Here is a 115,343-nt window from a genome sequence, read left to right on the forward strand (position 1 = left end):
GGTGGGCCGCCGGATCGACGAGTCCAGCCCCATGGTGGACGCGCGGCTGCCGGACGGCAGCCGGGTCAACGCGGTGGTGCCGCCGGTGGCGCTGGACGGCGCGCTGCTGACGATCCGCAAGTTCGCCGCCGACCCGTTCACCGTGCACGACCTGGTGGGCTTCGGCACGTTCACCCCGCAGGTGGCCGACCTGCTGGCGGCCTGCGTGCGGGGCAGGCTGAACATCCTGATCAGCGGGGGCACCGGCTCGGGCAAGACCACCACCCTCAACGTGCTCAGCTCGTTCATCCCGCCGGACGAGCGCATCGTCACCATCGAGGACTCCGCCGAGTTGCAGCTGCGCCAGGAGCACGTGCTGCGGATGGAGTCGCGTCCGGCCAACATCGAGGGCCGGGGCGAGGTCACCATCCGCGACCTGGTGCGCAACGCGCTGCGGATGCGCCCGGACCGCATCGTGGTGGGCGAGGTGCGCGACGGGGCGGCGCTGGACATGCTCCAGGCGATGAACACCGGCCACGACGGCTCGCTGACCACCGTGCACGCCAACGCGCCCCGGGAGGCCATGTCCCGGCTGGAGACGATGGTGCTGATGTCGGGGATGGACCTGCCGATCAGGGCGATTCGCGAGCAGGTGGCCTCGGCCGTCGACCTGGTGATCCACCAGTCCCGGCTCAAGGACGGCACCCGGCGGGTTACCCATGTCACCGAGGTGTCCGGGCTGGAGGGCGAGGTCATCACGCTCCAGGACGTGTTCCTGTTCGACATGCGGGCCGGGGTGGACGCCGACGGCCGCGCGATGGGCAGCCTACGGCCGACCGGGCTGCGGCCGCGCTTCCTGGAACGGCTGCTGGACATGGGCATCGCCGTGCCCAACGAGATCTTCGACGACGGCCGGGCCGGGCGGATGGGCCGGCCGCCGTGGTGACCGCCCGGCGGCTCGCGGCCGTGGCCGTGTGCTGCCTACTGCTCGCCCTGTCCGGGGGAACGGCGGGTGCCGCCGCGCCCGGCGGCCGGATCAGCGCCGTGGAGGTGTCGGCGGACCGGGTCCAGTTCCTGTTCACCGCCCAGGGACTGCCGTCCGGGACGCCGCTCGACCCGCGGTCGGTCAAGGTGACGGCCGGTGGCCGCTCCCTCCCCGCCAGGGCCGAACCGCCGGGGGCGCCCCGTCCGGGCGGCTCGCCCACCGGCGGCGGGAACGCCCGGGCGGTGATGCTGGTGCTGGACACCAGCGGATCGATGAGCGCCGCCGACCTGCGGGCCGCGCGGACGGGGGCGCTGTCCTTCCTCGGCCTGTTGCCCGCCGACGTGCCGGCGGGTTTCACCACGACCGGCACGCCGAAACGGCCGCTGGTCGCCCCCACCACCGACCGGGCGGCGCTGGAGAAGGCGATCGGCCGGATCCGCCCGGGCGGGGAGACCGCCCTGTACGACGCGGTGTCCGTGGCCCTGGACCGGCTCGCGGCGGCGGGCGCCGAGGAGGGGCGGATCGTCGTGCTGTCGGACGGCCGGGACTCCGCCAGCCGCGCCACGCTCTCCCAGGTGCTCACGCGGCTGAGGGCGACCCGCACGCCCGCCGACGTGGTGGCGTTCCGGACGGCGGCGACGTCCGCCGGGACACTGCGGCGGCTGGCCGGCGACTCCGGCGGCCGCCTGCTGTCCTCACCCGACGCCCGGCGGCTGAACGCGGCGTTCGCCGACGCGGCGGCCGCCTACCGCCAGTCGATGTGGATCTCGGTCACGCTGCCGGAGACGCTGGAGGGGACCTCGTTCCGGCTGGAGGTCCTGGTACGGGCCGGGAGCGCGGCGATCAGGGCCGCGGCCTCCACCGCGGCGGCCGGCGGCCCGACCGCCGCGCCGGGCGGTGACGTCCCCGGTGCCGTTCCACGCGAGGAGACGGCCTCGACCGGCCTGCTCGGCCCCACGGCCGGCGTACCGCTGGCCGCGGTGCTCGGCGTCTGCTTCGTGGCGATCATGGTGCTCGTCCTGCTGGCGGGCGGCGGGCGCCGATCCGGTCCCGAGTGGGCCGCGCGGATCGAACGCTACCGGCTGCGCGCCCGGCCCTCCCCGGAGCAGGCCGCGTCCCGGGCCCGCAATCCTCTCCTGCGCTGGGCGCTGGACCTCAGCGAACGGTCCGTCGGATCGGGCGAGCTGGAGCAGCGCCTGGCACGGGACCTGGATCGGGCGGGCATACTGCTGCGTCCGCACGAATGGACCCTGCTGCGCGCCGCCGTCGCGCTCGGCTCGGCCGTGGTGTTGTCCCTGGTACTGGGCAACCCGCTGCTCGGCTTGCTCGTGGGGTCCCTGCTCGCCTGGGCGGCGACGCGGATCTATCTGCGCGGCAGGGGCGACCGGCGGCTGACCGCGTTCGCCGACCAGCTGCCCGACGCGCTGCAACTGGTCGCGGGATCGCTGCGGTCCGGTTTCTCCGTCGCCCAGTCGATCGAACGCCTGGCCGGGCTGCAACTCCAGCCGCTGGGCTCGGAGATGGCCCGCGCCGTGGCGCAGACCAGGCTGGGGGTCTCCACCGAGGACGCGCTGCGCTCGGTGGCCGACCGGATGAACTGCCGCGACCTGCACTGGGTGGTGCTCGCCATCCAGGTGCAGCGGGAAGTCGGCGGCAACCTCGCCGAGGTCATCGAGACCACGGTGGAGACGATGCGCGAGCGGACCCGGCTGCGGCGCCAGATCCGGGCGCTGTCGGCAGAGGGCCGGTTCTCGGCCTACATCCTCATCGCCCTGCCCATCGCCACCAGCGCCCTGCTGATGGTGCTGCGGCCGAGCTACATGCGGCCGCTGTACACCACCACGCCGGGACTGGCGATGTCGCTGGTCGCGACGCTGCTCATCGTGGCCGGCTGGCTGTGGATGCGACAGACCGTCAAGGTGGAGGCCTGAGATGACCGGTGTACTCACCCTCCTCGCCGGGATGGCCGCCATCGCGGGGGGTCTGATCCTGCTACTGGCCCCGCCACGGCGGGCCGACCGGCCCACCGGCGTCGCCGGCGCCCTGCACTCGATCGAAACCGAGTACGCCGGCCGGGCGGGTGGAGGCACCACCCCGGCCTCCCGGGACGAGCGCCTGGCGGAGCCGCTGATGCGGCGGCTGCGGATGCTGGCCAAGTCCCTCAGCCCGGGGACCGGTCCCGAACGGCTGCAGCACCGCCTGGACATCGCCGGCAACCCGGGTACCTGGACGCCGGAGCGCATTCTGGCCTACAAGGGGCTCGGACTGTTCCTGCTGGGCGCGACGGGTGCGCTGATCGCAAGCGGGAGCGTGGTCGGGCTGCTGCTGGGGGCCGCCGTGGGGGCCGCGGCCGGTTTCTTCCTGCCTGACATCCTGCTCTACAACGCCGGGCTGCGCCGTCAGGCGGAGCTCCACCGCGCCCTGCCCGACATCCTGGACCTGCTCGTCGTCAGCGTGGAGGCCGGTCTGGGGTTCGACGCCGCGCTCACCCGGGTGGCGCAGAACACCGACGGGCCGCTGGCCGACGAACTGGCCCGCGTGCTGCAGGAGATCAGGATCGGCAAGTCCCGGCAAGACGCACTGCGGGCGATGGGCGAGCGGGTATCGGTGGAGGAGGTGCGGGCGTTCATCGCCGCTCTGGTGCAGGCGGGCGAGCTGGGGATGCCGATCGGCCAGGTGCTGCGCGAGCAGGCCCGGGAGGCCCGGATCAAAAGGCGTCAGCAGGCCGAGGAGGCGGCGCAGAAGGTACCGGTGAAAATCATCTTCCCGGTGGTGATGTGCATTCTTCCCGCGCTGCTCATCGTCGTCGTCGGCCCGGGGATCCTGAGCATCATGGAAAGCCCGCTGTTCCGATGAGGCCGATACGGTACGTACCCTCCGGGCACCCATTTCCCGCCTTGCGGGAAATCGTCCGCATATCACCATGACCGGCTTATGCTGCTGGCCATGGAGTGGTTCGAGAGAGTGGCCCGGATGCGCCGCTGGACCCGCGGCGGCGAACGCGACCCCAATCGCGTGCTGCTCCTGCTCCTTGCACTGGGCGAACTGCACCGCCGCGGGTACGCCCCGCTGCGCTACCGCGACGTCGAGGAGCCGCTGGGCGAGCTGTTGGCGGAGTTCGGCCCGGCCAAGCCGGCCAGTCCCGGCTACGCCTTCCACCAACTGGCCGCCGACGGCCTGTGGGAGGTGCTCACCCACCAGGGCGTCGGAAGCCCGGGACCCGACGCGTCCACGCTGCGCGCCTACGACGCCGCGGGACGGCTGGCACCCCGGTTCGCCAAGGAGCTGATGGCCGACGCGGCGGTGTTCACGCAGATCGTCCGGCTGCTGTTGCAGCTGAACTTCGAGCCGGGCCTGCACGACGACCTGCGCACCGCTGTCGGGCTGCCGCCCGAGCCTGCGGTGCCGGCCTCGGTGGCCGCCCACGTCGAGGGCCTGCTGCCGCGGGCCCGGCCGGACGTGCTGCTGCGGCAGAAGGTGCTGGTGGCCTACGACTGCCGTTGCGCGTTCTGCGGTTTCGAGGGCTGGATGGGCAACAGCGTGGTGGGGCTGGACGCCGCCCGGCTGCGCTGGGGGGCGTTCGACGGCTATGACGACCTGTCCAACGCGCTGTGCCTGTGCACGCTGCACCACCGGCTGCTGGACCGGGGGGTGCTCAGCCTGACCCGCAGCGGCGCCATCCTGGTCAGCCGGCACTTCGTGGGCACCACCGAGTCCGCGCGGACGCTGGTGGACTCCCTGGTCGGCCGCAGGGTCGCAGCGCCCAGGGCCGGCTTCCCGGGGCCGCACCGCACCAACGTCGACTGGCATGCCCGCCAGGTGTTCCGGGGGCCCGCCCGTACCTCCTGAGGACACGGACGCGGTGTTCGCGCGGACACGGGCCGTCGCTGTCCATTAACGGCCACGATCTCGGGTTTGCGGGACCGCACCGGTCCACATTCTTCACAAAGAACACGAAACGTCTTAGGTCGGCCGATATCGCACACCCGGTCGCGCTGGCCTTCCGTTTCCCCATGGGCGAACCTCGTACTGGCGATCGTGCTTCCGGGAGGGGTTCCATGGGTTTGCGCGGCAAGGCCGGGCTGGTCACGCTGGTGGGCCTGGCGACGGCGAACGGGGTGGTGCTGGTGGGCGGAGGCGTCGCGGTCGCGACCGCCGCCGCGGCCCCGGCGACCATCAAGGCATGCGTCGGCAAGTCCAACGGGGCGACGCGGATCGTGTCGGAGAAGACCAAGTGCCGCTCGAACGAGCGGGTGGTGCGCTGGAACCAGACCGGCCCGCGCGGACCGGTCGGCCCCAAGGGCGCCACCGGCCCCAAGGGCGCCATCGGCCCGAAGGGGGCCACCGGCCCGCAAGGCGCCACCGGCGCCCGGGGACCCGCCGGCCCCACGGGCTCTGCGGGAGCGCGAGGCCCCGCCGGAGCTACCGGACCCGCAGGCCCCGCCGGACCCGCAGGTCCTGCCGGCGCCGTGGGTCCCGCCGGACCGAAGGGCGAGACCGGCCCGCAGGGACCGCCCGGACCGCTGCCGGACGCCTACCGCAAGCACCAGGCGTTCCACATCGACGTGACCGCGGCCTTCACCAAGGTGGCCTGGATCGACCTGGCCCCGGGGACCTACTCCATCCAGGCGGGCCTGCACATCGACGAGGGCAACGCCCGCTGCGGGATCTCGGCGGACGGCGCCGCACCCGACTACCAGCAGCTCGTGACCTTCGACGGGGTGCCCGGCGGCCGGTGGCGGCCGCTCACCGAGATCGTCACGCTGCCCGCCACCGGTCAGGCCACCCTGCTGTGCTCCCCCGTCCCCCAGGGCGGCGAGCCCACCGCGGGGGCCGACCTCACCGCGATCAAGGTGAGCCCCCGCTCCGACGAGTGACCGGCCCCTGACCGCCCCGTCAGCGCGGCCGACCGCCGGCGCGTCCGGCGTCGGCGCGTCCGGCGTCGGCGTGCCGGGCGGTCAGAGTCACCCGTCCGGCGGGGCGCCGCTTGAGCCTGGGGCCGGTGGCGACCAGCAGGCGGCCCGACCGGCCCGCCACCTCGACCGGGCCGGTGACGTGCGGGACGGCTCCGGGGGCGGAGGCGGCCACGTAGTACCAGTGTTTCCTGGGCGAGCGCCACCACAGGCCGCTCACCGGGCGTCGCGGGTCGCAGGCCCCGGTCTCGTGGGCCCGGCCACCGGGCTCGATCAGGGTGGCGCGTGCGGACGTGCCACCGTCGGCGTAGGTGTAGCGGGTGCACACCCACCGGGCGGCCCTGGCCTGGTCGGGCAGCTTGCCGGACCAGAACTCCCAGGCGGCGGCGTCGGCCACCGGACGGGTGGAGGCGGGTCGCGCGCAGGCCAGCCGGTCCCACAGGCGCCGCCCCGACGAGCCCGGTGCCACGGCCTTGGCGGCGGTGCCCTTGGCCGAGCGGTAGTGGACGGCGGCAGGGGCCGGGCCACCGAGGTCGGCCAGCATGACCGGGCCCTGGCGGTCGTTGAACCACAGCAGCGGACCCCGGTGGCACGGCGTGCGGGCGGTCAGCGGGCCCGTGGCCCCGTCGTCGACGGCGATCCGCCCGCCGTCGGGAGCCTGCGCCCCGGTCGCCCACGGTGGCAGCAGGTAGTGGCCGCCGCCGAGGTCCAGCAGCCCGGAGGGGCCGCGGCCGGTCGCGGGAACGTCCTCCAGGGTCCGGCGGGGTTCGGTGTAGCGGGCGATGCGGGCGCCGTGCCGCAGCATCGCGGTGGGCGTGTCGCCGACGCGGCCCGCGTACAGCAGTTGGGGGTCGCCGCGGCCGGCGCGGCGGGCCCAGGCGGTGAGCGCCCGGCCGGTGAACGCCCGGTCCCCGACCAGCCCGCCGCGGGCCGGCCACACGTCCAGGGTGCGGGGCGTCTTGCCCCAGTCGCGCGGCGGGAGCATGACCAGCCGCGCCTGCCGGGCCGCGGCGGGGCTGGTGGACGGGCTGGTCTCCAGCACGAACACCGTGCCGACCAGGGCTATGGTCAGCGCCGTGGCCACCGCGATCGGCAGCCGTGACCGCCGCCGGATCGCCCGCTCGTGGGCCCGCCGCACCGACACGTCCACCACCACGTCGGCGGCGCGGCCGCAGGCCTCCGGCATCCCGTCGGCCGCCTCGGCCGCCTCCAGCACCGCCGGCACGTCCGGCACCCCCAGCTCGACGAGCAGGTCGCGCACCGCGTACCGGGGCATCCGCTCCACCTCGCGCAGCACGTACGCCACCCGCACCGCCGGGTCCAGCTCGGCGAGGGCCATGGTCAGCGCCGGATCGGGCAGCCGGACGGGCAGCCCGCGCAGCCACGGGCCCAGCCCGACGCGCAGCCGCCAGGACGGCCGCATCGCCCGGCGCAGCACCCGGGTGCGCATCCGGGCGTAGCCGTACCGGCCGGTGCTGGGGCGTACCGCGCGCCCGGCGATCAGCGGGAACTCGCCGTCGACGATCCGCTGGGCGAGCGCCAGCCGGTAGATCCGCTTGGTGTTTCCGGGAAGGACCAGATACGCCAGCCGGACGAGATCGCGGTAACGCCGCTCCAGCACGGCGCCGGGCGGGGCTTTCTGCGGCATGGACGGGCTCCTTGGATTTCCATGAAATTACTGCGAACCGAGGTTAGGGATCCCCTCGCGGCACCGTCCGGGAATTGAACCAACGATTAAACTGGCGGGGTATATTTACGGCTATTTCCGCCGTACGGGCGGGCGGCCCGGCCGGCCGGGCGGGCGGCGGGCGCGGCGGGCGGCGGCCCCGGCCCGCCGGACACCGCCCGTTTAGGGCGCGTATTACCCTGGGAGGCCCCGGAACCGTACCGGCCGGCAACGGATCAGACCATGATGCCCACTCCTGACGAAAAGGACTTCATGACCGAGGACGTACCCGGCTACCGCGTCCTGGAGAAAACGGGCGAGAGCGGGGCGGGCGTGGTCTACCGGGCCCACCACGAGCGGCTGGGCCGCCAGGTCGCGCTGAAGGTGCTGTCGGCCGGCCCGATGGGCGAGGCGGCCATGGCGCGGTTCCGGCGCGAATGCGGGGTCGCCGGTCCGCCGGGCGGGCATCCCAACGTGGCGACGGTGCTGGAGGCCGGCACGGCGCCGTCCGGCCGCCCGTACGTCGCCATGGAGTACTTCGAGCACGGCGCCCTGGCCGACCGGATCGGGCGGGAGGGGCCGCTGCCGGTGCCGGAGGTGCTGCGGATCGGGGTGAAGACGGCCGGGGCGCTGGCCGCCGCCCACGAGGCCGGCGTGCTGCACCTGGACGTCACGCCGCAGAGCATCCTGATGTCGCGGCACGGGGAGCCGGCACTGGCCGGCTTCGGCGTCGCCCGGCTGGTCGGCTCGTCCGGCATGTGGCATCCGCAGGTGCCCAGTCCCCACCACACGGCGCCCGAGGTGCTGGAGGGCGGGCAGCCGAGCGTCGCCTCCGACGTCTACTCGCTGGGTTCCACGCTGTACCAGCTACTGGCCGGAACGCCCGCCTTCCAGGGGCCGCCCGGGGAGGGCGTCGACGGACTCATGTCACGCGTCCTGCACGAGCCGCTTCCCGTGATCCGGCGCGCCGACGTGCCCGCGCCGGTGTTCGAGGCGATCGGCACGGCGATGGCCAAGGTGCCCGAGCAGCGCTTCGCGTCCGCGACGGCGTTCGCCCGGCGGCTGCGGCAGTTGCAGAGCGAGCTCGGGCTGCCGGTCACCGACCCGGTGGAAGGCCCGGTGCACGACCCGGCGGAGCCGCCGCAGGCCATCCCGTCCACCGGCGGCGGCGCGCCCTCACCACCGTCCGCCTGGGGTGCCCCCGCCGAGCGGAACGACGACGCCGAGCCCCAGCCCCCGGAGACCGCCGCTGCCGGCGGCCCGCACTCGCGGACGGTCGCCGCCGTGACGGTGGTCCTGGTCGGCGGCCTGGTCGGCGGCATCGTCGTGGCCGGGGCCTTCGGCGGCGACGGCGGCGGGACCTTCCCCCAGGCCAGGGCGTCCACCGCCCGTAAGAACGGCACACCCTCCGCCTCGCCCAGCGCGCGGACGCTTCCGCCGATCCCGCGGGCACAGATCCTGGCCGCCGCCCCGCGCCTGGTGCGGCTGGCCTCTGACCAGCGGACCTCGGTGGTCCTGCGCTGGTGGCTGCCGGCCGCCTCCCGGAAGCTGCCGATCCTGGTACGGCCGGCGCCGTGGGCCGGCCGTCCGGCGATCACCGCGGGGAACGGGGCGACCGGCGCGGCGGTGCGGGGGCTGCGGCCGGGCGCCGGCTACTGCTTCCGGGTCGGGGCCGTGCTGCGCGGCGCCGCCACCGGCCGCAAGCCGGTCATCGCCTGGTCGAAGCCGCTGTGCATCCGCGGCGCCCGCCCCCGCTGACGGGTACGGCGGAACGTCCCTGCTCCCTCGGATTCCCCACCGCCCCTTTCGACCGCGTATTACCCTGGTTGACCGCCCGGAGCAGATCCGGCCGGCGCCGGGGGCGGACCCTGGCACCGACCCCCGATGAAAAGGACTTCATGACCGAGGACGTACCCGGTTACCACGTCCTGGAGAAGGTGGGCGAGGGCGGGTTCAGCGTGGTCTACCGGGCGTACCAGGAGCGGCTGGACCGCCAGGTCGCGCTGAAGGTGCTGTCGGTCAACGCGGTGGACTCCGCCGCCATGAAGCGGTTCCAGCGGGAATGCAAAATCACCGGTCGGCTGAGCGGGCACCCCAACGTCGTCACGGTGCTGGACACCGGCTCGACCCGTTCCGGCCGCCCCTACATCGCCATGGAGTACTTCGAGCGCGGTGCGCTGACCGACCGGATCGCCCGGGAGGGACCGCTGCCGGTGCCGGAGGTGCTGCGGATCGGGGTGAAGACGGCCGGGGCGCTGGCCGCCACCCACGAGACCGGCGTGCTGCACCGCGACATCAAGCCGCAGAACATCCTGGTGTCGCGCTACGGGGAGCCGGCGCTGGCCGACTTCGGCATCGCCCGGCTGGTCGACTCGTTCGACGCCACGCACACTCAGGCGTTCACGCCCCAGCACGCGGCACCGGAGATCCTGGAGGGAAGGCCGCCGGGCGTACCCTCCGACATCTACTCGCTGGGCTCCACGCTGTACCAGCTACTGGCCGGAACGCCCGCGTTCCAAGGGCATCCCGGGGAGGGCATCGCCCCGTTCGTGCTACGCATCCTGCACGAGCCTCCCCCCGCGATCCGGCGGGACGACATCCCCCCGCAGGTGTTCGAGACGATCTGCACGGCGATGGCCAAGGCGCCCGAGCAGCGCTTCCCGTCCGCGGTGGCGTTCGCCCAACGGCTGCAACGGTTGCAGGGCGAGCTGGGACTGCCGGTCACCGAGCTGGCGCACGGCTCGGTGGAGGTGTCGGAGATCGGCTCGTTCACGACCGATGAGGCGCCCTCCCTGCCGCCCGCCCCCTATCCCCCGCCGGGGATACCGAACGGCCCCGCGTTCCCGGGGACACCGGAAGGATCGGCCTCCTGGCAGGGCGTCGGGGGCGGCCCTCCGCCGCCGCACTGGACCTCCGCGGACGGCGCACCCGCCCATCCCGTCCACGCCGGGCAGGCCCTGCCCGCGCCCGCCCCACACCGGATGCCGGCGCCCTTGGCCGTTCACGCGCACGCCCAGCAGGGTGTCGTCACCGCGCCCCTGCCACCGGAACCGGCCCCTCCCCGAGGTCTGCCCCGGGGACTGGTGATCGCAGGGGCGGTGGCCCTGGTCGGTGGCATCGCCGGTGGCATCGCCGCGTTCGGGGCCTTCGGAGGGGATGGCGGTGCCTCGCCCCAGACCGGCACGTCCTCCACCGCCTCCACCGCCGCCGCGACCTCCCCACCGCCTCAGGACCAGGAAGCCCCGCCGATCCCGCAGGCGCAGATCCGGCGGGCCGCCCCGCTGCACGTGCGGCTGGTCTCCGACCAGCGGACCTCGGTGAACCTGCGCTGGCGGCTGCCGGCCGTCTCACGGCGGCTGCCGATCCTGGTGCAGCGGGCGCCGGCGGACGGCCGTCCGCTGATCTCCGCCGGGAACGGGGCGACCGCCGCCGCGGTGGACGGGTTGCGGCCCGGCACCGGCTACTGCTTCCGCGTCGGGGCCATGCTGCGCAGCGCCACTGCCGCCGATCCGCAGCCCGTCATCGCCTGGTCCAAGCCGCTGTGCATCCGCGGCGCCCGCACCCGCACCGGCTGAGGCAACGCGAACGCGGTCGGCACGCATCAGAGGAGGAGCCTGCCCACCGCTCAGGCGGGCCGGCCCCTCCCCTCCGGTCGTGAGGTCCCTCAGGCCGCTGCTAGGCGCACTCCCACAGCGACGGCCCGGCGTACTCCTGCCAGGGCTCCTTCGGCGTGGAGACCAGATAGCCGATCATGTACCCGCGCTTGCCCTCGTACTCGACCAGGTCGTACAGGTCTCCGGCGAAATAGGGCTTTCCGTTGTCGTTCGCGTAGTACGCCCCCTTCTTCTGGCAGTGGACGACAAGGGTGTGCCCGTTGTCGAACACCTGGTGGACCATCGTGCTCGTCGAGTCGGGGGCGGCCCGCATGTTGGCGTACGACTTGCCGTTGTGGCGGATGGCGTACGACTGGGCGGGGCCGGTCAGCGTGCCGGACCAGCTCGCCTCACGGCCTCCGGCGGCGTTGCGGGCGGTGACCTTGATCGTGTACGAGCCGTTCTTCCAGACGTCGCTCAGCACCGCGGAGGTGCCGGTGACGTCGAGGCTCCCGCTCTTGGTCCCCGACCAGCTCACCGTGTAGCCGTCGGGAGCGGCTCCGGCCGGCGCCTGCCATGTCACCTTGGCGCCCTGCGAGGTGGCCGTCCCCACGACCCCGCCGGGAGCCCCCGGCGGCGTGCAGGGCCGCACCTGGTCGCTGGGCTCGGAGGCGCGCTGGGCGCTGCGGCCTGCGACCTCGTACCGGACCGCGACGGTGAAGCGGTAGGACCGGTCGCAGTCGCCCCCGGTGACCCGGAAGACGTAGGGCCCGCCCGGCGGCACCCTGCTCGGGCTGGCCACCAGCCCGGCGGGCAGCCCGGCCAGCACGTAACCGGTCGGACGGCCGCCGACGGACGGCCGGAACCTGATCGTCATTTCCCCGTTGCCGGGCGACACCACGACGCCTTCCGGCGCCGAGGGCTCGTTGGGCGACCGTCGTGGATCGTTGGGACGCCGCGGATCGGTGGGGTGCGGCTCCGGCCGGTCCGGTCCGTCGTGGGTCGGAGAGGGGACCGGGAGGGGACTGCGGCTCCTGCCGTCAGGGGCTTCCTCCTCGTACTTGCGGACCTCCTTGGCCGCTCCCCTGTCGTCGAGGACGACCGCGCGCGCACCGTCCGGGTCGTTGGCCCACAGCAGCCCGTCCTTGACGAACACCTCCAGCCGGGACGGCCGCCCGGACACCGGGATGCGCTGCTCGAAGCCGTTGGTCTCGGCGTTGTAGACCAGCAGCGCCCCGACGGTCTCGTCGGGCAGGTACACCTTGCTGCCGAGCATGTGGGGCGCGCCGAACCGATGACCGCCGACACGCTTGAGCCGGACGGCGGTGGGCGCGCCCGTACCGGTGTGCAGCATCACCAGCGACCCGGACTCGGCGGCCAGCAGCGGCACCACGGCCCCCTCGGTGAGCGGCGGTGCCAGCACCCCGGCCCGGCCGGACTCCCTCACCCCGGACGGCAGCGCGACCTGCAGGTGGTCGCCCGACGCCTTGATGACGGTGGCGTTGGCGGCGGTGGAGTTGACCACGACGGGGGCTCCGGCCGCGATGGTGAGGGACAGCCGGTCGCCGGGCCTGCCGACGGGGACGGGCGGCGCCTGCCCGCCGTCCCGGAAGGGCACCACCTGCCCGTTCTGCGGGGCGGGCACCCAGAGCGTGCCGGTGGCGTCCATCCCGGCCGCGCCGAGCGGCGGCGGCAGCGTGACGGGCGACCCGATCGCGGCCAGCGTCATCGGGTCGATCCGCTGGACGGCGCCGCCGACGGGATCGACCGTGTAGGCGCCGCCCCGTCCGATCACCACCTGGAGCCCCGCCGCGCCGAAACCGCGGCTCTGCTCCACCTTCAGCTGGGACGGGTCGAGCCGGCTGACCACTCCGGTCTGCAGGTCCACGATGAGGACGGTGCCGCCGTCCTGGACGACCCGGACGTCGTGCCCGCGCATCGACGCCGCCAGGCCCGCCTTTCCGTCGATCCGGCCGACCAGCCCGTTGGCGTGCACGAGGGTGCCCTTCCTCTTGGCGGTCAGCCACGCCCCGATGTCGGACAGCTCATAGGTGGCGCCGGCCACTCCGACGCCGAAGACCGTCGCGCCCACCACCAGCGCTCCGAACAGTCCGATCGCCACCTGGACGGTCAGCCGGTCACGGATCGGTCCTCCGCGTGGAAATCCTCGCAAGCCGTTTCGGCTCACCTGCTTCGCCTCCTTGTTCCGCCGCGAGCGGCCACCCTAGTGCCACGAAGAGCGCTTTTCCCCCATAGCGCAAGAAATGGCCGATCACGGACTAGGGGACTCGGTGCCATGGAAACGCTCCGCGCGGCGGAGCGTGCGGGGATGCATGCGGCGCAGCAACCGACGGGGCCGCCCGGCCTTGGCGGTGACGAGGCGTCCCAGTCCGTCGCTGTGCCGCCACGCGAGGTCCGCGGCCTGCGGATCGGGCGGCGTCGCGGCGAAGCGGCCGCGGTCGGCCAGTTCCGCCAAGGGATGCAGATGCCGCAGCGCGGGCTCGCCGACCGCGTGGGCGCCGAAGCGGGTGATCTCCTGGGCGGTCAGCGTTCGCGCGTTGGTCAGGCCGACGTCGACCAGGTGCTCCAGGGCCTGCTGCCAGGCCCCGGCGATCCGGACGGCGGGCGTACCCGACCGCCTTCTCCTGCGCCGCCGGGCCGGAACGGCGAACACGGTGAGGACGTACGCCACGGTCAGCAGCCCGAGCAGCGCGACGCCGTACACCCATGGCGAGGTCTGCCCGCCCTCGGCCGCCCCCGGCGTCGTCTCCGGCGCCGGCCGGTCGCCCGCGCCGGACTCCCGCGCGGCGGAGGCCGCCTCCTCCTGCGCCTGCTCCAGCGTCTGCTGGGCCGAGTTCCCCGCGACGTCGCCGGTGCCGCGGCCCCGGCCCTCCTGCCGGGGCGTGGGGTCGAACGGCACCCAGCCGAGCCCCTCGAACTTGACCTCCGGCCACACCATCACGTCCCCGGCGCGTACCTCGTACGCCGCTCCGGCCGCGCGACCGCCGCGGAACCCGACCATCACCCGGGTCGGCAGGCCCAGCGTGCGGGCCAGTACCGCGTACGCGGTCGCGTAGTGCTCGGGAGTGCCGCGCCGGGTCTCGCCGAGGAAGTAGTCGAGCTGGCGGTAGCCGTGACCGGGCGGCGCGGTGACGTCGAACCGCCCGTGCCCTTGCAGGAACCTCGCCAGCCGTGCCGCCTGCTGGAACGGCGTGGCCGCCCCCTCGGTCGCGCGCCGGGCGAACGCCCCGAACTCGGTGAGCTGCACCGGCGGCCTGCGCGCACCCGGCCCCCACGGCAGTTCGCGAGCGGCCCGCGCCTCGGCGTCGCCGGCGAGGACCGCTGTGTTCAGCTCCCGCCCACTCCACTGCGGAACCGCCGAGGTCACCCGGTAGGTCTGCCCGGCGCGCAACGGCTGCCCGGCCGCCATCACCCCGCTGGCGGGGTCCACCGCCACGGCGAGGCCGGTGATCGCCGCAGGACGATCGGCGGCGGGCAGCCAGACACCCGGCAGGTCGCGGATCGCGACATCCTGGACCAGTTCGCGACGCCCCACCCGGCCCGACGTCCGCGGCACCCGGCTGCCGGTCGGCACGAAATCCGCAGTGGAGGACCAGGTGACACCGTCGAACCGGTCGAGGACCGCCAGCCGCCACACCTCCGGCCGGGACGCCCGCACCGTGAACAGCACCTGGTCGGGGACCAGCAGCCAGCCGGCCACCCGGTCGAGCGGGCTGACGCCGTCGCGTTGCTGCGGAGGCGGCGCCCGCACCTGCTCGCGCGGGTTGTACGGCTCCGCGCCGACCGGTACGAACGGCCCCGCCACCAGCGCGAGCGCCCCCAGCACCGCGGCGGCGGGAACGCCCGGGACCAGCGCCCGCAGGCCCGCCCCGTCCGTCCGCACCAGGACCAGCGCGACGGTCAGGCCCGCGAACACGGCCGCCGCCGGCAGGTTGGAGCCGGGTCCGTCCACGCCGAGCAGCAGCGCGAGCACGAAGCCGCCCAGCGCGGGCAGGCACGCGACGGCCCGCCACGAGGTGCGCAGCGCGGTCTCGGCCCCGGCGAACGCCGCCAGCCAGACCACCGCGTGCACTCCGACCAGCAGCTCCGGCCGGTCGGGCACGGGCAGCAGCGTGGTCAGGATGGACTTCCACGAGTCGAGCAACCCGGTGCGCAGGGCAGCCGGAAACGTCCCGTCCGACAGCGCCGGCCGCAGCACCGTCACCGCGACCGTGCCGACCCAGCCGCAGACCGTCAGCACCAGCGAGATCCACAACGGCCAGGGTCGCCCGCTCCCGCGGGGACCCGACAGCAGTGCCGCCAGTACCGTCGGCACGACCGCCGCCACCGGCACCATCGGCAGCAGCGGCCCGTACCCGAACACCCGGTGGAAGGCCAGCCCGGCGGTGATCGTGAGTCCCGCCGTCACCGGCAGGGACAGATAGCTCCGCATCACCGCGGGACCCGCTCCAGGACTTCCACCGGCTCCTGAGCCCCCGCTCACCCGCCCATCACCCCGATCATGCCGTGCCGTGATCGTCCGTTCCGCCCTCCCAAGACGCCCGGACTCCCCAAAACGTTGTCTCGCGTCACGCTTCGCCTCGATCCCGATCCCCCGTCGCGGAGACGCCCACGGCCCGAACCGCCGTCACACCGGGCGCGCGCCGCCCGTCCCCTGCCGGGGCCGCCCGATCTCCCGGCGCCAGGCAGCGGTCAGATCGTCCAGATCACCGAAGTCCACGACGGTCACGCCGGGGGGGACGGCGGCGGCCCCCCGGGGCCGCACGCGCAGCACCCAGACGCGGTCGAACCGGGCGCGCACGGCGGCGATCCCGCCGAGATCCGGCTCCCCCGGGGTGATGACGACCAACGAGCCTCCGGGCCGCACCCGCCGCGCGACATCGGGCGCCGACCAGGCGCCCGCGGCGGGCGCCGCCCCGGTCAGCCGGTCCAGCACCACCTCGGCGTCCCCGGGGCCGCCCCGGGTCTCGGCGACCGTCGCCGTCCCGGCGAGGATCCGCACCGGGAAGCCGGCACGGCACGCGCCGACCGCCACGGACGCGGCGGCGTCGACGGCCAGTTCGAAGTCGTCGGGATCCGGCCAGGAATCCGGACGGGACTCCACGACGACGGTGGTCACCGGCAGGCCGGCGTCCACGAACCGGCGGACCATCAGCGTCCCCGTGCGGGCGGTGGACTTCCAGTGGACATGGCGCATCTCATCACCGCGCACGTACTCGCGCAGTGAATGGAAGGTGGCGGTACCCGCCGGAGCCCTGTCGCTGGCCGGCCCCTCCAGATGGTGTGCGCGCCCGGACGGCAACGGGGCAAGCGCCACCGTCCTCGGCCGCACCAGCAGAGTTCCCTGCGTCCCGTACTCGCGGACCCGGCGCGCCAGTCGCAGCGGGTCCGACCGCACCAGTCTGAGCGGCCCCACCGGCATCTCACCGCGCCGCCCGGTCGGCAGCCGGTAGGTGACGGTGCGCGTGGCGCCGGGCCGCAGCCGGGGGATGTCCACCGTCACGGTGGCCGCCCCGGCGGTGTCATGGGCCACCAGGCCGCCCCGGCCGCTCCTGCCCTCGCCGGTGATATGCAGCACCCCGATCGCGGCCTCGCCGCGCTCCACCTTGGTCGGTGCGATCTCCCGCCCAACCTTCAGCCCGGGCCGCGGCGACGTCCAGATCACCGCCAGCAGCACCGCGACCAGCCCGGTGAGTCCCAGGGCGGCCGGCTCGGGATAGCCCAGCCACCATCCCGCCGCGTAGAGCAGGACGGAGCCCACGGCCGTCCCCCATCCCAGAGGCGTCAGCGCCGGTCCCCGCCCACCCACCGGGTCACACCCCGGCGGTCTGCGGAACGGATACCGCCGACAGGACCTCGGTGACGACCTCGGCTCCGTCGCGTCCCCGCAGCTCGGCCTCCGGGGTCACGATGATGCGGTGCGCGAGCACCGGCACGGCCAGCGCCTTGACATCGTCGGGCACGACGAAGGAGCGGCCCGCCGCCGCCGCGCGCACCCGGGCGGCGCGCAGCAGCGCCAGGCTCGCCCTGGGGCTGGCGCCCAGCCGCACGTCCTGATGGGTGCGGGTGGCCGCCACCACCCGCACCAGGTAGTCGTAGAGGGAGGGCGCGACGTGCAGCCGCCCGGCGAAGTCGATCATTCCGGCGACGTCGTCGCGGCCGGCCACCGCCGGCAGCGTGTCCAGCACCGCTCCGCTGGGCGCCCCGGCCAGCACCTCGATCTCCGACCGATGGTCGGGATAGCCCATCGAGATGCGCATCAGGAACCGGTCCAGCTGGGCCTCCGGCAGCGGGTACGTACCGTCCATGTCGACCGGGTTCTGCGTGGCGATCACCATGAACGGGCGGGGCACCTGATGGGGGACGCCCTCCACGGTGACCCGGCGCTCCTCCATGACCTCCAGCAGCGCCGACTGGGTCTTGGGCGAGCCCCGGTTGATCTCGTCGGCGACGACCAGGTTGGCGAAGATCGGACCGGGGTGGAACTCGAAGGCGCCCGTGCCCTGGTTGAAGATCGACACCCCGGTGATGTCGCCGGGCAGCAGGTCGGGGGTGAACTGGACGCGAGTCCAGCTCGCCTCCACCGAGGCCGACAGCGCCCGGGCCAGGGTCGTCTTACCCACCCCCGGCACGTCCTCCACCAGCAGGTGGCCCTCGCTGAGCAGGCACACCAGCGCCAGTTCCACCTTGTCGCGCTTGCCCCGGACGACCCGCTCGACACTGTCGGCCAGCGCACCGAACATCCGGGCGAACCGTGCGACCAGCGCCTGTGCGTCCGCCCTGGCCCGGCTCTCCGCCATCGGCTCTCCCCCTGGTCCGGTCGCCGGCGACATCACGCCGGCGCCTGTGCGTCCACCTTCCGCGGGCGGTCCGGCCACGTCCCCGCCGACCGGACGGGGGCCGTGGCGGGCGCCACAGCGCGTTGCGAAGCACTCAAAATAACGGCCAGGACACGACGGCGCCCGGGAAATACCCCGACCGGCCGGACATAACGGGCGGCCCTGCCGGCGGGCCGGCCGGTCGGGGGCTGATGCCGCCGTCCCCTCCCCGCCGCCGCTTCCGAACACGAAGGCCGTCCGCAACGTCCTACTCTGGGGCAACGGCGACGGAGATCCCTAGAGGTGGACGTGGACGCAGCAGGCATCGGCGAATTGTGGGACCGCTTGACCGGCACGCAGCCGGACCCGCCGTGGTGGCTGGTCGTCCTCGTCGGGCTGGTCGCGCTCGGCGCCGTCGTGCACGGCCCGACCTGGCGGGTGGCCCGCAACGTGGTCACCATCGCGCACGAGGGCGGCCACGCGCTGACGGCGCTGCTGACCGGCCGCCGGCTGGACGGCATCAAGCTGCACTCCGACACCTCGGGGGTGACGGTCTCGCGCGGCAAGCCGCACGGCCCCGGGATGGTGTTCACCGCCCTGGCCGGCTACCTGACCCCTCCGATGCTCGGCCTGGTGTTCGCCGCGCTGCTGAGCTGGGGACGGATCACCCTGATGCTGTGGGCCTCGCTGGCGCTGCTGGCCGGGATGCTGGTGATGATCCGCAACGCCTACGGGGTGCTGTCGGTGATGGTCACCGGCGCGGTGATCCTGGGGGTGTCCTGGCTGGGCAACGCCCAGGTGCAGGCCGGGTTCGCCTATCTGGCCGCGCTGTTCCTGCTGTTTGCCGGGACCCGACCGGTGATCGAGCTGCAGCGGATGCGCGCACGGCAGATGGCACCGTCCTCCGACGCCGACCAGCTGGCGCACCTGACCGGGGTGCCGGGCCTGGCCTGGGTCGGCCTGTTCGCCTTCGTGGCGCTGATGGCGCTGATGGCCGGGGGCAAGCTGCTGGCCCCCGACAGTTCCTCCTTCCTGCCCGCCTTCCTGAGCGGCTGACCCCGCCCCGGAGGGTGCGCTGTACGCGCCGCCGGGCGGTCCGGAAGCCGGATGCGGCCAAGGGGCTGTCCGGAGGCGGCCGGGTGAACGCAAGATGGCCCATGGCTGAAAAGAAGCTCGACCGCAGCGCGTACACCCGCCGGATCAGGGCCAGGCTCCGCCGCAACCGCCGCCGTCACCGTCCCACCCGCGGCAAGGCCAGGGCCCGCTGACGGCCCTCCGGGAACGCCCGGATTTGTCGTAGGGCCTCGATAGTTTCGAGGTCGTGAACGATCGTTGGGGCCGGGAGCAGATTCTCGGGCTGGCACCGGACGCGTCGTCGGCCAAGGCGGCCGGCGGGGTCGCCAAACCGGCCAAGTGGCGCGGCGCGGGCTGCGACTCCCACAGCGTCTGGGGCGAGTGCCAGGGCAGCGGCAAGAGCACCTACCAGGCGTGCGTCGACCTGTCGGAGCCGGCGTTTCGGTGCTCGTGCCCGAGCCGCAAGTTCCCGTGCAAGCACGCGCTCGGCCTCCTGCTGCTGTGGAGCGAGGGCGCCGTCGATGCGGCGGCCCGCCCGCAGTGGGTGGCCGAGTGGCTCGACCAGCGGCGGCAACGTGCCGCCAAGGCCGAGGAGCGCAGGACCGCCACCGCCGCCCGCGCCCCCGATCCCAGGACCGCCGAGCGCCGTGCGCAGCGGGTCGACGACGGCGTCGCCGAGCTGGCCCGGTGGTTGCGCGACCAGGTCGGCCAGGGCCTGGCCCGGGCCGAGCAGGCCCCCTACCGGGTGTGGGACGATGCCGCCCGCCGTCTGGTCGACGCCCAAGCCCCCGGCCTGGCCGCGCAGGTCAAGTCCCTGTCGGCACTGCGGCACGGTGACGGCTGGCCCGAGCGGCTGCTGGAGGAGTACGCCCTGCTGGCCCTGCTCGCCCGTGCCTACCGGCGCCGCGCCGACCTGCCGGAGCCGCTGCGCGCGACGGTCCGCTCGCGGATCGGCTTCACCGTCCCGCAGGAGGAGGTGTTGCGCGGCGAGCGGGTTCGTGACGAGTGGTACGTCGCGGGGTCGCGCGACCTCGCGCAGGACCAGATCACCACCCGCCGGGCCTGGCTGCGCGGCATCCGCACCGGGCGGTCCGCCCTGGTGCTGTCGTTCGCCGCGCCAGGCCGCCCGCTAGACGCCTCCCTGGTGGTGGGCACGGCGTTCGACGCCGAGTTGGCCTTCTACCCGGGCGCCCAGCCGCTGCGCGCCCTGGTGGCCGAACGCCACGGCCCGGTCTCCGCCGCCCCGCGCGGCACCACCGTCGGCGGCCTCCTGCAGGAGTACGCCGACGCGCTGGCCCGCGACCCCTGGCTGGACCGCTGGCCGGCCGTCCTGGAGGGTGTCCGGCTCGCGACCCCCCGGCAGACTCCGGTGCGCGCCGATACCCTGCACGCCGTCGACGAGCACGGTGACGCCCTGCCGTTGCACTTCTCGCCCTCCAACGAGTCCCGTCACGATCCGTGGCGCCTGCTGGCGGTGTCGGGGGGCGGCAGTTTCACCCTCTGCGGCGAGTGGTCCCCCCGCGGCCTGCGGCCCCTGTCCGCCTGGCACGAGCAGGAGGGCGTGGTGGTCCTGTGACGCCCCTCCTCGGAACCGCCCGGCCCATGACCGACCGCGACCCGCGAAAGGCGACCAGCCCCGACATGACCTCTCCCGTCGTCCTCCCGGAGCAGGGGACTTCCGTCCCGGATGCCCGATGAGCACGTGGACCGAGCACGTCAGCGCCGCCCTCCTGGGCACCCGGCGCCGCTCCGTCCCGGCTCTTCCCCCGCTCACCGTCCCCCCGCTGGAGGGCGTGCCGGACGCCGGTACGTCAGGGCCGGGCATGGCGGAATCCCGTACGGACGCGGACGGCCTGCGAGCGGGCGACGGGCCCGGCGGTGCGGCCGGGTCCGGCCGGGCCGGGGTCGTGGGGGCGGGTGAGGCCGCGCCGGAGGCGGATCCCGCCTGGGTGCTGCTGGAGCAGGCCGCCGTGCTGGCGGTGCGGCGGCGGGCCGGAAGGCGGGCGGGTACGGCGGGCGGGTACGCCGTCATCGCTCCCGCTCCCGGTGAGACGACACCGATGGTGCCGCCGGCGGCGGCCCGGCGGCTGGCGCGGATCCTGTCGGGCGACCAGTTGCGGCTACTGCCGGAATGGCTGGACGCCGCCGCCGGACGCGGCCTCCGGGTGCCCCCTGGGCTGCTGCCCGACCTGCTCGAACGCGGCCGGGCCGACCGGTCCCTGCGCCCGTCGATCGTGCGGGCGGCCGGGCGGCGCGGGGTGTGGCTGGCGCTGCGCAACACCGACTGGGCGTACCTGGTGAGCGAGGGTTCCGATCCGGGCGACGACGACCCGGAGGTCTGGCAGACCGGCACCCGCAACCAGCGGGTCGCGTACCTAACCCGGCTGCGCGGCCACGACCCGGCGGCAGCACGGCGGACGCTGCGCGAGACCTGGGCGGGCGAGCCGGCCCCGGACCGGGCCGCGTTCCTGGCCACGCTGGAGCACGGGCTGTCCCCCGCCGACGAGCCGTTCCTGGAGGAGGCGCTGGGCGACCGCGCCAAGGATGTGCGGCGGCTGGCGGCCGACCTGCTGGCCCGGCTGCCCGGTTCCGCCTACGCCCACCGGATGGCCGAACGGGCCCGGACCTGCCTGTGGCCGCAGGAGCGCACGGTGCGTGGGCGGCGGCAGACCTGGATCGTCGTCGAGCCGCCGCACGCGCACGACGAGGAGATGGCCCGCGACGGCATCCCGTTCCATCCGGCGGGCTCGTTCGCGCCGGGCGGCCGGTCGGGCTCCCCGGTCGGCACCAGGGCCGGGTGGCTGCGCGAGATCCTGGCGCGCACCCCGCTGGAGACCTGGACCGACCTGCTGGGCAGACCTCCGATGGAGGTGGTGTGCCTGCCGGTGACCAATGCCGACCGGGAGCCGCCCGGCCGGACGGCGGCGATCGGGCGCCGCGAGGATCGCCCGGCCGGCGCTCCGGGAGCCGGAGGATCGTCCTCCGTGTGGGCGGATGCCGGCGACGAGCAAAGTGCCCGGGACGTCCATGTCGGCTGGATCCGGGCGGCGGTCCGGCAGCGTGACGCGCAATGGGCGCGGGCGCTGCTCAGGGGCGGGGTGGTGCCGGCCGACGAGGCCGAGGCGCTGGCCGATCTGCTGGAGGTGCTGCCCCCGGCCGAGCGCGACTCGGCGGCCGCCGACCTCGTTCGGTGGCTGGACGGCTCGCCCGAGCTGCTGCGGCTGCTGGACCGGATGCCCGGGCCGTGGGCCGGCAGGCTCGCCGACGCCGTGATCGAGCTGCTGGCGGCCGCGGCGCTCGATGAGGGCGGCGGCCGCGGCGGACGGCACGGCCGGATGCTGGCCCCGCTGTGCCGGCTGGCCGACGCCCGGCTGGCCCCGGACACCGCGCCCCGCCTCGACGAGGTGGCCCGTCGGCACGGCGACCTGTGGCCGCTGCGGGAGCTGACCGACACCCTGCGCTTCCGCCACGAGATGCTCCAGGAGCTCACATGACGCCTGCGCCACGACCGCCGCGGCACCCGGCCGCGGCGGTCGTGGCACGCATCGCCACCGGCCGCCCTGGCCGAGGCGACATGACCCAAGCGACATCGACCCAACCGACATGACCGAACCGACCCATGACGAAAGGACCGCCGTTCATGGCTGAAGCCGGGGGCCTGCGCTCCAGCGACCGGGCGGGCGCCGCGCCGTCCGAGGACACGGTGCTGCGGCCGCACGCCGAACAGCAGTTCGCCGACGAGCTGGCGCTGCTGGCCGAGCACGACGACCGGCCCCGGCCGTCCGGCTGGCGGCTGTCGCCCTGGGCGGTCACCACCTACCTGCTCGGCGGGACGCTGCCGGACGGCGGCGTGATCACTCCCAAGTACGTGGGGCCGCGCCGGCTGATGGAGGTGGCGGTGGCGACGCTGGCCACCGACCGGGCGCTGCTGCTGCTCGGTGTGCCCGGCACCGCCAAGACCTGGGTGTCGGAGCATCTGGCGGCGGCGGTGTGCGGCGACTCGACCCTGCTGGTGCAGGGCACCGCGGGCACCGCCGAGGAGGCCGTCCGCTACGGGTGGAACTACGCCCGGCTGCTCGCCGAGGGCCCCTCCGAGCAGGCCCTGGTGCCCAGCCCACTGATGCGGGCGATGCGGGAGGGCATGGTGGCCCGCGTCGAGGAGCTCACCCGGATGCCCAGTGACGTGCAGGACACGCTGATCACCATCCTGTCGGAGAAGACCCTGCCGGTGCCGGAGCTGGGCGCCGAGGTGCAGGCCCGCCGCGGCTTCACGGTGATCGCCACCGCCAACGACCGGGACCGGGGGGTCAACGAGCTGTCGTCGGCGCTGCGCCGGCGGTTCAACACGGTGGTGCTGCCGCTGCCGGCCAGTACCGACGAGGAGGTCGACATCGTGGCCCGGCGGGTCGAGCAGCTCGGCCGGTCGCTGGAGCTGCCGCAGGCCCCGGCCGGGCTGGAGGAGATCCGCCGGGTGGTGACGGTGTTCCGGGAGCTGCGCTCGGGGCTGACCGCCGACGGCCGTACCAAGCTCAAGTCGCCGTCGGGCACGCTGAGCACCGCCGAGGCCATCTCCGTGGTCACCAACGGGCTGGCGCTGGCCGCGCACTTCGGCGACGGGGTGCTGCGCGCCGCCGACGTGGCGGGCGGCATCGTCGGGGCGGTCGTCCAGGACCCGGCGTCGGACCGGGTGGTCTGGCAGGAGTACCTGGAGACCGTGGTCCGCGAGCGCGGTGAGTGGCGCGACTTCTACCGGGCCTGCCGCGAGGTCTCCTAGTGCCGCGGACGGAGATCTACGGAGTCCGGCACCACGGGCCCGGCTCGGCGCGCTCGCTGCGTCGGGCCCTGGAGGAGTTCAAGCCCGACGTCGTGCTGATCGAGGGACCGCCCGAGGCCGACGTGATCGTGGAGCTGGCCGCCGATCCGGGCATGGTCCCCCCGGTGGCACTGCTGGCCTACCCGGCGGACACCGCCGCCAGGACCGCGCCCGGCGGCGAGCCGGACGCACCCGGCCGGCGCGCCGCGTTCTGGCCGTTCGCCGAGTTCAGCCCCGAGTGGCAGGCGATCCGCCACGCCGTGGAGACGGGCGTGCCCGTCCGCTTCTGCGACCTGCCCGCCGCCCACCAGCTCGCCGACCCCGCGGAGCCCGCGGCCGCAGCCGCGCCCGAACCGACCGAGCCGGACGGCGATGAGACCGAGCGGATTCGGCTGGATCCGCTCGGGTGGCTGGCCCAAGTGGCGGGTTACGACGACGCCGAACGCTGGTGGGAGGACGTCGTCGAGCACCGAGGGGAGGGCCCCTCGCCGTTCCCGGCGATCGCCGAGGCGATGACCACGCTGCGCGAGGACCTGGAGGCGCGGCCGCTCCAGGGCGGTCACGCCGTCCCGGAGGCGTACGCCAGGCGCGAGCGGCAGCGCGAGGCGTACATGCGGCGGACGCTGCGGCGCACCCTCAAGGAGGGGTACGAGCGGGTCGCGGTGGTCTGCGGAGCCTGGCACGTCCCCGCGCTGCGGGCGGCCGTCCCGGTGGGCCAGGACGACCGGACGCTGCGCGGCCTGCCCAAGGAGAAGGTGGCGCTGACCTGGGTGCCGTGGACGCATGGCCGGCTGGCGCACTGGTCGGGCTATGGGGCGGGGGTGCGTTCCCCCGGCTGGTACCACCATCTGTTCACCTCGCCGGACCGGCCGATCGAGCGGTGGCTGACCGCGGCGGCCCGGCTGCTGCGGGAGGAGGACCTGCATGTGTCCTCGGCGCATGTCATCGAGGCCGTCCGGCTGGCCGAGGCCCTGGCCGCGCTGCGCGACCGGCCGCTGGCCGGGCTGGAGGAGGTCACCGAGGCCACCCGTGCCGTGCTGTGCGAGGGCGCCGAGGCGCCGCTGGCACTGATCCGGCACCGGATGGCGGTGGGCGAGCGACTGGGGACCGTTCCCGACAGCACGCCCATGGTGCCGCTGCAGCGCGACCTGCAGGCCGAGCAGCGCCGGGTGCGGCTCAAGCCGTCGGCGCTGGCCAAGGAGCACGATCTCGACCTGCGCAAGCCCCTGGACCTGGAACGCAGCCGCCTGCTGCACCGGCTGCGGCTGCTGGACGTGGCCTGGGGCGAGCCCGGGCCGGGCGGCGGCCGGTCCAAGGGCACGTTCCGGGAGACCTGGACGCTGACGTGGCGGCCGGAGTTCGACGTCGAGTTGATCGAGGCCGGGGTGTGGGGCACCACGGTGCTCGGCGCGGCCGACGCGCGGGCGCGGGCGCTGGCAGCCGAGACCGCCACGCTGGCGGACCTCACCTCGCTCGCCGAGCGCTGCCTGCTGGCCGATCTCGGCGACGCGCTGCCGGCGGTGATGCGCTCGCTGGCCGACCTGGCCGCCACCGACGTGGACGTACTCCATCTGATGGCGGCGCTGCCGGCGCTGGTGCGAGCACTGCGGTACGGGGACGTGCGGGGCACCCCGACCGGCCCACTGCGGACGGTGGTGGACGGGCTGGTCGTGCGGATCTGCGTGGGCCTGCCACCGGCCGCGTCCGGCCTCGACGACGACGCCGCCCGCGACCTGCTGCGGCACATCGACGCCGTGCACGAGTCCCTGACCCTGCTGGCCTCCGCCCCGGCACCGGCAGCCGCCCCACTCGGCCGGGACGCACCGGCTGAGAGCCGCCCGGTGGCGCGTCCCGGCCAGGAGGAGGCCGCCTCCGACCATGTGAACCGCTGGCAGAACACCCTCGCCGGGCTGCTGGACCGGCCCGGACTGCACGGACTGGTGGAAGGACGACTGACCCGCCTGCTGCACGACACCGGGCGGCTGGACGATGTCGCCGACCGGATGGCACGGGCAGTGTCGATCGGCCACGTCGGGCACGAACCCGCCCGCGCCGCCGCGTGGATCGAGGGCTTCCTGTCCGGCGGCGGGCTCGTCCTCGTCCACGACGAGGCACTGCTGCGCCTGGTGGACGGCTGGATCACCGGGCTGTCCGCCGACTCGTTCACCGACGTGCTGCCGTTGCTGCGCCGCACGTTCGGCCAGTACGCGGCACCGGAACGACGCGCCATCGGCGAGCAGGCCCGCAGGCTGGGCACCACCGCCCCCTCCCGCCCGGCCGACGACGAGGACCTCGACCTCGCGCGGGCCCTCCCGGCCACCCGGACGGTCGCGCAGATCCTCGGGCGGCCCGTATGAACACCGCCCGGCGGCTCCCACAGCGGTGGACAGTGCTCGGGGACGGTGACGGGACCGGTGGTTGGTCAGACGCGGATGGCCTCGTGGGTTTCCGGGCGGTCCACCGCATGACGTATTGCCCGGACGACATCTCAAGATTCAGGACGGCGCGGGAGGCGAGGATCGCGTGAACGACGACGAGCGGCTCAGGCGCTGGCGGATGGTGCTCGGGGACGGCGACGGCACCGGGGTGCGGCTGGAGGGGAACGACGTCCGGATGGACGCGGCCCTGGAGGCGCTCTACGGCCAAGGGTCCGGGGACGACCGGGGATCCAGGGGCGGCCGGGGGCGGCGGGGCGGGCTGGGCGAGTCCGCGCCGAACGTGGCGCGGTGGCTCGGGGACATCCGCTCCTACTTCCCCTCCACGGTCGTCCAGGTGATGCAGAAGGACGCGATCGAACGGCTCGACCTGACCCGGCTGCTGCTGGAGCCGGAGATGCTGAAGGCCGTGGAACCCGACGTGCACCTGGTCGGCACGCTGCTGTCGCTGAACCAGGTCATGCCCGAGCGAGTCAAGGACTCGGCGCGGGCCGTGGTCCGCAAGGTCGTCCGCGAACTGGAGAGCCGGCTGACCCAGCGCACCAAGTCGGCGGTGGCCGGCGCGCTGGACCGGTCGGCGCGCGTCCAGCGGCCCCGGCGCCCGTCCGACGTGGACTGGCACCGGACGATCCGCGCCAACCTACGGCACTATCTGCCCGACCGGCGCACCGTCGTCCCGGAACGGCTGGTCGGGTACGGGCGCAGACAGCAGGCCGTCCGGCGGGACGTGGTGCTGTGCATCGACCAGAGCGGCTCGATGGCCGCCTCGGTGGTGTACGCGAGCGTATTCGGGGCGGTGCTGGCGTCGATGCGGGCGCTGCGGACCTCGCTGGTGGTCTTCGACACCGCCGTGGTGGACCTCACCGACCGGTCGCACGATCCGGTGGAGGTACTGTTCGGCACCCGGCTCGGCGGCGGCACCGACATCAACCGGGCCGTCGCCTACTGCCAGGGCCTCATCACCCGCCCCGCCGACTCGATCCTCATCCTGATCAGCGACCTGTACGAGGGCGGGCTCCGCGACGAGATGCTGCGGCGGGTGGCGGCGCTGACCACGGCGGGCGTGCAGGTGGTCGTGCTGCTGGCGCTGTCGGACGAGGGCGCCCCGGCCTACGACCACGACAACGCCGCCGCCCTCGCCGCGCTGGGCGTCCCGGCGTTCGCGTGCACCCCGGACGCCTTCCCCGACCTGATGGCCGCCGCGATCGAACGCCGCGACCTCGGGGACTGGGCCGGACGGCGGACCTGAGCCCGCCGTCCGCCGTGCGCCGTCAGCGCAGGGGGGCGCGGCGCAGCGCGTGCGCCAGGAGGGCGACCATCGCCAGCGTGACGGCGACGTGGAACAGGTACGCCTGCGTCTGGGAGTCGCGGCCGAGTTCGGCCTGGAGTTCGACCGCGCCCCAGACCGCCCACAGCGCCTCCCGGGCCACCCGCAGGCCGATCACCGTCCGTACGGCGGCCCGGCCGCCGCGCCAGGCCACCGCGGCGGCCACGATCGTGACCATCGACAGCAGCGTGAAGATCCCGGCGGCGGCGACGAACACCGGCCGTCCCCCGCTCAGCGACGGGGCCGCGACCAGGATCCCCAGCGCGGCGATGTCCAGCACCGACAGCAGCACCGCCAGGACCAGCCCCGCCACCAGCGACGGCGTCCGCCGCAGCACCCGCCGTCCCCCGGCCGTCCGGCCGGCGGCCTGCCCGGGATACCGGTCCGCCGCCGCGTCCCGGCGCCCCTGACCGGAGCCGCCGGACGCCCCCGGGCCGAACGCCCCGTACGGACCGTGATCGGCCGACCGGTCGAACCCGGCCGTCGCGTCGAGCCCACTCCGCCCATCGGGCTGGTACGGCCCGGCGGGACCGGCCCTCCCGCCCGATGAGAGCACACCGGCACCCTCGGCCCGCCCGGCCGATGAGGACACACCAGCATCCCCGGCCCGCCCGGCCGATGAGGGCATACCGGCGCCCCCGGCCCTCCCGGCCGCATCGAAATGCGCCGGCCCTCGCACGGAAGAACCCGGGCCACGCCTCGCCCCGGCCCAGGTCTCCGTCCCCTGGTCCTGGGCCGGCGGAGCGGCCGGCGGAGCGGCCGGCGGGGTCGCCGGGCCGGCCGGGAGCGGCGCGGGCTCGCCGTCGCCGAGGAGGCGGAGCAGGGCCTGTTCGGCGGTCGGGCGGTTCTGCGGGTCCTTGGCCAGGCAGTCGGAGACGACCGGGGCGATCTGCGGGGGCAGCCCGGACAGGTCCGGGTCCTCGTGCAGAATCCGGTACATCACGGTGGGCAGCGGGCCGCCGCCGAAGGGGTCGCGGCCAGTGGCGGCGAAGACCATGGTGACGCCCCAGGCGAACAGGTCGGCCGCCGGGCCGATCACGCCGCCGGCGAACTGCTCGGGCGCCATGTAGGCGGGGCTGCCGAGGACCTGGCTGGTCTGGGTGGCGCCGGTGTCCAGCGCCCGAGCGATCCCGAAGTCGATCACGCGGGGGCCGTCCGGCCCGATCAGCACGTTGTGCGGCTTGAAGTCGCGGTGCACCACGCCCGCCCGGTGGATGGCGGCCAGCGCGGTGACCGACCCGATGGCCAGCCGGTCCAGGTCGGCCCCGGTGCGCGGCCCGTGCCGGGCGACCAGGTCCCGCAGCGACGGTCCGGGCACGTACTCGCTGACGATGTAGGGGTGGTCGCCGGCCATGTCGGCCTCCAGCATCTGCGCGGTGCAAAAGCCCGCGACCCGCCGCAGGACCGACAGTTCCCGGACGAAACGGGCGCGTGCCCGGACATCGGCCAGCAGCCGTGCGTGCAGCAGTTTGATCGCCACCTGGGGACCGGCCGGACGGCGGCCGAGATAGACGGTCCCCTGCCCGCCGGCGCCCAGCCGCCCGATCAGTTCGTAACCGCCCAACCGCCGCGGATCGCCCGGCTCGAGGGGGAGGTGGATCACCAGCGCTCCTTCCAGCCGGGAAACCGATGGCAAATCGACACCCGTTTCCCAGCACAAATCGCTGTGCCCAGGCATCAAAGACTATAGGAAGTGCGCGACCAGGGCTGGAGGAGCCGATGTCAGAGACCAATTCCGGATCATCCGGAATCGCCGGGCATATCGTCCGGCGCGCCCGGCCGCCGCGGCGCGGCACGGCGATCGTGGCCGCCGTGGCGGCCGCGGCCGGAGGCCTGGCCGGCTGTGGCGGCGCCGCGGCGGCCACGATCACCCGACTGGCCGTCGGCGCGCCCGGCCCGGACGCGTACACGCTGGTCGCCAACACCGACAGCGCGGGGACCACCCCCCGGCGGCGGGCCGGCGGGCAGGCCGAGGGCGACACCCCGGGGCTGTACGGGGGCACCCGTAACGTGGCCACCTGCGACCCGGCCAAACTGCTGGCATTCCTGCGCTCGCATCCGGCCAAGGCGAAGGCGTGGGCCGCGGTGCACCGGATCAAGGTCGCCGATCTTCCCCGTTACGTCGGCCGGCTCACTCCGGTGATCTTGCGCGTGGATACGCTGGTCACCAATCACGGATATCGGGCCGGCCGGGCGACGAGCCTTCCCGCCGTTCTGCAGGCCGGGGTGGCCGTACTGGTAGACGAATACGGCAAACCGGTGGTCAAATGCAATTGCGGAAATCCGCTCACCGGCCCGGACCGGGAAATCGATCCCCGCGACGCGAAGTACACCGGATCTTCGTGGCGGGGGTTCAGCGACCGCAAGGTGACGACCATCAGGCCGCGCGCCCGGGGCAAGGGCGCGCTGTCGTCCATCACGCTGGTCAACCCTGGCGCCACGATGTCGTTCAACCGGCCGCTGGGCACCACGGGCGAGCAGGACGGGCCGCCGGCCGCGCTGCCGCCGGGCGAGAGCGCGAGCCCCACGGGCGGGCCGACGCAGGAGCCGTCGCCGACCGGCGTCCCGACCGACGCCCCCTACAGCCCGGGGCCGGGGGACGGCGGGCCCACCCCGGAGCCGGGGATCACGGAGCCGGGCACCGGGCCGGGCGAGCCGGGCACCGGTGACGGCCGGCCGGAGGCGCCCGCGGAGCCGACGCCCAACGGGTACGCCTCCAGCCCGCCGCCCGAGGCCGCGGACGGGCCTGGCGGCGTCTCCCCGTGATCGGCGGCGGACCCGGCCCACGGGCGTCGGGGCCACGCCACCCCACGGAGGACCAGCCCCGCCGCCAGTCCGGGACGGCGGCACGTTCATCGCCGAGCGTGCCGCCTTTCCGGTTCCGGGACCCGCGGGGAAGGCGGCGCGGGAATCCGGCGCCGGAGTGCGCAGCATGCTGATCGGGAGGCGGGGATTGGGCGCAGGGCACGGTCACGGACACGGGCACGGGCACGTCGTCTCGGCGGCGACTGACCGGCGGCGGCTGGCCGGCGCGCTGGCGCTGATCGTCGCTCTCCTGGCGGTCGAGGTGGCCGTCGGGCTGGCCGCCCGGTCGCTGGCGCTGCTGTCCGACGCCGCGCATCTGCTCACCGACGTGCTCGCCCTCGTACTGGCGCTGATCGCCATGCGGATCGCGGCACGCCCGCCGCAGGGCGGCTACACCTACGGACTGCGCCGGGCGGAGATCCTGTCGGCGCAGCTGAACGGGCTGACGCTGATCCTGCTGGCGGTCTGCCTCGGGCACGAGAGCGTCCACCGGCTGCTCGATCCCCCGGTGGTGGACGGCATGCTGGTGTTCTGGACCTCCCTCGGCGGGATCGGCGTCAACCTGGCCGCCGCCTGGCTGCTGAGCCGGGCCGACCGCGGCAGCCTGAACGTCGAGGGCGCCTTCCAGCACGTCCTCAACGACCTGTACGCGTTCGTCTCCACCGCCGTCGCCGGCCTGGTGGTGTGGACGACCGGCTTCGCCCGCGCCGACGTGGTCGCCTCGCTGGTGGTGGCCGGGCTGATGGCCATGGCCGGGTACGGGCTGCTGCGCGACGCCGGGCGAGTGCTGATGGAGGCCGCTCCGGCCGGGATCGACCCCGCCGAGGTCGGCGCACGGATGGTCGGCCGGACCTGCGTGCAGGAGGTCCATGACCTGCACGTGTGGGAGGTGACCTCCGGTTACCCGGCGCTGTCGGCGCATGTGCTGGTCGAGCCCGGCGGGGACTGCCACGCCGTCCGCCGCGACCTGCGGCGGATGCTCGCGGACTCGTACGGGATCACGCACGCCACGCTGGAGGTGGACCACGTGGACGGCACCGGGCCGCCGTGGGACGGGCGGGACCACTGCGCGGGCGCCCACGGTCCCCGCCATGTCCCCACGGCCGTCCCCCGGCCCCGCCCCCGTCCGGACGGCACCTCCTGCGGGCACTGAGGCTCAGCTGATCTCGGCCAGCAGCAGGGGCAGCGCCGCACGCAGTTCACGTTCCCAGCGGTCCCAGGAGCGGGGGCCCTCGTACAGGTGGACGGTGGCGGGGATGCCCAGCCTCCTGAGCCTGCCCGCCAGTCGGCCGGTGCCCTTGCGGGCCAGCGCCTCGACCGGGTCGCCGTCCCCCGCGCTGAGGTACAGCCGCACACCGGCCAGCCGGACGGCCAGGTCGTAGGGATTGTGCCGCCGCCAGACCGCCCGCTGCCCGACCGGGTCGCCCCAGATCCGCCGCCAGTCGACACCGGGGCAGCCGGTCTCGGCGACGAGCCGGACGAGGTCGGCGCCGTCCAGCCCGGCGGGGTCGGCGCGCAGCAGGTCCAGCGGCCCGCTGAACGAGGCGGCGGCGCGGAACAGGCCGTGGTGGCGGGCCGCGTAGGCCAGCGCTCCCCTGCCGCCGGTCGAGACCCCGGCGACGGCGCGCTCGGGCCCCGCCCGGTACCCGCGGTCCAGGATCTGCCGCAGTTCGGACAGGTGGAAGGTCTCCCAGCGCGGGGCGCCGCCGTGGCCGTGGTTCCACCAGTCGGTGTGGTCGCCGCACCGGCCGCCGTCCGGCATCACGACCAGCACGTCGAGATCGCGGGTCAGGTGCTCGATCCGCGTGCCGGACGTCCAGGCGGTGTGGCCGGACGTGCCTCCGGCGGTGGCCGGGCCGCCGTGCAGCAGCCACAGGGTGGGCCACGTGCGGCGGGCCGTCGGCGACCAGCCCCGCGGGAGCAGCAGCCTGGCCCGCCCCACCTCGTTGAGGACGGGTGAGCGGATCGCCAGGTCCAGGGTGCGCGGGGCGCGGAACCACGTCCCGACGATGACGGCCCCGTCGTCGGCCCGGATCCCGTAGCCGTCGTCCGGCTCGCGCTCCGGGTCCGGTGCGGACATCATCGGATCCCCGCCTGCCCCCTCGGGGCCTGTCGCTCCTTCGGGGCCCTCAGGGCCTTCGGGGCCTGCCGGTCCCCGGGGGCCGCCGGGCGCGATGACCCACGCGGTGGAACGTGCCAAGCCCATCGCCGCCAAAGCGCCCGCCATGGCGAGCGTGCCGGTGCAGGCCAGCGCACGGCCGGCCACTGCCGTCGCGCCCGCCGCGGCTCTCCCGCCAGGCCGTTTCCGCCGCCGCATTCTCCCTGGTCACTCCCTCATGCTCACTACGGAGTGTGCCCTGGGTCATCGGGAAGCCAACGGGGAGATATGCACTTATAAAATGCAAAAGTCCGATCGCGACCGGAGCCGGGAGGCCCCGGCCGGGACGCCCGTGGCACCAGGCGGGCCGCCTGGGCGCGGGGGACACCATGGCACAGGCACCGGCGGCGGTGGGACGGGAGCGGATCCGGCGGCATGCGGAGCAAACAGGACCTGGAGGCCGCGATCCGCGGCCAGGGCCGGGCGGCACTGGTGGTCAACGCCCGTTCGCGGCGCGGCCGCAGGCTGTTCGTCAAGGCCCGGCGGCTGCTGACGGAGGCGGGCCTGACCTTCGCGGAGGTGCATCCGGTCACCGATCCGGCCCGGCTGCCGGACGTGCTGGGCGAGGTGCTCGACCGCAGGCCCGAGCTGGTCGTGGTGGGCGGCGGGGACGGCACGATCGCCGAGGCGGTCAGCCATCTGGCCCAGCGCGACGTGGCGCTGGGGGTGCTGCCGCTGGGCACCACCAACAACTTCGCCCGCAGCCTGGAGCTGCCGGTGAACCTGGCCGGGGCGGTCCGGGTGCTGCGCGAGGGCAAGGTCGCCGACGTGGACGTCGGTTTCGTGGCCGGCAAGGTGTTCGCCAACATGGTCAGCATCGGCCTGTCGGTGGCGGTGGCCGAGCAGGTGCCGCACGAGCTCAAGCGCCGGATCGGCCGGGCCGCCTACGGGGTGACCGCCGCCCGGCTGATGCTGCGGCACCGCCCGTTCAAGGCCACTGTCGAGGTGAACGGCAAGACCTACGAGATGGTCACCCACCAGCTCAACATTGCCAACGGCAGCCACCACAGCGGGCGGCTCTTCGCCGCGGACGCCAGCCCCGACGACCGGCTGCTGAACGTCTACCGGTTCGGCGACCGCTCCCGGCTGCGGCTGGCCGCCGACACCGTGGCGCACATGCTGGCCGGGCCGCGGCGGCGGCTGGCCGACGACATGTTCCTCAACACCAGCCGGGAGGTACGGGTCTCCACCGATCCGCCGCTGGACATCGACGTGGACGGGGAGATCCGCGGGCGCACCCCGGTCACCGTCGGCCTGCTGCCCAACGCCCTGCGCGTCATGGTTCCCCAGACCTTCGAGGACACCTGAGCCGGCCCCCAGACCTTCGAGGACACCTGAGTCCCCGTCCGGGAGCGGCGGGCGGCCGTTGACAGGACCGCCGGTAAGTGACCTACTAGTCAGCTAGGGACACGACGGCGGGCCCACCCGGGCGGCGGGCCGCGCGGGACGAGCGGACGGCCGATGAAATCTTCGTACGAGGTCGCGATCATCGGGAGTGGGTTCGGCGGGCTGGGCATGGCGATCCGGCTCAAGCAGGCCGGCGTGCACGACCTGACCGTGCTGGAGAAGGCCGGCGACCTCGGCGGGACCTGGCGCGACAACACCTATCCCGGCGCCGCCTGCGACATCCCCTCGCACCTGTACTCGTTCTCCTTCGAGCCCAAGACCGACTGGGCCCGCCGCTACGCGACGCAGCCGGAGATCCTGGACTACCTGCGGCACTGCGCACGCAAGTACGGGGTGCTGCCGCACATCCGGTTCGGCACCGAGGTCACCGAGGCGCGCTTCGACTCCGACGCGGGGATCTGGCGGATCTCCACCACCGGCGGAGAGCTGACCGCCAGGGTCCTGATCTCCGCGTGCGGCCAGCTCAACCGCCCGTCGCTGCCGGACATCCCCGGACGGGACGCCTTCGCGGGAATCTCCTTCCACTCCGCGCGCTGGGACCACTCCGCCGAGCTCGACGGCAAGCGCGTCGCGGTCGTCGGCACCGGGGCCAGCGCGATCCAGTTCGTGCCCGAGCTGGCCGGACGGGTCGAGCGGCTGTACCTGTTCCAGCGCTCGGCCCCGTACGTCATCGACAAGACCGACCGGGCCTACACCCGCCTGGGGCGGGGGCTGCTGAAGGCCGTCCCCGGCTGGTATCCGCTGAACAGGGCCACGCTCTACGCGCTGTTTGAGGCGCGGGCGCTCGGGTTCGTCAAGTACCCGGCGCTGATGGCCCCGGTCGTGCGGCGGTTCCAGAAGAACCTGCACGCCCACGTCCTCGATCCGGCGCTCCGCGAGGCGCTCACCCCCGACTACCCCATGGGGTGCAAGCGCATCCTCATCTCCGACGACTACTATCCGGCGCTGACCAGGCCGCACGTCGAGCTGGTCACCGAACCGATCGAGCGCGTCACCGCGCAGGGCGTGCGCACCCGGGACGGCACCGAGCGGCGGGTCGACACGATCGTCTACGGCACCGGCTTCCGCACCGGCGACTTCCTGGCCCCCATGAAGGTCGTCGGCCCGGACGGCCGGGAGCTGAACGAGACCTGGCGGGACGGCGCGTCCGCCCATCTGGGCATCACCGTCAGCGGCTTCCCCAACCTGTTCCTGCTGTACGGCCCGTACACCAACCTGGGGCACAACTCGATCATCTACATGCTGGAGTCGCAGATCCGCTACGTGCTGGGCTGCCTGCAGGCGATGCGGCGGACCGGGCTGCGCTGGATCGACGTGCGCCCGGAGGTCCAGGAGGCGTTCGAGGCGCGGATGCGCCGGCGGATGCGCGAGACCGTCTGGGAGCAGGGCTGCCACAGCTGGTACATGACCGAGGACGGCAAGGTCGTCAACAACTGGCCGGGGTTCACCTTCACCTACCGCAACGCGACACGCCGCCCCGATCCCCGGCATTTCCGCGCGCGGCGTTAGGTTGGGGACATGCCGACCGCTCTGATCACCGGCGCCACCGCGGGGCTCGGCGCGGGCTTCGCCCGCCGCCTGGCCTCCGACGGCTTCGACCTGGTGCTGATCGCCCGCGACATCGAACGCCTGGACCGCACGGCCGCCGACCTGCGCGGCCGGTACGGGGTCGCCGTGGAGACGCTGCCGGCCGACCTGGCCACCGACGAGGGGCTGGCGGCCGCCGAGGACCGCGCGGGCAAGGGCGTCGACCTGCTGGTCAACAACGCCGGGTTCGGGCAGCGGGGCGTCTACCTGAACGTGCCGGTCGCCGACGAGGTGAGGATGCTGCGGGTGCACTGCGAGGCGGTGCTGCGGCTGACCTCGGCCGCCCTGCCGGGCATGCTGGAGCGCGGCCGGGGCGGCGTCATCAACGTGGCGTCGGTGGCGGCGTTCTTCTCCCGGGGCACCTACGGCGCCTCCAAGGCGTGGGTGGTGTCGTTCAGCCAGGCCGTGATGCGCGATCTCGGCGGCCGGGGCGTGTACGTCATGGCGCTGTGCCCGGGGTTCGTGCGCACCGAGTTCCACGAGCGGGCGGGCATGAACGTCTCCGGCATCCCCGGCTTCATGTGGCTCGACCAGGACCTGGTGATCGACACGGCGCTGCGGGACCTGCGGCGCGGGGTCCAGGTGAGCGTGCCGGGGGCGCGGTACAAGGCCATCGTCGGGCTGGGCGGGCTGGTGCCGCGGGCGCTGGCCGACCGGCTGTCCTCGCGCGCCGGCCGCCGCTTCGACTGACCTCCACTGACCGCCTCCGCCCGCAGCGATCTCTGGGGCGGCGGGCGGGTCCGGGCGCGACCTTTACTGCTCATGGCCGATGCTCGACTAAGCTCAGAGCGTGTCCGAGCCGAAGTTCGAAGTCCAGATGCTGCACGACCGTGTGATGATCAAGGTCGAGCAGGAGTCCGGAGAGCGTCGCAGCAGCGGGGGCATCGTCATCCCGGCCACGGTGCAGCAGTCCAACCGCCTCGCCTGGGGCGAGGTGTGCGGTGTCGGGCATCACGTGCGGACCGTCAAGGTCGGCGACCGGGTGCTGTTCCACCCCGACGACCAGTACGAGGTGGAGATCCAGGGGCAGGAGTACCTGGTGATGCGCGAACGGGACCTGCACGCGATCGCCAGCGAGCGTCCCGAGCACGGCACCGGCCTGTACCTGTAGGTACTTGTAGGCCCCCGCCCCCGGATCCCGGCGACGCTCAGCCGCGTACGTCCAGCCAGACCAGGCGGTGGTCGGAGCCGGGGAACGGGAAGACGCCGGTGAGCCGGGACAGCGGGTCGGCCGCCACCGGCCAGAAGACCCCGCCGCGCACCGGCCGCAGCCGCCGAGACGGCAGCACGTAGTCCACCCGCAGGTTGCCCGGCGCCCCGTCGGCGAAGTCGGCCGTGTCGTGCGCCGGGTCGCCCCGGTGGGCGGCGTTGGCGCCGCCCTGCAGGGCGGCGGCCTCGGGCGCGCCGGCGCTGGTGGGTATCACGGAGGCGTCCACCCGAGGGTGTTCCAGCAACCGGTTCACGGCGCCGTTCACGCTGTCGCCGTCCAGCGGGTCGGCGTTCTGGTCCCCGGCGATCACGAACGCGGCGCCCGGGGCGAGCCCGCCGCGCCGCCCGCGGTCGTCGTAGATGTAACGGGCCGCCTTCCCGCCGCGCACGTAGTCGGCCCACAGCCGGATCTCGTCGTGGTTGCGGCGGCCGTTGCGGTCCTCGGGCCCGTCGAAGGTGGGCGGGGTGGGGTGGCTGACCAGGAAGTGCACGGTACGGCCGCCGACCTTGACCGGCACGTCCCAGTGGCTCTTGGACGACAGCCGGACGGCGTCCAGTTCGGCGGGCGAGTACCAGTCGGCCGGGGCGGAGGTCGCCGGGTCGTCGGGCAGCAGCGCGCCCGGCATGTCCTTCCACCGGAACTTCTGGAACGTGCGGATCCGGCGTTCGTCGATCGGATACCGCGAGTAGACGGCCATGCCGTACTGGCCGGGGAAGGCCCCGAAGCCGTAGGCGTCGTCGCCGTAGCCGGCCTCGCCCGGCCGGGTGACCACCTTCCCGTCGTTGTTGAGGTCGAGGCCGGAGGCGATGCCGGTGTTGCTGGGCGCGGTATAGCGGTACCGGTAGCCGATGGGCGCGGCCCCGTTCTGACCGACCGACAGGTAGTTGTCCTGGAACAGCCGGGCTGCCCGGCCCTCGGCGTCGAAGTCGAACTCGTTGATGAGGAGCACGTCCGGCCGGGTGCGCTGGACGGTCTCGGCGATGGTACGCGCCTGGGCGTTGCCCGGGGTGGACAGGTCCGCCACCAGCGCGCCCTCGGCGTTGCGGTTGAGCGAGGCGTTGAACGTCGCGAACCGCACCTGCCGGTGGCCGCCGTCGGCCAGGGCCGGGACGGCGGTGACGGCGGCGAGCGCGAGCCCGGCGCCGGCGACCGAGACGGCGCGAAGTCCGGTGTGTCTCATGGATGACTCCTCATCGAGCGGTGCCGCGATGATCGTGACACGTTCCCCGTGTCGGGCGAACGCCCTGGGGGCAACGGTGCGGCAACGGGTCGGTGAGCAGTCCGGTCCGGCGGGGATGTAGCCGTTCACAGTCCCGCCTCCCGCCCGTGGCGAGCGCGGAGGACTGTCCTTGTGTTATGAGATGGTTCTCATGTAACGCTTGTGACGGGTGTCACTACCCCGCACACTTTCCCCATCGGCCGGGCGGCCCTGGCCGATGGCCACCCCGGGTGCTTGGAGAAGGTCATGCCGCGCGCGTCCCGCCTCGTTTCCGCCGTCGCCGTGCTCGCCCTGGGCCTGTCGGCCTGCGGCGGCTCGTCCGGCGGCCCGGCGACCGCCGCGCCCGGCGCCCCGGGGGTGACCAAGGAGCCCTGCCCCGAGGCGATCGACAAGAGCAAGGGGTGCATCTACCTGGGGGCCATCTCCGACCTGACCTCGGGACCGTTCCACGAGCTGGGGGCGCCGCTGACCAGGGCGCAGCAGGCGTTCTGGCGGCGGGTCAACCTGCAGGGCGGCATCGGCGGCTACGAGGTCGACCTGACCAGGCACGTGGTGGACAGCAGGTACGACCCCGCCACCCACCAGCGCCTGTACCGGCAGATGAAAGACAAGGTGCTGGCGCTGGCGCAGACCCTCGGCTCGCCCACGACCGCCCGGATCCTGCCGGAGCTGCGGGCCGACAAGATGGTGGCGGCGCCGGCCTCATGGGTCTCCGCCTGGGAGTTCGAGGACGTGATCTTGGAGTCGGGCACCAACTACTGCTTCGAGTCGATGAACGCGGTGGACTACGCCGTCGACACCTGGAAGTCCAAGAGCATGCTGGTCGTGCACTACGACAACGACTACGGGGCCGACTCGCTCGGCGGGGCCCGGATCGCCGCCGAGCGCAACGAGATCGCGTTCAAGACCGTCGCCACCGCCCCCGGGGCCGAGCGGCAGTCGGCCGCCGTCGCCGCGATCCTGGCGGACAAGCCCGACCTGGTGCTGCTGACGGTCGGACCCGCCGACGTCGGCGCCATCCTCGCCCAGACCTCCCGCGCGGGCTACCAGGGCCGTTTCATCGGCAACACCCCCGCCTGGAGCAAGGCCCTCCTGGAGGGCGAGGACACCGAGCGCATCGCGGCCGTCAAGAAGCAGTTCGTCTACGTCTCGCCCTGGAAGGCGTTCGCCACCGACTCCCCCGGCCACACCGCCATGCGCCGGGCGCTGGGGGCGGTGCGGCCCAACGACAACTACACCTCCGGCTGGGTGTGGTCGTATCCGCTCAAGGCGGTGATCCAGCGGGCCGCCGCCAACGGCGACCTCACCCGCGACGGGATGCTGAAGGCCGTCCGGCAGGTCACCCGCATCGACTACGAGGGCATGCTGCCCGCCCAGGCCGGCGACTTCTCCGGCGACCCCGACAGCGCGGCCTTCCGGGGCACGGTGTTCAACGTCCCCGACCCCGGGGAGCTGACCGGCGTGCGGGTGGCCCGGGACTTCTTCACCGGCCCGTCCGCGCGCGGCCACAAGCTCACCGTCCCCTGCTCGCAGGCGTCCTGAGCGGCCCGGCCCGGTCTTCCGTTCAGACGGTGACGGTGGCGGTCGAGCCGGTGCGTTCCTTGCGGACGCGCAGCTGCGCGGGGATGCGGGCGCGCAGTTCGACGACGTGGCTGACGATGCCCACGGCCCGGCCGCCGTCGCGCAGCCCGTCCAGGACCCCCATCACCTCGTCCAGGGTCTCCTCGTCCAGGGTGCCGAAGCCCTCGTCGACGAACAGCGTGCCGATCTCGGTGCCGGCCGCGCTCTCGGCGGTGACCACGTCGGCCAGCCCCAGCGCCAGGGCCAGCGAGGTGATGAACGACTCGCCGCCCGACAGGGTGACCGGGTCGCGCGACTGCCCGGTCCAGGCGTCGGCGACGCGCAGGCCGAGCCCGCCGGTGCCGCCCCGGCGGCCGTCGGCGGCGGCCTTGTCGGTGGTGTGCTCCAGCGCGTACCGCCCGGCCGACATCCGGGCCAGCCGCTCGTTGGCGGCGGCGACCACCTGCTCCAGCCGGGCCGCCAGCACGTAGGCCGACAACCGCATCCGCCGGTGGTTGTCGGGGTGCTGCCCGGAGGCGAGCCCGGCCAGGCGGAACGCGACGGCGTGCCGCTCGGCGACCGGGCGCCACGCGGCGACGGCCGCCGCCAGCCGGCCGCCCAGCTCGGCGAGCCGGTCGCACCGGTCCTGTGCCTTCCGCAGCGCGTTGAACGCCTCGTTGTGCTCGTGCTGGGCCGCCTCGAACGCGGCCCGCAGGGCGTCCAGGTCCGGGGTGGGCAGCGCAGCAGCGGCCACCAGTTCGGGGTCGGCCAGCGCCGCCCGCACCGCCGCCTCCTCGGTGTCGAACGCGCGGATCCGCTGCTGGAGCCCGTCACGGGCGGCCTCCGTCAGCGCGGCGGCCCGCGCCTGCTCGACCCCGTCGAAGCCGGCGTCCTCAGCGGCCCGCCCGGCGGCCGCGCGGGCATCGGCCAGCGCCTCGGCCGCGCCCGCCTCGTCCCGGGCCGCCTCGACGGCGGCGCGCAGCGCCTCGGCCTCGCCGGAGAGCCGGTCGATGCGGGCCTCCAGGGTGGGGTCGTCGCCGCGCGCCTCGTCGAGGCGTTCGCGCAGCCGTGCCGCCTCCGTGGTGAGCTCCTCATACCGGGTGCGGGTCCCGGCGAGCCGCTGCAGGACGGTCTCGCGCTCTTGTCTGGCCTGCGACAGCTCCCGCTCGGCCCGGACGAGCCGCTGTTGCAGGCCGTCGGCCTCGGCCGCCTCGGCGTCCAGGGCCTTCAGCGCCGCCTGGGCCTCCTCCAGGGCGGCGACCAGCGCGTCCAGGGGCTCCTGGGTGATCTCCAGCAGGCCGTCGCGTTCGGCGCGCAGCTCGGCCACCCGGGCGCCGCCCTGCTCGCGGGCCGCCTGCGCCCGGTCGTAGGACCGCTGGGCGGCCTCCTCGTCCTCGCGGGTCGGGGCGTCCGCGTGCGCGGTGGCCGGGGCGGGGTGCTCCCGCGACCCGCACACCAGGCACGGCTCGCCCGCGGCCAGCTCGGCGGCCAGTTCCGCGGCCATCCCGTCCAGCCGGGTCTGCCGGATCGCCTGGAGCCGGTCGCGCAGCTCCTGCGCCCGGTCGACCGCGGCGCGCTGCTCCTCCTCGGCACGGGCCAGCGCGGCGGTGACGGTCTCGCGGCGCCGCGCCTTGTCGACGCGCTCCATCGCGTCGTGCACGGCCTGCCGCGCGGCGGGACGTCCGGCCACCCGGAGGCGCACCGCCTCCAGCGCGGCGCGGTGCTCCTCGACTCGGGCGGGCAGCTCCTCCAGCTGGGTCCTCAGCTCCTCCTCGCCGGCCTGCAGGCGTTCGGCGTCGCGGGCGAGCCCGGCAGCCTCGGCGGTCAGCCGGCGCTCCCGGGCGGCCTCCTCGCGCAGTCCTTCCAGCCCGGCGGCCTCGTCGCGGCGGTCCCGCTCGGCCTTGCCGAGCACGTCCTCGGGGGCCGCGCCGGGCGCCAGCGCACCGACCGCGGCCCTGGCCTCGGTGGCGCGGCGGCGGGCCCGTTCGGCGCGCCGCTCCCGGTCGGCGGCCGCGTCGATCAGCGGCATCACCCGGTCGGCGCGGACGGCCGCCTCCAGCCGGGCGGCCAGTGCGGCGCGTTCGGCGGAGCGCCCGGCCAGCGCGTCGTGGCGGCGCTGCGCGTCGGCGTGGCGACGCTGCCGGTCGGCCAGCGCCCGGCCCTGCTCGTCGGCCTCGCGGGCCTGCACCAGCGCGGCCGAGTACTCGGCCGACAGGTCCCGCGCCACCGACCGCACCGCCGCGAGCTGTCCCGCCAGCTCCGCCGCCCACGGCACCAGCTCCTCGACCGGCTCCGGCGGCTGCTCGCCGGGCTCGGCGCGCCGCGGCGAGGGCACCGGGCCGGCGCCGGGCCGCTGCGCACCGGCGACCTCGGCGATCCGGTCGGCCTCGGACTCGGCGGCGGCCCGCAGCCGCGCCGCCTGCCGGCCGGTCTCCACCCGGCTGTCGACCAGCCATTTCTCAACTCGGGCGTACACCTCGGCGGCGAACAGCCGTTCCAGCACCTTGCGGCGCTCCTCGGCGCCCGCCCGCAGGAACGCCGCGAACTCCCCCTGCGGCAGCAGCACCACCTGGCAGAACTGGACGGCGTTCATGCCCAGCAGGCGTTCGACGAGGTCCCCGGCCTCGTCCAGCCTGCTCGACAGTCCCGACCAGCGGCCGCTCGCCAGCTCCTCGACCAGGACCCGGGCGTTCTCCCGGACGGTCCCCGACCCGCGCAGCTTGGGCCGCTCCCAGGCCGGCCACCGGGTGAACCGGAACCTACGACCCCGGATCGTGGTCTCCAGCACCACCTGCGGCGCCACGCCCGGCGCGGCGTGGTCGCTGCGCAGCCCGTCGGCCTTGCCGCGCACGCCGGGGACCTTCCCGTACAGCGCGAAGCAGACGGCATCGAGCACGCTGGTCTTGCCCGCCCCGGTCTGGCCGTGGATCAGGAACAGCCCGGCGTCCGACAGGGCCGCGAAGTCGATCGTCTCGGTGCCCGAGAACGGCCCGAACGCGGTGATCTCCAGCCGGTGCAGCCTCATCGCAGGGCCTCCCTGCGGCGGCAGTCCTCGAACGCCTCCCCGAGCAGGGCGAGTTCGGCCTCCGCGGGGTCGGCGCCGGTGACCTCGGCGAGAAAGTCGCGGGCGATGTCGGTTTCGGAACGGCCCCTGACCCGTTCGGTCCAGGTCCGCCGGTCGGCGGCGGCGCCGCCCTCGGGTGCGAAGGTCAGCACGAGGGTGTGGGGGAAGCGGGCCCGCAGCCGTTCCATGGCGCCCTGCGGGCGCTTGCCGTCGGTGAGGGTGACGTGCAGCCAGCGGTCTTCGAGCGGCTCGTGGGCGGGGTCGGCCAGCAGTTCCTCCAACCGGCCCGCCAGCCGGCCCAGGCGGCGCGGGACGGGGGCGGCCACGAACTCGGCGTGGATCTCGCCATCGTTCAGGTCCACCAGCCAGGAGCCCTTCTCGTGGTGTTCCTCAGAGAAGGAGTAGGCCAGCGGCGAGCCCGAGTAACGCACTCGGTCGGTGACCGGCCATCGGCCGTGCAGGTGGCCGAGCGCCACGTAGTCGACGCCCTCGAAGACGGCGGCGGGCACGTCGGCGATCCCGCCCACCGAGATGTCGCGTTCGCTGTCGCTCGGCTCTCCCCCGGTGACGAAGGCGTGCGCGAGCACCACGGAGGGGGCGCCCCGTTCGGCCTGGTCGGCGCGGATCCGGCGCATCGCCTCGGTCAGCGCCGCCGTGTGGCCCCGCCGGGTCAGCTCCCAGGGCGCCCGCACCAGCTCGGGCTCCAGGTAGGGGATGCCGTAGACGGCCACGTCCTCGATCATGACGGGCCTGCCGACGGTGGCGAAGCCGGTGCGCACGTGCACCCCGGCGGTGTCCATCAGGTCGGCGCCGAAGCCCAGCCGGTGGGCGGAGTCGTGGTTGCCCGCGATCAGCACCACCCGGGCCTGTTCGGCCAGCCTGCGCAGCGCCTCGTCGCACAGCCGCACGGCGTCGACGGGGGGCAGCGCGCGGTCGTAGACGTCCCCGGACACCAGCACGCAGTCGACCCGCTCCGCGCGCACGGTCTCCACCAGGTGGTCGACGAAGGCGGCCTGGGCCGTCAGCAGGTCCTCCCGGTGGAAGGAGCGGCCCAGATGCCAGTCGGAGGTGTGCAGGAATCGCATGTCCCGGCCACCCTAGGTCACCGCTGTCCCAGCCGTCGCAGAAACGCCGGTAAACCACAATCGACCACCCCCGCACCGCCGGAGGATGATCGTGACGGCGCTATCGTCGGAACGTGAGTGACCGCCCTTATGTGCTGCTGAGCTGCGCGATGTCCGTTGACGGCTATATCGACGACACCACGCCGGAACGGTTGCGGCTGTCGAGCCCCGCCGACTTCGACCGCGTGGACGGGGTGCGCGCCACCTGCGACGCCATCCTGGTGGGCGCCAACACCATCCGGCGGGACGACCCCAAGCTGCTGATCAGGTCCCCGGCCCGGCAGGAGCGGCGGGCCGCCCGGGGCCTGCCACGCCAGCTCGTCAAGGTCACCGTGACCGCCGGTGGCGACCTGGACCCCGGCGCCCGCTTCTTCACCACCGGGGAGACCCCCAAGCTGGTCTACGCCGGCTCACGGGCGGCCGCCGGGCTGGCCGAGCGGCTGGCGGGCGCGGCGGAGGTCATCGACGGCGGCGACCCGGTCGACCTGCGGGGCATGCTGGCGGATCTGGCCAGGCGGGGCGTGCGGCGCCTGATGGTCGAGGGCGGCGGCGGCATGCACACCCGGTTCCTGACCGAGGGCCTGGCCGACGAGCTGCAACTGGTGGTGGCCCCCTTCTTCGTCGGCGACCCGTCGGCGCCCCGGTTCGTGCACCCGGGCGTCTTCCCGCAGGACCCCGCCCATCCGATGCGCCTGGCGGAGGTCACCCGCATCGGCGACCTGGCCCTGATGCGCTACCTGATCAAGCACCCCCGCACCTGAGCCGCCCGGATCCGGGAGGGACGATGGAGACGGTGGGCCTGACGAGGGGGCTGCGATGAGCGGCGAGCAGGCCGAACGGGATCGGCACTGGCTGGAACTGGCGTGCGACCTGGCACGGCTGTGCCCGCCCTCGCGGACGGCGTTCTCCGTCGGGGCGGTGATCGTGGGAGCCGACGGGACCGAGCTGTCCCGGGGCTTCTCCCGGGAGAGCGACCCGAAGGCGCACGCGGAGGAGGCCGCCCTGGCCAAGCCGATGGAGCCGGCGGACCTGGGCGGGGCGACGATCTACAGCTCGCTGGAGCCCTGTGGGCGGCGGCTGTCGCGGCCCCGGCCGTGCGCGCGGCTGATCGTGGACGCGGGGATCGGCCGGGTGGTGTACGCCTGGCGGGAGCCCTCGCTGTTCGTGGAGGGCGACGGCGAGGAGGTGCTGCGCGCTGCCGGGATCGAGGTGGTGTGGATCGGCGACCTGGCCGAGCGGGCCCGGGAGCCGAACGCGCACCTGCTGTGATGAGACGCGCGTCCAGACGAAGGTCCAACTCGGTGGGACCCAGTGTGGACAACGTTCGGCCGGTGCGTAAGGCTTGACCAAGCAAGCACTCGGTAAGCCTGGTTTGGAGGCGGCATGCGCGAGCACGACCGGCTGTTCATCGGCGGCCAGTGGACGGCCCCGGCGGGCACGGGCGTCATCGAGGTGATCTCCCCGCACACCGAGGAGGTCATCGGCCGGGTCCCCGAGGGCACCGAGGCCGACATCGACCATGCCGTCGCCGCCGCCCGGCGGGCCTTCGACACCGGGCCCTGGCCGCGGATGACCCCCGCCGAGCGGGCCGAGGTGGTGGGCCGGCTGGCGGCCATCTACGCCGAGCGGCAGCAGGAGATGGCCGACCTGGTCACCGCCGAGATGGGGTCGCCGATCATGTTCTCGGTGTTCGGGCAGTCCGCGATCCCGCAGATGGTGCTGCAGTACTACACCGACCTGGCCGCCTCCTACACCTGGGAGGAGGAGCGGCCGGGGATGCTGGGCCCGGTGACCGTCACCCGCGAGCCGGTGGGCGTGGTGGCCGCGATCGTGCCGTGGAACGTCCCGCAGTTCACCCTGATGCTCAAGCTGGCCCCGGCGCTGATCGCCGGGTGCACGGTGGTGGCCAAGCCGTCCCCGGAGACCCCGCTGGACACCTACCTGCTGGCCGAGTGGATCACCGAGGCCGGCATCCCGGAGGGCGTGGTCAACATCGTCCCGGCCGGACGCGAGGTCGGCGCGTACCTGGTGGCGCACCCGGACGTGGACAAGGTGTCGTTCACCGGGTCGACGGCGGCCGGCCGGCAGATCGCCGCCGTCTGCGGCGAGCAGCTCAAGCGGGTCACCCTGGAGCTGGGCGGCAAGTCGGCGGCGATCGTGCTGGAGGACGCCGACCTGGCCGCCACCGTCGAGGGCTTCAAGCTGGCCTCGCTGATGAACAACGGGGAGGCGTGCGCCGCCCAGACCCGCATCCTGGCCCCGCGCAGCCGCTACGACGAGGTGGCCGACGCGCTGGCCGCCATGGTCGGCTCCCTGACCGTCGGTGACCCGGCCGACTACTCCACCGAGATCGGCCCCCTGGTGGCCCGCCGCCAGCAGGAACGGGTGGAGGGCTACATCCGCCTCGGCCAGGAGGAGGGCGCCAAACTCCTCACCGGCGGGCTGAACCGGCCCCACGACCGGGGCTGGTACGTCGCCCCGACCGTGTTCGCCGATGTCGACAACTCCATGCGGATCGCCCAGGAGGAGATCTTCGGTCCCGTCCTGGCGCTGATCCCCTATGAGGACGAGGCGGACGCGATCCGGATCGCCAACGACAGCGCCTACGGGCTGGGCGGCTCGGTGTGGACGGCCGACGTCGAGCACGGCGTGGAGGTGGCCCGGCAGATCCGCACCGGCAGCTGCGGCGTCAACATGTACGTCCTGGACCCCAACACCCCGTTCGGCGGCTACAAGAACAGCGGCCTGGGCCGCGAGCTGGGCCCCGAGGGCCTGGTCGCCTACCTGGAGCACAAGTCCATCCCCCGCCCGGCATGAGCCGGGACGAGGCCGCTCACCGCACGCCCACGACCGTCCGCCCATAACGGCGGCGGGCACCGGCCGCCGCAGGACACAAGCCGGTCACTGCACGTCCACGACCGTCCAGCCGTGGCGACGGCAGGTGTCGGCGGCCTGCGGCGAAGGACGGCCGATCACCGCCACCCGCAGGCCGGCCGGCGGCCGGCAGGTGGGGCAGGCGGCCAGGGCCCGCAGGGTGTCGGGGATCGTCACGGCGACGGTGGCGCGGTGGCGTCCGGCGGTGGTCAGCAACGACGGTCCGCCCGGGCCGGGTACCGCCACGAAGGTGGCGCCGTGGGCCAGCGCCAGGTGGATCAGCCCGAGCCAGGTCTCGGCTGCACGGGCGAACTCGGCCGCGGCCGCCACCAGGACGTCGGTGCCGTCGATCTGGAGTGTCGCGGCCCGCCGGGAGATGTGCGACAGCAGGTCGGCGTGGCTGAGCCGGCCCCGCGGGGTCCACAGCGCCGGATCGTGCGGCGGGCCGGCGACCGGCCGGTCCGCCTCCCCCGGCGGGGCCGGCACGGGCAGCTCCGCGACCGGTGTCGCCCCCGCCACCTCGCCGAACGCGAACACCTGCCGGACGTAGGAACGCTCGGTGGCCGCCAGCGCGGGCCCGGATAGCGCGGCGGAGGTGAACAGGAAGCGGGCCTGGCTGTCGACCAGCAGCCCGGCCAGCTCGGCCACGTCCGCGCCGGGCGGCAGCAGCAGCGGCACCGCCCCGGCGGCGGCGACCGCGTGCACGGCCAGCGTGAGGTCGCAGGCGCAGTCCAGGTGCACCCCGCCGAGGTCGCCGGGCCGGACGCCGCGCCGCGCCAGCCCCCTGGCCGTGGCCGGGACGAGGGTCGCCAGTTCGCGGTAGCCGAGTGAGCGCGTGCCGTCGATGAGCGCGGCCTTGCCGGGGGTGCGGGCGGCCTGGCGGATGACCGCGTCCAGTACGGCGGCCGGGATCGTCCGTGCGGAGGCCGCAGGCCCGTGAGCGTCCGCCGGGTGCCGTCCGAAGAGAGCGCCGGGCCCGCCGTCAACCATGCGCCGACAGTATGGGGGCGGGCGCCGCCGTCACATCCACAGAAGCGTGTAGGCGGATGTGTAGGCGTGCGCCCGCGCCCTCACCCCACCGGGGATGCGTCGCGCGCTCCGGTACGGCTGTCGCCTCCCCTCCTCGACGGCCACAGACGTACGGAGCTCGGGAGCGCGCGACGCATGACCCGGCCACTCGGTGGACGCGGTCCCGCGTCCACCGGATGGATCGGAAGGATCCGCCGGCAGGACGGCACCTGGCCATTCGTGCCGGAGACCGTGGCGGTCACCGTCGTGCCGGGGACCGCCACCCCGGTGGACGGCGCGCTGGCATTCACTCGTTCGACGTTACGTTCCGAACTTTTGCTGCACATGCATCGAACTGCGCATGTGCATGCGTAGCGCCTCTTGCACTGCAAGGGTCTGACGGGCCGGGGATGTGTACACATGGCGGCCCGCGGCCTACTCGCCTCCGGCGATGTTGTCGACCGCCCACACGGCGATCTGCGCCCGGGAGCCGAAGCCCAGCTTGGTGAGGATGTTGGTGACATGGCGGGCCACGGTGGCGGGGCTGATCACCAGCTCGCCGGCGATCCCCCGGTTGCTCAGCCCGCGTGCGACCAGCCGGGCGACCTCCCGTTCCCGGGGGGTCAGCAGGCCCGGCGGCGTCACCGGCGCCGCCGGCACCCGGGCGGGACCGGTCCCCGGCCCGGTGATCGGCCCGGCGGCGCTCCGCACGCGGGCCCGGCCCGGTGCGCGGGCGCGGCCCGGTGCGCGGCCACCGGCGCCGGGGTCATGACCAGCGGCGTCCCGGGGAACACGGGCGCCGCCCGGTGCGTGGCCGAAGTCGCCGCCGAAAGCGTTACCGAGGGCGTCACCGAAGGCGCCGTCCGGATCGGCGCCCGCGGCGGCGGGCCGCTCCGGGAGGTCCCGGCCCGGCGGCCCGTGTAGCGCGTAGGTCACCGCGTCCTCGACGGACATCGCCCGGCCCTCGCCCCACAGCTGGGCGACCCGCTGCTCCCCCAGCCGCCGGCGGGCCTGCTCTAGGACTCCCTCCAGCCGCGTCCCGGAGCCCGGGGTGCGGCCCGGCGGGGCCCCGATCGCTTCCCGCAGCGCCGCGGCGGCGCCGGCCAGCAGCAGCGTCCCGTGCTCGTCGCCCTCCTGCGCCAGCAGCTCGGCGAACGCCTCCAGGCCGCGGGCGACGGCGATCCGCAGCCCGATCGACGCCCCCAGCCGCAGCGCCTCCCCGAAGACCTGCCGGGCGTCGGCCAGATCTCCCTGCAGCAGGGCGCACCGGCCCAGCCCGGTCAGGCACCGAATGATCATCGGCCGGGCGTCGATCTCGCGCAGCGCGGGCAGCGCCTCCCCGAAGCAGCGGCGTGCCCCGGCCAGGTCGCCGCGCGCGCAGGCGACCGTGCCCAGCAGCGACCGGCCCAGCGCGGCGCCCCACAGCTGGTCCAGGTCGAGCATCAGCGCGACCCCCTCCCGCAGGGAGGCCTCGGCCTCGCGCAGCCGGCCCCGCCGTAGCTGCAGCACACCCTTGGAGAACAGGGACAGCGACTCGTTCCAGCGGTCGCCCTCGGCGCGGACCATCCGCACCGCCTCGTCGGCCAGGGCGAGCGCCCGGGCGTCGTCCTCACGGTGGGTGAGGCACACCAGCACGCCGAGCCCGGCGGCCGCCATCGAGAAGTTCCCGGACGCCCGGCAGTGCTCCACCCCGGTACGGGCCCAGCTCTCGGCACGGGCGAAGTCCCGCTGGTCGACGGCCATCTGGGCGCGTCCCACCAGGGCGGGGCCCAGGACGTGCGGGCCGGCCGCCTCGCCCCGCTCCAGGAACCAGTCGCTCCACTTGGCGGCCTTGGCGTAGTACCCCCGGGGGCCCCAGTACAGCCGGGCCGCCAGGCACAGCCGCAGCCCCTCCTCGATGTCGCCGCGCTCCCTGGACCAGGCCAGCGCGGCCTCCACGTTGTGCTGCTCGGCGTCGTACTTGCCGAACAGCTCGACCCGCTGTCGCCAGGATGCCTCCCGCCCGGCCATGGCGATCTCGGCGTCGCGCTCCAGCGTCTCCAGCACCGCGTCCCGGTGCCGGCGGCACAGCCGTTCGGTCTCCCCGGCGTCGGCCAGCCGCCGCGCGGCGTACTCGCGGATGCTGTCCAGCATCCGGAACCGGCTCTGCCCGCCGACCTCGCGGCCGACCACCACCAGGGACTTGTCCACCAGCGCGGCCAGCAGGTCCAGGATCGTCTCCTGGGGCAGTAATTCGTCGGCGCACACCTGCTCGGCCTGATCCAGGCACCAGCCACGGAACACCGACAGCCGGCGCAGCAGAATCCGCTCGGGCTCGGTCAGCAGCTCGTGGCTCCAGTCGATGGCGCCGCGCAGCGTGCGCTGCCGGGGCGGGGCGGTGCGGTCCCCGGCGGTCAGCAGCCGGAACCGGTCGGTCAGCCGGTCGGCGATCTGCTCCAGCGACAGCACCCGCACCCGGGCGGCGGCCAGTTCCAGTGCCAGCGGCACCCCGTCCAGCGCCCGGCACAGCTCGGCCAGCGCCGGGGCGTTGTCCGGGGTGAGGACGAAGTCGGGGCGGGCGGCGGTGGCGCGCGCGACGAACAGCCGGACCGCCTCGTGCCGTTCCGGCGCGGCGTGCACGTCCAGGTCCCGGGCGGACGGAACCGACAGCGGCGGCACCCGCCACACGTTCTCGCCCGGCACCCGCAGCGGCTCGCGGCTGGTGGCCAGGACGCGCAGCCGCTCGCAGCGGGCCAGCAGCGCCCGGCACAGGCCGGCGCACTCCTCCACCAGGTGCTCGCAGTTGTCCAGCACCACCAGGGCCCGGCGCCGGCGCAGCGCGTCGGCCAGGGTGTCCAGCGGCGCCCGGCCAGGCTCGTCGGCGAGCCCGCAGGCGGCCGCGACCCGGCGGACCACCGTGTCCAGGTCGGCCCCGCCGGCGGTGACGTCGGCCAGCTCCACGAACCACACCCCGTCGGGGTGCTCGCCGGCCAGCGAGCGCGCCACCCGCACCGCCAGCCGGGTCTTGCCGATGCCGCCTGGCCCGCACAGCGTCACCGCCCTGGTCTCCGATAGCAGCCGGTGCAGGTCTGCCAGATCGCGCTCGCGGCCGATGAAGGGGTTCGGCTCGGCGGGCAGGGCCGGCGGCCGGGGTCCGGGGCCGGCGTGAACGGTCTCCGACGTCATGTGCCCTGGTGATCCGGGATGCTGATCCGTGGTTGTTAAGTGGCCCGACAGCTGCTGGTCATGTGAGTCTTGCACCCGCGGCCACACGCCGTCCCGGTTTCCGGACGGAAGGTGTCCGTCCGGCCACATGCGGTCGCCCGGGGCGGCGCGCGGCGCCCCGTCCGCCCCGCGGCGTGCCTGATCACGCCGGACGTCCCGGTACGGTAGTGCGCCGTGCCCTCTCCGCCTGAGCCCCCGGGATCCCTCGACGACGTGCTGGTCGGCGAGGCCGTGCTGGGCGTCTACCGGCAGATGTTCGCCGCGCTGGCCCGCGACGCCGGCGCGGTCGTCGATGACCCGGAGCTGGTCGACATCGCCGAGACGCTGCTGTCGGCGTTCGCCGAGGCGGGCGAGGAGGGGCTGAGCCGGGAGCAGATGCGCCACGTGTGCCGCCACCACCCCGCCGAGGCGTTCGAGAACCGGCTGCGGGTGCTGCGGGGCCTGGGCGCGATCCGCGAGGTGTTCCCCAAGCCCAACCAGCTGCGCTACCGCGCCTCGTTCACCAGCGTCGTCGGGCTCATGTTCGTCCGCCGGATGATGCTGGACGGCGGCCAGTCGGAGATGCACCGGCTGCTGGCCCTGGAGCAGCTCAACGTGGCCGACCCGCGGATGACGGCCGAGCAGGCGCGGGCGGGCGCCGAGGGGCTGGGCCGGGCGTTCCGGCTGTGGAGCGTGGAGCTGCTCACGCTGGCCAACTCCACCATCGAGGAGCTGCGCGAGCAGGCGCCCAAGCTGTGGGGCACCGCGGAGATCATCGAGCGGGCCGAGCGGCTGCACGGGGCGATCCTGCGCCGCTGGCCCGAGCTGGACCGCACCTGTACCGAGCTGCGCGCGGCCATCCACGCCTACGGGGACGCCTCCCGGCGGGCCGCCGCCCGGCTCACCGACTCGGCCGGCACCACCCGCAACCTGACCCTGCTGCCGCCGGAGACCTGGCGGACCTACGCCCGTACGGCCTCGCGCGAGGAGCTGGCGGGCGTCCTGGACGGGTTCGTGTTCGACGCGCCCGCGCCCTGGCACGACCCGGCCGCGATCGTCACGGCGGTGCAGGAGGGGCCGCGCACCACGCCGCCGCGTCCCGCGCCGCCCCGCCCGTCCGTGCCGGACCCGGGGCTGTCGGACCGCACACCCGCCGACCGCTCGGAGGCCGACCGGCTGGCCGGGATCGCCGAGCAGGTGCTGCGCGGCCGTGACCGAGTGGAGGTCCACCAGGTCCTAAACCGGGACTGGGCCACCGCCCGGCGCCTGCTGGCCGACCTGTCGGCGGCGCATCTGCATCCGGAGCTGCCCTACCGGCTGGTGTGGTCGGACGGCCTGCGGGCACGGCCCGGCTCCTCCCCGTCCTGGCTGTCGGACGGCGTCTTCGAACGCCTCGGGGAGGCCCCGTGACACAGGTGGACCCGCAGGTGCTGGCGCGGGCCCGGGCCAGGATCACCGGCCCGGTGGCGTTCCCGGCGGCCGAGCCGGTGCCCGCCGGGCTGACCCGGGTCGCCGCCGGGGAACGGGTCTGGGCGCTGCCTGCCTGGCCGGACGGGGCGACCCCGGCGGTGCTGGAGGAGTACCAGACCCTGCCGATGCCGCTGGACCGGCCGGGGCAGGCCCGCCGGGTGCTGGCCGCCGCGCTGCGCTGCTGCTGGACCCGGCTGGACGACGCACCCTGGCCGGGGCGGGCCGCCGCGCTCACCGACGTGCTGGAGCTGTACGCGACGACGACGCGGGGCGACGCCGAGCTGATGCGCCGCTGGGCGGTCGGCGACCTGCGCCGCCTGGCCGACACCGGCTGGCTGCTGCTGGACGAGGAGGCGGGCACGGTGCGGCCCGGCCCGCGCACGGCGCTGTGGGCGGAGGAGTCGCTGGCCCCGCTGCGCGCTCTGCTCCGCCGTATGCCCCCGCCGCCCGGTGGTTCTGATGAGTGAACTGTTCGAGCCGTTGCTGCGCCCCTACGACGAGAAGCGCAGGGCCGAGCTGGTCGCGGCGTACATGGCGGTGGAGCACGCGGCCGGGCCGGTGCCAGAGGTGCGCTTCCCGGCGCTGCGCGAGCCCGCGCTGCGGCGCACGGTGGCGCGGATGCTGGAGCTGTCGGGGCGGACCCTGATCCGCACCTCCCCGGCGCATTGGATCTCCGGGTACGACGACGCGGTGCGGGAGGCGCTGGCCGGCGACCCGGCGTGCGTCCTGCCGATCGCCGACCGTGCGGTGCTGGTGCTGGTGCTGATCCACTCGGTGGCGATCCCGCGCGCCGAGGGCCTGCTGACCGACGACTCGTGGCTGTCGCCGTACCCGGCGCCGCTGGAGGAGCTGCGGCGCCGCTCGCAGCTGACGATCTCGGAGCTGGAGGCGGCGCTGCGGCGGCTGCGGGCGGCCGGGCTGGTCGGCCAGGTCAAGGCGGGCGCGGACGAGGCGTCCGGCGGGTACGTGCCGGGCCCGCAGTTCCACCGGCTGACCGAGGCCGCCCGGCGGCGGCTGCAGGAGGAGCTGATCCTGGCCGCCGGCCCGGACTCGCCGCTGGCGGCGGCCATCCGGGCCCGGCGGCGCGGCGCACGGAAGGAGCGGGTGTGACGGCCCTGTTGACGGGGGAGCCGGAGGGGCTGCGGGGCGCGGCCGAGAACGTGGTGGGCGACCGCACGCTGATCGCGGTGCAGGCGGTCAACATCTCGCGGCTGTCGACGCATCCGGTGCCGACCGTGCCGGGCACGCTGATCGTGGTGGCCGGGCAGGGGCCCAAGGACTCCAACGGCGCCGGCAAGTCGTCGTTCATCGCGGCCATCACGGCGCTGCTGGGCGACGAGCAGTGGCGGTTCGCCTCGGGCGCGCGGGCGGTGGCGGAGCTGCTGTTCAACGCCGAGCTGGCGGCCCAGGGCGAGAGCCGGTGGGCCAGCGCCGACCACGGCTACATCGTGGGGGTCTTCGCGCACCCCGACGAGTTGGACGAGGCCGTCACGGTGTGGCTGCGGGTGAACGCCGACGCGCCGCACCTGGAGATCCGGTGGCATCAGGGCGTACACCTGGCGGCGGCTCCGTCGGAGGCCGAGCGGGTGGCGCTGGCCGACCGGCGGTGGGCCGAGCTGCCCCGCTCGGCCGGGCGCCGCGACCTGGTGGCCAAGGACCTGGGCCGCGTCCTGTACGGGGGGCGGGTGCGGTGCGTGTCGTTCCTGTCGACGTCCGTGCGCAGCAAGGTCGCCACCAACCTGCTGTCGCAGCCGCTCAACGAGATCCCGCCGGAGCGGATCTTCGGCGCCATCGCCGCGCTGACCGGCCTGGACCGGGAGCTGGAGGCCGAACGCAGGTCCCGGGCCGACGAGCACCGCGAGCGGGCCAAGGCCGCCGAGGCGCGCGAGCGGCTGGCCGAGTGGGAGAGCGAGGCCGCCGCGCTGCTGCGGACGTTCGACCGCCGGGACCGGGCCCGCCAGGAGGTCGCGGCGGCGCTGCGGCACTGGCGCACCCGGCAGGCCCGGCTGCTGGTGGACGCCGCCCAGGCCGACGCCGCCCACCATGCCGAGCTGGAGCGGCTGCACGCCGAGACCGCCGAGCTGGCCGCCGCGATCAAGGCGGTGGACCGGGAGATGGAGCAGCTCACCGGCGGCGCCCTCGACGAGCAGCTGGCCGAGGCGTCGGTCGTGCTGGCGGAGCTGAAGGGCCAGACCGACCGGATCGGCGAGGACAAGGCGGTGGCCCGCGACCGGCTGGAGGAGCTGCGCCGGCAGGTCTCCGCGCTGGAGGACCGGCGGCGCGAGGCCGATGACCGCGACGAGGACGCCGCCGTCAAAGAGCTGGCCGAGGCCGAGGCCCGCCGGGACGAGGCCCAGCAGCGGCTGGGGATGGCCAAGGGCCGGCTCGCCCAGGCCGAACGGGACCTGGCCGCCGCCGAGGCCGGGGAGAGCAGCGCCCCGGCGCAGATCAGGGCGCTGTCGGAGGCGGGCGTGGCCGCCATGGGGCTGCTGGACGCCATCGACCTGTCCCCCGGAGCCCGCGAGCGCTGGGAGGTCGCGCTGTGGCCGTACCGGGAGGCGGTCGTGGTGGCGGCGCGGGACGTCCCGGCGGCGGTGGTGGCGCTGCGGGGGCTGCCCGGCTCGATGGTCGTCCCCGCCGAGGGCGCGCTCACCGGGGAGCCGGTGACCGAGGGCCTGCCGCAGGGCGTGGAGTGCCGGGCGGCGCTCGGCCCGTTCTTCGCCGCGCTGTCCGGCGGGGACGCCACCGGGGTCGTGGTCGTCGGCGGCTTCCCCGAGCCGGTGACCGGCCGGGTCGCCCGGGTGCAGGCCGCCCGCGCCACGCTGGAGGAGGTGCGCGAAGCGGTGGAGACCGCCCGGCAGGACGCTGCGGAGGCCTCCGCGGAGGTGGCCCTGGCGGGGCGGCGGCTGGCGGGCGCGCGGGCGGCCGCCGAGCTCGCCCAGGTCCAGGAGAGCATGGCCGAGCTGCGGGAACGGCTGGAGGCGCTGGCCACCAGCGAGGCCATGCTGGGGCCCCGGCTGGGCGCCGCCGAGCAGTCCGTACGGCGGTTGCAGGCCAAGGCCGACACCCGCGCGCTGGAGATCGACCGGCTGCGCGGGCGGCGTGAGACCCACGAGCGCACCCGCGACAAGGCGCGCGAGCGGGCCGCCGAGCTGGCCGAAAAGCGGGTCGCGCTCGGTCTGGAGGACCTGCAAAGGCAGTGGGGCGCCTCCCGTGAGGCGGCCGAGGAGTGGCTGCTGGCCCTGGACGCCGACGAGCGCACCTGGACGCCCGACGAGTGGTGGCACACGGCCGAAAAACACCTCGGGGAGGCGCTGCGCCGGGTCTTCCCCGACGGCGTGGCCGACGAGGACATGCCCGAGGAGGTCCGCTTCCTGCTGCGCGAGCGGATCGAGGGCGAGGGCCGCCGCACCGAACGCGAGCAGTCCACCTTTCCCCGCCTGGCCAAGGCGCTGGAGAGCTACCTGCGCCAGCAGGAGGACTACGAGCGGCACCAGCGGCGGCAGATCGAGGTGCAGTTGTCGGCCCGCCGCATCGACATGGACAAGGCCGGCGCCGGAGCCGAGGAGGCGGCGAGCGCGGCGGCGGCACACCGCACCGCGCTGACCGCCGCGATCCGCGCCCGGCTGCAGCGGGTCGCCGAGGAGTTCGAGAAGCTCGATCTGGCCTACGGCGGCTATGGCGCGACGCTGGACTTCCCCACTCCGGAGCCGCCCGCCGACCCCGAGCAGGAGTGGCGCTGGCGGGTGGTGCCCAAGTGGCGGCGTTCGGAGGGGCAGCGGTACGTCCCCTACAACCGGCGGGCCAACACCGCCCTGATGGACGAGAAGGCCGTCAAGCTGGTGTGCGCGGCGGCGCTGGCCAGTTCGGGGGGCGGACGGCTGTGCCTGGTGCTGGACGAGCTGGGCCGCAACCTGGGCAAGGAGCACCGCAAGGAGGCGGTGGCGCTGTTCCGGCGGATCGGCGAGACCCACGGCATCACGGTGATCGGCGCGTTGCAGGACGACATGGAGCCGTACGCGATCGACGCCTGCGGCCAGTACGTCAAGCTGCGCCGCTCCTCCGACACCATGCCGTACAACGAGCCGCCGATCGTGGTCGGCTACGACGAGCACGAGGCCCGCGTCCGCCTGCTCGCCGAGCACATCGGCGCCACCCGCCCGAGGCCCACCGCGTAAGGGCTCCTCCCCCCGCAATGGACATCCCGTAAGAGCTCCTCCGTAATGGACATCTCGCAAGAGCTCCTCCGTAATGGAAATATCCGGCCAATGGCCTTGCCCGCCTCGGCCCGGTCGGTAGCGTTTGGTCGTTGATCACCGGGAAGTGCGGGGGGTACGCGTGCAGCAGTGGCGGGTCTCCGGGTTCCGTGAGGTGCGCGAGCTGGGACACGGGGGTCAGGGACGGGTGGTGCTGGCCGTCCACGAGGAGTCCGGCGCCCCGGTGGCGATCAAATACCTGCCCGCCCAGGCCGACGACGAGGCCAGGTCCGGTTTCCGGCACGAGGCGCGGATGCTGGGACAGGTCACCAGCCCGCATGTGGCCCGCCTCTACCGCCTCGTCGAAGGCGAACACGGAACCGCCATCGTGATGGAAGCCGTCGACGGCACACCGTTGAAGGCGGTACTGGCTCGGCATGGCGCGCTCGCACCGGAAGCGGCGCTGGCCGTGCTGAAGGGCTCGCTGCTCGGGCTCGCCGCCGCACACGCCGTCGGCGTCGTCCACCGCGACTACAAACCCGCCAACGTCATCGTCCCGGCCGACGGACGCAGCAAGCTCATCGACTTCGGCATCGCCACCCCCACCGGCGCCGCATCGGCGGCCGGAACCCCCTACTACATGGCCCCCGAGCAGTGGCGACGAGAACCCGCCACCCCGGCCACCGACGTGTACGCCGCCACCTGCGTCTTCTACGAATGCATCACCGGACGCCGCCCCTACGACGCCACGGACCGGATGGCGTTGATGGCCATGCACGGCACCGCTCCCATCCCGGCCGAGGACGTGCCCGAGCCCCTGCGCCCACTGGTCGAGCAAGGGATGGCCAAGAGCGCCGAGGAGCGTCCGCCCGGCGCGGCGGCGTTCGTGGAGGAGCTGGAGCAGGCGGCGCGGGCGGCGTACGGCACGGACTGGGAGGCGCGCGGGGTGCGCACGCTCGCCGCGGCGGCCGTCGCGCTGGCCGCGCTGTTCCCGCTCGCCGCCGCCGGGCTGACCGCGCCCGCGGCCGGCCTGGCGGCGGGTGCGGGCGGGGCCGCCGGGGTGGCGGGGGCGGGCGGCGCGGCGGGAACGGGGCTGCTCGTCGGCACGGGGGCCAAGGTCGCCGCCGCCATCGCGGCCACCGCCGTCGTAGGCACCACCGTGACCGGCGGCGTGCTGTACGCCGGCCGGGACGAGACCGAACCCGCCACGCTGAACGTCTCGGCGCAGACCCGAACGTACTCGCAAGCGTTCCCCGACATCGCGATGCGGGTCGACCAGGCCGAGTACGTCACGGTCAGCGGGCATCCCGACCGGACCGTCCAGCAGCGGATCAACCAGGCCCTACGGGCCCCGCTCGACCAGGCCGTCGCCGACTACCGGCAGCACTGGGCGCAGACCGACCCCCAGGCCCGCGGGAACCTGCCCGGCACCCCCATGCGGCTGACCGTCAAAGTCCGGTACGGGTCGCGCGGGCCCGGGCTGATGTCGGTGCGCTACCTCATCGGCAACCCGGTGTTCGCCGGTGGCGGCACCAGCCTGCGGGCCAAGTCCGTCAACCTGGTCCTCGCCACCGGCCGGGTGCTCAAGGAGAGCGACATCTTCCAGGGCGCCGCTCTGGCCAACGGCGCCGCGCTGCTGTCCCGGCGGGTCCCGCCGCCCCCGCCGCTCAGGAGCGGCGGGAGCCTGGCCTGCCCCTTCACGCCGATCTCCGGCCTCGGCCGCATCGGCGGAGCCGCCGCCGTGGCCCCGACGTTCACCCCCGACCGCATGGAGTTCACCTGGACCAGCTCTGAGCTGTGCTTCGGCGACAGGACCCGCAGCGTGCCGTACGCCCAGCTCACCGACCTGCTCGACCCCGAGGTCGTGCGGCTGGCGCGGGGCGGCTAGCGGCGGCCGGTCCTCACGGGGCGGGCGGGGGCCGCAGGTCTTCGGCCCCCTTGGCGAGTTCGCGGGCCGCGGCAGCGCCGGAGGCGGTGTGCTCCAGTTCGTGGGCGAGCTGCTCCAGTTCGGCGCCGCCGGCCATCAGCGCGGTCAGCTCCTCGCGGGTGATCTCGTCCTTGGTGTGGTGGCCGATGACGCGGCCCCGGTTGAGGATCAGGAAACGGTCGCCGACCGGGTAGGCGTGGTGCGGGTTGTGGGTGATGAGGATGACGCCCAGCCCGCGTTCCCTGGCCTGCACGATGTAGCGGAGCACCACCCCGGCCTGCTTGACGCCGAGCGCGGCGGTCGGCTCGTCCAGCACCAGCACCTTGGCGCCGAAGTGGACGGCGCGGGCGATGGCCACGCACTGCCGCTCGCCGCCGGACAGGGTGCCGATGGGCTGGTCCACATCGCGCAGGTCGATGCCCATCCCCAGCAGCTCGGACCTGGTGGTGCGCCGCATGTACGGCACGTCCAGGCGGCCAAGGCCCCGGCGCTTCTCGGAGCCGAGGAAGAAGTTGCGCCACACCGGCATCAGCGGGACGACCGCCAGGTCCTGGTAGACGGTGGCGATGCCCAGGTCCAGGGCCTCGCGGGGGGAGGCCAGGGACACCCGGCGGCCCTCCACCTCGTAGGTTCCGGTGTCGTGCCGGTGCAGCCCGGCGACGATCTTGATCAGGGTGGACTTGCCCGCCCCGTTGTCACCGAGCACGCAGGTCACCTCGCCCGCGGAGACCTGCAGGTCGACCTCGCGCAGCGCGATGACGTTGCCGTAGTTCTTGCCGACGCCGGTGAGGCGCACCAGTGGGGCGCTGCCGGAGCCGGTCATCGCGACGGCTCCGCCCGGCGGCGCACGACCAGGTTCACGACGGTGGCCAGCAACAGCATCGCCCCCAGAAAGAACTTGAACCAGTCGGGGTTCCACTCGGCGTAGACGATGCCCTTGCTGGTCATGCCGAAGATGAACGCCCCGATGGCCGCGCCGATCGCCGACCCGTACCCGCCGGTCAGCAGGCAGCCGCCGATCACCGCGCAGATGATGTAGTAGAACTCGTTGCCCACGCCCTCGCCGGACTGCACCGAGGAGTACGCGAACAGCAGGTGCATCCCGGAGAACCAGGCGGTGAAGGCCACCCCCATGAACAGCCCGACCTTGACGCGGGCCACCGGCACGCCGACCGCGCGGGCGCTGCCGGGCGCCCCGCCGCAGGCGAAGATCCAGTTGCCCGTCCGGGTGCGGAGCAGGATCCAGGTGGCCACCGCCACGAACAGCAGCCACCACAGCACGGTCACGTTGACCCGGACGCCGCCCACGTCCAGGTCGGCGGCGAAGACGGCCCGGGCGGCGTCGAAGCCGTCCATGTCGCGGATGGAGTCGCTGGCCACGTTCCCGGTGACCAGCTTGGTGACGCCGAGGTTGGCGCCGGCCAGCATGAGGAACGTGCCGAGGGTGACGATGAAGCTGGGCAGCCCGGTCCGCACGTACAGCAGCCCGTTGAGCAGGCCCAGCCCGAGCGTGACGACCAGCGAGATCACCACCCCGACCCACACGTTCAGGGTGAGCTGGTAGCTGACCAGCGCGGCGACCAGCGCCCCGGTGGTGACCATCACCCCGGCCGACAGGTCGAACTCGCCGCCGATCATCAGCAGCGCCACCGACACCGCCATGATGCCGAACGTGGAGGCGGCGTACAGCACCGTGGAGAACGAGCTCGCGCGCAGGAAGGCATCGGCCACCACGGAGAAGAACGCGAACAGCACGGCCGCCCCGAGCAGCGCGCCGAACTCTGGGCGGCCGGCCAGCCGCCGCAGCGGCGAGCGCCGGGCCAGGCGCTCGTCCGCCGCGGCCGCGGACTTCAGCACCGCCTGGCTCACCGCGTCCCCCGGTCGGCGAACGGGGCGATGGTCCCGGCGTCGTCCTTGGTGACGATGGCCGGGCCGGTGAGCACCGGCCTGCCGCCGCCGACGACGTTGCCGTTGTTCTTCAGCAGCCACAGTTCGTCGACCGCCAGGTAGCCCTGCAGGTAGGGCTGCTGGTCCACGGCGAACTGGATGGAGCCGTCCCGGAGGGAGGCGATCAGCTCCTTGTTCATGTCGAAGGTGCCGACCTTGGCGTCGCTGCCGGTCTCCTTGACCGAGTCGACGGCGGTGGCGGCGAACGGGGCGCCGAGGGTGAGGATGCCGTCGATGCCGGAGTCGGTCTGCAGCTTGGCGGTGATGGACGACTTGACCTGCGGCATGTTGGTGCCCTGGACGAACAGGTTCTCCATGGGGCCACCGAAGGTCTTCTTGGCTCCCGCGCAGCGGTCCTCCAGCCCCACGTTGCCCTGTTCGTGGACGACGCAGACGGCCTTGGTGGCGCCGATCTTCTTCAGCTGCTCCCCGGCGGCCTCGCCGGCGACGGTCTCGTCCTGCCCGAAGTGGACCAGGGCGCCGAGCCGGGCGGACTCGGCGGCGCCGGAGTTGATGGATACCACCGGGATCTTCGCGGCGGTGGCCTTGGCCAGCACGTCGCGCATCGCGTCGGGCTTGGCGAGGGTGACGATGATGCCGTCCACCTTCTGGTCGATGGCGGTCTGCACGAGCTGGGCCTGCTTGCCGCCGTCGGGGTCGGCCGAGTAGAGCAGTTCCACGTTGTCCTTGGTGGCGGCCGCCCTGGCCCCCTTCTGCACGATGTCCCAGAAGGTGTCGCCGGGGCCGGAGTGGGTGACCATGGCGACCTTCAGCCGGGGTCCCGCACCGGGCGCGGCACCGGAGGCGGCCTCCTCCTCGGCCTTCTTGCCGCCCGAGCCGCTGCATCCGCCGAGTACGAGCGCCGTGGCCATGATCGTGGCCGTCATCGCGACCGCCGGCCGGGGGCCCGCTCCCTTCATCGGCTTCATCGGCCTTCTCCGTTCTCCTCGGGGTGGGGTGAACGTCAGGATCACAGATAGTGTCGCCGAGCCCGCTTATCGGATTCATAACGGGCGCGGGCCCGGCGGACGGCCCGCCGCCCGGAGACCTCGGCGACGGGCACGTCCCACCATGCCCCGCTGTCGGGAGCACTCACCAACGGATCGGTCTCGATGTGGACGACGGTGGTGCGATCGGCGGCCACGGCCTTGCGCAGCGCCTGGCGGAACTCCTCGACGGTGGCGGCGCGCAGCACGTCCGCGCCGAGGCTGGCGGCGTTGGCGGCCAGGTCGACCGGGAGGACGTCGCCGTCCAGCCCGGAGGGGGTGCGGTAGCGGTAGCGGGTGCCGAAGCGCTCGGCGCCGACCGACTCCGACAGGCCGCCGATCGAGGCGAACCCGCGGTTGTCCACCAGGACCACGACGAGCTTGACGCCCTCGGCGACGGCGGTCACCAGCTCCTGCGCCATCATCAGGTACGACCCGTCGCCGACGAGCACGAACACCTCGCGGCCGGGGTCGGCCAGCTTCACGCCCAACCCACCGGCGATCTCGTAGCCCATGCAGGAGTAGCCGTACTCCACGTGATATCCCTGGGGGTCGCCGGGCCGCCACAGCTTGTGCAGGTCGCCCGGCATCGACCCGGCCGCGCATATCACGACGCCGTGTGGGCCGGCCTCCTCGTTGACGACGCCGATGATCTCCGGCTGGGACGGCAGCGGGGCGTGCCCGAGGCGCAGGGCGCGGTCGGCCGCGGCGTTCCAGCGTTCGGTCAGCGTCCGGGCCTCGGCGCGGTAAGTGTCGGGCACCGACCAGCCGTCCAGCGCCCCGTCCAGCGCCGCCAGCCCGGCCCGCGCGTCGGCGACCAGCGTCTCCCCCGCGTGCTTGGCGGCGTCGAACGCGGCGATGTTCAGGTTGACGAACCGGACGCCGTCGCGGGCGAACAGGCTCCGCGAGGCGGTGGTGAAGTCGCTGTAGCGGGTGCCGACGCCGAGCACCACGTCGGCATCGCGGGCCAGGGCGTTGGCGGCGGTGGTGCCGGTCGCGCCGATCGCCCCGACGGCGGCCGGGTGCTCCCACGGCAGCGAGCCCTTGCCCGCCTGGGTCTCGGCCACGGGGACGCCGGTCCGCTCGGCGAAGGCGGCCAGCTCACCGCTCGCCTCCGAGTAGCGGACGCCTCCCCCGGCGACGATGAGCGGGCGTTCGGCCCGGCGGATCAGCGCGACGGCCCTGGCCAGCGCGGCCGGTTCGGGCACCGGGCGCGGCACGTGCCACACCCGCCGCTCGAACAGCTCCTGCGGCCAGTCGTGCGCCTCGGCCTGCACGTCCTGCGGCAGCGCCAGCGTGACCGCGCCGGTCTCGGCCGGGTCGGTCAGCACCCGCATGGCGGCCAGCAGCGCGGACGGCAGCTGCTCGGGGCGGTTGATCCGGTCCCAGAACCGCGATACCGGCCTGAAGCAGTCGTTGACGGACACGTCGTAGGAGCGGGGGTCTTCCAGTTCCTGCAGCACCGGGTTGGCGGCCCGGGTGGCGAAGACGTCGCCGGGCAGCAGCAGGACGGGGAGGCGGTTGACGGTGGCCAGCGCCGCCCCGGTCACCATGTTGGTGGCGCCGGGCCCGATCGAGGCGGTGCAGGCGAACGCGCGCAGCCGGTCGCTGGCGCGGGCGAAGCCGACCGCCGTGTGTACCATCGCCTGCTCGTTGCGGGCCTGGTAGTAGCGCAGGTCGTCGCCGTACTCCTGGAGCGCCTGGCCGACGCCCGCCACGTTGCCGTGCCCGAAGATGCCCAGGCACCCGGCGAAGAAGCGGCGCTCCGTCCCGTCCCGCTCCGACCACTGCGCGGCCAGGAAGCGCACGATCGCCTGTCCCACGGTGAGCCTCATCGCGTGCCCTCCACGCCCTTGGCCGAGGTCATGGGGAGCCTCGGGTCCACCGGCTGCCCCTCCCAGGTGGCGCGTACCCAGGAGTGGGCGGGGTCGTCGCAGATCAGCCACGCGCGTTCGGCGGACGGCCCGGCCATCACGTTGAGGTAGTACATGTCGTAGCCGGGCGCCGCCATCGACGGGCCGTGCCAGCCGTGCGGGATCAGTACCGTGTCGCCGGTGCGGACCTCCGCCAGCACGTCGATGGGCCGTTCGCCGGTGCCGTAGACCCGCTGGTAGCCGATGCCGGGCCCGGACGGACCGGCGGCGATCTCGAAGTAGTAGATCTCCTCCAGCACGCACTCGCCGGGGCGGTCCTCGTCGTGCTTGTGCGGTGGGTAGGACGACCAGTTGCCCGCCGGGGTGAGCACCTCGCAGGCGATCAGCCTGTCGGCGTGCGGGAACGCTTCCGGGGTGCAGAAGTTGTTGACCTGGCGGCTGGCCTGTCCCGCCCCGCGCAGCTCCACCGGAACGTCCTCGGCGGGGCCGTAGCGGGGGCGCAGCCGGTTCTCGCAGCGCGCGGACGGCAGCGCGAAACGGCCACCGGCCGCCGTGGAGACGGTGACCCGCGCGTCCCGTGGCGCGTACACGAAGTCGCCGACCCGGGAGAACACGCTGTCGCGCCCCTCCACCTCGAACGTCTCGTCATCGACCGTGACGGTGCACGACCCCGCCAACGGCAGCACCAGCAGCTCGGCGTCGCCGGTGGGGAACGTACGGCTCCCTCCCGGCCCTAGGTCCAGCACCTCCAGCCCGGACTAGTTCCAGCCCGCGCTCTCAGGAGTGACAGAGGTCATCGCACCTCCAGCCCAGAATGGTTCCAGCCCGCGCTCTCAGGAGTGACAGAGGTCATCGCACCTCCAGCCCAGAATGGTCCCGACCCGCGCTCTCGGGGTGATGGTGGTGGTCATAGCAGCTCCACGGCGGCGTCGACGGCGGCGGCCACGTCGTCATCGGGCGGGTACAGCAGGGCGCGGCCGGCGACCAGGCCACGCACGGACGGCAGGGACAGCGCCTTCTGCCAGGCGGGCAGCGCGCTGTCGAGCCCGCTCTCCCCGCCGAGCAGCAGGGCCGGCAGGGTGGAGGCGGCCATCACCCGTTCCATGTCGGGGACGACCGGCACCTTGAGCCAGGTGTAGGCGGAGGTGCCGCCGAGCCCGGCGGCGACGGACACGGCTCGGATCATCGCCTCGCAGGTGAGCACGTTGCGCAGCCGCCCGCCGGGCTCGCGGCGGCTGACGAACGGCTCGACCACGGCCATCCTGCGGTGGGCGGCCAGCCCGGAGACGGCCAGGGCGCACGCCCGCAGGGTGCGGGCGGTGGCGGGGTCCTCGTCGTCCACGCGCAGCAGCATCTTGCCGCCGTCCAGGCCGCCGGCGCGGATCGCCGGCACGTCGTAGGCGGTGAACCGGTCGTCGATCTCGAAGCGGGCGCCCGCCAGCCCGCCCCGGTTCATCGACCCCAGCACGACCTTGCCGTCCAGAGCCCCGAGCAGCAGCAGGTCCTCGATCACGTCGGGGGTGCCCAGCACACCGTCCACGCCGGGGCGCTCCAGCGCGGTGCACAGCCGTTCCAGCAGATCGCGGCGGTCGGCCATGACCAGCGGGGCGTCACCGGCGCCCAGCACGCCCCGGGCGGCGTGGTCGGCGGCGACGATCATCAGCCGGCCCCGCACGCCGGCCGGCCAGGGCCTGCGGACCCGCCGGTCGGCGGCCCGGGCGATCTCCTCCGGACGGGTGGCCCTGATCTCGGTCAGTTCCTCGTAGCGCCGTGCGAACACCGGCCGTTCCCCTCGATCAGTCGTTCCACCTCCGCGGTGGTGGGCATGGCGGGCGAGCAGGCCAGCCGGGAGGCCACGATCGCCCCGGCGGCGTTGGCGAACCGCACCGTCCGCGCCAGGTCCCAGCCGGCGAGCAGGCCGTGGCACAGGGCGCCGCCGAACGCGTCCCCGGCGCCCAGCCCGTTGACGACCTCGACCTCGATCGGCGGGATCTCGGCGGATTCGTGCCCGGTGACGGCCAGCACCCCCTGGGGGCCCTGCTTGACGACGGCCAGCTCGACACCGCGGTCCAGCAGCGCGCGGGCGGCGCGCCAGGGCTCCCGCTCGCCCACCGCCACCTCGCACTCGTCGAGGTTGCCGACGGCGACCGTCGCGTGCCGCAGCGCCTCGGCCGCCCACCGCCGGGCCTCCCGCGGGGACGGCCAGAACATCGGCCGGTGGTCCAGGTCGAGGATCGTTGTGCCCGGATGGGCCGCCAGCGCCGCGAGCGTGGCATCGCGGCTGGGCTGCTCCGCCAGGCCGGTGACGGTGGCCCACAGGATCCTGGCCGCGCCGATGGCGTCCAGGTCCAGCTCGTCCGGGGCGATCTGCATGTCCGGCGCCCTGGGATACCGGTAGAAGTACAGCGGGAAGCGGTCGGGCGGATGGATCTCGCAGAACGCCAACGGCGTCGGCAGCCCCGGCACCTCGGTCACGAACCGGTCGTCCACCCCGTACTCCCGCAACGCCCGGCGTACGAACCGGCCGAACGGGTCGGCCCCGGTCCGGGTGATCACCGCCGTGCGGCGGCCGTGCCGGGCGGCGGCGACCGCCACGTTGGTGGGGCTGCCACCCAGGTACCGGCCGAACGACTCGACGTCCTCCAGCGCCGCGCCGACCTGGTGGGGGTAGAGGTCGACGCTGACCCGGCCCATGGTGATCAGGTCATCGGAGGCCATCGGCGACCTCGCGCAGCAGCCGCAGCCCCGCCTCCACCTCGACGGCCGGGCCCGCCCCCGCGGGGGGCTCGGTGTCGATGATGGTGTCCTGCTCCATGACGTACCAGCCCTCGTAGCCGGCGTCCTCCAGGGTGGCGACCAGCCGGGCGATGTCGATGGCCCCGTGACCCAGCGGCCGGTACATGCCCGACCGGACCCCTTCGGTGTAGGTGAGCGCCCCGTCGCGCACCCGTGCGGCCAGGTCCGCGTCGACGTCCTTGAGGTGGACGTGCGCGATGCGGTCGGGCACCGTACGCGCCAGGAACTGCAGGTCGGCGCCGCCGATGAACAGGTGGCCGGTGTCCAGGCACAGCGGGACGCCGGAGCCGTCCAGCACCCGCTCGACCTCTTGTCTGCCCTGCACCACGGTGCCCATGTGCGGGTGCAGCGCGGCCACGTGGCCCCGCTCCGTGGCGCGGGCGGCGACCGCGTCCAAGTTGGCCATCAGCGTCACCCAGTTCTTGGTGCCGAGGTCGGGCCGCTCGTCGTAACCGTCCAGGCCGGTGGCGGCGGCCAGCACGAGCGGGGTGCCCTCCCCCAGCGCGTCCATCGCCCGGTCGGCCTCCGGCAGCGGATCGTGGGCGGGGTCGTGCAGCACCATGGGAACGAACCCACCCGCCAGTACCAGGCCGTACGCCCGCAGCATCTGGGCCCGCCGCCGGGGGTCGGCGGGCAGGAATCCCTGCGGCCCGAGTTCGGTGGCCTGCAGGCCCAGGTCGCGCATCTCGCCGAGGATCCGGCCGGCGGACATCCACAGCCCCCAGCCCGGCACCTCGCACACGCCCCATGAGATCGGCGCCCCGGCCACTCTCTCCATCAGCGAACCCATCCGCCCTCCTCGTCCTGCCGCCGGGCACGGCCCTCGGTGCCGTGTCGCGTGGTCATCGCACGGTCGTCCGTTCGCGGATCTCGGCCACGGCGACCGGCCGGCCCTCGTGTCGGGACACCTCGCACGCCTCGGCCACGTAGAACGCCTCCAGCGCCTGCTCGGGCAGGCACGGGGGCTCCCGCCGGCCCGCGACGACGTCGACGAAGGCGCTCAGCTCCGCGTCGTAGGCGGCGGCAAAGCGCTCCATGAAGCCGCGATAAGGGGCGGCCGGGGCCGGGATGCGCCCGGGGCCGACCGGGGTGAGCGGGGTGTGCTCGTCCAGCCCGGCCACGATGCTGTCCCTGGACCCGAAAACCTCCAGCCGGACGTCGTAGCCGGCGGCGTTGTAGCGGGTGGCCGAGACGGTGGCGATGGTGTCGTCGTCCAGGGTGAGCACGGCGGTGGCGGTGTCCACGTCCCCGTACTCGCGGAAGAAGCCGTCTCCCCGGTTGGCGCCCACCGCAACGACCCGGACGATCTCGCGCCCGGACACGAACCTGATGGCGTCGAAGTCGTGCACCCCGCAGTCGCGGAACAGCCCGCCCGAGCCCGGCACGTACTCGCGGGGCGGCGGGGCGGGGTCGAAGGTGCACGAGCGCATGGTGTGCAGCCAGCCCAGCCGGCCGTCGGCGACCGCCGCCCGGGCGGCCAGGTGACCGGCGTCGAACCGCCGCTGGAAGCCGACCTGCACGGGCACGTCCCGGGTGGCCGCCACTACTTGGACCGTTCCATCAAGGTCGGCGGCGAGCGGCTTCTCGCAGAACACCGGTAGCCGGGCACGGGCCGCCCGCAGCACCAACTCCGCATGGGCGTCGGTCGCGGCGGCCACCACCAGCCCGTCCAGCCCGGCCCGGAACAGCGCGTCCACCGAGTCCACCGCCACGACGTCGGCCCCGCCGGCTCCGGCCGCCCGGTCCCGCAGGGACCGGGCGCGCGCCGGGTCGGCGTCGGCCACGACCAGGGTCTGCACCGCGGGCAGTGTCCGCAGGGTCCGCGCGTGGCGCGCCCCGATGCGTCCCGCGCCCGCCAGCCCGATCCTCATGAACGTCCTCCGTCCGGTCGTGTGTCCCCGACGTTGCGGTCATGTTGCGGATGAATGGCCCGAGTCTCATGGAGCGTTCCATGGCTGTCAACGATTTGTCATGACATCATGAGGTTATGACTTGTCCGCAATCGGCCAGGGAGGAGCTGCGGTGCCGGACGCCAGGATGACCGTGACCGTGGACCGCGGCAGCCCGGTGCCGCTGTACTTCCAGGTGTCCCAGCAGTTGGAGAGCGCCATCCACGACGGCACGCTGCCCCCGGGGTCGCGGCTGGACAACGAGCTGGCGCTGGCCGAGCGGTGGGGGCTGTCGCGGCCCACCGTGCGGCAGGCCATCGCGCACCTGGTCGACAAGGGCCTGCTGGTGCGCCGGCGCGGTGTCGGCACCCAGGTCGTCCGGCCCCAGGTGCGTCGGTCGCTGGAGCTGACCAGCCTGCACGACGACCTGGCGGCCGCCGGGCAGCGGCCGCGCACCCGGGTGCTGGAATGCGCCGTGGTGCCCGCCGGCGACGAGCTCGCCGGGCGGCTGGGGCTGGCCCCCGGCGCCGAGGTCGTCCGGCTGCGGCGGCTGCGCCTGACCGGGGACGAGCCGCTGGCCCTGATGACCAACCACCTGCCGGCCGGGCTGGTGGAGCTGACCGCCGAGAGGCTGACCGGCGAGGGGCTGTACGCGACGCTGCGGGCGGCCGGGGTCAACCTGCGGATCGCCCACCAGACCATCGGGGCGCGCCCGGCCACCGCCGCGGAGGCCAGGCTTCTCGATGAGCATCGCGGCACGCCGCTGCTGACCATGACGCGCATCGCCTATGACGACAAGGGCAGGGCGGTGGAGTACGGCAGCCACGTCTATCGGGCCGCCCGTTACTCGTTTGCCCTCACCCTGGTGGAGCACTGACGGCTTTCCCGGCGTCGAGCAAAGGGTGACGCCGGGGAAACACCCCGGTGGGCGCGCAGGCGCGCATACTCGCGATCTAAGAGGGCACAAGCGTCTGCGATCGTCCCCACTTGAGAACAGGGAGCAGAGCGTGCTCACGTCGGCCGAAACCCATTCGACCGCCTCCGAAGACCGCGGGACGCGGTGGTACGTGACGGTTCTGCGCGTGCTCGGCGTCCTGGTCGCCCTCGGCGCGCTGGGCGTCTTCTGCTACTACGCGGCCCTCCTCACCCTCAGCCCCGTGCAGGACAACGGCCAGGCCGGCGGCAACCTCGACCCCGGGCACTCACTGCGGTTCTACTTCGACCGGCCCCTCTGGGAGGCGGCGGTCCAGCTCGGCGGCAACTTGGTGCTGCTGGCCCCCCTGGGCGTACTGCTCCCGGTGGTGTCCACCCGGCTGCGCGGGCCACTGCGGCTGGCGCTGGTGGGCGCGATGGCGTCGCTGGCGATCGAGACGGTCCAGGGCGCGGTGGTGCTCGGCCGGGCCTTCGACGTCGACGACGTCATCCTCAACACCGCCGGTGTCGTGCTGGCCTATCTGCTCATCGGGCGCAAGGTCTCCCACGTGGTACGGGGCCGGCGACGGCGGCGGTAGCCCGCGCGGCGGGGCTCAGTGGACCGGCGGGTCGGGCACCAGGCGGAAGATCCGCAGCTCCCGATCCACCCGCTCGGCGTACCGGCCGTAGACCGGCCAGACGCGCAGCAGCCGGGGCCACACCTCCGCCCGCTCGGCGTCGTCCAGCAGCCGCGCCGTCACCGAAACGGTCCGGCCGCGGAAGGCGACGGTGGCCTTCGGCTCCTTGAGCAGGTTGGCGGTCCAGGCCGGATGCCGTTCCCGGCCGAAGTTGCTGCCGACCACGACCCAGCCGCCGTCCGGCTCGGGCATGCAGGCCAGCGGCACCTGCCGGGGCAGGCCGCTGACGCTGCCGGTGGTGGTCAGCACCAGGCTCGGCACCAGCAGTTGGCCGAGCATGAGGCGCCCGCCGGTCGCCCGGTGCAGCGCCCGGTCCAGCGGCGGCACGATCCTGGGCCCGACCCTGGCGAACCGGGGCGAGCCCGAGATCCGGTGGAAGATCGGTCCGAAGGTCTTCTGTATCAACGCCGCCATTCATCGCTCCTCGGCCACGGGGGCCAGCCGGCCCGCCTTGCGGGGGTCCAGATGCCCGGCCTCGGCGAGCCAGCGCAGCCCGTCGGACAGGGTCTCCTCGATCGGACGCAGCCCGAGCCCGAGCGCTTCCAGGGCGGGCCGGTCGTCGGTGGGCACCAGCCTGGTCATGAACTCGGCGGCGTCCCTGGTCAGTGGGTAGCGGAAGTCGCGCACCCGTTTGGCGGCGTCCAGCAGCGCGCCCATCGCGAGCAACGCGGTGCCGGGCACCCGCAGCCGCCGGCACTTCACCCCGGTCAGCGCGTCGCACAGGTCCGCATACTCGCGCCAGGTCAGATAGTGCCCGCCCAGCAGCCACCGCCGGGGGCCCTGGCCGGGGACGACGGCGCGGGCCAGCGCCTCGCCCAGGTCGCGGACGTCGATGACGCTCACCCCGCCGGGCGGCAGCGGCCACATCTTGCCGAGCGCGCCCACCAGCCCCTCCATCAGCGAGTCGAGCACGGGCTGGCAGGGGCCGCACACTCCGCCGGGGTAGACGATCGTGACCGGTGCGCCCTCGTCCTGCAGGCCGCGCACGTACCGCTCGGCGGCCACCTTGGACCTGCCGTAGCCGGTGCGGGGGCTGGCCAGCGGCCCGTCCACGGTGATCACCGGATCACGGGGCGGCACGAACACCGCGACCGTGGAGACGTGCACCACCGGGTCCAGCCCGCGCCGCACCGCGCCGCCGACGACGTTGCGGGTGCCGCCCACGTTGATCTCGACGAGGTCGCCTCCCGCCCCGGTGACGCCCACCGAGGCCGCCGCGTGGATCGCCGCCTGACAGCCGTCCAGCGCCTCGCCGACCGCGGCCTCGTCCAGCATGTCGCCGGTGACCATGTCCACCCGTCCGGTGTCCACCCCGAGCGCGGCGAGCACCCGGGCCGCCCTGGCCGGGTCGCGAACCAGTGCGCGGGGCGTGTGCCCGGCGGCCAGGAGGGCGGCGACCGCATAGGAGCCCACGAATCCGGAGGCCCCGGTGACGAACACGCGCATGGCCGGAAACCTAGCGCTTGTTTCGATCAGGGACCAGCGTTCCGCCCGAAGTGGCGGAGGCCACATCAATGTCCACCGATTGTCAGGAACCTTGAAGCCCTCCCGTGCGTCGACATGGTGGGGTGGAACGGAGCAGGGCCCCTCGCCTGGGGTGGGCGAGGGGCCCTGTGTCTGCCAGGTCTCCCCGGGGCCTCGTGCTCCGGGGAGACCCGGGACGGATCACCGCCCCGGGTCTTCGGGCGTCCCCGGAGCGCGGGTCAGGCGGCGACGGCCGCGCCGGCGGCCGGCTCCAGCGCCAGCTCCAACACCTCCCGCACGTCGCTGACCGCGAACACCGTGAGCTGTTCCAGCACGTCGGCCGGGACGTCGTCCAGGTCCGGCTCGTTGCGCTTGGGGATCAGCACGGTGGTGATCCCGGCCCGGTGCGCGGCCAGCAGCTTCTGCTTGACGCCGCCGATGGGCAGCACCCGACCGGTCAGCGACACCTCGCCGGTCATCGCCACGTCCGCGCGCACCAGCCGGCCCGACAGCAGCGACGCCAGCGCCGTGACCATCGTGATGCCCGCGCTGGGCCCGTCCTTGGGCACCGCCCCGGCGGGCACGTGCACGTGGACGCCCCGGTTCTTCAGGTCGCCGACCGGCAGTTCCAGCTCCGCGCCCCGCGAACGCAGGTAGCTGAGCGCGATCCGGGCCGACTCCTTCATCACGTCGCCGAGCTGCCCGGTGAGCGTCACGCCGACGTCGCCGGTCTCCGGGTCGGCCAGCGACGCCTCGATGTAGAGCACGTCCCCGCCGGTGCCGGTCACCGCCAGTCCGGTCGCCACGCCCGGAACGCCGGTGCGCCGCTCGGACTCGCCGAGCGCGGTCTCCGGCGTGAACCGGGGCCGTCCCAGGTAGTCCCGCAGGTCGCCGGCGTCCACCGTCACCGGCAGGCGTGCGCTGTCCAGCGCCACGTTGGCGGTGACCTTCCGCAGCACCCGGGCGATCGAGCGCTCCAGCGAGCGGACCCCGGCCTCGCGGGTGTACTCGGCCGCCAGCATCCGCAGCGCGTCCTCGGTGAACGTCGCCTCGCCCGGCTCCAGGCCCGCCTTCTCCAGCTGGCGGGGCAGCAGGTGGTCGCGGGCGATGACGACCTTCTCGTCCTCGGTGTAGCCGTCCAGCCGCACCAGCTCCATGCGGTCCAGCAGCGGCTCGGGGATGGCCTCCAGCACATTGGCGGTGGCCAGGAACAGCACGTCCGACAGGTCGAGCTCGACCTCCAGGTAGTGGTCGCGGAAGGTGTGATTCTGCGCCGGGTCCAGCACCTCCAGCAGCGCGGCGGTCGGGTCGCCCCGGTAGTCCGCGCCGACCTTGTCGATCTCGTCCAGCAGCACGACCGGGTTCATCGACCCGGCCTCGCGGACGGCCCGCACGATCCGGCCGGGCAGCGCGCCGACGTAGGTGCGGCGGTGACCGCGGATCTCGGCCTCGTCCCGGACGCCGCCGAGCGCGACGCGTACGAACTTGCGTCCCATGGCGCGGGCGACCGACTCGCCGAGCGAGGTCTTGCCCACCCCGGGCGGGCCGGTCAGCGCCAGCACCGCGCCGGAACGGCGCCCGCCGACGACGCCGAGCCCGCGCTCGGCGCGCCGCTTGCGGACGGCCAGGTACTCGATGATGCGCTCCTTGACGTCCTCCAGGCCCGCGTGGTCGGCGTCCAGCACGGCCCGCGCGCCCACGATGTCGTAGGAGTCCTCGGTGCGCTCGTTCCAGGGCATGTCCAGGACGGTGTCCAGCCAGGTGCGGATCCAGCCGCTCTCGGGAGAGGCGTCGGAGGCGCGCTCCAGCCTGTCGACCTCCTTGAGGGCGGCCTCGCGGACCTTCTCGGGAAGGTCGGCGGCCTCGATGCGGGCGCGGTAGTCGTCCTCCTCGTCGGCGGCGTCGCCGTTCAGCTCGGCCAGTTCCTTGCGGACCGCCGCCAGTTGCTGGCGCAGCAGGAACTCGCGCTGCTGCTTTTCCATGCCCTCCTGGACGTCCTTGCGGATGGACTCGGCCACGTCCACCTCGGCGAGGTGGTCGCGGGTCCAGCCGATCACCCGTTCCAGCCGCTCGACCACGTCCGGAGTCTCCAGCAGTTCGACCTTCTGCTCGGTGGTCAGGTAGGGGGCGTAGCCGGCGTTGTCGGCCAGCAGGGAGGGGTCGTCGATCCGCTGCACCACGTCCACGACCTGCCAGGCGCCCCGCTTCTGCAGGATCGCGCTGACCAGGCCCTTGTACTCCTTGGCCAGTTCCTCAGCGCGCCGCCCGGCGGGCGGGGTGGGCACTTCGGTGCCCTCCACCCACAGCGCGGCGCCGGGGCCGGTGGTGCCGGTGCCGATCCGGACGCGGGCCACGCCGCGCACCACGGCGCCGGGCTCGCCGCCGGGCAGCCGGCCCTCCTGCTCGATCACGCCCAGCGTGCCCATGGCGGCGTACCGGCCGTCCACACGGGGCACCAGCAGCACCCGGGGCTTGGCGGCGGACCGGATACCGGGCCCCCTGGTCCGGTCGGCGGCCCGGGCGGCCTCGACGGCGGCGCGGACCTCGCCCGCCGACAGGTCCAGCGGCACCACCATCCCGGGCAGCACGGCCTCGTCGTCCAGGGGCAGCACCGGCAGCGTGAGGGTCTCGCTCATGCTCAGCCTCTCCATCGTTCGGGGGCTCAACGCAAAGTTGAGTCATCCACACTCAAGAAAACGGAGCATGACTTTGTTTCCGCAGCACCGTTCGCTCTCAGCGATCACCGTCCGGGGGCGGCCGGGCCGTCCCCGGACGGCGCCCCTCACTCCGACCGCAGTGCCGCCGCCCATGGCGCCACGCCGCACCCGGAAGGGTTCTGACCTGGGGGCCAGACAATCCGGGACTTCCGCCAATCTTCGTTGACCTGCGTTTACGCCCCGGTGAACTCCGGGTACCAACAGCAACGAGATAGCGACGCAGGGTGATGGAGAGCCTCTCGGGCCGGCAAAGAGACGGCCCGGCTCCACGCCCCGCGGCAAGGAGGGTCGGATGCGGCGGACGGCACGGCGGGCGGTTCCGGTCCCGGATTCCGCGAGCGGGACCGGGACCGGGTCCACCGGCGGCCGTCCGGCCGACTCCGCCCCGCAGGGCCAGGTCCGGACGGCCGAGGATGTTCCCGGTGCGGCACTCCCCCGCACCCCGTGCCCGCCGCCACCGCCGCGCAACGCCTCCCCGGTTCCGCGCGGCGCGGTGGACGCGGCACCTGTGCCCGCCCGGGACACACCTCGGATCCTCGGCCGTCCCGGACCCGCCCTGCACCGCCCTCCCCATCCGTCCGCGACGCCCCCGTGGGCGCCGTCGGTACGCGAGCAGCGGATGCCGGCGCCGTATGCCCCCGCGGCGCCGGCATCCGACCTCGCCTCGACGGCCACGGGCCACCCCGCCGCTCCGGCGGGACGGCGACGCAGACCTCGGGGTGGCGTATCTGGCCCGGCACGCCACCCCGAGCCCGGCGGCCGGGCCCGGGATCACCGCGGCACGCCGGAGGGGGGTGATCGTCTGCTCCATCCGATGCGCCCATGAACGGCGCGGTGCACCGGACCGGCGAACGAGCGGACCGGTCACCCTGAGCGATCACTTCGACCGTTGCGACCCCAGGACCCGCGGAGGCCCCCGCCTCCGCGGGTCCCGCACGTCCGCCTCCGCGGGGCCCGCACGTCACGGCCCTGCCGCGCGGCGGGGCCGGGTCACAGGGGACGGCCCCAGTACTGGCCGACCAGGTCGTGACCGAAGCTGTGATGCGGCTCCTCGTCGCGCAACTCGAACCCGGCGCGCTGGTAGACGCGCCGGGCGTCGGCCAGGCAGTCGTTGGTCCACAGCATGATCTCGGCATAGCCCGCCCCCTTGGCAAAGCGCAGGCATTCGTCCACCAGCCGCGAGCCGATGCCCGTCCCGCGGGCGGACGGCTCCACCAGCAGCAGCCGTAGCTGCGCTGTCGTGTCGTCCTTGCGGACGCAGAAGACGGAGCCCACCGGCTCGCCGTCGAGCTCGGCGATCCAGGCGGCCTCCCGCCGCGGGTCGTGGTCCTCGGCGAAGCCGGCCACGATCCGGGCCACCAGCGCCTCGTAGGTGCGGTCCCAGCCGTACTCCTCGGCGTAGAGGGCGCCGTTGCGCTGCACCACCCAGCCGAAGTCGCCGGGACGCGGCGGCCGCAGCACGCACTCGCCCCGGCCCGCCGGCTCCTGCAGCAGGTGCTGGAGGGTCCGCATCGCGCCGATCAACCGGTCCCGCCGCCCGGCCGGCAGCCGCGCCAGCATCGCCTCGATGTCCTGGCTGGACCGCTCGTCGAGCATGGCGTACACGTCCCGGCCGGTCCCGGTGAGCCGGACGACCTGGCGGCGGGCGTCCTCGGCCGAGCGCTCCCGGGCCACCAGCCCCTGGGACTCGAAGCGGGCGAGCATCCGGCTCAGGTAACCGGGGTCAAGGTCGAGGTCCCGGCGCAGCGCGACCACCTCCGTGGCCTCCCGCTGCGCCAGTTCGAAGATCACCCTGGCCTCGGTGAGCGAGTAGGGGGTACGTACCAGGCCCTCGCCCAGCACTCCGATGACACCGGTGTAGAAACGGTTGAAGCGGCGGACGGCGGCGATGTCGCCGGTGGTGACGGACACGGGCGGCTCCTCGGCTCATTCTTTGACCGAGTCAAAGATAATCCCGTGCGGCGGGCCCGGCCAGTGCCAGAGGGGAATCGGGCCATGCCGGGCTCGGCCGGCTCACCGGCGGCGGATCGCACCGGCCGGCGATCGGGAACGGCACGGCCGCGTGACGGCCGTCTCAGGCCCCCGCACGGCCGGAGGCCGAGACCGGGTCCACCGGCGGCCTGTACGGCGCGGGCGGTGGCCCGGGTCAGGGGTGCGGATCAAGGGCGCGGCGCCGAGCGGCCGGCGCCGCCCGGGGTCAGGCGCGGGCGGGATCGGCGGCCAGAGCGGCCCGGGCGTCGCGGACGATCTTGCGCTCCACGAAGAAGGCCAGGAACGGCACCAGCCCCGCCGACACCATGATCACGAACTGCTTGAGCGGCCAGCCCGCCCGCCGGTACAGGTCGAACGCGAAGGCCAGGTAGACGATGTAGAGCGTGCCGTGGATCGGCGAGATGATCCCCGAGGGGGTCGCGTTGCCGCCGATGTAGCGGATCGGCATGCCCACGAAGACGAGCAACAGCAGCATCACGCCGACGGTGACGGCCAGGATGCGGTACCGGTTGATCGCCGCTTCCACAGATCACTCCTCATCGTCTGGGATTGTCTGGGGCGTCCTCGCCCCGGCGGCATCGCCGTGCCGCCACCGTGGCCGGGGCCGGTCCCGGCCGGATGGTCCGCCGACGGTGCGCCCTCAGCCGTGCCGGTCCGGCTGGGAGTTCAGCCGGGCCAGGTAGCGGTTGTAGGCCGCCAGGTCCTCGTCCTCCTCCTCGTGCCGCCGGATGATCTGCTCCTTGGCGGGCGGCTCGGCCGGTTCGAGGGGAAGCTTGGGCTTGGGGGCGCCGTCGTCGTTGAGCTCGTCGCGGATCATCTTGACCCACATGACGATCACGAAGATCGCAAAGATGGGCCACTCGAAGACGTAGGCCCAACTGCGGTCGTTGCCATCCTGCGCCCGGCTCAGCTGCCACCATCCGAACACCAGGAACGTGCTGCACAGCGCTATGGCGAGCGCGTGCAGCCCGAGCCAGCCAGGGGTGAGGAACCGTCGCACTCCTTGAGCGTACCCTCGACCTCGGCAGGTCCCGACACACCCCCACCACACCGCCGGCGGACCCGGCGGGGAACGTCCCGGCACGGACCGCCGGCCGCGCGGGGGCGCGGGAAATGTCGGTGCCTGTCGTTAATTTCCGGGCATGGCTACGGCACAGGCATATGCCTACACCCGCCCGTCCGGGCTGGCCGGGGATCAGCTCGGCCTGTCGACCTCCGGCGGCACCACCGACTCCGGCCCCAAGGCCCACCCCCACTTCTTCAGCGGGCTGCTGACCCAGGCCGCCCCGGCCGCGGCGGCGCTGCTCGGCCTGGCCGACGTGGCGCAGGCCCGCTACCACCAGCCCCGGCCCACCTCCATGCGCGACCCGGTGGTGACCTGCAACGGCGACCGGCTGCGCATGGAGTCCTTCTCGGCCTGCTGCGGCGTCTACGCCCGTCTCGACGTCCTGGAAGGGGCGCTCGACGGGGAGGTCCTGGAGCGCGGCACCACCAACGTGGACGTCAACGGGCCGCTGCGCGAGGCGCTGGCCCGGGTCGGCGGCTCCGACCCGCTGCACCTGGCGGTCGGCGCCGACGAGCTGGCGGTCACCACGCTGGACGGCGCGGTGGTGGAGAAGAAGGTCCCGCTGCCGGACCGCTGGCTGCGCGGGTTCGCCGAGGTGCAGGTCATCGCCTCCGGGTTCGACCTGCGGGCGGAGCTGGGCCGGGCGGAGGCGGTGCGGTTCCTGCGCGCGCTGCCGCAGAACCCGCGCGTCGAGCAGTGGGCGGTGCCCGCCGGGCGCACGCTGCGCCTGACGTCCCGGCCCGCGCCGGGCGCGGTGTGCCTGGCCGGGCCGCACCGGCTCGCCACGGCCCTGCCACTGCTGCGCTTTGCCCGCGCGCTGCGCGTGTACGGTCCCGCGGTCACCTCCGGGTCGCCCCCGGTGGCCAGCGCCTGGGAGCTGGAGCTGCCCGGCATGCGCTACGTCCTCACCCTGTCCCCCGAGGTGCGGCGCGGGTTCTCCGGTGAGGGCGCCGTGCTGGAGGCGCTCGCCACGGACGAGGCGGCCTACGACGCCGACCTGGTAGGCGCGCTGCTGGCCTTCGAGCCCCGGGTCGAGCCCGACCTGCTGGCCGAGCGCGCCAGCCTGCCCGCCGGCCGGGTCCGCGCCGCGCTCACCCAGCTCGGCACGTCGGGCCGGGTCGGCTACGACGCCGCCGAGGCCGCCCACTTCCACCGGGAGCTGCCCTACGACCCGGCGCGGGTGGCCGCGATGAACCCCCGGCTGCGCTCGGCCCGCGCGCTGGCCGACGACGGGGCCGTCCGTTTCACCGACCCGGACCTGGCCGTGGTGACCAGCGACGGGCGGCCCCGCCAGGTGCGCTTCGAAGGCGACCGTGTCTCGTGCACCTGCCCGTGGTGGGCCGACCACCGCGGCGGCCGCGGCCCCTGCAAGCACGTGCTGGCCGCCAAGCTGGTACGCCAGGCCGACAAGGAGATGAGCCACCGATGACCGACTGGAACGACCTGCAGAAGGCCATCACCGCGGGCAGACAGGAACGGGTGGCCGACCTGATCCTGGCCATGGGTCCCGAGGACCGCCACGCGGCCGCCGACGCGCTGCCCGGCCTCCTGAGGAAGCTGCGCGAAAAGCACGGCCGGATCGACAGGCATCCGGCCTGCGCGCTGCTGCTGGCGGGGGCGGGCACCATCGGCGGCCCGGCCGCCGCCGCGACCTGGGTATGCCGGGCCGACCTGCGGTTCTGGTGGGTGTCCGGCGACCAGGCCCGGCGGCCGGCCCGCCTGCTCGCCCGGCTCGTCGAGCAGCGCACGCCGCAGTGGCGGGCCGAGTTCACCCGGCGCCTCGCCGACCGGCTGCGCCCGCCCGGCTCCAGATCCCAGGACGAGATGCACTGGCACATCGTGGCCAGGCTCGTCCTGGACACCGGGGACGAGCCGCCGGCCGGTGACGCCTTCGTCGCGGGCTGGGTGGAGTGGGGGGCCGAGCCCGGCCGCCTGATCGACGACCCGTTCCTGGACGCGATGGTCCCCCGGATGTTCGAGGCGGACGGCATCGGAGCCCTGCTCCAGTGGGATCCCGTCGAGGCCGGGGGGACCCGCTGGGCCCCGTCGCTGGTGCGGCTGGCGCGGGACGGCCGGCTCAAGCGGGAGATGCTGCTGGACGGCTGTGTGCGCCGTTTCCTGCGCGGCGGCCGGGCCAATGAGCTGCGCTGGTTCGCAGGGCTGCACGACCTCCTGGAGCCCACGGTCGAGGAGGCCACGGCACGGCTGCGCGACTACGTCCGGCTGCTGCCCGCCGCACCCGGCCCGGTGGCCGAGCTGGCGCTGCGGGAGGTGCGCCGTGCCGACGACGCGCGGGCGCTGGACGAGGCGTCGTTCACCGAGGCCGCCGAGTCGCTGCTGTTCCGCCCCGAGAAGAAGCTGGTGGGCCGCACGCTGAGCTGGCTGGACCGCACGGCCCGCGGGCACGACCGGGTCGACGCCACCCTGCGGGCCGTCACCACCGCCTTCGTCTCCGAGAACCTCGATCTGCGCGAGCGGGCCGTCAAGATCGCCGCCAAGCACGCCGGCCGGGCGGGCGAGGACGCCCGGCAGGCCGTCCGGGACGCCGCCGCGGACCTGCCCGCCGACCTGCGCGCCCTGGTCGCCGGGTCCTGCGGTGCGCTCGACGACGCCCCCTTCGCTCCGCCGCTCGTTCCGGAGCCGCCGCCGTTCGTGCCCAGGCGCCCGCCGGCCCCGATCGCCTCGCCTGAGGAACTGGTCGAGGAACTCGTCGTCCAGATCCGCGAGCATTCCTGGTCGCCCCTCGAACGGCTGCTGGCAGGGGTGGTCGAGCAGGCCCACCGCAACCCCGAGGGCACCCAGCGGGCGCTGCGACGCATCATGCCCGAGGTGGCGCCCTGGGCCCTGGACGAGCGGACCCTTCTCGATGGCGACTACCCGGCCGTGTACCTGGCCGCCGGCGCCCGTGCCGTCGTGATGCCGGAATACCGGCACCCGACGTCGGCCTCGATGGCGGCGTTCCTGCACGAGATGCCCGAGTCACGCCGGCGCGAGCCCTACCGGCACCGGGACCAGGCGATCATGCACCGGTTCCTGGTGTGGCGGACGAACTCGGCCGTCCGCTCCGTCGGCAGGCTGCCGACGCTACTGGCGGCCCCCACCGAGGCGAACGGCCACATCGACCCCGGCACGCTCGTCGCGCGGATGGCGCTACTGGAGGAGGCCGGCGTCGAACCCGATGTGGTGGACCTCAACCAGGCGCTGCTGCGCGTCCCCCGGGAAATCGACTCCGGCGCGGTGGCACGCGCACGCCTCCTGTCCTCCCCCGCCGGGCAGACCCTGGCCAACTGGCTGGCGACCGGGGGGCTGCCCGACATGACCGTGACCTGCCGGCCCGTCACCATGCTCGAACGCGTCTACCAGGGCTATCCCAGCTACGGCTACCAGGACGTCCCGAGGGAGCGGCTCCTGGCCACCGTGACCCCGCCGCCGGGCATCCCGCATGTCATGTCCAGGCTGTGCGGCCTCACCCAAGACGGGAACGGGACTCACAAGTCCTTCGGCCACTACTTCTACGGTGAGACCGGCTCATGGCCCTCGCTTCTTCCCTCCCACCGCGAGGTCACCGCAGCCCACCTGATGCCCTACCTGCCGGAGTGGGTCGACGGCCGGCACGGCCAGGGCGCCACGCTGCTCGCTCTGGCCGAGGCCGACGGCCCCGCCGGTCCGGCGACGGCGACCGCTCTCGCCTACGGCCTGGCCGCCCAGCACCAGCAGGAGCGCTCCGGCGCCGTGGACGCCCTGCTGGCCTTCTGCGGACGCGGGCACCTGCCGGCCGCCGAGCTGGGGACCGCCCTGGCCACCCTCGTCGATCTGGAGGGCCTCAAGCTCAACCGCGTCACCGAAGCCCTCGGCGACGCCACCCGCGCGGGCGCCCACGCCGACGTCTGGACGGCGATCGCCGCCGCCCTGCCCGGCCTGCTGCCCGCCCCGGGCGAACGTCCCGCGACCGGTCTGGCCGACCTGATCGCCCTCGGCACCCAGGCCGTGGAGGGCACCGGCGCCCGCGGCCACATCCCCGAACTCGCCGCCGTGGCGGCCCGCGGCGGCTCCAGCCGCCTGGTCCGCGAGGCCGCCCGCCTGCACCGGAGCCTGACCCCCTAACGCCCTGACCCCGGCACCCGACACTCCGCCGCACCAGGCGGCGAACGCAGTGTTGGTGATCTTCGTCCGGGTGCCGGGGGCGGGAGCTAGCGTGATGAGCGGGTGAAGGAGGCCGGTGGATGGACGGGACGGTGGCGTTCGGGGCGGTGGACACGCCGCTGGGGCGGATGCTCGTGGCGGTCACCGGATCAGGGGTGATGTCGGTGGACTTCCACGACTCCCCCGCCGCGCGGGCGCGGGTGGCGGAGCGTTCCGGCCTGACCCCGGTGGACGATCCCGGCCGGGCCGGCGCGGCGACGGAGGGGCTGGCCGCCTACTTCGCCGGGAGGTCGCGCGAGTTCGGGCTGCCGGTCGACTGGCGGCTCACCTCACGGGTGCAGCGCCGGGTCCTGCAGACCCTGTACGAAACGGTCCCGTACGGGAAGGTGCTGACCTACGGCGAGCTGGGCGACCGCAGCGGCATCGGCGTACCAGCCCGGGCCATCGGCCAGGTCATGGGCGCCAACCCGATCCCGGTCATCGTGCCGTGCCACCGGGTGGTGGCGGGCAACGGGCTGGGCGGTTACAGCGGCGGCTCCGGTGTGGAGATCAAACGCTGGCTGCTGACCCTGGAGGGCGCCCTGCCCGCCACGTTCGACTGGGATCCCGAGAGGGGCCCCTGACGGCGTGCGGGGGCGCCGCCCCGGGGGCGCGGCCGGGGCGGTGCAGGCTCAGTGGTGGTGGGCGTGTTCCTTGACGGCCTGGACGTCCCTTTTCACCGACTCGACGGTGTGGGCGGGCATGGGCGGGACGGCCTTGCGGGTCTGGGCCCGGCCCATCAGGGCCATGATCCCGGCCGTCGCCAGCAGGACCGCCGCCACGATCAGCGCCGCGGCCCAGGCCGGCAGCACCAGGTCCAGCGCCAGGACGATCGTGGCCAGCAGCGTGCCCGCCCCGAACAGCGCGGTGATGGCGGCCGCGCCGAACATCCCGGCGCCGCGGCCGGCGCTCTTGCCCTTTTCCATCAGCTCGCTGCGGGCCATCCGCAGCTCCTGCTGCACCAGCTCGCGGACCTGGTCCGACAGCAGCCGCAGCAGCTCGGCGACCGACTTGTCCTTGAGGGGCTCGGTGTCGGTCCTGTCGTCCAGCAGCTTGTGCGCCACGGATTCCACCTCCCTGGGTAACTACGAGTGAGCGCGCCGACCCCTACCCAGCGAGCCGGGATTATGCACGATCGGGCCGGGCGCCCCGCCGTTTGCCGCCCCGGGCGGCGGGTAGGGCGGCGCCATCGGCTGGAGGGAGGACATATGCAGGACGGGCAACGCGACGTCATCGCTGTCCTGACGCACGACCACCGCGAGCTGGAGGAGCTGTTCGACCGGTTCACCGCGCTCCCGGTCACCGACACCCGGACCCGCCGGGAGGTGACCGACCAGGTGATCATCGAACTGGTCCGGCACGCGGTCGCCGAGGAGCAGTATCTCTACCCCGCGGTGCGCCGGCACCTGCCGGACGGCGACCGGATCGCCGACAAGGAGATCGCCGACCACGCGGCGGCCGAGCGGACCATGAAGGAACTGGAGCGCATCGACACCGGCGACCACCGGTTCGACGACGTGTTCGGCCGGTTGGAACGGGAGGTCCGCGAGCACATCGCCGAGGAGGAGGACCTGCTGTTCCCGCGGCTGAGGTCCGTCTGCGACGGGGAGACGCTGGTGGACCTGGGCGCCAAGGTGGAGCGGGCCAAGAAGACGGCGCCGACCCGTCCGCATCCGAGCACCCCCGACACGCCCCCGCTCAACAGGCTGCTGGATCCCGGCACGGGCCTGGTGGACCGGGCCCGCGACCTGGTGGCCAGGCGCGGCAGGTAGAGACGGGGCCGGTGCAGCGGACCGACCGGCTGGGCGGCCCCGTCCCCTTCCGCTCGGGGTCGTCCAGCCCCGGCGCGCCCGGCCCATCGGACTCCGGACGGGCGCTGACGGGCTCGTCCCGCTCCACTAGAGCCACGTCCCAGCCCTGACACTCCGCCAGAGCCACATCCCGGCCCCGACGCTCCGCCAGAGCCCACGTCCGTCCGGCCGGCCGGTCAGGTCGCCGGGGTCTCGTACGTCACGCCGGTGAGCCGCTCGGAGGCCTCCCACAGCCGCCGGGCGGTCTCCCGGTCGCCGGCCGCGGGAGGCGTGCGCACCCGTGTTGGCAGTCCTCGTTGCTGGAAGCCACGCGGCCCGTAGCAGGCGCCGCCGCGCGCGTCCGGCGCGGTGGCGGCGTACAGCGAGGGCAGGGCGCCCGCCGCGTCGCTCTGCGCCACCAGCCGGTTCGCCATCGTCATGATGCGCTCGCCGAGGCGGTCGCCCGCCATCCGCGGCCCGGCCGTCTGCAGGTTGGTGGCCGCGTAGCCGGGATGGGCGGCCAGGCTGGTCAGCCCGGCGATCCGCCGGTCCAGCTCCTTGGCGAACAGCAGGTTGGCGAGCTTGGACTGGCCGTAGGCCTGCCAGCGCCGGTAGCGGCGCTCGCCGTTCAGGTCGTCGAAGTTCATCCGGCCGGCCCAGGCGAGCGCGCTCGTCACCGTCACCACCCGGGCCGCCGGCGCGGCCAGCAGGGCCGGCAGCAGCAGGCCGGTGAGGGCGAAGTGGCCGAGGTGGTTGGTGCCGAACTGCATCTCGAAGCCGTCGGCCGTGGCACGCCGCGGGATCGCCATCACCCCGGCGTTGTTGACCAGGACGTCCAGCGGCCGGGCGCCGTGGCCGGCGGCGAAGTCCCGTACCGAGGCCAGGTCCGCCAGGTCCAGTGCGGCCAGCGTGACGTCGGCGTCCGGCAGTTCGGCCCGGATCCGCTCCAGCGCGGCGCCGCCGCGTTCGGCGCTGCGGCAGGCCAGCACGACCGCAGCGCCGTGCCGGGCCAGTTCCAGCGCGGTGTGGTAGCCGATCCCGCTGTTGGCCCCGGTGACGATCGCGCGCCGCTCGGTCAGGTCGGGAATGTCGGCCGCTCGCCAGCCGCCCATGAACATCGGTCTCCTCCGGTCGGGTGGATCGGCTCCCGTGCGGGCGCCGCCCGCCCGGCGGCGGAGCGGGGCCCGTGTCCTCGGTCTGCGGGGCGGCCGGGATCGTGCGGAACGCGCGTCCCGGCCGCGTCGGAACGGAACGTACCCACTCGCGGCCCGCTCGCCGTCGGACGGGGGCGCCTCAGGCGGGCAGGGCCCGTTCGACGGCCGCCACCAGTGCGTCGTCGTCCGGCTCGGTCTGCGGGGCGAACCGCGCCACCACCGAGCCGTCCGGGCCGACCAGGAACTTCTCGAAGTTCCACCGGATGTCGCCGGTGTGGCCGCCCGCGTCGGGGAAGTCCACCAGCTCCCGGTACAGGGGGTGCCGGCCCTCGCCGTTGACCTCGATCTTCTCGGTCATCGGGAAGGTGACCCCGTAGTTCGTCGAGCAGAACTCGGCGATCTCCTCGGCGGTGCCGGGCTCCTGGCCCATGAACTGGTTGCACGGCACCCCGAGAACGGTGAAACCACGGGGGGCGTACCGCTCGTGCAGCTCCTCCAGCCCCTTGTACTGGGGGGTCAGACCGCATTGGGAGGCGACGTTGACCACCAGCATGGCCTTGCCGCGGTACTGGGCGAGGTCGGCCGGGCCGCCTCGCAGGTCCTGGATCTCCACGTCGTGTACCGGCATGGTCCCGATCTTAGGAGACCGGGGGCGATCCATGGAGGGCCCACGTCACCGTTGACGCGGGCCGCGCGCGTCGGACGAGGTGTTCGCGCCCGTCAGGTCCCGATGTTGCTGACGAACTGCGAGAGCGAATCACCGGCGTCGCCCAGGGCCGAGATCGTGTTGTTCACCACGTCGGCCGCAGCCTGGGGATCCGTCCACAGGTAGAAGATGACAAAGGCGATCGCCGCATAGCGGAGGTGCTTCTTGTTCATCCCGTCGCCGTCCCTCGTGTAGCGCAGTGGCACACACCGACCCATGTCAGATGTGCCCACCTGCATGTGCCCGCAAAGAGACTGTAAGGCTTTCCTGTCCCAAGAGGTACGGGGTCGACGATCGAGTCACTACTTACCCGCAGGTCACCCTCGGACGATGAGATCGGACACACCCCGGCCGGGAGGCGGATTCGGCGGCAGCGCCGTGATCTGGGCGACGAAAGAGCCCCGCGCCCGCCATGGGCACGGGGCCGGAGATTTCCCGCACGCGGTCAGAGAATCGCGCCGAAGAAGGTCGACACCGACTCGGCGGCGTTGCCGAGCCCTCCCGCCGCGCTGGACACCGCGTCGGCCGCCCCGACGGGCCGGGTGATCACGTACCAGGCCGCGAAGGCTAGGGCGGACAGCTTAACCCACTTCTTGTTCATGATCCTCCACTCTCCGTGCTTACATCATCACGCACGGTGCCCATCGAGGGGAGGGGAACGAGGTTCAAGAAAGGGTAAAGAACCCCTGATCAGTCGGCCGAAGACCGGCCTGGTGCAAGGTAGTCGAGGTAGACCGGGCGCAGCGCCTCGGCCACGTCGCCCTCACCGGCGTGCAGGAACTCGTTGATCAGTGCCGAGACGTGCAGGATGTCCGCGGTGCCCTGGGCCGGCTGCCCCGCGGCGGCCTCCGCCGCGGGGATGTCGCGCAGCACCCGCCACAGGAACCCCAGGTCGCCGCGCGCCAGCGCGAGCTTCATCGCCTCGTCGTGCAGTTCCTTGGTCGGCAACCGGTCGAGTTCTGCGTAGTCGGTGAATTCAGCGGCGTCGCCCATGCCAGGACTCTACCGCCGCCGTCCCGTCACTTGGTGACACCGCCACCCCGTCACTTGGTGACGACGCTGCTGGGCACCGGCTTGTCCTCACGGAGGGCCTCGAAGAGGGCCGAGGACTTGGCGGTGTCCCAGCGGACGTAGGAGCCCACCCCGGGCGCCGATCCGAAACCGGCGATCGGCACGGTGGTGGTGATCCCCCCGCCACCGCTGACACTGCGCATCGCCCACATCAGCCGGGCCAGGTCCGACAGGTGGTCGTTCTCGTCCACGGTGAAGTTGGAGGTGGAGTTGAGCGCCAGCGGGACGCCGCGGAACGGGTTGAACATCACCCCGGGGCTGGTGGCCTTGTCCATCAGCGCGGCGAAGAACTTGCGCTGGTTCTGGACCCGCTCCAGGTCGCCGTTGGTGAAGTTGCGGGTGCGGACGAAGCCGAGCGCCTGGCCGCCGCTGAGGGTGTGGCAGCCCGCCTGCAGGTCCAGGCCCGCCTTGGGGTCCTTCAGCGGCCGCTCGACACAGATGTCCACACCGCCCACCGCATCCACCACGCCCACGAACCCGCCGAAGCCGATCTCGGCGTAGTGGTCGACGCGCACGCCGGTGGCCTTCTCCACGGTCTGCACCAGCAGCTTGGGGCCGCCGAAGGCGAACGCGGCGTTCAGCTTGTTGGAGCCGCGGCCGGGGATCGGCACGTACGAGTCGCGCGGCAGGCTGAGCAGGGTGGTGCCGCCGGCGCCATAGTGCAGCAGCATCATCGAGTCGGTGCGCCGCCCGCTGGCGTTACCGGTGGCGAACTCCTTGCGCTGCTCCTTCGACAGCCCCTCGCGGCTGTCGGAGCCCACCACCAGCCAGTTGGTGCCGGGAGTGTCGGCCGGACGGCCCGCGTAGTCCTCCAGGACAGCCTCGCGCCGCAGGCGGGAGTCGAGGTAGAAGTAGCCGCCGACCACCACGACGAGCAGCAGGGCCACCAGCGCGCCCAGCACCCGGGGCCAGCGGCGCCGTCCACCGGCGCGCCTGGCGGCTCCACGCCGGGCCCGAGGCGGCGGCTGCTCGTAGCCGAAGTCGTCCCGGGCGTCGTAGCCGGGCGGGGGCCCGTAGTCCTGGTGGGCCGCTTCCCGACGGGCGTCGTAGGGGTCGTACGCGTCGTAGGCCTCCTCCTGAGGAGGCATGCGCTCGGTCGGCGCGTCCATCCGGCGCTCACGCCGCCCCTGTCGTGTCCAGCCCTCGGGCCACCCGTCGGTCATGCCGTCAAGATATTCAAACCCGGCGGATCGCGCGTCCATCTCTCGCATGACGTCAAGTCATCTCCTCTCGGTGCGATGTGTGATACCTGCCGCCTTTTCTGTCATCCCGGGCGGCACACTTGCTTCTTGTGGTACGGGCGAAGCGGGGGTTGCGGATGAGCGCACGTCGGCGTTTCACGCTGCGCCGGACACGGGGCAAGAGCCGGCGCGGCCGCTCCCAGCCCACACCTCCCGAGTTGCCGGCGCTGGTCGCGCACACCTGGACGGCCAAGGCCGGGGAGATGGCCGAGACGGGGCTGGGCACGATGGCGCGGCGGCTGCCCTCCCTGGTGCTGGGCTCGCTGCGGATGGCATGGCAGGCCAGCCCGCGCGACACCGCGGTGACCGTCGCGCTCAACCTGGCGTCCGGTTTCTTCACCGCGTTCGGGCTGCTGGCCACCACCGGGGTGCTGACCGCGCTGTTCGCCGCAGGGCCGACGCCGGAACGAGTGCGCGCCGCGCTGCCCTCGCTGGTGCTGGTGGCGGTGGCCACGGGGCTGCGGGCCGGGTTCCAGGCGGGTGCGGGCTGGGCGCAGGCGAGGCTACAGCCCCAGGTCGAACGCCTCGTGGAGGTGCGGCTGTACGAGCTCACCACGGCGGTGGACCTGGCGGCACTGGACGACTCGGAGTTCCTGGACGAGCTCAAGCGCGCCTCGGGCCCCGGCCAGACGGCCGCGTCGCGAGTGGTGAGCAGTGCCGTCGACATTCTCACCGGGGCGGTCGGAGTCTTGGCGGCGGCCGGGACGCTGGGCGTGCTGCACCCGCTGCTGCTGCCGCTGCTCCTGCTGACCGCCGTCCCGGAGGGCTGGGCGTCGGTGCGGTCCGCCCGGATGCGGTATCTGACGATGCTGACGCTCGTCGGGGTGCTGCGCCGCAAGTGGATCCTGTCCGACCTGATGACCGAGCGCAGCCACGCCGCCGAGATCCGCTCCTTCACCATGCGGGGCTTCCTGCTGGAGGAGTACGACTCCCTGGCCGCCTACCAGCGCGACATCGAACTGGGGCTGGCACGGCGGCAGACGGCCGCGGTGATGGTCGGGGACGTGCTCAAGGGCCTGTCGCTGGCGGGCGTCTACACGACGCTGGGGCTGATGCTGTGGTGGGGGGCGGTGCCGCTGGCGGTGGCGGGGACGGCCGTGCTGGCCATCCGCACCGGGCAGAGCGCGCTGGCCAACCTGGTCTACGCGATCAACCGCTGCTACGAGGAGGGCCTGTACTTCGGCGACTACATCCGCTTCTGTGAGGAGGCCGAGCGACGCGTCCCCGCGCCGCCCCAGCCCGCCCCCGGGACCCCGCAGGCCCCGCAGCCCGTGCCGGAGTCCTTCGAGCGGATCGTCGTGGAGGACCTCGTTTTCACCTACCCGGGCGCCGACAGGCCGTCGCTGCGCGGCATCTCCCTGGAGCTGCGGCGGGGCGAGGTGGTCGCGCTGGTCGGGGAGAACGGGTCGGGCAAGAGCACGCTGGCCAAGATGCTGGCGGGCCTGTACCGACCCGACGCCGGCGACGTGCGCTGGGACGACGTCCCGCTGCGCATGATGGACGTCGAGCGGCTGCGCGAGCGCATCGCGGTCATCGCACAGGACTACACCCAGTGGCCGATGACCGCGCGGCAGAACATCACGATGGCGCGCAGCGCCGACGAGGACGCGGTGGCCATGGCGGCGGCCGCCGCGGGGGCCGACGAGGTGGTCGCCGACCTCGCCAACGGGTACGACACGCTGCTGGACCGCCGGTTCGAGGGCGGTGCGGAGCTGTCGGGCGGGCAGTGGCAGCGGCTGGCAGTGGCGCGCGGCTTCTACCGGGACGCGCCGCTGCTGATCTGCGACGAGCCCAGCGCGGCGCTGGACGCCCGCGCCGAGCACGCCCTGTTCGAGCGGATCCGCGAGCACGCCGACGGCCGCACCGTCCTGCTGATCACCCACCGGCTGGCCAGCGTGCGCTACGCCGACCGCATCTACGTACTCGAGCACGGCAGGGTCATCGAGCAGGGCGACCACGACACGCTGATGGCCACCGGCGGCCTGTACGCGGACCTGTACGCCCTCCAGGCGTCCGCCTACCGCGTCTCCGCCGCCGGCTGACCGGCCTCCGCCGTCACCTGCGCCCAGCGGCCGGCACGGTGCCGTTCACCCGAAAGACACGGCGGCCACGCGCCCCACCGCTCCTACAGGTACGAGCCGGGGAAGGGTTGTTCGCCGGGGCGGCGGGGTGGTCAGAGTGTCAGGTCTCGGGGCGCAGCGATCATGCACCCCGCCGCACGTGCCACGGCTACAGGTAGGAGCCGGGGAAGGGTTGTTCGCCGGGGCGGCGGGGTGGTAGGTCCTCGGGGCGCAGCAGGCGCACCTGGGCCGTGTCGATCTCACTCTCCCCGCTGGTGATGCGCTGGGCCTGTCGAGAGATGGCCGCGTCCAGCAGGTTGCGGATCAGGCGGGCGTTGCCGAACGAGGCGCTGCGCGGCTCGGCCGCCAGCCTGGCGCGCACCTCCTCCACGACCCCCTCGGCCAGGGTGAAGCCGTTCTGGGCGGTCATGAACTCCAGGATCGACACCAGCTCGTCGGAGGTGTAGTCGGGGAAGCTCAGCACCTTGGGGAAGCGGGAGTCCAGGCCGGGGTTGGAGCGCAGGAACCGTTCCATCTCGGCCTCGTAGCCGGCCACGATGACGACCAGGTCGGAGCGGTGCTCCTCCATCAGCTTGAGCAGCTCGGCCACCGCCTCGTGCCCGAAGTCGCCCTTGTCGTGCCCGGCCATGGTCAGCGAGTACGCCTCGTCGATGAACAGCACGCCGCCCAGCGCCCGCTCGACCGCCGCCCGTACCCGCGGCGCGGTCTGCCCGATGAACTCGGCGACCAGGTCGGCCCGCGACACCTCCACCAGGTGCCCGGACGACAGCAGCCCCAGCCGGGCGTAGACGGCGGCGATCAGCCGGGCGATGGTGGTCTTGGCGGTGCCGGGGTTGCCGGCGAAGACCATGTGACGGGTCGGCGAGCCGATCGGGATCCCGGCGTCACGGCGGATCCGCTCCGCCTTGGCCTCGGCGACCAGCAGCCCCACCTCGTGCTTGATGGTGTCCAGCCCGATCAGCCGGTCGATCTCGGTGAGCGGGTCACCCTCGGGCAGCTGTCCCGCCCAGGCCGCGCCGAGCGTGCCGGGCAGGTCCTCCAGCAGGATCTCCGACAGCGACTCGCCCTCGTCCACCACGTCGTCGGCCAGCACCCGGCGGCCCTGCAGCGCGACCGCCCGGTCCAGCAGCCGGACCATGAGGCGGGCGTTGGCGAAGCCGCGGTCGCGGGGCGCGGCCTGCACCAGCCCGCGTACCCGCTCCAGCACGCCCGGACCCAGGGTGAACCCCTCGTCGGCGGCCTTGGCAGTGAACACCCCGACCAGTTCCTCGTCGGTCAGGTCGGGGAAGCGCACCGTCTTGGGGAAGGAGGCGGCCAGCTCGGCGTTGGCGCGCAGCAGCCCGTTCAGCTCCGCCTCGGGCCCGGCCAGCACCACCACCAGGTCGTCGGGGTACGCGGCGATCGCGGCGACCAGCGCGGCGACCGCCTCGCGCAGCCGGGCCGCGTCCGCCGCCCCGGGGGTGGCGGCCAGGGTGTGCGCGTCGTCGACGAACAGCACCCCGCCGAGCGCGTGCTCGACCGCCCGGCGCACCTTGGTGCCGCTCTCGCCGGTGAACTCCCCCACCAGGTCGGCGCGGTCGACCTCGACCAGATGGCCGGACGGCAGCACCCCCAGGTCGGCGTAGATCCGGCCGAGAATGCGCGCGATCTTGGTCTTGCCGGTGCCGGGGTTGCCGGTGAAGACCAGATGGCGGGACCGGGTGGCCACCGCCATGCCCGCCTCGCGGCGCAGCCGGGCCGCCTTGGCCTCGGCGGCCAGCGCGCTGATCTCCCGCTTGACCGGCTCGATCCCGGCGCAGGCGGCCAGCTCGGCCAGCGGGTCGGCGTCGGCGGTCCGGCCGGGGGTCAGCCGCTGCGGCAGGTCGGCGGCGGTGACCTGGAGGGGACCGCCGCGGGCGGCCGCGCCGGCGGCGCACTGCGCGGCCAGGTGCTCCACCAGCCGGGCGCCGCGCAGGTTGAGCAGCGGCGGGGTACGGGTCAGCAGCACCCCGGCGGTGCGCGCCACCTCCCGGTCGACCGCGGCCCCGCGGGCGGCGACCGCCCGGCGGAACAGCTCGGCGTAGTCGTCCTCGCCGAACTCGCGGGTGCGCGCCATCTCGAACGAGCGCAGCAGCGCCGGGTTGCCGTCGAAGAGCCGTTCCTCCCCGCCCGGCCGGCACAGCGCCACCACGTCCAGCCCGGGGCTGCGGGCCATCAGCCGGCGCAGCTCCTCGGCGACGGCCGGGCCGCACCGCTCGTAGGTGAACAGCTTGTCGAGGTCGTCGACCACCAGCATACTGCGGCCCTCGACGCACTCGCGGACCCTGGCCTGCAGCCACAGCACCGCGTCGCTGACCGGCAGGGACGGGAACACCTGGTCGGAGACCCACAGGGTCTGCCGGATCGCGCCCCTGGCGGTCAGCACCCGCTCCAGCTCGGCCACGGCGGTGCCCTTGCCGGTGCCCTCCGGCCCGGCGATCAGCAGCCGGACGGGCTTGCCGGCCAGGCGCGCGGCGATGGCGTCCCGTACCGCCTCGGCCAGCTCGGGCTGCCCGACGATCGTGTCGGCCTCCTCGCCGGTCTCCCCCTCGGCGGCGCCGTCGGCCGCGCCGTCGGGCGAGGCCGTCTCGGCGGCCGGGGCGGCGAACCGTTCCGCCAGCGGGTTGGCCACGACGCGGCGCGGCTCGAACAGGCGGCGCAGGTCCAGCTGGAACGCCCGGACCGGCACCCGTGCCCGCGGGTTGGTCGCCGCGTCGGGCAGCCCCTGCAGCGCGCCGGTGACGCGTACGGCCATGTCCAGCCAGGCCCGGCACGCGTCGGCCTCCCCGGCGACCAGCCCACGCGCCAGCCAGGTGCGGACCTCGTTCTGCCAGGTCTCCAGTACGAAGTCCGGCCGCAGCGCCCGGACGCGGTCCTGGACGTTCTCGTAGCGGCCGGTGCCGAGGGCCACGGCCAGCTCGGCGGGCGCGGCGGGCAGCTCGGCCTGCAGCACCAGCCGGGCCAGCGCGGTGTCCGGCGGGTCGCCGTCGGCCAGCACGTCCAGCAGCCGCTGGTGGGCGGCGGCCAGTCCCGAGCACGCCCACTCCAGGTAGCCCAGCGGTCCCGTCAGCTCGGGCAGCAGCGCCAGCGTCTCGTCCGGCACGCCGGCCGTCCACAGCTTCTCCAGCTCGCCCTGCGGCGCGGTCAGGTCCTGCTCGCGCGTCTGCGGGTCGCCGGCGCGCCCCTCGAACAGGTCCACCAGGGCCCGGCGGCGCGGTTCCAGCGGTTCGAGCCCCTCGAACACGTCCAGGCAGTCGCGGGCCAGCGCGTACATGACCTCGCGGCGCTCGCGGTCGTCGCCGGCCGGCTCGGGCAGCCACAGCCCCGGCGGGCGCCAGCGCCCGCCCTGCGACAGCCAGGTCAGCGGGTCGCGGACGGCGGGCTCCGGCCGTGCCAGAAACGCCGACAGCAGCTCGTAGTCGATGTCGCCGCGCGACCCGGCCCGCACCGCCGCGGCGCCCAGCAGGAAGGTCAGCAGCGACCACAGCTCGGCGCCCGCCGACGAGGTGCCCGGCCCGTAGAAGTCACTGAGCGAACGGCTCAGCAGCTCGGCGCGGTCGTCGCCGTTGAGCGCCGCGGCCCGCGCGCTCAGCTCCTCGTACAACCCGTCAGGAACCCGCCACGGCCCGTGGGCGTAGACGTCCAGGACGGGTTCGTCGGTCAGCAGCAGTTCGAGATGCTCCGGCAGCCGTGGCGGGCTCACTCGCGTCTTGCCCTTCTCGTGCGGGACTGTACGGTCGCCGGCCGGCGTCGACCGGTGGCAACCCTACGCGACCCTGTCACACCGCGACGTCGAGCGCCCGGCCCTATGCGCGTCCGTGACGTGGACGAGCCCGCCGACCCCGATAACGGATCGCCTACGCCGTGTCACAGGGGTGGGCTGGGACGGCGGCGTTTCGGGTGGCCGCCGGCCGTTCCCACTGGAACTCTCTTTACCCCCCGCACCGGACTGGGGCCGTCGGCACTGTTGGCAGGGGTCTCGGGGTGCTGGATAGTTGACCCATGGAAAGCAACCGCTCCTGCGGCGGTTAGTCGCTTCTACCGGGAGGAGGAATCCCCCGTGCGGCACCTGACTGTGACCACCCGCGGACGAGACGGCTGCGCCGTCATCAGCCTTCGCGGCGAACTCGATATCGCCAGCGCCGACGACCTGCGCCGCGGTCTGCACGCCGCCCGCCGCGCACACGGCGACCATCTCATCCTCGATCTGGACCATCTGGAGTTCATGGACTCCCACGGGCTGTCGGTGATCGTCAACTGCCACAAGGCGGTCACCGGGCACGGCAGCCTGGCGCTGACCGGTGCCCGCCCGATCGTCCGGCGCACCCTGCAGATCACCGGGCTGGACCGCAGGCTGACCCTGTACGACACCGTCGAACAGGCCACCGCCTCCCTCCACCCGCCGGCGGTCCAGGCCGCCCCCTCCCGGAACTCGCCGGCCGGGGCCGCACCCGCCTGACCACCCTGACCCGCCCGACCGACCACATCGACCAGACCGGCCTGACCGGCCGCTCCGTCGCCCGCTCCGGTTCCGGATGCGGGCGACGGCCCGTCTCGGCGACGGGAGGCCTCACAGCGGGAGCAGGTCGGGCCGCTTGGGGTTGCGGCCGTCGCCGCTGGATCGCCCCTGGATCCGCCGCTGCACCCACGGCAGGAAGTACGTCCTGGCCCAGTACAGGTCCTCGCGGCGCATCGTGCGCCAGTCCGGCATCGCCTCCAGTGGCGGCCACGGCTCCCGCCAGTCCTCGGCGACCGGCACCCCGAGCGCCTCGCACACCCGCAAAGCCAGCCGCCGGTGCCCCTCCGGGGACAGGTGCAGCCGGTCCTCGTGCCAGGCGCGCGGGTCGTACAGCACGCTGCGCGGCCACAGGTCCACCAGCACGCAGCCGCGCCGGTCGGCGATGGCGCGCAGATGCATGTTGTAGGTGGCGGCCTTGCCGCGGATCCGGCGGCCGGAGCGCAGCCCGCTGGGGTCGAAGCCGGTGAAGACGACGACCTGGGCGCCCGTGCCGCGCAGCCGGCGCACCGCCTCATCGAACATCACCGCCAGGGCGTCCGGGTCGGCGCCCGGGCGGAGCATGTCGTTGCCACCACCGCAGAAGGTCACCAGGTCGGGCCGCAGTTCCACGGCCCTGGGCACCTGGTCGGCCACCATCTGGTGCAGCAGCTTGCCGCGCACCGCCAGGTTGGCGTATCGCAGCCCGGGACGGTGGACGGCCAGCTGCTCGGCCAGCCGGTCGGCCCAGCCACGGAACCCGTCCCCGCCGGACGGGTCCGGGTCGTTGAGTCCCTCGGTGAAACTGTCCCCGATCGCGACGAACGTGCCGAACTCGTCGAGCCCTGCGGTGCCGGACCGGTCGAGCCCTGCGGAGTCGGTGCCGGACTCGCCGGTCCCCGCCGCGCCGGTGCTGGAATCGTTGGTCACGTCACCACATGGTGCAACACGGACACGTCCCTACGCGACCGTAGCCGACCGTCCCTCGTGTCCCGCCGGTGTCAGGTCCAGCCGGGGGCGGCCGCGACCGGGCTGCCCCCCGAGTGCACCGTCATCGCATGCTGGACCAAGACGATCAGCGCCTGCTTGGTGGACTCCCGGTTGCGGGCGTCCACCTGCACGATCGGCACATGGGACGCCACCGTCAGCGCCTCGCGGATCTCCTCGGCGCTGTGCGGGAACTCCCCGTGGAAGCCGTTGACGCCCACGATGTAGGGCAGCCCCGCCTCCTCGAAGTAGTCGATCGCGGCGAAGCAGTCCGACAGTCGGCGGGTGTCGACCAGCACCACCGCGCCGATCGCGCCACGCACCAGGTCGTCCCACATGAACCAGAAGCGGTGCTGGCCGGGGGTGCCGAACAGGTAGAGGATCAGGTCGCTGTCCAGCGTGACCCGGCCGAAGTCCATCGCCACCGTGGTGGTGGTCTTGTCCGGCACCGCGGTCAGGTCGTCGATGTCGGCGCTGGCGGCCGTCATCACCGCCTCGGTGGTCAGCGGCATGATCTCCGACACCGACCCCACGAAGGTGGTCTTGCCGACCCCGAATCCCCCGCCCACCACAATCTTCACGGAGGTCATCTCCGGGCCCTCGCCGTCCTGCAAATGACGGCTGGGATCAGAGCTTTCGTAGACCACTGAGCACCCTTTCGAGCAAGCGGATGTCGGGCTGCGCGTCGGCCGGACGCGACTGGTGCAGCCGCAGCAGACCCTCGTGGGCCATGTCGGCGATGAGCACCCGGGTGACCCCCAGCGGCAGGCGCAGCAGAGCGGACACCTCGGCCACCGACCGCCAGGACCGGCACAGGTCGATGATCGCCCGGTATTCCGGGGTGAGCGTGCTGACGTCCCGCGGCGGATACGGGGCCGCCGACACCAGTGCCTCGATCGCCAGGTCGTACCGGGGCCGGGTGCGTCCCCCGGTCACGGTGTACGGGCGGACGAGCGAACGCCGGTCGCCGGGGGCGGCCTGGGCCGATGGGTCACCGGTCCAGGCCGGGTCGCCGGAACGCTCGGGGCCGCCCGGCCTGCCGCGACCGGTCCCGCCCGGCCCGGCACCGAAATGCTGCCTGCCGTGGTCCACCACGGTGCCTTCCGTCAGAGCCTCTTGGAGCTTCGGTCAGGGGGTCGCTAGCGGGGCGGGCCCGCGCCCAGTTCGGTGCGCAGCGCCGGGGTCAGCACCCGGCCCACCCGTTCCACCAGCAGAGTCATCTCGTACGCGACCAGACCCAGATCGCAGTCCGGCGCGGCGAGCACCGCGAACACCGCACCGTTGCGGATGGCCATCACGAACAGCAGCCCTCGCTCCATCTCGACCACGGTCTGGCTCACGCCGCCCGCGTCGAAGATCTGGGCCGCGCCCTGGGTCAGGCTGGTCAGCCCGGAGGCGATCGCCGACAACTGGTCGGCTCGCTCGGGCGGGAACCCGTCCGAGAACGCCAGCGGCAGTCCGTCGGAGGACACCACGACGGCGTGCGCGGCCTTCGGCACGCGGTCCACGAAGTTGGTCACCAGCCAGTTGAGATCCTGCCGGCTCACGCGGATCCTCCCCTCTCTGTGTCGCCCTGTGCTGGTCCGGCTCCGCCGGTGCCCGGCGGGGCGATCTCGTCTGCGTCACCGGGCGGCCCGAGCCCGCTTCGAGTCTCCGAGCGGCCCCGGTGCACACCGCGTTGCAGGCTAGCGAAGCGGTCGCGCACCCGGTCCGCGGGCTGCGCCGGCGGGGGCGCCGCCGGCCGGGCCGGAGCGGCGGCGGGCTGACGGCCCACCGCGCCGGGCACCCGGTTGCGGCCCGGCACCCGCTTGGGCAGGCCCGCCTTGGTGGTCCCGCCGGCGGTGGGCTCGCGGGCGGCCTGCGCCGCCTGCCAGCCGGCGTCGCCGGCGGACTGCCAGGTCTGGCCGCCGTCGTCCGTACGGCGCTGGAACCACTCCGATTCCATCGCGTCGAAGATCGGCGAGCGCTCGCGCCCCCCGGCGGGCGGGGCCGCGGGCTGCGGGTCCTCGGCCGCCCCCCAGGAGACCCCGGGCTCGGAGCTGACCACCGGCTGCGGGCCGGTGCCCCGGCCCCGTGGTGGGGGCGCGGCCTGGCCCGGCGGCCGGCCGGCGTCCGGGCCTGGGTACGACAGGCCCGCCGCCGGCGGCGGTTCGGACGGCCGTGCGTGCTCCGGGCCGGGCGCCGGGAAACCCGGCAGGCGCGCGGCCAGCATGGGCTGTCCGATCGGGGGCTGCTGAGGTCCGGTGTCCGACACGATGGGCTGCGGTCCCGTCTGGTCTCCCGGCACCCGGCGGCGCGGGCCGCCCGAGCCGGTGGCGGGCAGCGGGGCGGTCTCGCGCTCGGGCGGCAGTGGCGGTGGCTGGGGCGCCGCACCCATGACGGGCTGGGCGCCGGTGTTCGCACTGGAGGGCGGGCGGGGCGGCGGCACAGCCGCGTCGCCGACCAGCGGCAGCGGCCCGGAGTCCCGCAGCGAGGGCTGGGGACCGGAGTCCCGCAACGTCGGCTGCGGGCCGGTGCCGAAACCGTCGCGGCGGCCGAGCGGCGAGCCGGGCCGGCCGGTGCCCAGGGCGGGCATTGGACCGGTCGAGCCGGACTGCACCCCGGCGGCCACCGGGGTCGGCGTCCAGGCGGCGCTGGTCACCGGCTGGTCGTCGCCGCGGTGCGGCGCGACCTCGGCGGGCTCCTCGCCACGGGCGATGACCGCCGACGGCAGCAGCACGAACGCGGTGATCCCGCCCGACAGCGCGGGCCGCAACTCGACCCGGATGCCGTGCCGCACCGCCAGCCGGCCGACCACGAACAGGCCCATGCGGCGGGCCGCGGAGAAGTCGATGACCGGCGGGTTGGCCAGCCGCCAGTTGGCCTGCTCCAGGTCCTCGGGGGAGATGCCGACGCCGTTGTCGGTGATCTGCAGCATCGCCCCGCCGCCGGACAGCAGGTGCCCGGAGACGGTGACCTTGGTGTGCTGCGGGGAGAAGACGGTGGCGTTCTCCACCAGCTCGGCCACCAGGTGGACCAGGTCGTTGACCACCTGCCCGGTGACCGACACCTCGCCCTGCACGCGCAGCGCGATCCGCTCGTACTGCTCGACCTCCGACAGCGAGGCCCGCACGATGTCGATCAGCGGCACCGGCTGGTTCCACCGGCGCACCTGCTCCTGGCCGCCGAGGACCAGCAGGTTCTCGCAGTTGCGGCGCATGCGGGTGGCCAGGTGGTCCAGCTGGAACAGGCTGGCCAGCTGCTCTTCGTCCTGCTCGCTCTGCTCCAGCTCGTCGATCAGGCGCAGCTGGCGCTCGATGAGCGACTGCATGCGCCGCGACAGGTTGACGAACATCGCGTTGATGTTGCCGCGCAGCACGGCCTCGTCGGCCGCCAGCCGCACCGCCTCGCGGTGTACCTCGTCGAAGGCCCGGGCCACCTGGCCGATCTCGTCGGTGGTGTCGATCTCGATCGGCTCGACCTCGATGCCGCCGGCCGCCGCCTGCGGGTCGCGCAGCCGTTCCACCAGACCCGGCAGCCGGGTGCCGGCCACCTCCAGGGCGCCGTCGCGCAGCCGGTTGAGCGGGCGCACCAGCGAGCGGGCCATCATCGAGGTGATCAGCAGCACCAGCAGCACGATGGCGGCGGTGACGCCCGCGTCGGTCACGGCCGCCGACCGCGCCGCCGACTTCTCCTGGCGGGCCCGGTCCAACAGCTCGTCACCGAGCCGGCGTTCGGCCGACCGCATCTGGTCGACCATCGCGGTCATCGCCGCGCGCAGCGACCGAGCCGAACCAACACTGATCATCTCCCGCGGCAGCAGGCCGTTGAAGGAGGTCGCCCCCGAGATCGCCTGCTGGCGCAGCTCGCGGGCGCGGTCGATCTCGGCCCCGACGACGGTGTCGTCCAGCATCTGCCGCTGTTCCAGGGTGGCGGACTGGCGGAAGGTGACCAGCTCGCTGTCCTCACGGGCGCGCGAGCCGACCAGGGCCGACAGCTCGTCGGAGGTCAGCCGGCGGTTGGCGGTGCCCATCACCAGCAGGGCGCGCTGCCGGGACACCTGCTCCTTGGCGCGGGCCAGGGCGGCGACGGAACGGCTGGACTCGGCGAGCCGGTCGTCGGCCACGTCCTGGGAGACACCGTCGAGGATGCCGATCAACTCGTCGATGGACTCGGAGTACTTCTCCAGCACGGTGAACGCGGGGACCTGGGTAGTGGTGGCGATCGAACGCAGCGACCGCACGCCGTCCACCCGGCCCAGCACCCGGCGGGCGTCCGCGGTGGCCTCAGCGGAGTAGGACTCGTCGATGTCCAGCGCGATCTGGCGGACCCGGCCGGTCACCGCGTCGACCTTCTTGTACTGGGCGCGCACCTCCGCCAGTGCCTCGGCCGAACGGCCGTCGGCGATGTAGGCCACGGTCAGGTCGCGCTCGGCGGCGAACTCCTGCACCAGGGTGGTGACCCCGTTGCCGAGCTGCGCCATGCGCTCGACGCGTCCGTAGGCCTCCGCGCTCGCGGTCGAGGCGGAGATGCGCAGCCCGCCGAGCACCAGCGCGGCGACGGTGGGGATCAGAACCAGGACGACCAGCCGCTGCGGTACGCGCCAGTTGCGCAGCAGCAGCCTGCCGCCCCGCCGCGGTGAGGGGTCCGGCTTGGCCCCGGCATCCCCGGGCCGAGGCGCGTCCCCACCTGTCTCGATTGGTTGCATCCGGCGTTTACACCCTCTCGTTCACATGCCGTATCGGCAGAAGAGGGACCCACTCCCGGGGCGGTAGGTACGGCGTCTTTCTGCCTCCAGCGGACGACATTGGAGCACATCCGAGACAGCGCCCGCAAAGATTGGCCCAAGCCCACAGGTTTAGCCTTCCCATCTAAACCTGTCCATGCCTGAATGTCCGGTTATTTGAAGTCGGTTGATCACCCTCCGTCAACGAACGTCGTTCTGATCGGATACGCTGAGTGATGGATGACTCACAGCGGACCGCAGAGGGCCGCGACTCCACACAAAGGCGTGGCGGCCATTGCCGAAATGGGCTTCTTGCAGGGCTTATACGCCAACTGGACGCCGTTCCAATAGGGCGGCGGCAAGGTCCAAATCAGTGGTCTGCGGAACGAAATGAAGCGGCTACCAGCACACTGTGACGATATGCGTCCAGCCGATCACGGCAGGGCCGGCAGACCCGCGCATCGGCACCTACCGACGCGTACACCGCCGCTGCGCTCGGCGGAAGACCCACTGGCCTCCGGGATCGTCGGCACTACGGCAGAAGAGAGTGGAACGTTCCAACGGTCTCGGCGCGGTGATCACGAGAACGTCAACCATTCACACCGTCGGCCCGCGCCGCCCGCCAATTGCGATACTCTCCGGCTGCTCGGCAAGATCGCGGCTCGGCAAGTGCGGCGTCCCAGTGCCGCCGGCTCATCCCCCAGGAGCTGCCCGGGCCCACACAATCCCCTCCTCGCATTAAGGAGCGCCATGAGGCAATCCGGTCGTCGTATGGCCATCCTCGGCGGTCTTCTGCTGGTCGGCTCGCTCACCGTCGGTTGCGGCGGTTCCGACGAGACCTCCGGCGGCGGCAATGGCCTGGAAAAGAAGACCCTCACGGTGGCCGCGCTGCCACTGGTGGACGGGGCCGCGCTGCACATCGGCATCAAGCAGAAGCTGTTCGAGGCCGAGGGCCTGAAAGTGCAGGTCAAGCCCGTCCAGCAGAGCATCCAGGCACTGCCGGCCCTGGCCAAGGGCGAAGTCGACGTGATCGCCGGGGCCAACTACGTCACCTTCCTGCAGGCCCACGAGAAGGGCACCCTCAAGCTGAGCATCCTCAGCGAGGGCGCCGCGCTCACCCCCAACATGATGAACGTGCTGGTCATGCCCAAGTCCCCGATCAAGTCCGCTAAGGACCTGGAGGGCAAGAAGGTCGCGGTCAACATCCCCAACAACATCCAGTCGCTGACCCTGAACGCCATCCTCAAGGCCAACAACGTGGACGCGGCCAAGGTGCAGTACCTGCAGGTGCCGTTCCCGCAGATGGCCACCGCGCTGCAGAAGGGCGACGTCGACGCGGTCCACATCGTCGAGCCGTTCCTGTCCGACACCCAGAAGAAGCTGGGCGCCCGGGTGGTCGTCAACGGCGGCGGCGAGCCGGTCACCCAGACCCCGATCAGCGGCTACGTCAGCACCCAGGACTTCGTCGCCAAGAACCCCAAGACCGCCGCGGCGTTCCAGCGGGCCATGCTCAAGGCGCAGGCGGCGGCCGCCGGTGACCGCAAGAAGGTGGAGGAGGTGCTGCCGGGCTACGCGCACATCGAGCCGGAGGTCGCCTCGGTGATCACCATGCCCGACTTCCCCACCTCCAACAACACCACCCGGCTGCAGCGGATCGTGGACCTGATGGTCTCGGCCGGCCTGCTGAAGGCCAAGCCGGACCTGGGCGCGGTCGTGTTCCAGGGCGGCAAGGCATGACGGTCGTCACCCGGCGGCGCCCGTCGCAACTCCCATGACGACACAGACCGTCTCCCCCCGGTCCCCCCGGGCGGCCCGGCCCCTCACGCGCACCGGACGGTGGGCGCGGGGGGCCGTCGGTGTCGCCGCCCTCTTCGCGGCCAGCGAGCTGCTCGGGCGGGCCGAGGTCGTGGACCGTTCCTATCTGCCTCCGGCCTCGGAGATCGTGACCCGCGCGGTCGAGCTGGTCGGTGACACGCTGTTCCTGCAGTACCTGCTGGACACCCTCACCGCCTGGGCGGTAGGCCTGGGCCTGGCGATCGCGATCGCCGTCCCGCTCGGGCTGCTGCTGGGCAGCGTCCCCGCCGTCAACACCGCCACCCGCGCCATCGTGGAGTTCCTGCGCCCGATCCCGTCGGTGGCGCTGATCCCACTGGCCGGGCTGCTGCTCGGCTCCGGGCTGAACATGAAGGTGGCGCTGATCGTCTACGCGGCGAGCTGGCCGATCCTGTTCAACACCATGTACGGCCTAGACGAGGTGGACCCGGCGGCCAAGGAGACCCTGCGGGTGTTCGGGTTCGGCCGGGCGGAGATCCTGCTGCGGGTCTCGCTGCCGTCGGCGGCCCCGTTCATCGCCACCGGGATCCGGCTGGCCGCCGCGATCGCGCTGATCCTGGCGGTCGGCACCGAGATCATCGCGGGCTTCGGCGAGGGCCTGGGGATCTTCATCGCGCAGGCCTACAGCATGCCCGACGGGGCACGCGACGTACTGGCCGGCACCGTGTGGGCGGGCACCCTCGGCCTGGCCATCGACGCCGGGCTCGGCCAGACGCAGCGCCGGATGTTCCGCTGGCACCACGCTCGGCAAGGCGGCACGACATGACCTCCATGACCTCCACCACCGCTCCCCCGGCCGTTCCCGCCCGGGGACGGCGACGCGGCGGCATCCGGCTGGCCGGCCGGCTGACCCAGCGCTGGCTGCCGTTCGTGCTGCTGGTCGGCGTGTGGGAGGCGGTGACCCGCGCCACCGCCAGCCCGTTCTTCCCGCCGCCCAGCGAGATCGTCGCCGCGACCGGCGACCTGTGGCTGTCGGGGCCGGCGCACCGGCTGTTCCTGACCGACCTGGCGATGGACAACCTGCTGCCCAGCCTGGGCCGGATGCTGCTGGCGCTGGCCGGCTCGGCGGTGGTCGGGATCGGCGTCGGCATCGCGCTCGGCCGGTCCGAGCGCGTCTTCGCCTACCTCAACCCGATCCTGCAGTTCTCCCGGGCCGTCCCGCCGCCCACGCTGGTACCGGTCTTCATCGTGCTGTTCGAGCTGGGCACCCAGATGCAGGTGGCCTCGATCATCTTCAGCGCGATCTGGCCGATCCTGCTCAACACCGCCGACGGCGCCCGCTCGGTCACCCCGCTGCAGATGGACACCGCCGAGGTCTTCCGGCTGTCGGCGGTGGACCGGATCAGGTACATCATCATCCCCTCGGCGCTGCCCAAGATCTTCGCGGGGCTGCGGCTGGCGCTGTCGCTGTCGCTGATCCTGATGGTGTTCTCCGAGCTGTTGCCGGGCACCAGCAACGGCATCGGCTTCCAGCTCACCGACGCCCAGTCCCGCTCGGACATGCCGGCCATGTGGTCGGTGATCGTGCTGCTGGGCGTCCTGGGATATCTGCTCAACACGATTCTGCTGGCGGTGGAGCACCGCGTGCTCGACCGGCGCCGCCCGGCACGAACGAATGGAAAGGTCGGCGCATGAAATACACGGTCCGTGAGGCGGTCTTCGACTTCTGCCGGCGTACCGGGATGACCACCCTGTTCGGCAACCCGGGCTCCACCGAGTTGCGGATGTTCCGCGACTTCCCCGAGGACTTCCAGTACGTGCTGGCGCTGCAGGAGACGGTCGCGGTCGCCGCCGCGGCCGGGCATGCGCTGGGCACCGGCCGGGCCGCCCTGGTCAGCCTGCACTCGGCCGGCGGGGTCGGGCACTCGCTGGGCGCGGTGTTCAACGCCTACCGGGACCGGGTGCCGGTGGTGATCCTGGCCGGGCAGCAGTCCCGGCCGATGGTGCAGCTGCGCCCGTTCCTGGGCGCCGACGAGCCGGCCTCCTTCCCCCGCCCGTACGTCAAGTACAGCCGCCAGCCCGAGCGGGCCGAGGACGTCCCGGCCGCGCTGGCCGAGGCGTACCGGATCGCGATGACGCCGCCGCGCGGGCCGGTGTTCCTGTCCGTTCCCGAGGACGACTGGGACGCGGCGGCCGAGCCGGTGCCGGACCGGGAGCTGCACACCTCCTTCACCGCCGACCCGGCGGCGCTGCGCGAGGTCGCCGACGCCCTGAACACGGCCCGCTCCCCGGTCATCGTCGTGGGGCCGGGCGTCGACGACGACAACGCCCAGGACCTGGTGGTGGAGCTGGCCGAGCGCACCTGCGCGCCGGTGTGGATCAGCCCGCTGTCGGGACGTTCCGGCTTCCCGGAGGACCACCGGCAGTTCCGGGGCTTCCTGCCGCCGGTGCGCGACCAGCTCGCCGCCCGGCTGGAGGGGCACGACGTGATCCTCGTGCTCGGCGCGCAGGTGTTCTCCTACCACGTGCACAGCGAGGGCCGGTACGTCCCGGAGGGCGCGCGGCTGTTCCACTTCGACTGCGACCCGGCGCAGACCGCCTGGGCGCCGGTCGGCACCAGCGTGCTGACCACGATCCGCAGCGGGGTGGGCGGGCTGCTGGAGCTGGTCGAGCGGTCCGAGCGGCCGCTGCCCGAGCCGCGGGCCGGCCTGGCCGTGCCGCAGGTCACCGACCCGATCCCGCCGGAGCTGCTGGTCGAGGCGCTGCGCGAGCTGATGCCCCCGGACGCGGTGGTGGTGGAGGAGATCCCCAGCAACCGCGAGATGTTCCACGCGCGGCTGCCCATCACCCGACCGGGCGGCTTCCTGACCACCGGCAGCGGCGCGCTGGGCTGGGGGCTGCCAGTGGCGGTCGGCCGGGCCATGGCCGGATCCGGTGAGCGCGTCGTCTGCGTCATCGGGGACGGCTCCATCATGTACTCGATACAGGCGCTGTGGACGGCCGCCCAGCAGCGGGCGCCGATGACCGTGGTGGTCGTCAACAACCACGGCTACGAGGCGGTCAAGGCCCTCGGCCGGCGGATCGACCTGCCCGTGATCCCCGGCACCGACATCCACGGCCTGGACCTCGTACAGGTCGCCCAGGGCATGGGCGTCCCGGGCCGGACCGTGACCAAGGCGGCCGACATCGAGCCGGCGCTGCTGGAGGGGTTCGGCCACGAGGGCCCATTCCTGATCGACGTGTCCGTCACCGCCCACGGGTCCTCCGCCTACGCGCCCGAGGCGCACTGATGAGGGCCCGGCGGATGGGGCATCCTCGTGCCGCGCTCCCGTGGCACGCCGCACACGACTCCGGGGTGGTTTCCCGTGCTTGAGATCAAGGACCTGACGCACACCTATGCCGACGGCCATGTGGCGGTCAGGGACGTGAACCTGACCGTGGCCAACGGCGAGCTGGTCAGCATCGTGGGCCCGTCCGGCTGCGGTAAGTCCACCCTGCTGCGGTGCATCGCCGGGCTGATCCGTCCCGCCGAGGGCCAGGTGATCCTCGACGGCCGGCCCGCCGACGGGGTGCCCGAGGGCCTCGCCGTGGTCTTCCAGGACTACAGCCGTTCGCTGCTGCCCTGGCTGTCGGTGCGCGACAACGTGGCGCTGCCGCTCAAGCGGCGCGGCATGTCCAAGGCGCAGCGGCGCGAGGCGGCGACGGAGGCGCTGGAGTCGGTCGGGCTGGCCGCCGCCGGGGGCAAGTACCCCTGGCAGCTGTCGGGCGGCATGCAGCAGCGGGTGTCCATCGCCCGCGCGCTGGCCTACCGGCCCTCGCTGCTGCTGATGGACGAGCCGTTCGGCTCGGTCGACGCGCAGACCCGCGAGGACCTGGAGGATCTGACGCTGCAGGTGCGCGGCGGCAACGACATGACGATCCTGCTGGTCACCCACGACATCGACGAGAGCGTGTACGTGGGCGACCGGGTCGTGGTGCTGGGCGCCTCCCCCGGCCACGTCCGGGCGGACCTGCCGGTCGACCTGCCCGGCCCGCGCGACCAGATCTCCACCCGCGAGCTGCCGGAGTTCGTCCGGCTGCGCGCCGAGGTGGGCCGCCTGGTCCGCGGCGTCACAGAGACGACGGCGACCGCCGCCAAGTGATCCCGGCGTGAGCCCGGTGGGGGCGCGGCCGTCCGCGTCCCCACCGGCGGCTTGCGACCTCCCTGACACGGCCGCCGCATTGCCTTCCCGAAAAGGGCCTGGGCAATGCGGCGGCCGTTCCTTCGGCCCAGGAGTGTCGCCGTCCGCGCTCTCGTCGCGGTGACCGCCGTGGTTCCGTTTCTTTGAGCGACGAATTTTTCACATCGTAACGAAATCGGTTCGCGTGCCGGCCGAGCACACGGCGGGCGGCGTCACTTGGCGTCGGCGTAGCAGTCGACGACGGCGGTTTCGAGCGGGAAGACGACGGGGGTGGGGCCGAACACCATCCGGCCGGCCTGGGCGCCCGCCTCGCCGATCGCGGCGGCCACGTCCTCGGCCAGCTCCCCGGGGGTGTGCACGATGACCTCGTCGTGCTGGAAGAACACCAGGTGCGGGCGGCGGGCGGGGTCGGGGGCGGCCAGCTCGCGCAGCCGGCCGCGCAGCAGGGCCAGCAGCACCAGGGCCCAGTCGGCGGCGCTGGCCTGGACGACGAAGTTGCGGGTGAAGCGGCCCCGGCTGCGCAGCGCGGACCCGGCCCGCTCGTCGGCGCCGGTGGCGGTCAGGTCCCGCCAGGCGGCCGACGGCGGCGGGCAGGTGCGGCCGAGCGCGGAGCGGACCAGGCGTCCGGCCTCGCCGTCGCGGGCCGCCGCCTCAACGTGGCCCAGGGCCTCGGGGAAGCGGTGGCGCAGGATCGCCAGCAGCGCGGCGGCCTCTCCCCCGCCGCCTCCGTACATCGCCGACAACAGTGCGATCTTGGCCTTGTCGCGGGCGTCGTCCCGGCCACCGAAGACCTCCGACAGCGCGGCGTACAGGTCGCCCTGGGCGGCCGCGGCGGCGAACGCGTGGTCACCGGCCAGCGCGGCCAGCACCCGGGGTTCGAGCTGGGCGGCGTCCGCCACGACCAGCGACCAGCCGGGGTCGGCGACGACCGCCCGGCGCAGCACCCGGGGGATCTGCAGGGCGCCGCCGCCCCGGGTGGCCCAGCGTCCGGACACCACGCCGCCGACCACGTACTCGGGGCGGAACCGCCCGTCGCGCACCCAGGTGTCCAGCCAGGCCCAGCCGTGCGCGGCGTGCAGCCGGGCCAGCTCCTTGTACTCCAGCAGCAGCGGCACCGCCGGATGGTCGATCCGCTTCAGCACGTGCGCGCGGGTGGACGGGATCGGCAGGCCGGCCGCCGCGAACGCCTTGAGGAGCTGGCCCGGCGAGTCGGGGTTGACCGGCTGCCGGGCGCCGAACGCGGCGCCGATCTGGTCGGCGAGGTCCTGCAGCCGGCGGGGGCGCAGCCCGGCGGCGGGACGGGACCCGAGCAGCTCGGTAAGCAGCGCGTCATGCCGCTCGACGCGCCACGGCAGCCCGTCGCGGGTCATCTCGGCGGCCACCAGCGCCCCGGCCGACTCGGCCGCCGCCAGCAGGGACAGCCGCCCGGCGGCGGCGAGCCGGCGCACCTGGTCGGCGTGCACGGCGATCAGCCGGTCGAGGTCGTCCTCACCGCACGGGCCGGCGGGCGGAGACTCCTCGAACAGTGCGGGCTGCGCGCCCGTGCCGCCGGGCGGCGGCGCGTCCTCGGGCACCGGCTCGCCGCGCAGCCTCGCCCAGGCGGCCGGCACCGAGCGGGGCTCCCCGTACCGGCCCGCGTATCCGAGCAGCAGCGTCTCGACCAGCTCGGCGTCATGGCAGCGGGCGACCCGGACCCCGGACGCCAGCAGGCGCGGGTAGAGGCGGGCCGTGGCCGCCCACACCCACCGGGGACGGTCGGACCGCTCCCGGGCGGCGATGGCGGCGGCCAGGTCGGCGACGGGCTCGGCGGGGCCGGTGGGGGTGCCGTCGTCGGCAAGCGGGCGCAGCATCCCGCCGCCGTCCGCCCGCTCCGTCACCGCCATCCGCACCCGCCCATTGTGCTGGTCGGATACGACAGAACGTCCCGAACGCCGGAAACGACAAAAGCCCCGCCGCGGGCCCATGACGGCCGCGGCGGGGCCTGGTCGCCGGAGCCGTCCTCAGACGGCGGTCGGCCGATCACCCGGCCCGCGTCCCACGGGTCCGGGTCCGCCCCGGCGGGACAGGTCAGGCGTACAGGGGGACCGGCTGGTACGGCGGGGTGCCGCCGTAGCGGTCGACGACCTTGTTCAGCTCGAGCTGGTAGTAGAGCGTTCCGAAGCCGAAGAGGCCGAGCAGCAGGCCCAGGCCGGTGCTGCAGGTCGGCTGCAGGCCCGCCGCCTGCTGGGCCTGCCGGATGTGACCGGCCAGCTTGAGCCACATGATCAGGGGCCAGATGTAGAGGGTGATCCAGCCGAAGATCACCGACAGCAGGGCGTTGGCCGACTGGTCGGGGATGCGCCGGTCGTACCGGGCCAGCTCGTTGTGGACCTTGTAGATCCACACGAGGCCGTAGATACCGAACGTGATGATCGGCAGGCCCAGCCAGACGCCGAGGACGTTGCGGCGCTTCATGTTGGAGCCGGTCGCGGCGGGGGCGTGCTGCGGCGCCGGGACGGGCGCGTGGCCGGCGTGCTGCGGATACTGCTGGTAGCCCTGCTGGGGCTGGCCATGCTGGGGGTAACCCATTGCGTGAACTCCTGGGAGAGCGGACGAGGTTCGTGGTGCCGTCCCCCCTCACGCCCCCCGTTCCGCGGTGCGGGCACGTGAGCGAGATGGCGACCGGGGCTGGTCGGCCACCGACTGCCAAGACCGTACCGGAGACATTCCAGACGTGTGGTCCATGCGGGGTGACCTGTGTCCCGAATGTCATCCACGACGGGCGCCGCCCGCTCACCGCAGCCGGATTGTCACCCGGTCCTCACACGGCGGCCGGTCCTCCTGCTCCCCGCAGCCGCTCACCCCGTAGCAGCTGATCGTCAGCGTGTCCCCGGTGACGTCCAGGCGCAGGAAGCTCTTGAAGAACGGCGGCCGGTCCCAGTCGGCGAACTCGGAGCGGAAGCGCTGCGGCAGCCGGCGCACGGGCAGCCGCAGCAGGCGGGGGCGCGGCCGGTGCCGGTACGGCACGCCCAGCAGGGCGGCCACCAGCCGTGCGCGCCGCGAGGGCCTGAGGTCACGGGCGCTCGCGCGGGTGGTACCCATGTCCAGCCGGTCGGCGACCGCCGCGGCCGCCTCGCCGGGGTCGAGGGCCAGCCACTTCATCCGCAGCCATTGGGCGTACAGCCTGCTGTAGCGCGACAGCGAGTCGCCGCGTAGCGGGTAGCAGCGGAACGCGTCCTCGGGGACCACCGTGGTCTTGGGGATGGTGTGCGTGGCGTGCATGAACGCCCCGCCGCCTCCGGCGACGACGTACTCGATCGTGCGGCCGTCCTCCAGCGTCCTGCTGTACCGCTGGTAGTTGTGGATGTCGCCGCCGATCACCGCGACGTAGTGGTGGGCGGGGTCGGCGACGATGTCGTGGACGGTGCCGCGCTCGCCCTCGATGGGTCCCGGCCGGACCTGGTCGTCGACGATCAGCGGCTTGCCGGTCAGCAGCAGCTTCGGCTTCGGCCCGGCCGACACCTCCCGCAGCCAGGCGGCCTGGTCGCGGTCGATGCCGCCGGTGATGCCGGTGTCGATCCCGATGACGCGCAGGGACGGGGAGTCGATCGCCCAGTACGGGCCCGGCTGGAAGGCGCGCTGCCCCTCCTCGCCGCGGTACCGCTCCCGGGCCGCCGCCAGTTCCCCGTCGTCGGCCGGTCCGGGGCGCCGCCACAGCAGCCTGGCCGCCCGGCCGAGCGGGCCCCGCCAGGACGGGTCGTGCGCACCGCCCAGGTCGCAGAAGGCCCGCATGAACCCGCGCAGCCCGTCGTACCAGTCGTGGTTGCCGGGGATCGCGTAGATCGGGGCCGGGTAGCCGGTGTACGGGCGGAAAAACTTGGCCTCGTAGTCGGCGGCGTCCCCGCCCGGATAGATGACGTCGCTGCACACCACCATGAAGTCGGTGTCCTTGCCGACCGCGAGCATCGGGGGCACCACGGCGTACTGGGACCGGTCGCCTTCCCCGGTGTCGCCCAGCAGCAGGAACGAGAACTCCTTCGCCTCCCTGCGCATGGTGAACGACAGACCGGGGTCGCGTTCACGCAGCGCCCTCACCCAGGCTCGGCGGACGGCGTTGGACGGGTCGCCGAACGCCTTGGCCACCCAGTCGTTGCGCGAGCGCCACAGCACCCCCGGATGCCGCCAGGAGAACTGTCGCACCTGGCCCGCCGAGGGCAGGAGGTCGACGAAGCTCCCCGCTCTGCCGCATTCCCAGCCCGCTCCGGCCTCGGAGTCCCGCGAACTGTCGGAGGGGATACGGGACGGAGGGACCTGATCGTCGGCAACCACGGAACTCCTTCGGGGGCACGGGAACACCGTCACCTTTCCGGTACCCCCCTTGCCGGGTCAACCATCCCGGCGAGGGAGCCTTCCCCGTACCCCGACACCGCGTTCCGGGGGCCGTCCTCGTGGCCAGAGGGCGGGCTAGTGCTGCGGCCCGGAACGCCTCGGAGGTTCGGTGTAGCCGCCCGGCCGCCTCAGGTATTCGCCGGTCATGGGGAACGGGTTGCCGGCCGGCTCATCCCTGGACGGATCCCTGGGACGTTCCTCGGGCCGGTGCTGGGGGTGCTGGGGCCGGCCGGGGTGCCCCACCGGGCCCTGTCGATGCTCCTGCGGCTGGTAACGGCCCTGCTGGGGATGTTCCGGGTAGCCGGGCTGCCGCTGCTGCGGCTCTTGGTAGCGCGAGGGCGGCAGAGGCTGAGGCTGGGGCGACTGCGGCGATTGGGGCGACTGGTAGGAGTACTGCTCGCGAGACTGCGGCTGCCGGTGCTGCGCCGCCGGGTACTGCGCCGTAGGCGGTTGCGCCGCCGGATACTGCTGCGCCGCGGGCTGCGGCTGGTGGGTCGTGGTCCGATGGGCCGCCGCCGGGTCATGGCCGCCGGTGTGGTGTGCGGCCGGCTGATGCGTGCGGGGCTGAGGTGCCGCAGGGGGGTACGCCACGGGCCGAGGCCCCGTCCGCTCACGGTCGGCCGGCTGGTGCGGCACCGGGCCGTGGGGCGCGGTCTGCTGAGGCAACTGGTGATGGGGCTGCTGCGGGTAGCCCTGCGAGGACGGGGTGGGCGCCGACAGGCTCTTGAGCGCGTCCAGGGCCTGCGTGGTGGGGCCCGGCCCATCGTCGTCCCGCGCGGACGAGGAGTGGTCGCCCCGGGCGGAGGTCGCGTACCCCTCCTGCGAGGACGGCGCGTACTCCTCCCGGGAGGCGGGCGCGTAGTCGTCGGAAAGTGATGCCGCGTACTCGTCCCGGGAGGCGGACCCGTACTCGTCCGGGGAGGGCGTGTATCGGGTCTCGGCCGGGGCGTCCTGGGCGGCGTGGCGCCGTCCACGTGGCTCGGTCGAGGGCATCCCCTGCGACATCGACTCTATGAACGCCGGGACGTCGCGAGCGGACAGCCGGAAGGTTCCGCTGCAGACGCCGCCGTTCCAGATGCTGATCACCATGACCTGGGCATCGGGATGCCAGCTGAGCCGCAGGGCACGGTCCTCGCCCCGGTCGTCGAAGAAGACCTCCCCGACCCGGGGCAGCGGGTTCGCGCCAGACATGGCGCCCATAGTGGGCCCTGACGAGCGCGATTGTCCAGGCGAGCGTCCCCCGGCAGTGAGCTTGCTCACCGGCCGCGCGGCGAATCAGGGAGCGGCGCCAACACCCGCAGCGCCCCCGGCATGACCCTGGCGGTGACCGGCAGTCGGCCCGGCAGTTCCCCGTCGGCCCCGTAGCGCAGCGGCCGCTCCCCCGGCGCGAGCTGCTCGATCCGTACCTCGCGGCCGCGCAGCACCTCCACCTCACGCCGCCGGACGTGCGCGCCGGTCGGCAGCTCCCGCATCATCTGAAAGAACAGCAGCCGGGGCGACCGTTTGAGGATGATCACATCCAGCAGTCCGTCGTCCACCCGGGCGTCCGGGGCGATGCGGCGGCCGAAGCCGTAGTAGCCGGAGTTGGCCGCCACGACGGTGAAGCCGTCCCACTCGTGCGGGACGCCGTCGATGGTGACGCGGTAGCGGACCGGCCGCCAGGTCGCCACCGCGCGCATCCCGCCGACGTAGTACGAGGCCGACCCTCGCAGCAGCCGTGACCGGTTGGCGTAGTGGTTGGCGAGGGCGTCCACCCCGGCGTACACGCTGCCGAGCACGGGCACCCCGTTGGCCTCGATGGCGTCCACCGCCCGCGGCTCCCCCTCCAGCAGCAGCGGGGCCAGCTCGGCGGGATCGGTGGGCAGGCCGAGCTGGCGGGCGAAGTCGTTGCCGCGCCCGGCCGGGACGATGCCCAGGGTCGCGTCCTTGCCGGCGAGCGCGCCGCCCACGCAGCCGACCATGCCGTCGCCGCCCACCGCGAGCACCACGCGCCCATCCTCGGCCGCCGTGAGCGCCAGCTCGGTGGCGTGTCCAAGGCAGCGGCTGTACTCCACGTCGACCTCGGCGCCGGCCTCGCGCAGCAGCCGGGTGGTCCGCAGCAGCGTCGCAGCAGCGGCCGAGCCCGAGCCGGGGCCCCCGGCGGACGGGTTCACGACGGCGGTGAAGGAGCGCACGGTGGTCACCTCGGGGTGGGCAACAGGACGCCGGGGTTGAGGATGCCCGCGGGGTCGAGGCGTTCCTTGACTGCATGCAGCACGTCCACGGCGAGGAGGCCGATCTCGGTGGCGTACCAGGGGCGGTGGTCGGTGCCGACCCCGTGGTGGTGGCTGATGGTGCCGCCCGCCGCGACGATCGCGTCGCCGGCGGCCCGCTTGGCCCGCAGCCAGTGCGTCACGGCGTCGGCGCCCTGCGCCGACACGACGGTGAAGTACAGCGACGCCCCGGCCGGGTAGACGTGCGAGATGTGGCACATGACCACGGGCGGCGTGCCCCCGGCGGTCAGCGTGTCGGTCAGCGCCCGGCGGACGGCGTCGTAGAGCGCCGGGATCTTCGACCAGAACGCGGCCGTCTCCAGCGTCTCGGCGAACGCTCCCGCCTCCAGCAGCGAGTCCCGCAGGTAGGGGGCGTTGTAGCGGCCGTGCTCCCAGCCCTTGCCCGGCTCGGCCCCCAGCTCCTCGCCGCCCGCCTCACGCAGCACCCGCCCGACCTCGGCCTGCCGGTGGGCCACGTCCGCCGGGGTGCCCTCGAACCCGACGATCGCCAGGCAGCCGGACGCGCCCCCGGCGCCGATCTCGTCGGGCCGGGCCAGGCCGATCGCGGTCTCGGTCTCGTCCGACAGGCGCAGCACCGTGGGCAGCGGCCCGTCCTGCGCCAGCCGCCGCAGCGCGTCCGCGCCGACCTCGAACGACGGAAAACGCCAGCCCTCGTAGGCGGTCGCCTCGGGCGCCGGCCGCACCCGCACGGTGACGGAGGTGATCACGCCGAAGGCGCCCTCGGAGCCGAGCACGAGCTGGCGCAGGTCCGGCCCGGCCGCCGACCTGGGGGCCCGCCCCAGGTCGAGGGTGCCCTGCGGGGTCGCCACGGTGAGCCCCACGACCATCTCGTCGAAGCGCCCGTACCCGGCCGACGCCTGCCCGCTGGAACGCGCGGCGGCGAACCCGCCGATCGAGGCCCACTCGTAGGACTGCGGGAAGTGGCCGAGCGTGAAGCCCCGCTCGCGCAGCAGCGCCTCGGCCGCGGGGGCGCGCAGCCCCGGCTGGAGCGTGGCGGTGCGCGAGACGGGGTCCAGCTCCACCAGGGCGTCCAGCCTGCGCAGGTCCAGCGCGACGACCCCGGCGAAACCCGCACCGTCCGGGCCGAGGTCTGGGCTGAGCCCGCCCACCACCGAGGTGCCGCCGCCGAACGGGACGACCGCGATCCGCAGCTGCGCGCAGATCCGCAGCACCGCCAGCACCTCGTCATGGGAGGCGGGCAGCACCACCGCGTCCGGGGCGTCGTCCACCTGTCCGGCGCGCATCCGCAGCAGGTCCGGGGTGGACTTGCCGCGGGTGTGGCGGATGCGGGTCTCGGCGTCGGCGCGGACCTGGGCGTCGCCGACGGCCTGGGCGAGCGCGGTGAGCGCCTCGCCGGGCAGCCGTGGCGCCGCCACCTTGACCTCGGCCAGGGAGAGCGGCGGCGTCCCCGGAGCCCGCACGCCCAACAGGTCGTGCAGCAACCCGCGCACCGGCTCCGGCAGCGGCGCCGCCCTGGCCGGATCGCCCCAGCCGTTCCACGCCATCTCCCGAGACTCCACCGCGCGACCTCCGCCCTCGCCGCCGACTTATGTGCTTACACTGTGACATATGACGTCCAAACGTCACAAGCAAACGGATGACGACGCGCTCCTCGACGCGGCCCGCGACTGCGTGCTGGCGGTCGGGGTCCGCCGGACCACGCTCACCGACATCGCCCGCCGCGCCGGGGTCTCCCGGATGACGCTCTACCGCCGCTGGCCGGACGTCCGCTCGATCGTCGCCGACCTGATGACCCGCGAGTGGACCGGCCTGGCCGTCGAGGTCTCCGCCACCGCCCGGCACCGCGGCACCGGCTCGGCGCGCGAGCGGCTGGTGGACCACCTGTCCGAGGGGGTGCGCAGCTTCCGCGCCCATCCGCTGCTGCGCAAGATCGTGGACGTCGACCCCGAACTGCTGCTGCCCTACGTGCTCCAGCGGCGGGGGACCAGCCAGGAGGCGTTCTGCGCGCTCCTGGCGGCCGGCCTGCGGGCCGGGCACGCCGACGGCTCGGTGCGCCCCGGCCACCCGGTCCGGCAGGCCCGCACGCTGCTGCTGATCGCCCAGTCGTTCGCGCTGTCGGTGCCGACCATGGTCGACGACGAGCACACCACCGACGCCTTCGACGCCGAGTTCCGCGAAATCCTGGAGAGGGTGCTCAAGCCGTGAACCCCGCCTCGTCCTCGCTGAACGCCGAACGCCGTGCCCGCGAGTTGGCCGCCCTGCCCGGCGAGACCGTGGACGTCCTGGTCGTCGGGCTGGGCGTCACCGGGGCCGGGGTGGCGCTGGACGCCGCCTCCCGGGGCCTGTCGGTGGCCGCGATCGACGCCCACGACCTGGCCTTCGGCACCTCACGATGGAGTTCGAAGCTGGTCCACGGCGGACTGCGCTACCTGGCGTCCGGCCATCTGGACGTGGCGCGTGAGAGCGCGGCCGAGCGGGGCGCGCTCATGGCGCACATCGCCCCGCACCTGGTCCGCGCCGCCCCGTTCGTGCTGCCGCTGACCCCGACGGTGTCCCGCTCCCAGGCGCTGCTGGCCGGCGCGGGGTTCGCGGCGGGGGACGCGCTACGGCTGGCGGCGGGCACGCCCCGCGCCCTGCTGCCCGGCCCCCGGCGGCTGTCGGCGGACCGGGCACGGCTGCTGGCCCCCGCGCTGCGGGCCGACGGGCTGCGCGGCGGGCTGCTGTCGTGGGACGGGCGGCTGACCGACGACGCCCGCCTGGTCACCGCGCTGGCCCGGACCGCCGCCGCGCACGGCGCCCGCGTCCTGACCAGGGTCCGGGCGCTGTGGCTGGGCGGCGAGTGCGCCCTGCTCCGCGACGAGCTGACCGGACACGAGCTGCGGGTCCGCGCCCGGGCGGTGGTCAACGCGGCCGGTGTGTGGGCGGGCGGCCTGGTCGAGGGGGTGCGGCTGCGGCCCTCGCGCGGCACCCACCTGGTGCTGCGCTCGCAGGACCTGGGAAACCCGCGCGCCGGGCTGCACGTGCCGATTCCCGGCGAGACCAACCGGTTCGTGCTGGTGATCCCCCAGGAGGACGGGCGCACCTATGTGGGGCTGACCGACGAGCCCGCCGATGGGCCGATCCCGGACGTGCCGCAGCCCACCGAGAGCGAGATCGGGTTCCTGCTGGACGTGCTGGGCGGTGTGCTGGAGGCGCCGCCGCGCCGGGCCGACGTGATCGGCGCGTACGCGGGACTGCGCCCCCTGCTGGACGACGGGCACGGCCGTACCGCCGACATCTCCCGGCGGCACGCCGTCCTCACCGGCCGGAACGGAGTGGTCACGGTCGTCGGGGGCAAGCTGACCACGTACCGGCGGATGGCGCAGGACGCGGTGGACGCGGTGGTCGCCGCGCGCGACCTGCCGGCGGGCCCGTGCCGCACCGCGCGGCTGCCGCTGGTCGGCGCCGCGCCGCGGCCGGAGCCGGCGGCCCTGGCCGCCGCGGACGTGCCCGCCCGGCTGGTCCGCCGGTACGGAACGGAGGCCCCAGCAGTGGCCGCCCTGGCGCGCGAGGACGAGTCGCTGGCCGAGCCGGTGGTGCCCGGCCTGCCGGTGCTCGGGG

Annotated in this window: 88 protein-coding genes and 1 pseudogene (2 of these 89 cut by a window edge); 43 read left to right on the forward strand and 46 right to left on the reverse strand. The window is 74.0% G+C overall.

Annotation, left to right across the window (positions count from 1 at the left end; translation table 11 throughout):
* The 5 genes from C4U03_RS07850 to C4U03_RS42795 all read left to right on the forward strand — a co-directional run.
* Positions 1-925: the 3' portion of a CpaF family protein gene (locus tag C4U03_RS07850; RefSeq protein ID WP_103937026.1), read on the forward strand. The gene continues 485 nt to the left of window position 1, outside the view; the window shows 925 of its 1,410 coding nt (coding positions 486-1,410); its start codon lies off the left edge, out of view; its stop codon occupies positions 923-925.
* Positions 919-2,895, forward strand: a complete 1,977-nt coding sequence (locus C4U03_RS07855; RefSeq protein ID WP_103937027.1) for a type II secretion system F family protein — start codon at positions 919-921, stop codon at positions 2,893-2,895. Before C4U03_RS07850 ends, C4U03_RS07855 begins: the two co-directional genes overlap by 7 nt.
* A 1-nt stretch (position 2,896) precedes the next feature.
* On the forward strand, positions 2,897-3,820 hold the full coding sequence (locus tag C4U03_RS07860; RefSeq protein WP_103937028.1) for a type II secretion system F family protein: 924 nt from the start codon (positions 2,897-2,899) through the stop codon (positions 3,818-3,820).
* Positions 3,821-3,910: 90 nt separating this feature from the next.
* Positions 3,911-4,813 carry a phosphorothioated DNA-binding restriction endonuclease gene (locus tag C4U03_RS07865; protein WP_103937426.1) on the forward strand — a complete coding sequence of 301 codons (903 nt, stop codon included), beginning with the start codon at positions 3,911-3,913 and terminating at the stop codon, positions 4,811-4,813.
* A 209-nt stretch (positions 4,814-5,022) separates the two neighbouring features.
* A complete protein-coding gene (locus C4U03_RS42795; RefSeq protein ID WP_235017756.1) occupies positions 5,023-5,841 on the forward strand; it encodes a collagen-like triple helix repeat-containing protein in 819 nt (272 codons plus the stop codon).
* A gap of 19 nt (positions 5,842-5,860) precedes the next feature.
* On the opposite strand, the gene C4U03_RS07875 is transcribed toward C4U03_RS42795, so the two are convergent.
* The gene (locus C4U03_RS07875; RefSeq protein ID WP_103937029.1) at positions 5,861-7,525 is read right to left on the reverse strand and encodes a hypothetical protein; all 1,665 of its coding nucleotides are present in this window, start codon (positions 7,523-7,525) and stop codon (positions 5,861-5,863) included.
* Between the two features lie 291 nt (positions 7,526-7,816).
* Between C4U03_RS07875 and C4U03_RS07880 the strand changes: the two genes are divergently transcribed.
* Entirely contained in the window at positions 7,817-9,301 is a 1,485-nt protein-coding gene (locus C4U03_RS07880; RefSeq protein WP_160146923.1) for a serine/threonine-protein kinase, read from the forward strand.
* Between the two features lie 140 nt (positions 9,302-9,441).
* Positions 9,442-11,118: a serine/threonine-protein kinase gene (locus C4U03_RS07885; protein WP_103937031.1), complete on the forward strand. Its 1,677-nt coding sequence runs from the start codon at positions 9,442-9,444 to the stop codon at positions 11,116-11,118.
* Positions 11,119-11,218: 100 nt separating this feature from the next.
* On the opposite strand, the gene C4U03_RS07890 is transcribed toward C4U03_RS07885, so the two are convergent.
* The 4 genes from C4U03_RS07890 to C4U03_RS07905 all read right to left on the reverse strand — a co-directional run bounded on the left by C4U03_RS07890 (position 11,219) and on the right by C4U03_RS07905 (position 17,957).
* Entirely contained in the window at positions 11,219-13,324 is a 2,106-nt protein-coding gene (locus C4U03_RS07890; protein ID WP_146087286.1) for a fibronectin type III domain-containing protein, read from the reverse strand.
* Between the two features lie 84 nt (positions 13,325-13,408).
* Positions 13,409-15,589, reverse strand: a complete 2,181-nt coding sequence (locus tag C4U03_RS07895; protein WP_103937033.1) for a DUF3488 and transglutaminase-like domain-containing protein — start codon at positions 15,587-15,589, stop codon at positions 13,409-13,411.
* 195 nt (positions 15,590-15,784) lie between these two features.
* A complete protein-coding gene (locus C4U03_RS07900; protein ID WP_103937034.1) occupies positions 15,785-16,918 on the reverse strand; it encodes a DUF58 domain-containing protein in 1,134 nt (377 codons plus the stop codon).
* A 52-nt stretch (positions 16,919-16,970) separates the two neighbouring features.
* Positions 16,971-17,957 (reverse strand): AAA family ATPase, encoded by a 987-nt coding sequence (locus C4U03_RS07905; protein ID WP_235017709.1) that lies wholly within the window; start codon positions 17,955-17,957, stop codon positions 16,971-16,973.
* Between the two features lie 363 nt (positions 17,958-18,320).
* Here C4U03_RS07905 and C4U03_RS07910 point away from each other — a divergent pair, with 363 nt between their 5' ends.
* The 6 genes from C4U03_RS07910 to C4U03_RS07935 all read left to right on the forward strand — a co-directional run bounded on the left by C4U03_RS07910 (position 18,321) and on the right by C4U03_RS07935 (position 27,546).
* A complete protein-coding gene (locus C4U03_RS07910) occupies positions 18,321-19,031 on the forward strand; it encodes a M50 family metallopeptidase (protein ID WP_235017710.1) in 711 nt (236 codons plus the stop codon).
* A 265-nt stretch (positions 19,032-19,296) separates the two neighbouring features.
* The gene (locus tag C4U03_RS07915; protein ID WP_103937035.1) at positions 19,297-20,625 is read left to right on the forward strand and encodes an SWIM zinc finger family protein; all 1,329 of its coding nucleotides are present in this window, start codon (positions 19,297-19,299) and stop codon (positions 20,623-20,625) included.
* Positions 20,626-20,743: 118 nt separating this feature from the next.
* Entirely contained in the window at positions 20,744-22,543 is a 1,800-nt protein-coding gene (locus C4U03_RS07920; protein WP_103937036.1) for a DUF5691 domain-containing protein, read from the forward strand.
* Positions 22,544-22,689: 146 nt separating this feature from the next.
* Positions 22,690-23,823, forward strand: a complete 1,134-nt coding sequence (locus C4U03_RS07925) for an ATP-binding protein (protein ID WP_103937037.1) — start codon at positions 22,690-22,692, stop codon at positions 23,821-23,823.
* Positions 23,823-26,219 (forward strand): DUF5682 family protein, encoded by a 2,397-nt coding sequence (locus tag C4U03_RS07930; protein WP_103937038.1) that lies wholly within the window; start codon positions 23,823-23,825, stop codon positions 26,217-26,219. The genes C4U03_RS07925 and C4U03_RS07930 overlap by 1 nt, the downstream gene beginning before the upstream one ends.
* 199 nt (positions 26,220-26,418) lie before the next feature.
* Positions 26,419-27,546, forward strand: coding sequence for a VWA domain-containing protein (locus tag C4U03_RS07935; protein WP_200827168.1), 1,128 nt, complete (start codon positions 26,419-26,421; stop codon positions 27,544-27,546).
* Between the two features lie 22 nt (positions 27,547-27,568).
* Here C4U03_RS07935 and C4U03_RS41670 read toward each other — a convergent pair whose 3' ends face one another.
* Positions 27,569-29,227, reverse strand: coding sequence for a serine/threonine-protein kinase (locus tag C4U03_RS41670; RefSeq protein ID WP_235017711.1), 1,659 nt, complete (start codon positions 29,225-29,227; stop codon positions 27,569-27,571).
* Between the two features lie 116 nt (positions 29,228-29,343).
* On the opposite strand from C4U03_RS41670, the gene C4U03_RS07945 reads away from it, so the two are divergent.
* Together C4U03_RS07945 and C4U03_RS07950 are read left to right on the forward strand one after the other, a co-directional pair.
* Positions 29,344-30,390 (forward strand): DUF6777 domain-containing protein, encoded by a 1,047-nt coding sequence (locus C4U03_RS07945; RefSeq protein WP_103937040.1) that lies wholly within the window; start codon positions 29,344-29,346, stop codon positions 30,388-30,390.
* Between the two features lie 166 nt (positions 30,391-30,556).
* Positions 30,557-31,582, forward strand: coding sequence for a cation diffusion facilitator family transporter (locus C4U03_RS07950; protein ID WP_103937041.1), 1,026 nt, complete (start codon positions 30,557-30,559; stop codon positions 31,580-31,582).
* Positions 31,583-31,585: 3 nt separating this feature from the next.
* On the opposite strand, the gene C4U03_RS07955 is transcribed toward C4U03_RS07950, so the two are convergent.
* Entirely contained in the window at positions 31,586-32,509 is a 924-nt protein-coding gene (locus tag C4U03_RS07955) for an alpha/beta hydrolase (protein ID WP_160146924.1), read from the reverse strand.
* Between the two features lie 453 nt (positions 32,510-32,962).
* On the opposite strand from C4U03_RS07955, the gene C4U03_RS07960 reads away from it, so the two are divergent.
* The 4 genes from C4U03_RS07960 (at position 32,963) to C4U03_RS07975 (ending at position 36,692) form a co-directional block, all read left to right on the forward strand.
* Complete coding sequence (locus C4U03_RS07960) at positions 32,963-33,895, forward strand: diacylglycerol/lipid kinase family protein (RefSeq protein WP_103937043.1); 933 nt, start codon at positions 32,963-32,965, stop codon at positions 33,893-33,895.
* Positions 33,896-34,048: 153 nt separating this feature from the next.
* Positions 34,049-35,503 (forward strand): flavin-containing monooxygenase, encoded by a 1,455-nt coding sequence (locus C4U03_RS07965; protein ID WP_103937044.1) that lies wholly within the window; start codon positions 34,049-34,051, stop codon positions 35,501-35,503.
* A 9-nt stretch (positions 35,504-35,512) separates the two neighbouring features.
* Complete coding sequence (locus C4U03_RS07970; RefSeq protein ID WP_103937045.1) at positions 35,513-36,271, forward strand: SDR family NAD(P)-dependent oxidoreductase; 759 nt, start codon at positions 35,513-35,515, stop codon at positions 36,269-36,271.
* A gap of 100 nt (positions 36,272-36,371) precedes the next feature.
* Entirely contained in the window at positions 36,372-36,692 is a 321-nt protein-coding gene (locus C4U03_RS07975) for a GroES family chaperonin (protein ID WP_103937046.1), read from the forward strand.
* Positions 36,693-36,729: 37 nt separating this feature from the next.
* Here C4U03_RS07975 and C4U03_RS07980 read toward each other — a convergent pair whose 3' ends face one another.
* Complete coding sequence (locus C4U03_RS07980) at positions 36,730-37,971, reverse strand: endonuclease/exonuclease/phosphatase family protein (RefSeq protein WP_103937047.1); 1,242 nt, start codon at positions 37,969-37,971, stop codon at positions 36,730-36,732.
* Positions 37,972-38,256: 285 nt separating this feature from the next.
* Between C4U03_RS07980 and C4U03_RS07985 the strand changes: the two genes are divergently transcribed.
* Positions 38,257-39,552, forward strand: a complete 1,296-nt coding sequence (locus C4U03_RS07985) for an ABC transporter substrate-binding protein (RefSeq protein ID WP_103937048.1) — start codon at positions 38,257-38,259, stop codon at positions 39,550-39,552.
* A 22-nt stretch (positions 39,553-39,574) separates the two neighbouring features.
* Here the strand turns inward: C4U03_RS07985 and C4U03_RS07990 are convergent, their stop codons facing one another.
* Together C4U03_RS07990 and C4U03_RS07995 are read right to left on the reverse strand one after the other, a co-directional pair.
* Positions 39,575-42,595 carry an AAA family ATPase gene (locus C4U03_RS07990; protein ID WP_103937049.1) on the reverse strand — a complete coding sequence of 1,007 codons (3,021 nt, stop codon included), beginning with the start codon at positions 42,593-42,595 and terminating at the stop codon, positions 39,575-39,577.
* Complete coding sequence (locus C4U03_RS07995) at positions 42,592-43,719, reverse strand: exonuclease SbcCD subunit D (protein ID WP_103937050.1); 1,128 nt, start codon at positions 43,717-43,719, stop codon at positions 42,592-42,594. Before C4U03_RS07995 ends, C4U03_RS07990 begins: the two co-directional genes overlap by 4 nt.
* A 113-nt stretch (positions 43,720-43,832) precedes the next feature.
* On the opposite strand from C4U03_RS07995, the gene C4U03_RS08000 reads away from it, so the two are divergent.
* The 3 genes from C4U03_RS08000 (at position 43,833) to C4U03_RS08010 (ending at position 46,575) form a co-directional block, all read left to right on the forward strand.
* Entirely contained in the window at positions 43,833-44,519 is a 687-nt protein-coding gene (locus C4U03_RS08000) for a RibD family protein (protein WP_103937051.1), read from the forward strand.
* Between the two features lie 55 nt (positions 44,520-44,574).
* Entirely contained in the window at positions 44,575-45,027 is a 453-nt protein-coding gene (locus C4U03_RS08005; protein WP_103937052.1) for a deaminase, read from the forward strand.
* 114 nt (positions 45,028-45,141) lie between these two features.
* The gene (locus C4U03_RS08010) at positions 45,142-46,575 is read left to right on the forward strand and encodes an aldehyde dehydrogenase (protein ID WP_103937053.1); all 1,434 of its coding nucleotides are present in this window, start codon (positions 45,142-45,144) and stop codon (positions 46,573-46,575) included.
* An 84-nt stretch (positions 46,576-46,659) separates the two neighbouring features.
* On the opposite strand, the gene C4U03_RS08015 is transcribed toward C4U03_RS08010, so the two are convergent.
* Positions 46,660-47,622, reverse strand: a complete 963-nt coding sequence (locus C4U03_RS08015; RefSeq protein WP_103937054.1) for an AMP-binding protein — start codon at positions 47,620-47,622, stop codon at positions 46,660-46,662.
* 453 nt (positions 47,623-48,075) lie between these two features.
* Entirely contained in the window at positions 48,076-50,805 is a 2,730-nt protein-coding gene (locus C4U03_RS08020; RefSeq protein ID WP_160146925.1) for a LuxR C-terminal-related transcriptional regulator, read from the reverse strand.
* Between the two features lie 213 nt (positions 50,806-51,018).
* Between C4U03_RS08020 and C4U03_RS08025 the strand changes: the two genes are divergently transcribed.
* The 5 genes from C4U03_RS08025 (at position 51,019) to C4U03_RS08045 (ending at position 58,377) form a co-directional block, all read left to right on the forward strand.
* The gene (locus C4U03_RS08025; protein ID WP_103937056.1) at positions 51,019-52,233 is read left to right on the forward strand and encodes a hypothetical protein; all 1,215 of its coding nucleotides are present in this window, start codon (positions 51,019-51,021) and stop codon (positions 52,231-52,233) included.
* Positions 52,230-52,760 (forward strand): hypothetical protein, encoded by a 531-nt coding sequence (locus C4U03_RS08030; RefSeq protein ID WP_103937057.1) that lies wholly within the window; start codon positions 52,230-52,232, stop codon positions 52,758-52,760. The genes C4U03_RS08025 and C4U03_RS08030 overlap by 4 nt, the downstream gene beginning before the upstream one ends.
* Positions 52,753-53,403 carry a hypothetical protein gene (locus C4U03_RS08035; protein WP_103937058.1) on the forward strand — a complete coding sequence of 217 codons (651 nt, stop codon included), beginning with the start codon at positions 52,753-52,755 and terminating at the stop codon, positions 53,401-53,403. Before C4U03_RS08030 ends, C4U03_RS08035 begins: the two co-directional genes overlap by 8 nt.
* Positions 53,400-56,471 (forward strand): coiled-coil domain-containing protein, encoded by a 3,072-nt coding sequence (locus C4U03_RS08040; protein WP_103937059.1) that lies wholly within the window; start codon positions 53,400-53,402, stop codon positions 56,469-56,471. The genes C4U03_RS08035 and C4U03_RS08040 overlap by 4 nt, the downstream gene beginning before the upstream one ends.
* A 160-nt stretch (positions 56,472-56,631) precedes the next feature.
* Complete coding sequence (locus tag C4U03_RS08045) at positions 56,632-58,377, forward strand: serine/threonine-protein kinase (protein ID WP_103937060.1); 1,746 nt, start codon at positions 56,632-56,634, stop codon at positions 58,375-58,377.
* Positions 58,378-58,390: 13 nt separating this feature from the next.
* Here C4U03_RS08045 and C4U03_RS08050 read toward each other — a convergent pair whose 3' ends face one another.
* The 9 genes and pseudogenes from C4U03_RS08050 to C4U03_RS08090 all read right to left on the reverse strand — a co-directional run bounded on the left by C4U03_RS08050 (position 58,391) and on the right by C4U03_RS08090 (position 67,890).
* Positions 58,391-59,239: an ATP-binding cassette domain-containing protein gene (locus tag C4U03_RS08050; protein WP_103937061.1), complete on the reverse strand. Its 849-nt coding sequence runs from the start codon at positions 59,237-59,239 to the stop codon at positions 58,391-58,393.
* Positions 59,236-60,285: an ABC transporter permease gene (locus C4U03_RS08055; RefSeq protein ID WP_200827130.1), complete on the reverse strand. Its 1,050-nt coding sequence runs from the start codon at positions 60,283-60,285 to the stop codon at positions 59,236-59,238. Before C4U03_RS08055 ends, C4U03_RS08050 begins: the two co-directional genes overlap by 4 nt.
* Entirely contained in the window at positions 60,282-61,292 is a 1,011-nt protein-coding gene (locus C4U03_RS08060; RefSeq protein WP_103937062.1) for a sugar ABC transporter substrate-binding protein, read from the reverse strand. Before C4U03_RS08060 ends, C4U03_RS08055 begins: the two co-directional genes overlap by 4 nt.
* A gap of 41 nt (positions 61,293-61,333) precedes the next feature.
* Positions 61,334-63,184 carry a 3D-(3,5/4)-trihydroxycyclohexane-1,2-dione acylhydrolase (decyclizing) gene (iolD, locus tag C4U03_RS08065; protein WP_103937063.1) on the reverse strand — a complete coding sequence of 617 codons (1,851 nt, stop codon included), beginning with the start codon at positions 63,182-63,184 and terminating at the stop codon, positions 61,334-61,336.
* A pseudogene (gene iolB / locus C4U03_RS08070) lies at positions 63,181-64,020 on the reverse strand (5-deoxy-glucuronate isomerase). The gene iolD and the pseudogene iolB overlap by 4 nt, the downstream one beginning before the upstream one ends.
* Positions 64,021-64,130: 110 nt before the next feature.
* Entirely contained in the window at positions 64,131-65,003 is an 873-nt protein-coding gene (locus C4U03_RS08075; protein WP_103937064.1) for a Cgl0159 family (beta/alpha)8-fold protein, read from the reverse strand.
* Positions 64,976-65,941 carry a 5-dehydro-2-deoxygluconokinase gene (iolC, locus tag C4U03_RS08080; protein WP_103937065.1) on the reverse strand — a complete coding sequence of 322 codons (966 nt, stop codon included), beginning with the start codon at positions 65,939-65,941 and terminating at the stop codon, positions 64,976-64,978. The genes C4U03_RS08075 and iolC overlap by 28 nt, the downstream gene beginning before the upstream one ends.
* Positions 65,928-66,809 (reverse strand): TIM barrel protein, encoded by an 882-nt coding sequence (locus C4U03_RS08085; RefSeq protein ID WP_103937066.1) that lies wholly within the window; start codon positions 66,807-66,809, stop codon positions 65,928-65,930. The genes iolC and C4U03_RS08085 overlap by 14 nt, the downstream gene beginning before the upstream one ends.
* A 52-nt stretch (positions 66,810-66,861) precedes the next feature.
* Positions 66,862-67,890 carry a Gfo/Idh/MocA family protein gene (locus C4U03_RS08090; protein WP_103937067.1) on the reverse strand — a complete coding sequence of 343 codons (1,029 nt, stop codon included), beginning with the start codon at positions 67,888-67,890 and terminating at the stop codon, positions 66,862-66,864.
* A gap of 151 nt (positions 67,891-68,041) precedes the next feature.
* Here C4U03_RS08090 and C4U03_RS08095 point away from each other — a divergent pair, with 151 nt between their 5' ends.
* Together C4U03_RS08095 and C4U03_RS41675 are read left to right on the forward strand one after the other, a co-directional pair.
* Positions 68,042-68,785 (forward strand): GntR family transcriptional regulator, encoded by a 744-nt coding sequence (locus C4U03_RS08095; RefSeq protein ID WP_103937068.1) that lies wholly within the window; start codon positions 68,042-68,044, stop codon positions 68,783-68,785.
* A gap of 190 nt (positions 68,786-68,975) precedes the next feature.
* Positions 68,976-69,419, forward strand: coding sequence for a VanZ family protein (locus C4U03_RS41675; protein WP_235017712.1), 444 nt, complete (start codon positions 68,976-68,978; stop codon positions 69,417-69,419).
* Between the two features lie 15 nt (positions 69,420-69,434).
* Here the strand turns inward: C4U03_RS41675 and C4U03_RS41065 are convergent, their stop codons facing one another.
* The 6 genes from C4U03_RS41065 to C4U03_RS08125 all read right to left on the reverse strand — a co-directional run bounded on the left by C4U03_RS41065 (position 69,435) and on the right by C4U03_RS08125 (position 76,691).
* Positions 69,435-69,932 carry a nitroreductase family deazaflavin-dependent oxidoreductase gene (locus tag C4U03_RS41065; RefSeq protein WP_200827131.1) on the reverse strand — a complete coding sequence of 166 codons (498 nt, stop codon included), beginning with the start codon at positions 69,930-69,932 and terminating at the stop codon, positions 69,435-69,437.
* Entirely contained in the window at positions 69,933-70,964 is a 1,032-nt protein-coding gene (locus tag C4U03_RS08105) for an NAD-dependent epimerase/dehydratase family protein (RefSeq protein WP_200827132.1), read from the reverse strand.
* Between the two features lie 257 nt (positions 70,965-71,221).
* On the reverse strand, positions 71,222-73,618 hold the full coding sequence (gene lon, locus C4U03_RS08110) for an endopeptidase La (protein WP_103937070.1): 2,397 nt from the start codon (positions 73,616-73,618) through the stop codon (positions 71,222-71,224).
* A 1,071-nt stretch (positions 73,619-74,689) separates the two neighbouring features.
* Positions 74,690-75,610, reverse strand: coding sequence for a bifunctional helix-turn-helix transcriptional regulator/GNAT family N-acetyltransferase (locus tag C4U03_RS08115; protein WP_103937071.1), 921 nt, complete (start codon positions 75,608-75,610; stop codon positions 74,690-74,692).
* Between the two features lie 286 nt (positions 75,611-75,896).
* On the reverse strand, positions 75,897-76,217 hold the full coding sequence (locus tag C4U03_RS08120) for a DUF3817 domain-containing protein (RefSeq protein ID WP_103937072.1): 321 nt from the start codon (positions 76,215-76,217) through the stop codon (positions 75,897-75,899).
* 114 nt (positions 76,218-76,331) lie between these two features.
* Positions 76,332-76,691, reverse strand: a complete 360-nt coding sequence (locus C4U03_RS08125; protein ID WP_103937073.1) for a hypothetical protein — start codon at positions 76,689-76,691, stop codon at positions 76,332-76,334.
* Positions 76,692-76,833: 142 nt separating this feature from the next.
* Between C4U03_RS08125 and C4U03_RS08130 the strand changes: the two genes are divergently transcribed.
* The 3 genes from C4U03_RS08130 (at position 76,834) to C4U03_RS08140 (ending at position 81,523) form a co-directional block, all read left to right on the forward strand.
* A complete protein-coding gene (locus C4U03_RS08130) occupies positions 76,834-78,186 on the forward strand; it encodes an SWIM zinc finger family protein (RefSeq protein WP_103937074.1) in 1,353 nt (450 codons plus the stop codon).
* A complete protein-coding gene (locus C4U03_RS08135; RefSeq protein WP_103937075.1) occupies positions 78,183-80,861 on the forward strand; it encodes a DUF6493 family protein in 2,679 nt (892 codons plus the stop codon). The genes C4U03_RS08130 and C4U03_RS08135 overlap by 4 nt, the downstream gene beginning before the upstream one ends.
* Positions 80,862-80,980: 119 nt before the next feature.
* On the forward strand, positions 80,981-81,523 hold the full coding sequence (locus tag C4U03_RS08140) for a methylated-DNA--[protein]-cysteine S-methyltransferase (protein ID WP_103937076.1): 543 nt from the start codon (positions 80,981-80,983) through the stop codon (positions 81,521-81,523).
* A gap of 48 nt (positions 81,524-81,571) precedes the next feature.
* Here C4U03_RS08140 and C4U03_RS08145 read toward each other — a convergent pair whose 3' ends face one another.
* A complete protein-coding gene (locus C4U03_RS08145; RefSeq protein WP_103937077.1) occupies positions 81,572-82,003 on the reverse strand; it encodes a phage holin family protein in 432 nt (143 codons plus the stop codon).
* A 144-nt stretch (positions 82,004-82,147) separates the two neighbouring features.
* On the opposite strand from C4U03_RS08145, the gene C4U03_RS08150 reads away from it, so the two are divergent.
* On the forward strand, positions 82,148-82,711 hold the full coding sequence (locus C4U03_RS08150) for a hemerythrin domain-containing protein (protein WP_103937078.1): 564 nt from the start codon (positions 82,148-82,150) through the stop codon (positions 82,709-82,711).
* A 215-nt stretch (positions 82,712-82,926) separates the two neighbouring features.
* Here the strand turns inward: C4U03_RS08150 and C4U03_RS08155 are convergent, their stop codons facing one another.
* The 6 genes from C4U03_RS08155 to C4U03_RS08175 form a co-directional block, all read right to left on the reverse strand.
* The gene (locus C4U03_RS08155; RefSeq protein WP_103937079.1) at positions 82,927-83,847 is read right to left on the reverse strand and encodes an oxidoreductase; all 921 of its coding nucleotides are present in this window, start codon (positions 83,845-83,847) and stop codon (positions 82,927-82,929) included.
* Positions 83,848-84,022: 175 nt separating this feature from the next.
* Complete coding sequence (locus tag C4U03_RS08160) at positions 84,023-84,511, reverse strand: glutathione peroxidase (protein WP_103937080.1); 489 nt, start codon at positions 84,509-84,511, stop codon at positions 84,023-84,025.
* 92 nt (positions 84,512-84,603) lie between these two features.
* On the reverse strand, positions 84,604-84,762 hold the full coding sequence (locus tag C4U03_RS41070) for a hypothetical protein (RefSeq protein WP_200827134.1): 159 nt from the start codon (positions 84,760-84,762) through the stop codon (positions 84,604-84,606).
* Between the two features lie 272 nt (positions 84,763-85,034).
* Positions 85,035-85,190 carry a hypothetical protein gene (locus C4U03_RS41075; RefSeq protein ID WP_200827135.1) on the reverse strand — a complete coding sequence of 52 codons (156 nt, stop codon included), beginning with the start codon at positions 85,188-85,190 and terminating at the stop codon, positions 85,035-85,037.
* Positions 85,191-85,279: 89 nt separating this feature from the next.
* Positions 85,280-85,582, reverse strand: a complete 303-nt coding sequence (locus tag C4U03_RS08170) for a hypothetical protein (RefSeq protein WP_103937082.1) — start codon at positions 85,580-85,582, stop codon at positions 85,280-85,282.
* Between the two features lie 50 nt (positions 85,583-85,632).
* The gene (locus tag C4U03_RS08175; RefSeq protein WP_235017713.1) at positions 85,633-86,823 is read right to left on the reverse strand and encodes an LCP family protein; all 1,191 of its coding nucleotides are present in this window, start codon (positions 86,821-86,823) and stop codon (positions 85,633-85,635) included.
* A gap of 155 nt (positions 86,824-86,978) precedes the next feature.
* On the opposite strand from C4U03_RS08175, the gene C4U03_RS08180 reads away from it, so the two are divergent.
* Positions 86,979-88,943, forward strand: a complete 1,965-nt coding sequence (locus C4U03_RS08180; RefSeq protein ID WP_103937084.1) for an ABC transporter ATP-binding protein — start codon at positions 86,979-86,981, stop codon at positions 88,941-88,943.
* Positions 88,944-89,130: 187 nt separating this feature from the next.
* Here C4U03_RS08180 and C4U03_RS08185 read toward each other — a convergent pair whose 3' ends face one another.
* Positions 89,131-92,703, reverse strand: a complete 3,573-nt coding sequence (locus C4U03_RS08185; RefSeq protein WP_103937085.1) for an AAA family ATPase — start codon at positions 92,701-92,703, stop codon at positions 89,131-89,133.
* A 357-nt stretch (positions 92,704-93,060) separates the two neighbouring features.
* On the opposite strand from C4U03_RS08185, the gene C4U03_RS40300 reads away from it, so the two are divergent.
* Complete coding sequence (locus tag C4U03_RS40300) at positions 93,061-93,459, forward strand: anti-sigma factor antagonist (protein ID WP_160146926.1); 399 nt, start codon at positions 93,061-93,063, stop codon at positions 93,457-93,459.
* A 111-nt stretch (positions 93,460-93,570) separates the two neighbouring features.
* Here C4U03_RS40300 and C4U03_RS08195 read toward each other — a convergent pair whose 3' ends face one another.
* From C4U03_RS08195 to C4U03_RS08215, 5 genes are all read right to left on the reverse strand, one after another.
* On the reverse strand, positions 93,571-94,311 hold the full coding sequence (locus C4U03_RS08195; protein ID WP_235017749.1) for an SGNH/GDSL hydrolase family protein: 741 nt from the start codon (positions 94,309-94,311) through the stop codon (positions 93,571-93,573).
* A gap of 185 nt (positions 94,312-94,496) precedes the next feature.
* Complete coding sequence (locus C4U03_RS08200) at positions 94,497-95,072, reverse strand: GTP-binding protein (RefSeq protein ID WP_103937431.1); 576 nt, start codon at positions 95,070-95,072, stop codon at positions 94,497-94,499.
* 37 nt (positions 95,073-95,109) lie between these two features.
* Positions 95,110-95,574 carry a DUF742 domain-containing protein gene (locus C4U03_RS08205; protein ID WP_407701416.1) on the reverse strand — a complete coding sequence of 155 codons (465 nt, stop codon included), beginning with the start codon at positions 95,572-95,574 and terminating at the stop codon, positions 95,110-95,112.
* A 47-nt stretch (positions 95,575-95,621) separates the two neighbouring features.
* Positions 95,622-96,029 carry a roadblock/LC7 domain-containing protein gene (locus C4U03_RS08210; protein WP_103937089.1) on the reverse strand — a complete coding sequence of 136 codons (408 nt, stop codon included), beginning with the start codon at positions 96,027-96,029 and terminating at the stop codon, positions 95,622-95,624.
* On the reverse strand, positions 96,026-99,169 hold the full coding sequence (locus C4U03_RS08215) for a sensor histidine kinase (RefSeq protein WP_103937090.1): 3,144 nt from the start codon (positions 99,167-99,169) through the stop codon (positions 96,026-96,028). Before C4U03_RS08215 ends, C4U03_RS08210 begins: the two co-directional genes overlap by 4 nt.
* A 768-nt stretch (positions 99,170-99,937) precedes the next feature.
* Here C4U03_RS08215 and C4U03_RS08220 point away from each other — a divergent pair.
* The 5 genes from C4U03_RS08220 (at position 99,938) to C4U03_RS08240 (ending at position 105,102) form a co-directional block, all read left to right on the forward strand.
* Complete coding sequence (locus C4U03_RS08220; protein ID WP_160146927.1) at positions 99,938-100,924, forward strand: ABC transporter substrate-binding protein; 987 nt, start codon at positions 99,938-99,940, stop codon at positions 100,922-100,924.
* Between the two features lie 34 nt (positions 100,925-100,958).
* Complete coding sequence (locus C4U03_RS08225; RefSeq protein WP_103937092.1) at positions 100,959-101,786, forward strand: ABC transporter permease; 828 nt, start codon at positions 100,959-100,961, stop codon at positions 101,784-101,786.
* Positions 101,783-102,655: an ABC transporter permease gene (locus tag C4U03_RS08230; protein WP_103937093.1), complete on the forward strand. Its 873-nt coding sequence runs from the start codon at positions 101,783-101,785 to the stop codon at positions 102,653-102,655. Before C4U03_RS08225 ends, C4U03_RS08230 begins: the two co-directional genes overlap by 4 nt.
* Entirely contained in the window at positions 102,652-104,250 is a 1,599-nt protein-coding gene (mdlC, locus tag C4U03_RS08235) for a benzoylformate decarboxylase (RefSeq protein WP_103937094.1), read from the forward strand. Before C4U03_RS08230 ends, mdlC begins: the two co-directional genes overlap by 4 nt.
* Positions 104,251-104,325: 75 nt before the next feature.
* Positions 104,326-105,102, forward strand: a complete 777-nt coding sequence (locus C4U03_RS08240; RefSeq protein ID WP_103937095.1) for an ABC transporter ATP-binding protein — start codon at positions 104,326-104,328, stop codon at positions 105,100-105,102.
* 251 nt (positions 105,103-105,353) lie between these two features.
* Here the strand turns inward: C4U03_RS08240 and C4U03_RS08245 are convergent, their stop codons facing one another.
* From C4U03_RS08245 to C4U03_RS08270, 6 genes are all read right to left on the reverse strand, one after another.
* Entirely contained in the window at positions 105,354-107,024 is a 1,671-nt protein-coding gene (locus tag C4U03_RS08245) for a bifunctional 3'-5' exonuclease/DNA polymerase (protein WP_103937432.1), read from the reverse strand.
* 184 nt (positions 107,025-107,208) lie between these two features.
* Positions 107,209-107,709: a DUF4234 domain-containing protein gene (locus C4U03_RS08250; protein ID WP_103937096.1), complete on the reverse strand. Its 501-nt coding sequence runs from the start codon at positions 107,707-107,709 to the stop codon at positions 107,209-107,211.
* 204 nt (positions 107,710-107,913) lie between these two features.
* The gene (locus C4U03_RS08255; protein WP_103937097.1) at positions 107,914-109,449 is read right to left on the reverse strand and encodes a metallophosphoesterase family protein; all 1,536 of its coding nucleotides are present in this window, start codon (positions 109,447-109,449) and stop codon (positions 107,914-107,916) included.
* 135 nt (positions 109,450-109,584) lie between these two features.
* Complete coding sequence (locus C4U03_RS08260) at positions 109,585-110,700, reverse strand: PAT1 family protein (RefSeq protein WP_146087287.1); 1,116 nt, start codon at positions 110,698-110,700, stop codon at positions 109,585-109,587.
* Positions 110,701-110,765: 65 nt separating this feature from the next.
* Positions 110,766-111,683: a diacylglycerol/lipid kinase family protein gene (locus tag C4U03_RS08265; RefSeq protein ID WP_103937433.1), complete on the reverse strand. Its 918-nt coding sequence runs from the start codon at positions 111,681-111,683 to the stop codon at positions 110,766-110,768.
* Positions 111,684-111,688: 5 nt separating this feature from the next.
* Positions 111,689-113,287 carry an FAD-binding oxidoreductase gene (locus C4U03_RS08270; RefSeq protein WP_103937099.1) on the reverse strand — a complete coding sequence of 533 codons (1,599 nt, stop codon included), beginning with the start codon at positions 113,285-113,287 and terminating at the stop codon, positions 111,689-111,691.
* A gap of 64 nt (positions 113,288-113,351) precedes the next feature.
* Between C4U03_RS08270 and C4U03_RS08275 the strand changes: the two genes are divergently transcribed.
* Both C4U03_RS08275 and C4U03_RS08280 read left to right on the forward strand, forming a co-directional pair.
* Complete coding sequence (locus C4U03_RS08275) at positions 113,352-113,948, forward strand: TetR/AcrR family transcriptional regulator (RefSeq protein ID WP_103937100.1); 597 nt, start codon at positions 113,352-113,354, stop codon at positions 113,946-113,948.
* Positions 113,945-115,343 carry the 5' portion of a glycerol-3-phosphate dehydrogenase/oxidase gene (locus C4U03_RS08280; RefSeq protein ID WP_103937101.1) on the forward strand. The gene runs 176 nt beyond the window's last position, so only the first 1,399 of its 1,575 coding nucleotides appear in the window; it begins with the start codon at positions 113,945-113,947; its stop codon lies beyond the right edge, outside the window. Before C4U03_RS08275 ends, C4U03_RS08280 begins: the two co-directional genes overlap by 4 nt.

The sequence above is a fragment of the Thermomonospora echinospora genome (genome assembly GCF_900108175.1).
In the GTDB taxonomy this organism is placed as follows: Bacteria; Actinomycetota; Actinomycetes; order Streptosporangiales; family Streptosporangiaceae; genus Thermomonospora; species Thermomonospora echinospora.

Coding starts and splice junctions, on each gene's coding strand:
- C4U03_RS07860 (WP_103937028.1), top strand. CDS start 2,897: ATGACCGGTGTACTCACCCTCCTCGCCGGGATGGCCGCCATCGCGGGG.
- C4U03_RS07865 (WP_103937426.1), top strand. CDS start 3,911: ATGGAGTGGTTCGAGAGAGTGGCCCGGATGCGCCGCTGGACCCGCGGC.
- C4U03_RS42795 (WP_235017756.1), top strand. CDS start 5,023: ATGGGTTTGCGCGGCAAGGCCGGGCTGGTCACGCTGGTGGGCCTGGCG.
- C4U03_RS07875 (WP_103937029.1), bottom strand. CDS start 7,525: ATGCCGCAGAAAGCCCCGCCCGGCGCCGTGCTGGAGCGGCGTTACCGC.
- C4U03_RS07880 (WP_160146923.1), top strand. CDS start 7,817: ATGACCGAGGACGTACCCGGCTACCGCGTCCTGGAGAAAACGGGCGAG.
- C4U03_RS07885 (WP_103937031.1), top strand. CDS start 9,442: ATGACCGAGGACGTACCCGGTTACCACGTCCTGGAGAAGGTGGGCGAG.
- C4U03_RS07895 (WP_103937033.1), bottom strand. CDS start 15,589: ATGCGGAGCTATCTGTCCCTGCCGGTGACGGCGGGACTCACGATCACC.
- C4U03_RS07905 (WP_235017709.1), bottom strand. CDS start 17,957: ATGGCGGAGAGCCGGGCCAGGGCGGACGCACAGGCGCTGGTCGCACGG.
- C4U03_RS07920 (WP_103937036.1), top strand. CDS start 20,744: ATGAGCACGTGGACCGAGCACGTCAGCGCCGCCCTCCTGGGCACCCGG.
- C4U03_RS07925 (WP_103937037.1), top strand. CDS start 22,690: ATGGCTGAAGCCGGGGGCCTGCGCTCCAGCGACCGGGCGGGCGCCGCG.
- C4U03_RS07935 (WP_200827168.1), top strand. CDS start 26,419: ATGGTGCTCGGGGACGGCGACGGCACCGGGGTGCGGCTGGAGGGGAAC.
- C4U03_RS07945 (WP_103937040.1), top strand. CDS start 29,344: ATGTCAGAGACCAATTCCGGATCATCCGGAATCGCCGGGCATATCGTC.
- C4U03_RS07950 (WP_103937041.1), top strand. CDS start 30,557: ATGCTGATCGGGAGGCGGGGATTGGGCGCAGGGCACGGTCACGGACAC.
- C4U03_RS07955 (WP_160146924.1), bottom strand. CDS start 32,509: ATGTCCGCACCGGACCCGGAGCGCGAGCCGGACGACGGCTACGGGATC.
- C4U03_RS07960 (WP_103937043.1), top strand. CDS start 32,963: ATGCGGAGCAAACAGGACCTGGAGGCCGCGATCCGCGGCCAGGGCCGG.
- C4U03_RS07965 (WP_103937044.1), top strand. CDS start 34,049: ATGAAATCTTCGTACGAGGTCGCGATCATCGGGAGTGGGTTCGGCGGG.
- C4U03_RS07970 (WP_103937045.1), top strand. CDS start 35,513: ATGCCGACCGCTCTGATCACCGGCGCCACCGCGGGGCTCGGCGCGGGC.
- C4U03_RS07980 (WP_103937047.1), bottom strand. CDS start 37,971: ATGAGACACACCGGACTTCGCGCCGTCTCGGTCGCCGGCGCCGGGCTC.
- C4U03_RS07985 (WP_103937048.1), top strand. CDS start 38,257: ATGCCGCGCGCGTCCCGCCTCGTTTCCGCCGTCGCCGTGCTCGCCCTG.
- C4U03_RS07990 (WP_103937049.1), bottom strand. CDS start 42,595: ATGAGGCTGCACCGGCTGGAGATCACCGCGTTCGGGCCGTTCTCGGGC.
- C4U03_RS07995 (WP_103937050.1), bottom strand. CDS start 43,719: ATGCGATTCCTGCACACCTCCGACTGGCATCTGGGCCGCTCCTTCCAC.
- C4U03_RS08005 (WP_103937052.1), top strand. CDS start 44,575: ATGAGCGGCGAGCAGGCCGAACGGGATCGGCACTGGCTGGAACTGGCG.
- C4U03_RS08010 (WP_103937053.1), top strand. CDS start 45,142: ATGCGCGAGCACGACCGGCTGTTCATCGGCGGCCAGTGGACGGCCCCG.
- C4U03_RS08015 (WP_103937054.1), bottom strand. CDS start 47,622: ATGGTTGACGGCGGGCCCGGCGCTCTCTTCGGACGGCACCCGGCGGAC.
- C4U03_RS08020 (WP_160146925.1), bottom strand. CDS start 50,805: ATGACGTCGGAGACCGTTCACGCCGGCCCCGGACCCCGGCCGCCGGCC.
- C4U03_RS08035 (WP_103937058.1), top strand. CDS start 52,753: ATGAGTGAACTGTTCGAGCCGTTGCTGCGCCCCTACGACGAGAAGCGC.
- C4U03_RS08050 (WP_103937061.1), bottom strand. CDS start 59,239: ATGACCGGCTCCGGCAGCGCCCCACTGGTGCGCCTCACCGGCGTCGGC.
- C4U03_RS08060 (WP_103937062.1), bottom strand. CDS start 61,292: ATGAAGCCGATGAAGGGAGCGGGCCCCCGGCCGGCGGTCGCGATGACG.
- iolD (WP_103937063.1), bottom strand. CDS start 63,184: ATGAGGCTCACCGTGGGACAGGCGATCGTGCGCTTCCTGGCCGCGCAG.
- iolC (WP_103937065.1), bottom strand. CDS start 65,941: ATGGCCTCCGATGACCTGATCACCATGGGCCGGGTCAGCGTCGACCTC.
- C4U03_RS08085 (WP_103937066.1), bottom strand. CDS start 66,809: ATGGGTTCGCTGATGGAGAGAGTGGCCGGGGCGCCGATCTCATGGGGC.
- C4U03_RS08090 (WP_103937067.1), bottom strand. CDS start 67,890: ATGAGGATCGGGCTGGCGGGCGCGGGACGCATCGGGGCGCGCCACGCG.
- C4U03_RS41065 (WP_200827131.1), bottom strand. CDS start 69,932: ATGGCGGCGTTGATACAGAAGACCTTCGGACCGATCTTCCACCGGATC.
- C4U03_RS08105 (WP_200827132.1), bottom strand. CDS start 70,964: ATGCGCGTGTTCGTCACCGGGGCCTCCGGATTCGTGGGCTCCTATGCG.
- lon (WP_103937070.1), bottom strand. CDS start 73,618: ATGAGCGAGACCCTCACGCTGCCGGTGCTGCCCCTGGACGACGAGGCC.
- C4U03_RS08130 (WP_103937074.1), top strand. CDS start 76,834: ATGGCTACGGCACAGGCATATGCCTACACCCGCCCGTCCGGGCTGGCC.
- C4U03_RS08135 (WP_103937075.1), top strand. CDS start 78,183: ATGACCGACTGGAACGACCTGCAGAAGGCCATCACCGCGGGCAGACAG.
- C4U03_RS08140 (WP_103937076.1), top strand. CDS start 80,981: ATGGACGGGACGGTGGCGTTCGGGGCGGTGGACACGCCGCTGGGGCGG.
- C4U03_RS08150 (WP_103937078.1), top strand. CDS start 82,148: ATGCAGGACGGGCAACGCGACGTCATCGCTGTCCTGACGCACGACCAC.
- C4U03_RS08155 (WP_103937079.1), bottom strand. CDS start 83,847: ATGTTCATGGGCGGCTGGCGAGCGGCCGACATTCCCGACCTGACCGAG.
- C4U03_RS08160 (WP_103937080.1), bottom strand. CDS start 84,511: ATGCCGGTACACGACGTGGAGATCCAGGACCTGCGAGGCGGCCCGGCC.
- C4U03_RS41070 (WP_200827134.1), bottom strand. CDS start 84,762: ATGAACAAGAAGCACCTCCGCTATGCGGCGATCGCCTTTGTCATCTTC.
- C4U03_RS41075 (WP_200827135.1), bottom strand. CDS start 85,190: ATGAACAAGAAGTGGGTTAAGCTGTCCGCCCTAGCCTTCGCGGCCTGG.
- C4U03_RS08170 (WP_103937082.1), bottom strand. CDS start 85,582: ATGGGCGACGCCGCTGAATTCACCGACTACGCAGAACTCGACCGGTTG.
- C4U03_RS08175 (WP_235017713.1), bottom strand. CDS start 86,823: ATGACCGACGGGTGGCCCGAGGGCTGGACACGACAGGGGCGGCGTGAG.
- C4U03_RS08180 (WP_103937084.1), top strand. CDS start 86,979: ATGAGCGCACGTCGGCGTTTCACGCTGCGCCGGACACGGGGCAAGAGC.
- C4U03_RS08200 (WP_103937431.1), bottom strand. CDS start 95,072: ATGACCTCCGTGAAGATTGTGGTGGGCGGGGGATTCGGGGTCGGCAAG.
- C4U03_RS08215 (WP_103937090.1), bottom strand. CDS start 99,169: ATGCAACCAATCGAGACAGGTGGGGACGCGCCTCGGCCCGGGGATGCC.
- C4U03_RS08220 (WP_160146927.1), top strand. CDS start 99,938: ATGAGGCAATCCGGTCGTCGTATGGCCATCCTCGGCGGTCTTCTGCTG.
- C4U03_RS08225 (WP_103937092.1), top strand. CDS start 100,959: ATGACGACACAGACCGTCTCCCCCCGGTCCCCCCGGGCGGCCCGGCCC.
- C4U03_RS08230 (WP_103937093.1), top strand. CDS start 101,783: ATGACCTCCATGACCTCCACCACCGCTCCCCCGGCCGTTCCCGCCCGG.
- mdlC (WP_103937094.1), top strand. CDS start 102,652: ATGAAATACACGGTCCGTGAGGCGGTCTTCGACTTCTGCCGGCGTACC.
- C4U03_RS08245 (WP_103937432.1), bottom strand. CDS start 107,024: ATGGCGGTGACGGAGCGGGCGGACGGCGGCGGGATGCTGCGCCCGCTT.
- C4U03_RS08250 (WP_103937096.1), bottom strand. CDS start 107,709: ATGGGTTACCCCCAGCATGGCCAGCCCCAGCAGGGCTACCAGCAGTAT.
- C4U03_RS08260 (WP_146087287.1), bottom strand. CDS start 110,700: ATGTCTGGCGCGAACCCGCTGCCCCGGGTCGGGGAGGTCTTCTTCGAC.
- C4U03_RS08270 (WP_103937099.1), bottom strand. CDS start 113,287: ATGGCGTGGAACGGCTGGGGCGATCCGGCCAGGGCGGCGCCGCTGCCG.
- C4U03_RS08275 (WP_103937100.1), top strand. CDS start 113,352: ATGACGTCCAAACGTCACAAGCAAACGGATGACGACGCGCTCCTCGAC.